Annotated in this window: 101 protein-coding genes, 1 tRNA gene and 2 pseudogenes (1 of these 104 running past the window's edge); 46 read left to right on the top strand and 58 right to left on the bottom strand. The window is 70.1% G+C overall.

Annotation, left to right across the window (positions count from 1 at the left end; translation table 11 throughout):
- The 3 genes from J7E87_RS34930 to J7E87_RS08075 all read right to left on the bottom strand — a co-directional run.
- Positions 1 to 473 (bottom strand): chaplin (locus J7E87_RS34930; protein WP_251017115.1); only part of this gene is annotated, 473 nt, incomplete at its 3' end.
- Positions 474 to 616: 143 nt separating this feature from the next.
- Positions 617 to 850 carry a chaplin gene (locus tag J7E87_RS08070; protein ID WP_215091464.1) on the bottom strand — a complete coding sequence of 78 codons (234 nt, stop codon included), beginning with the start codon at positions 848 to 850 and terminating at the stop codon, positions 617 to 619.
- A 166-nt stretch (positions 851 to 1,016) separates the two neighbouring features.
- The gene (locus J7E87_RS08075; RefSeq protein ID WP_215091466.1) at positions 1,017 to 2,351 is read right to left on the bottom strand and encodes a M20/M25/M40 family metallo-hydrolase; all 1,335 of its coding nucleotides are present in this window, start codon (positions 2,349 to 2,351) and stop codon (positions 1,017 to 1,019) included.
- A gap of 185 nt (positions 2,352 to 2,536) precedes the next feature.
- Between J7E87_RS08075 and J7E87_RS08080 the strand changes: the two genes are divergently transcribed.
- Positions 2,537 to 2,621, top strand: a tRNA-Leu gene (locus J7E87_RS08080).
- 78 nt (positions 2,622 to 2,699) lie between these two features.
- Entirely contained in the window at positions 2,700 to 3,650 is a 951-nt protein-coding gene (locus J7E87_RS08085) for an RluA family pseudouridine synthase (RefSeq protein WP_215091467.1), read from the top strand.
- Here the strand turns inward: J7E87_RS08085 and J7E87_RS08090 are convergent.
- From J7E87_RS08090 to J7E87_RS08105, 4 genes are all read right to left on the bottom strand, one after another.
- A complete protein-coding gene (locus J7E87_RS08090; RefSeq protein ID WP_215091468.1) occupies positions 3,642 to 4,277 on the bottom strand; it encodes an MBL fold metallo-hydrolase in 636 nt (211 codons plus the stop codon). The two genes, J7E87_RS08085 and J7E87_RS08090, sit on opposite strands and share 9 nt — an antisense overlap.
- Complete coding sequence (locus J7E87_RS08095) at positions 4,277 to 5,362, bottom strand: S-(hydroxymethyl)mycothiol dehydrogenase (protein ID WP_215091470.1); 1,086 nt, start codon at positions 5,360 to 5,362, stop codon at positions 4,277 to 4,279. The genes J7E87_RS08090 and J7E87_RS08095 overlap by 1 nt, the downstream gene beginning before the upstream one ends.
- Before the next feature lie 225 nt (positions 5,363 to 5,587).
- On the bottom strand, positions 5,588 to 7,051 hold the full coding sequence (locus J7E87_RS08100) for an amino acid permease (protein ID WP_215091472.1): 1,464 nt from the start codon (positions 7,049 to 7,051) through the stop codon (positions 5,588 to 5,590).
- A gap of 224 nt (positions 7,052 to 7,275) precedes the next feature.
- Positions 7,276 to 7,977 carry a FadR/GntR family transcriptional regulator gene (locus J7E87_RS08105; RefSeq protein WP_215091474.1) on the bottom strand — a complete coding sequence of 234 codons (702 nt, stop codon included), beginning with the start codon at positions 7,975 to 7,977 and terminating at the stop codon, positions 7,276 to 7,278.
- 141 nt (positions 7,978 to 8,118) lie between these two features.
- Here J7E87_RS08105 and J7E87_RS08110 point away from each other — a divergent pair, with 141 nt between their 5' ends.
- Entirely contained in the window at positions 8,119 to 8,634 is a 516-nt protein-coding gene (locus J7E87_RS08110; RefSeq protein WP_215091476.1) for a gluconokinase, read from the top strand.
- Between the two features lie 14 nt (positions 8,635 to 8,648).
- Entirely contained in the window at positions 8,649 to 10,046 is a 1,398-nt protein-coding gene (locus J7E87_RS08115) for a gluconate:H+ symporter (RefSeq protein ID WP_215091478.1), read from the top strand.
- 12 nt (positions 10,047 to 10,058) lie between these two features.
- On the opposite strand, the gene J7E87_RS08120 is transcribed toward J7E87_RS08115, so the two are convergent.
- Both J7E87_RS08120 and J7E87_RS08125 read right to left on the bottom strand, forming a co-directional pair.
- Complete coding sequence (locus J7E87_RS08120) at positions 10,059 to 10,721, bottom strand: cytochrome b/b6 domain-containing protein (protein WP_215091480.1); 663 nt, start codon at positions 10,719 to 10,721, stop codon at positions 10,059 to 10,061.
- The gene (locus J7E87_RS08125) at positions 10,663 to 11,328 is read right to left on the bottom strand and encodes a molybdopterin-dependent oxidoreductase (protein ID WP_215091731.1); all 666 of its coding nucleotides are present in this window, start codon (positions 11,326 to 11,328) and stop codon (positions 10,663 to 10,665) included. Before J7E87_RS08125 ends, J7E87_RS08120 begins: the two co-directional genes overlap by 59 nt.
- A gap of 145 nt (positions 11,329 to 11,473) precedes the next feature.
- Here J7E87_RS08125 and J7E87_RS08130 point away from each other — a divergent pair, with 145 nt between their 5' ends.
- Complete coding sequence (locus J7E87_RS08130; RefSeq protein ID WP_215091483.1) at positions 11,474 to 11,896, top strand: ASCH domain-containing protein; 423 nt, start codon at positions 11,474 to 11,476, stop codon at positions 11,894 to 11,896.
- A 309-nt stretch (positions 11,897 to 12,205) separates the two neighbouring features.
- On the opposite strand, the gene J7E87_RS08135 is transcribed toward J7E87_RS08130, so the two are convergent.
- Complete coding sequence (locus tag J7E87_RS08135; protein ID WP_215091485.1) at positions 12,206 to 13,861, bottom strand: FAD-binding dehydrogenase; 1,656 nt, start codon at positions 13,859 to 13,861, stop codon at positions 12,206 to 12,208.
- A 95-nt stretch (positions 13,862 to 13,956) separates the two neighbouring features.
- On the opposite strand from J7E87_RS08135, the gene J7E87_RS08140 reads away from it, so the two are divergent.
- The 7 genes from J7E87_RS08140 (at position 13,957) to J7E87_RS08170 (ending at position 19,115) form a co-directional block, all read left to right on the top strand.
- Positions 13,957 to 14,466 (top strand): NUDIX domain-containing protein, encoded by a 510-nt coding sequence (locus J7E87_RS08140; RefSeq protein WP_215091486.1) that lies wholly within the window; start codon positions 13,957 to 13,959, stop codon positions 14,464 to 14,466.
- Positions 14,467 to 14,514: 48 nt separating this feature from the next.
- Positions 14,515 to 14,913, top strand: a complete 399-nt coding sequence (locus J7E87_RS08145; protein ID WP_215091488.1) for a DUF202 domain-containing protein — start codon at positions 14,515 to 14,517, stop codon at positions 14,911 to 14,913.
- Positions 14,910 to 15,227 carry a DUF202 domain-containing protein gene (locus tag J7E87_RS08150; RefSeq protein ID WP_215091489.1) on the top strand — a complete coding sequence of 106 codons (318 nt, stop codon included), beginning with the start codon at positions 14,910 to 14,912 and terminating at the stop codon, positions 15,225 to 15,227. The genes J7E87_RS08145 and J7E87_RS08150 overlap by 4 nt, the downstream gene beginning before the upstream one ends.
- 69 nt (positions 15,228 to 15,296) lie before the next feature.
- Positions 15,297 to 15,620 carry a hypothetical protein gene (locus tag J7E87_RS08155; RefSeq protein ID WP_215091491.1) on the top strand — a complete coding sequence of 108 codons (324 nt, stop codon included), beginning with the start codon at positions 15,297 to 15,299 and terminating at the stop codon, positions 15,618 to 15,620.
- A gap of 96 nt (positions 15,621 to 15,716) precedes the next feature.
- Entirely contained in the window at positions 15,717 to 16,628 is a 912-nt protein-coding gene (locus tag J7E87_RS08160; RefSeq protein ID WP_215091493.1) for an MBL fold metallo-hydrolase, read from the top strand.
- Positions 16,629 to 16,869: 241 nt separating this feature from the next.
- Positions 16,870 to 17,892: a phosphotransferase family protein gene (locus tag J7E87_RS08165; RefSeq protein ID WP_215091495.1), complete on the top strand. Its 1,023-nt coding sequence runs from the start codon at positions 16,870 to 16,872 to the stop codon at positions 17,890 to 17,892.
- A gap of 8 nt (positions 17,893 to 17,900) precedes the next feature.
- Positions 17,901 to 19,115 carry an acyl-CoA dehydrogenase family protein gene (locus tag J7E87_RS08170; protein ID WP_215091497.1) on the top strand — a complete coding sequence of 405 codons (1,215 nt, stop codon included), beginning with the start codon at positions 17,901 to 17,903 and terminating at the stop codon, positions 19,113 to 19,115.
- A 179-nt stretch (positions 19,116 to 19,294) separates the two neighbouring features.
- Here J7E87_RS08170 and J7E87_RS08175 read toward each other — a convergent pair whose 3' ends face one another.
- The 3 genes from J7E87_RS08175 to J7E87_RS08185 are packed head-to-tail and all read right to left on the bottom strand — an operon-like array spanning position 19,295 to position 22,352.
- On the bottom strand, positions 19,295 to 19,888 hold the full coding sequence (locus tag J7E87_RS08175) for a TetR/AcrR family transcriptional regulator (RefSeq protein ID WP_215091499.1): 594 nt from the start codon (positions 19,886 to 19,888) through the stop codon (positions 19,295 to 19,297).
- Positions 19,889 to 19,938: 50 nt separating this feature from the next.
- Complete coding sequence (locus J7E87_RS08180; RefSeq protein ID WP_308312880.1) at positions 19,939 to 21,591, bottom strand: AMP-binding protein; 1,653 nt, start codon at positions 21,589 to 21,591, stop codon at positions 19,939 to 19,941.
- Positions 21,588 to 22,352 (bottom strand): SDR family oxidoreductase, encoded by a 765-nt coding sequence (locus tag J7E87_RS08185; protein ID WP_215091517.1) that lies wholly within the window; start codon positions 22,350 to 22,352, stop codon positions 21,588 to 21,590. Before J7E87_RS08185 ends, J7E87_RS08180 begins: the two co-directional genes overlap by 4 nt.
- A 204-nt stretch (positions 22,353 to 22,556) precedes the next feature.
- On the opposite strand from J7E87_RS08185, the gene J7E87_RS08190 reads away from it, so the two are divergent.
- Positions 22,557 to 23,825, top strand: a complete 1,269-nt coding sequence (locus J7E87_RS08190) for an exo-beta-N-acetylmuramidase NamZ domain-containing protein (protein WP_215091519.1) — start codon at positions 22,557 to 22,559, stop codon at positions 23,823 to 23,825.
- 169 nt (positions 23,826 to 23,994) lie between these two features.
- Entirely contained in the window at positions 23,995 to 25,302 is a 1,308-nt protein-coding gene (locus J7E87_RS08195; RefSeq protein WP_374195151.1) for a serine-threonine protein kinase, read from the top strand.
- Between the two features lie 36 nt (positions 25,303 to 25,338).
- Here J7E87_RS08195 and J7E87_RS08200 read toward each other — a convergent pair whose 3' ends face one another.
- A complete protein-coding gene (locus J7E87_RS08200) occupies positions 25,339 to 28,137 on the bottom strand; it encodes a penicillin acylase family protein (protein WP_215091521.1) in 2,799 nt (932 codons plus the stop codon).
- A gap of 377 nt (positions 28,138 to 28,514) precedes the next feature.
- Here J7E87_RS08200 and J7E87_RS08205 point away from each other — a divergent pair, with 377 nt between their 5' ends.
- Both J7E87_RS08205 and J7E87_RS08210 read left to right on the top strand, forming a co-directional pair.
- Positions 28,515 to 29,126, top strand: coding sequence for a hypothetical protein (locus tag J7E87_RS08205; protein ID WP_215091523.1), 612 nt, complete (start codon positions 28,515 to 28,517; stop codon positions 29,124 to 29,126).
- A gap of 165 nt (positions 29,127 to 29,291) precedes the next feature.
- Entirely contained in the window at positions 29,292 to 30,053 is a 762-nt protein-coding gene (locus J7E87_RS08210; RefSeq protein ID WP_215091736.1) for a 3-keto-5-aminohexanoate cleavage protein, read from the top strand.
- 272 nt (positions 30,054 to 30,325) lie between these two features.
- On the opposite strand, the gene soxR is transcribed toward J7E87_RS08210, so the two are convergent.
- A complete protein-coding gene (gene soxR, locus J7E87_RS08215) occupies positions 30,326 to 30,805 on the bottom strand; it encodes a redox-sensitive transcriptional activator SoxR (protein WP_215091525.1) in 480 nt (159 codons plus the stop codon).
- A 175-nt stretch (positions 30,806 to 30,980) separates the two neighbouring features.
- Here soxR and J7E87_RS08220 point away from each other — a divergent pair, with 175 nt between their 5' ends.
- Positions 30,981 to 31,442, top strand: a complete 462-nt coding sequence (locus J7E87_RS08220) for a MaoC family dehydratase (protein WP_215091527.1) — start codon at positions 30,981 to 30,983, stop codon at positions 31,440 to 31,442.
- Between the two features lie 18 nt (positions 31,443 to 31,460).
- Here J7E87_RS08220 and J7E87_RS08225 read toward each other — a convergent pair whose 3' ends face one another.
- The 3 genes from J7E87_RS08225 to J7E87_RS08235 form a co-directional block, all read right to left on the bottom strand.
- A complete protein-coding gene (locus tag J7E87_RS08225) occupies positions 31,461 to 32,084 on the bottom strand; it encodes a TetR/AcrR family transcriptional regulator (RefSeq protein ID WP_215091529.1) in 624 nt (207 codons plus the stop codon).
- A 69-nt stretch (positions 32,085 to 32,153) separates the two neighbouring features.
- Positions 32,154 to 32,441, bottom strand: a complete 288-nt coding sequence (locus tag J7E87_RS08230; protein WP_215091531.1) for a YiaA/YiaB family inner membrane protein — start codon at positions 32,439 to 32,441, stop codon at positions 32,154 to 32,156.
- 92 nt (positions 32,442 to 32,533) lie between these two features.
- Positions 32,534 to 33,685 (bottom strand): acyl-CoA dehydrogenase family protein, encoded by a 1,152-nt coding sequence (locus J7E87_RS08235; RefSeq protein WP_215091533.1) that lies wholly within the window; start codon positions 33,683 to 33,685, stop codon positions 32,534 to 32,536.
- Positions 33,686 to 33,746: 61 nt separating this feature from the next.
- Here J7E87_RS08235 and J7E87_RS08240 point away from each other — a divergent pair, with 61 nt between their 5' ends.
- The 3 genes from J7E87_RS08240 to J7E87_RS08250 all read left to right on the top strand — a co-directional run bounded on the left by J7E87_RS08240 (position 33,747) and on the right by J7E87_RS08250 (position 36,252).
- The gene (locus J7E87_RS08240; protein WP_215091535.1) at positions 33,747 to 34,391 is read left to right on the top strand and encodes a TetR/AcrR family transcriptional regulator; all 645 of its coding nucleotides are present in this window, start codon (positions 33,747 to 33,749) and stop codon (positions 34,389 to 34,391) included.
- Positions 34,392 to 34,525: 134 nt separating this feature from the next.
- Positions 34,526 to 35,221: a helix-turn-helix transcriptional regulator gene (locus J7E87_RS08245; RefSeq protein WP_215091537.1), complete on the top strand. Its 696-nt coding sequence runs from the start codon at positions 34,526 to 34,528 to the stop codon at positions 35,219 to 35,221.
- A gap of 32 nt (positions 35,222 to 35,253) precedes the next feature.
- On the top strand, positions 35,254 to 36,252 hold the full coding sequence (locus tag J7E87_RS08250) for a DMT family transporter (protein WP_215091539.1): 999 nt from the start codon (positions 35,254 to 35,256) through the stop codon (positions 36,250 to 36,252).
- A gap of 145 nt (positions 36,253 to 36,397) precedes the next feature.
- Here J7E87_RS08250 and J7E87_RS08255 read toward each other — a convergent pair whose 3' ends face one another.
- From J7E87_RS08255 to J7E87_RS08280, 6 genes are all read right to left on the bottom strand, one after another.
- Entirely contained in the window at positions 36,398 to 37,747 is a 1,350-nt protein-coding gene (locus J7E87_RS08255; RefSeq protein WP_215091541.1) for an MFS transporter, read from the bottom strand.
- A gap of 498 nt (positions 37,748 to 38,245) precedes the next feature.
- The gene (locus tag J7E87_RS08260; RefSeq protein ID WP_215091543.1) at positions 38,246 to 39,364 is read right to left on the bottom strand and encodes a Zn-dependent alcohol dehydrogenase; all 1,119 of its coding nucleotides are present in this window, start codon (positions 39,362 to 39,364) and stop codon (positions 38,246 to 38,248) included.
- Positions 39,365 to 39,381: 17 nt separating this feature from the next.
- Complete coding sequence (locus tag J7E87_RS08265) at positions 39,382 to 40,776, bottom strand: aldehyde dehydrogenase family protein (protein ID WP_215091545.1); 1,395 nt, start codon at positions 40,774 to 40,776, stop codon at positions 39,382 to 39,384.
- Between the two features lie 93 nt (positions 40,777 to 40,869).
- Positions 40,870 to 42,216 (bottom strand): ABC transporter ATP-binding protein, encoded by a 1,347-nt coding sequence (locus J7E87_RS08270; protein WP_215091547.1) that lies wholly within the window; start codon positions 42,214 to 42,216, stop codon positions 40,870 to 40,872.
- Positions 42,217 to 42,393: 177 nt separating this feature from the next.
- Positions 42,394 to 43,827, bottom strand: a complete 1,434-nt coding sequence (locus J7E87_RS08275) for a CitMHS family transporter (protein ID WP_215091548.1) — start codon at positions 43,825 to 43,827, stop codon at positions 42,394 to 42,396.
- Positions 43,828 to 43,947: 120 nt separating this feature from the next.
- Positions 43,948 to 46,161 carry a molybdopterin oxidoreductase family protein gene (locus tag J7E87_RS08280; protein WP_251017116.1) on the bottom strand — a complete coding sequence of 738 codons (2,214 nt, stop codon included), beginning with the start codon at positions 46,159 to 46,161 and terminating at the stop codon, positions 43,948 to 43,950.
- A 428-nt stretch (positions 46,162 to 46,589) separates the two neighbouring features.
- On the opposite strand from J7E87_RS08280, the gene hmgA reads away from it, so the two are divergent.
- From hmgA to J7E87_RS08300, 4 genes are all read left to right on the top strand, one after another.
- Positions 46,590 to 47,909 (top strand): homogentisate 1,2-dioxygenase, encoded by a 1,320-nt coding sequence (hmgA, locus tag J7E87_RS08285; protein ID WP_215091552.1) that lies wholly within the window; start codon positions 46,590 to 46,592, stop codon positions 47,907 to 47,909.
- Positions 47,910 to 47,922: 13 nt separating this feature from the next.
- On the top strand, positions 47,923 to 48,672 hold the full coding sequence (locus J7E87_RS08290) for a GntR family transcriptional regulator (protein WP_215091554.1): 750 nt from the start codon (positions 47,923 to 47,925) through the stop codon (positions 48,670 to 48,672).
- Positions 48,673 to 48,816: 144 nt separating this feature from the next.
- Complete coding sequence (locus J7E87_RS08295; protein WP_215091738.1) at positions 48,817 to 49,962, top strand: type ISP restriction/modification enzyme; 1,146 nt, start codon at positions 48,817 to 48,819, stop codon at positions 49,960 to 49,962.
- A gap of 105 nt (positions 49,963 to 50,067) precedes the next feature.
- Positions 50,068 to 51,261: a CaiB/BaiF CoA-transferase family protein gene (locus J7E87_RS08300; RefSeq protein ID WP_215091556.1), complete on the top strand. Its 1,194-nt coding sequence runs from the start codon at positions 50,068 to 50,070 to the stop codon at positions 51,259 to 51,261.
- 36 nt (positions 51,262 to 51,297) lie between these two features.
- Here J7E87_RS08300 and J7E87_RS08305 read toward each other — a convergent pair whose 3' ends face one another.
- Positions 51,298 to 51,561: a hypothetical protein gene (locus tag J7E87_RS08305; RefSeq protein WP_215091557.1), complete on the bottom strand. Its 264-nt coding sequence runs from the start codon at positions 51,559 to 51,561 to the stop codon at positions 51,298 to 51,300.
- Positions 51,562 to 51,819: 258 nt separating this feature from the next.
- On the opposite strand from J7E87_RS08305, the gene J7E87_RS08310 reads away from it, so the two are divergent.
- From J7E87_RS08310 to J7E87_RS08325, 4 genes are read left to right on the top strand one after another with little or no spacing between them, the layout of a single operon-like run.
- Positions 51,820 to 53,355 carry a DUF4331 domain-containing protein gene (locus tag J7E87_RS08310; RefSeq protein ID WP_215091559.1) on the top strand — a complete coding sequence of 512 codons (1,536 nt, stop codon included), beginning with the start codon at positions 51,820 to 51,822 and terminating at the stop codon, positions 53,353 to 53,355.
- A 35-nt stretch (positions 53,356 to 53,390) separates the two neighbouring features.
- Complete coding sequence (locus J7E87_RS08315) at positions 53,391 to 54,743, top strand: hypothetical protein (protein ID WP_251017118.1); 1,353 nt, start codon at positions 53,391 to 53,393, stop codon at positions 54,741 to 54,743.
- Positions 54,740 to 56,530 (top strand): nickel transporter, encoded by a 1,791-nt coding sequence (locus J7E87_RS08320; RefSeq protein ID WP_215091561.1) that lies wholly within the window; start codon positions 54,740 to 54,742, stop codon positions 56,528 to 56,530. Before J7E87_RS08315 ends, J7E87_RS08320 begins: the two co-directional genes overlap by 4 nt.
- A gap of 42 nt (positions 56,531 to 56,572) precedes the next feature.
- Positions 56,573 to 58,282 (top strand): serine/threonine-protein kinase, encoded by a 1,710-nt coding sequence (locus J7E87_RS08325; RefSeq protein WP_215091563.1) that lies wholly within the window; start codon positions 56,573 to 56,575, stop codon positions 58,280 to 58,282.
- On the opposite strand, the gene J7E87_RS08330 is transcribed toward J7E87_RS08325, so the two are convergent.
- Positions 58,266 to 59,075 carry an SGNH/GDSL hydrolase family protein gene (locus J7E87_RS08330; RefSeq protein ID WP_215091565.1) on the bottom strand — a complete coding sequence of 270 codons (810 nt, stop codon included), beginning with the start codon at positions 59,073 to 59,075 and terminating at the stop codon, positions 58,266 to 58,268. The two genes, J7E87_RS08325 and J7E87_RS08330, sit on opposite strands and share 17 nt — an antisense overlap.
- Positions 59,076 to 59,341: 266 nt before the next feature.
- Between J7E87_RS08330 and J7E87_RS08335 the strand changes: the two genes are divergently transcribed.
- The 5 genes from J7E87_RS08335 (at position 59,342) to J7E87_RS08355 (ending at position 64,225) form a co-directional block, all read left to right on the top strand.
- Positions 59,342 to 59,689, top strand: a complete 348-nt coding sequence (locus J7E87_RS08335) for a hypothetical protein (protein WP_215091567.1) — start codon at positions 59,342 to 59,344, stop codon at positions 59,687 to 59,689.
- Positions 59,690 to 60,046: 357 nt separating this feature from the next.
- Entirely contained in the window at positions 60,047 to 60,976 is a 930-nt protein-coding gene (locus tag J7E87_RS08340; protein ID WP_251017119.1) for a glycosyltransferase family 2 protein, read from the top strand.
- A complete protein-coding gene (locus J7E87_RS08345; RefSeq protein WP_215091570.1) occupies positions 60,973 to 62,133 on the top strand; it encodes a glycosyltransferase family 2 protein in 1,161 nt (386 codons plus the stop codon). The genes J7E87_RS08340 and J7E87_RS08345 overlap by 4 nt, the downstream gene beginning before the upstream one ends.
- Positions 62,134 to 62,153: 20 nt before the next feature.
- Positions 62,154 to 62,930 carry a polysaccharide deacetylase family protein gene (locus J7E87_RS08350; protein WP_215091744.1) on the top strand — a complete coding sequence of 259 codons (777 nt, stop codon included), beginning with the start codon at positions 62,154 to 62,156 and terminating at the stop codon, positions 62,928 to 62,930.
- A gap of 200 nt (positions 62,931 to 63,130) precedes the next feature.
- On the top strand, positions 63,131 to 64,225 hold the full coding sequence (locus tag J7E87_RS08355; protein WP_215091572.1) for a DUF5925 domain-containing protein: 1,095 nt from the start codon (positions 63,131 to 63,133) through the stop codon (positions 64,223 to 64,225).
- Positions 64,226 to 64,374: 149 nt separating this feature from the next.
- Here the strand turns inward: J7E87_RS08355 and J7E87_RS08360 are convergent, their stop codons facing one another.
- Positions 64,375 to 64,749, bottom strand: coding sequence for a GntR family transcriptional regulator (locus tag J7E87_RS08360; RefSeq protein WP_215091574.1), 375 nt, complete (start codon positions 64,747 to 64,749; stop codon positions 64,375 to 64,377).
- A gap of 173 nt (positions 64,750 to 64,922) precedes the next feature.
- On the opposite strand from J7E87_RS08360, the gene J7E87_RS08365 reads away from it, so the two are divergent.
- On the top strand, positions 64,923 to 65,429 hold the full coding sequence (locus J7E87_RS08365; protein ID WP_215091576.1) for a DUF402 domain-containing protein: 507 nt from the start codon (positions 64,923 to 64,925) through the stop codon (positions 65,427 to 65,429).
- On the opposite strand, the gene J7E87_RS08370 is transcribed toward J7E87_RS08365, so the two are convergent.
- From J7E87_RS08370 to J7E87_RS08385, 4 genes are read right to left on the bottom strand one after another with little or no spacing between them, the layout of a single operon-like run.
- A complete protein-coding gene (locus J7E87_RS08370) occupies positions 65,402 to 65,854 on the bottom strand; it encodes an N-acetyltransferase (protein ID WP_215091578.1) in 453 nt (150 codons plus the stop codon). The genes J7E87_RS08365 and J7E87_RS08370 overlap by 28 nt on opposite strands.
- Positions 65,851 to 67,347: a tripartite tricarboxylate transporter permease gene (locus tag J7E87_RS08375; protein WP_215091580.1), complete on the bottom strand. Its 1,497-nt coding sequence runs from the start codon at positions 67,345 to 67,347 to the stop codon at positions 65,851 to 65,853. Before J7E87_RS08375 ends, J7E87_RS08370 begins: the two co-directional genes overlap by 4 nt.
- 3 nt (positions 67,348 to 67,350) lie before the next feature.
- Positions 67,351 to 67,893, bottom strand: coding sequence for a tripartite tricarboxylate transporter TctB family protein (locus tag J7E87_RS08380; protein WP_215091582.1), 543 nt, complete (start codon positions 67,891 to 67,893; stop codon positions 67,351 to 67,353).
- A complete protein-coding gene (locus J7E87_RS08385) occupies positions 67,890 to 68,873 on the bottom strand; it encodes a tripartite tricarboxylate transporter substrate binding protein (protein ID WP_215091584.1) in 984 nt (327 codons plus the stop codon). Before J7E87_RS08385 ends, J7E87_RS08380 begins: the two co-directional genes overlap by 4 nt.
- A gap of 131 nt (positions 68,874 to 69,004) precedes the next feature.
- Here J7E87_RS08385 and J7E87_RS08390 point away from each other — a divergent pair, with 131 nt between their 5' ends.
- The gene (locus tag J7E87_RS08390) at positions 69,005 to 69,688 is read left to right on the top strand and encodes a response regulator (RefSeq protein ID WP_215091747.1); all 684 of its coding nucleotides are present in this window, start codon (positions 69,005 to 69,007) and stop codon (positions 69,686 to 69,688) included.
- A gap of 94 nt (positions 69,689 to 69,782) precedes the next feature.
- Complete coding sequence (locus tag J7E87_RS08395; RefSeq protein WP_215091586.1) at positions 69,783 to 70,256, top strand: hypothetical protein; 474 nt, start codon at positions 69,783 to 69,785, stop codon at positions 70,254 to 70,256.
- A gap of 20 nt (positions 70,257 to 70,276) precedes the next feature.
- Here the strand turns inward: J7E87_RS08395 and J7E87_RS08400 are convergent, their stop codons facing one another.
- A complete protein-coding gene (locus J7E87_RS08400) occupies positions 70,277 to 71,083 on the bottom strand; it encodes a class I SAM-dependent methyltransferase (RefSeq protein ID WP_215091588.1) in 807 nt (268 codons plus the stop codon).
- A gap of 683 nt (positions 71,084 to 71,766) precedes the next feature.
- Between J7E87_RS08400 and J7E87_RS08405 the strand changes: the two genes are divergently transcribed.
- Together J7E87_RS08405 and J7E87_RS34935 are read left to right on the top strand one after the other, a co-directional pair.
- Positions 71,767 to 72,447, top strand: a complete 681-nt coding sequence (locus J7E87_RS08405) for a DUF4230 domain-containing protein (RefSeq protein WP_215091590.1) — start codon at positions 71,767 to 71,769, stop codon at positions 72,445 to 72,447.
- A gap of 58 nt (positions 72,448 to 72,505) precedes the next feature.
- Positions 72,506 to 72,610: pseudogene (locus tag J7E87_RS34935) on the top strand (IS5/IS1182 family transposase); the annotation flags it as partial.
- A gap of 132 nt (positions 72,611 to 72,742) precedes the next feature.
- Here the strand turns inward: J7E87_RS34935 and J7E87_RS08410 are convergent.
- Positions 72,743 to 73,594 (bottom strand): phosphotransferase enzyme family protein, encoded by an 852-nt coding sequence (locus J7E87_RS08410; protein ID WP_215091592.1) that lies wholly within the window; start codon positions 73,592 to 73,594, stop codon positions 72,743 to 72,745.
- Between the two features lie 549 nt (positions 73,595 to 74,143).
- Here J7E87_RS08410 and J7E87_RS08415 point away from each other — a divergent pair.
- Positions 74,144 to 75,172: a lytic polysaccharide monooxygenase gene (locus tag J7E87_RS08415; RefSeq protein WP_215091594.1), complete on the top strand. Its 1,029-nt coding sequence runs from the start codon at positions 74,144 to 74,146 to the stop codon at positions 75,170 to 75,172.
- A gap of 66 nt (positions 75,173 to 75,238) precedes the next feature.
- Here the strand turns inward: J7E87_RS08415 and J7E87_RS08420 are convergent, their stop codons facing one another.
- Positions 75,239 to 76,096, bottom strand: coding sequence for an alpha/beta fold hydrolase (locus J7E87_RS08420; RefSeq protein WP_215091596.1), 858 nt, complete (start codon positions 76,094 to 76,096; stop codon positions 75,239 to 75,241).
- Between the two features lie 399 nt (positions 76,097 to 76,495).
- Here J7E87_RS08420 and J7E87_RS08425 point away from each other — a divergent pair, with 399 nt between their 5' ends.
- Positions 76,496 to 76,792 carry a hypothetical protein gene (locus J7E87_RS08425; RefSeq protein WP_215091598.1) on the top strand — a complete coding sequence of 99 codons (297 nt, stop codon included), beginning with the start codon at positions 76,496 to 76,498 and terminating at the stop codon, positions 76,790 to 76,792.
- A 144-nt stretch (positions 76,793 to 76,936) separates the two neighbouring features.
- Here the strand turns inward: J7E87_RS08425 and J7E87_RS08430 are convergent, their stop codons facing one another.
- From J7E87_RS08430 to J7E87_RS08445, 4 genes are all read right to left on the bottom strand, one after another.
- Entirely contained in the window at positions 76,937 to 77,947 is a 1,011-nt protein-coding gene (locus tag J7E87_RS08430; protein ID WP_215091600.1) for a hypothetical protein, read from the bottom strand.
- Entirely contained in the window at positions 77,944 to 81,435 is a 3,492-nt protein-coding gene (locus J7E87_RS08435; protein WP_215091601.1) for a DNA polymerase III subunit alpha, read from the bottom strand. The genes J7E87_RS08430 and J7E87_RS08435 overlap by 4 nt, the downstream gene beginning before the upstream one ends.
- Positions 81,436 to 81,668: 233 nt before the next feature.
- Positions 81,669 to 82,754, bottom strand: a complete 1,086-nt coding sequence (locus J7E87_RS08440) for a S1 family peptidase (protein WP_215091749.1) — start codon at positions 82,752 to 82,754, stop codon at positions 81,669 to 81,671.
- A gap of 222 nt (positions 82,755 to 82,976) precedes the next feature.
- Positions 82,977 to 83,789, bottom strand: a complete 813-nt coding sequence (locus tag J7E87_RS08445) for a slipin family protein (RefSeq protein WP_215091603.1) — start codon at positions 83,787 to 83,789, stop codon at positions 82,977 to 82,979.
- A gap of 187 nt (positions 83,790 to 83,976) precedes the next feature.
- On the opposite strand from J7E87_RS08445, the gene J7E87_RS08450 reads away from it, so the two are divergent.
- Complete coding sequence (locus J7E87_RS08450; RefSeq protein ID WP_215091751.1) at positions 83,977 to 84,831, top strand: alpha/beta fold hydrolase; 855 nt, start codon at positions 83,977 to 83,979, stop codon at positions 84,829 to 84,831.
- 145 nt (positions 84,832 to 84,976) lie between these two features.
- Here the strand turns inward: J7E87_RS08450 and fxsT are convergent, their stop codons facing one another.
- The 5 genes from fxsT to fxsA all read right to left on the bottom strand — a co-directional run bounded on the left by fxsT (position 84,977) and on the right by fxsA (position 93,499).
- On the bottom strand, positions 84,977 to 88,918 hold the full coding sequence (fxsT, locus tag J7E87_RS08455) for an FxSxx-COOH system tetratricopeptide repeat protein (RefSeq protein WP_215091605.1): 3,942 nt from the start codon (positions 88,916 to 88,918) through the stop codon (positions 84,977 to 84,979).
- On the bottom strand, positions 88,902 to 90,236 hold the full coding sequence (locus J7E87_RS08460; RefSeq protein ID WP_215091607.1) for a TIR-like protein FxsC: 1,335 nt from the start codon (positions 90,234 to 90,236) through the stop codon (positions 88,902 to 88,904). Before J7E87_RS08460 ends, fxsT begins: the two co-directional genes overlap by 17 nt.
- Positions 90,237 to 90,348: 112 nt before the next feature.
- A complete protein-coding gene (locus J7E87_RS08465) occupies positions 90,349 to 91,059 on the bottom strand; it encodes an AAC(3) family N-acetyltransferase (RefSeq protein ID WP_215091753.1) in 711 nt (236 codons plus the stop codon).
- Between the two features lie 58 nt (positions 91,060 to 91,117).
- On the bottom strand, positions 91,118 to 93,325 hold the full coding sequence (gene fxsB / locus J7E87_RS08470; protein ID WP_215091609.1) for a radical SAM/SPASM protein FxsB, inactivated metallohydrolase extension form: 2,208 nt from the start codon (positions 93,323 to 93,325) through the stop codon (positions 91,118 to 91,120).
- A gap of 9 nt (positions 93,326 to 93,334) precedes the next feature.
- A complete protein-coding gene (gene fxsA, locus J7E87_RS08475) occupies positions 93,335 to 93,499 on the bottom strand; it encodes an FxSxx-COOH cyclophane-containing RiPP peptide (RefSeq protein WP_215091611.1) in 165 nt (54 codons plus the stop codon).
- Between the two features lie 232 nt (positions 93,500 to 93,731).
- On the opposite strand from fxsA, the gene J7E87_RS08480 reads away from it, so the two are divergent.
- Entirely contained in the window at positions 93,732 to 94,634 is a 903-nt protein-coding gene (locus J7E87_RS08480; RefSeq protein ID WP_215091613.1) for a DUF4231 domain-containing protein, read from the top strand.
- Positions 94,635 to 94,732: 98 nt separating this feature from the next.
- Here J7E87_RS08480 and J7E87_RS08485 read toward each other — a convergent pair whose 3' ends face one another.
- The 4 genes and pseudogenes from J7E87_RS08485 to J7E87_RS08500 all read right to left on the bottom strand — a co-directional run bounded on the left by J7E87_RS08485 (position 94,733) and on the right by J7E87_RS08500 (position 98,517).
- Entirely contained in the window at positions 94,733 to 95,218 is a 486-nt protein-coding gene (locus J7E87_RS08485; protein WP_215091614.1) for a hypothetical protein, read from the bottom strand.
- Positions 95,219 to 95,356: 138 nt separating this feature from the next.
- Positions 95,357 to 96,250: a S1 family peptidase gene (locus tag J7E87_RS08490; protein WP_215091616.1), complete on the bottom strand. Its 894-nt coding sequence runs from the start codon at positions 96,248 to 96,250 to the stop codon at positions 95,357 to 95,359.
- Between the two features lie 263 nt (positions 96,251 to 96,513).
- Positions 96,514 to 97,231, bottom strand: a pseudogene (locus tag J7E87_RS08495) (DUF1684 domain-containing protein); the annotation flags it as partial.
- An 89-nt stretch (positions 97,232 to 97,320) separates the two neighbouring features.
- Positions 97,321 to 98,517, bottom strand: a complete 1,197-nt coding sequence (locus J7E87_RS08500; RefSeq protein ID WP_215091755.1) for a DUF5685 family protein — start codon at positions 98,515 to 98,517, stop codon at positions 97,321 to 97,323.
- A gap of 288 nt (positions 98,518 to 98,805) precedes the next feature.
- On the opposite strand from J7E87_RS08500, the gene J7E87_RS08505 reads away from it, so the two are divergent.
- A complete protein-coding gene (locus tag J7E87_RS08505; protein WP_215091618.1) occupies positions 98,806 to 99,243 on the top strand; it encodes a cell division protein SepF in 438 nt (145 codons plus the stop codon).
- 27 nt (positions 99,244 to 99,270) lie between these two features.
- Here J7E87_RS08505 and J7E87_RS08510 read toward each other — a convergent pair whose 3' ends face one another.
- Both J7E87_RS08510 and J7E87_RS08515 read right to left on the bottom strand, forming a co-directional pair.
- Positions 99,271 to 100,473 carry an acyl-CoA dehydrogenase family protein gene (locus J7E87_RS08510; RefSeq protein WP_215091620.1) on the bottom strand — a complete coding sequence of 401 codons (1,203 nt, stop codon included), beginning with the start codon at positions 100,471 to 100,473 and terminating at the stop codon, positions 99,271 to 99,273.
- Positions 100,474 to 100,554: 81 nt separating this feature from the next.
- The gene (locus J7E87_RS08515; protein WP_215091622.1) at positions 100,555 to 102,222 is read right to left on the bottom strand and encodes an MFS transporter; all 1,668 of its coding nucleotides are present in this window, start codon (positions 102,220 to 102,222) and stop codon (positions 100,555 to 100,557) included.
- Positions 102,223 to 102,654: 432 nt separating this feature from the next.
- Here J7E87_RS08515 and J7E87_RS08520 point away from each other — a divergent pair, with 432 nt between their 5' ends.
- Complete coding sequence (locus tag J7E87_RS08520; protein WP_215091623.1) at positions 102,655 to 103,638, top strand: phosphatase PAP2 family protein; 984 nt, start codon at positions 102,655 to 102,657, stop codon at positions 103,636 to 103,638.
- Between the two features lie 95 nt (positions 103,639 to 103,733).
- Here the strand turns inward: J7E87_RS08520 and J7E87_RS08525 are convergent, their stop codons facing one another.
- The 6 genes from J7E87_RS08525 to J7E87_RS08550 form a co-directional block, all read right to left on the bottom strand.
- On the bottom strand, positions 103,734 to 103,949 hold the full coding sequence (locus J7E87_RS08525) for an I78 family peptidase inhibitor (RefSeq protein WP_215091631.1): 216 nt from the start codon (positions 103,947 to 103,949) through the stop codon (positions 103,734 to 103,736).
- 417 nt (positions 103,950 to 104,366) lie between these two features.
- Positions 104,367 to 105,326, bottom strand: coding sequence for a YafY family protein (locus tag J7E87_RS08530; protein ID WP_215091633.1), 960 nt, complete (start codon positions 105,324 to 105,326; stop codon positions 104,367 to 104,369).
- Between the two features lie 99 nt (positions 105,327 to 105,425).
- A complete protein-coding gene (locus J7E87_RS08535; protein WP_215091634.1) occupies positions 105,426 to 106,220 on the bottom strand; it encodes a hypothetical protein in 795 nt (264 codons plus the stop codon).
- Entirely contained in the window at positions 106,217 to 107,500 is a 1,284-nt protein-coding gene (locus tag J7E87_RS08540) for a glycosyltransferase (RefSeq protein ID WP_215091636.1), read from the bottom strand. Before J7E87_RS08540 ends, J7E87_RS08535 begins: the two co-directional genes overlap by 4 nt.
- Before the next feature lie 184 nt (positions 107,501 to 107,684).
- Positions 107,685 to 108,257 (bottom strand): transglycosylase family protein, encoded by a 573-nt coding sequence (locus tag J7E87_RS08545; RefSeq protein ID WP_215091638.1) that lies wholly within the window; start codon positions 108,255 to 108,257, stop codon positions 107,685 to 107,687.
- 101 nt (positions 108,258 to 108,358) lie between these two features.
- On the bottom strand, positions 108,359 to 109,000 hold the full coding sequence (locus J7E87_RS08550; RefSeq protein WP_215091640.1) for a transglycosylase family protein: 642 nt from the start codon (positions 108,998 to 109,000) through the stop codon (positions 108,359 to 108,361).
- A 521-nt stretch (positions 109,001 to 109,521) separates the two neighbouring features.
- Here J7E87_RS08550 and J7E87_RS08555 point away from each other — a divergent pair.
- Positions 109,522 to 110,301, top strand: coding sequence for a hypothetical protein (locus tag J7E87_RS08555; RefSeq protein ID WP_215091642.1), 780 nt, complete (start codon positions 109,522 to 109,524; stop codon positions 110,299 to 110,301).
- A gap of 162 nt (positions 110,302 to 110,463) precedes the next feature.
- Complete coding sequence (locus J7E87_RS08560) at positions 110,464 to 110,751, top strand: hypothetical protein (RefSeq protein ID WP_251017122.1); 288 nt, start codon at positions 110,464 to 110,466, stop codon at positions 110,749 to 110,751.
- A gap of 69 nt (positions 110,752 to 110,820) precedes the next feature.
- Here J7E87_RS08560 and der read toward each other — a convergent pair whose 3' ends face one another.
- The 3 genes from der to cmk form a co-directional block, all read right to left on the bottom strand.
- Positions 110,821 to 112,287 (bottom strand): ribosome biogenesis GTPase Der, encoded by a 1,467-nt coding sequence (gene der, locus J7E87_RS08565; protein WP_215091645.1) that lies wholly within the window; start codon positions 112,285 to 112,287, stop codon positions 110,821 to 110,823.
- Positions 112,288 to 112,357: 70 nt separating this feature from the next.
- Positions 112,358 to 112,945: a 1-acyl-sn-glycerol-3-phosphate acyltransferase gene (locus J7E87_RS08570; RefSeq protein WP_251017158.1), complete on the bottom strand. Its 588-nt coding sequence runs from the start codon at positions 112,943 to 112,945 to the stop codon at positions 112,358 to 112,360.
- A gap of 53 nt (positions 112,946 to 112,998) precedes the next feature.
- Positions 112,999 to 113,322, bottom strand: partial view of a (d)CMP kinase gene (gene cmk, locus J7E87_RS08575; protein ID WP_215091649.1) — the final stretch only. 405 nt of this gene lie beyond the right edge of the window; only the last 324 of its 729 coding nucleotides appear in the window; its start codon lies off the right edge, out of view; it ends in the stop codon at positions 112,999 to 113,001.

A 113,322-nucleotide genomic window follows, 5' to 3' on the forward strand; every position in this document is an offset into this window, starting at 1 on the left:
GGCGGCGTAACCGGAGTGGTCGGGTTGTCCGGCGTCTCGGTTCCGGGCATCGTGCCATTACCGCACTCGTTACCCGCGACCGCGTTGCCGAGGCCGATGGCGGTGACGGTGTTCCCGCAGGCGTTCACCGGCAGGTGGATGGGCGCCTGGATGTTGTTGCCGGAGGCGACGCCGGGAGAGTTGCTGCTCTCCCCGTCGGCCTGGGCTCCGGTGCCCTGCGTGCCGCCGCCGGACGAATTGCTGCATTGGTTGCCGCCGGCGGGGTTGAGCAGGCCGACCACATTCACGGTGTTCCCGCACGCATTGACGGGAACATGCAGGGGGAGCTGGACCGTATTCCCGGACGCGACGCCCGGAGAATTCGACGCGTTTCCGGTCGCCCCGGCATCCGCGTACGCATAGCTGCCGCCGAGGGCGAGTACGCCGCCCGCGGCCGCCATGGTGATCAGGCCCTTGCGAGTGACCTGTCGCATAGGTTGATTCCTTGCCTTCACGCTTAAGGAAACCTCCGGACCTCGTGCCCGGAGGCGGAATACCCGGCGGTCCCGGAGTGCATGGCGCGCACTCCGGGACCGCCCGGGTTCAAACCCGAACCCTTGCGGGCCGAGTCACAACATCACGAGTTGTCGCAGGTGTTGCCGAAGGCGGGGTTCAGCAGCCCGATCACGGAGACCGTGTTGCCACACGCGTTCACCGGCAGGTGGATGGGCGCCTGGATGACGTTGCCGGAAAGCACGCCGGGGGAGCCCACGGCGGCACCCTGGGCACCCGCGTCGGCCATGGCAACGCCCGCACCCGCGAGCACCAGACCGCCAGTGGCAGCCGCAGCAGCGACGACCTTCTTGATCATTGTTCCTCCTTGTTGGCAATGCGATCCCAGCCGCGGACCGCATCACCTGTAACGAGGAGGAGTGAAGGTGGCTACGTGGCTACAGTTCCTTTCACCCTTTTCAGTCAAGTACGCACACACTGACGATTATTGGAGTTTCGTCTCAGCACATTTCACCCGGTGCGGCTCAGCACCGGTCCAGGAATCGGTCAAGCACCCGTACACCGAACTTCAGCCCGTCGACCGGAACCCGCTCGTCCACCCCGTGGAACATTCCCGCGAAGTCCAGCTCCGGCGGCAGCTTGAGCGGCGCGAATCCGAAGCAGCGGATGCCCAGGTCGTCGAAGGACTTGGCGTCGGTGCCGCCGGAGAGCATGTACGGGACGGCCCGGGCGATCGGGTCCTCCGCCTTGAGCGCGATCTGCATCGCGTCGACGAGGTCGCCGTCAAAGCTGGTCTCCAGGGCCTTGTCGCCGTGCACGTCCTCCCGCCTGACGCGTGGGCCGAGCAGCCGGTCGAGGTCGGCCAGGAACTCGCCCTCGTACCCCGGCAGGAAGCGCCCGTCGACGTGCGCGGTCGCCTGCCCGGGAATGACGTTCACCTTGTAGCCGGCACCGAGCATGGTGGGGGCGGCGGAGTTGCGCAGGGTCGCGCCGATCATCTTCGCGATGCCGCCGAGCTTGGCGAGCGTGGCGTCCATGTCCTCCGGGTCGAGCGGCGTGCCGAGCGCGTCGGAGAGCTCGTCCAGGAAGGACCGTACGGTCTTGGTCATCCTGACCGGCCACTTGTGGCGGCCGACACGGCCGACGGCCTCGCAGAGCTCGGTGATGGCGTTGTCGTTGTTGGTCATCGAGCCGTGCCCGGCGGTGCCGTCGACGGTGAGGCGCATCCAGTGCATGCCCTTCTGCGCCGTCTCGACGAGATAGAGCCGCAGGTTCTCGTTGACGGTGAAGGAGAAGCCGCCGACCTCGCCGATGGCCTCGGTGACGCCCTCGAAGAGATCCGGGTGCTTGTCGACCAGATGCCGCGCGCCGTATGTGCCGCCGGCCTCCTCGTCGGCGAGGAAGGCGAGCACGATGTCGCGAGGGGGCTTGCGGCCGCTGCGCAGCCTGTCCCGTACGACCGCGAGGGTCATCGCGTCCATGTCCTTCATGTCGACGGCGCCGCGGCCCCAGACGCAGCCGTCCGCGATCTCGCCCGAGAAGGGGTGGTGCGTCCAGTCGTCCGCGTTGGCCGGCACGACGTCGGTGTGCCCATGGATGAGCAGTGCCGGCCTGGACGGGTCCTCGCCCTCGATCCGGGCAACGGTGGAGGCACGTCCCTTGTGGGATTCGAAGATCTGCGGTTCGAGCCCGACCTCGGCGAGCTTCTCCGCGATGTACTCCGCCGCGCCCCGCTCCCCCGGGCCCGAGTGGTCGCCGTAGTTGCTCGTGTCGATCCGGATCAGCTCACGACAGAGGTCGACGACCTCGTCCTCGCCCGTCACGGGCTTGGACTTGTCTGTCCTGTTCGACTCGCTCACGCTGTTCCTCCCACTGTCGCTACTGGTGGTTCCCGCTCATACTCCCGCGAGCCGGCCCGGACCCCAAGGGCGACTGCCCGCCGTCATGCGGCCGTCACACCGGACTGGGCCGTGATCGGGCACAGCCGAATGTTTGCTATGGTTTTCCACGTCGGAACGGCCCAGGGCCGCGAGACAGGCACCTGGTCCGGGTGGCGGAATGGCAGACGCGCTAGCTTGAGGTGCTAGTGCCCTTTAACGGGCGTGGGGGTTCAAGTCCCCCCTCGGACACAAGCAAGATCCCCACGGCTTCCCGTGGGGATCTTTTCGTTGAGGCGGCTTCCGAGCGGTGCGCATACAGTCAACTCGGTGAGACGCAGACGCAAGGCCCCGCCCGCGCCGCTCCCCCAGCGCGACGGAATCGACCCGGTGCGGCTGCGGCTGCCCGCCGATCCGGACGGCGTGTGGAAAACGGTGTACGACCATCTCGCCGCGCGGTACGCAGCCGCCATCGGGCCCGAGCGGGTCGACGCCATGTTCCGGGAGGGGCGCATCGTCTCCGCGGACGGTCCGGTCGCCGCCGACGAGCCGTACACCGCAGGGCGGTATCTCTGGTTCCATCGGGCTTTCGCGCCCGAGGAGCGCGTCCCCTTCGAGGTCGGGATCGTCCACCGGGACGAGCGGCTGGTGATCGCGGACAAGCCCCACTTCCTCGCCACCACCCCGCGCGGGCGGCACATCACCGAGACTGCGCTGGCCCGGTTGCGCCGCGATCTTCAGCTGCCCGAGCTGCAGCCCGCGCACCGGCTGGACCGGCTCACCGCTGGGCTCGCGCTCTTCGTCGTACGGCCCGCGGACCGGGGCGCTTATCAGACGCTGTTCCGCGACCGACTGGTGCGCAAGGAGTACGAGGCGGTGGCCCCGTACGACCCGGCGCTCGCCCTGCCCGTGACCGTACGCAGCAGGATCGTGAAGGAGCGCGGGGTGATGGCCGCCCGCGAGGAGCCGGGTGAGCCGAACAGCGAGAGCCGGATCGAACTGCTCGAGCACCGGGCCGGGCTCGGCCGGTACCGGCTGCTGCCGGCCACCGGCCGAACCCATCAGCTGCGGGTCCATATGAACAGCCTCGGGCTGCCGCTCCTGAACGACCCGGTCTATCCGGTCGTCCAGGAGCCCGGGCCCGACGACTACTCGCGGCCTCTTCAACTCCTCGCGAAGGTACTGGAGTTCACCGATCCGGTGACGGGTGAGCCGTACCGCTTCGAGAGCCGGCTGCAGCTGGCTCAGTGGCCCCGCCGCCCGGCGGAGCCGCTAATTTGACGCAGCCCATTCATCAAGATGGGGTGACTCGTCGCCGATCGTGGTCGCATCGCCGTGGCCCGTACGCACCACAGTCTCCGGCGGCAGCGTCAGCAGCCGGTCCCGGATCGAAGCGATGATCGTCGGGAAGTGCGAGAAGGACCGGCCGGTGGCACCGGGGCCGCCCTGGAAGAGCGTGTCGCCGGTGAAGACCGTGGACAGCTCGGGGGCGTACAGGCAGACAGCGCCCGGGGCGTGGCCCGGGGTGTGCAGCACGGTGAGCGTGACGCCCCCGACCGTGAGGGTCTGGCCGTCGGCGAGTTCGCCGTCAGGGGCGCGCTCGGGGTGCGTCTGATTCCACAGCGGCAGGTCGTCGGGGTGCAGCAGGATGGGCGCGCCGGTGGCGGCGGCGAGCGCCGGCGCCGCGTCGATGTGGTCGTTGTGCGCGTGGGTGCAGACGATGGCGCGCAGGGTGCGGCCCTCCAGCGCGGCCTCGATCGCGGGAGCGTCGTGGGCGGCGTCGATGACGATCGCCTCCAGCTCGTCGCCAACGATCCAGACGTTGTTGTCGACGTCCCAGGTGCCTCCGTCGAGCGAGAAGGTGCCTGAGGTGACGAGGTGGTCGATCCTGTGGTTTCGGTCGTTCATCAGAACTGCACCACCGAGCGCAGTACGTCGCCCTCATGCATGCGGGCGAAAGCCTTCTCGACGTCGCCGAGTTCGATGGTCTCGGTGACGAACGCGGCGAGGTCGATCCGGCCCTGCTGGTGGAGGTCGATGAGCATGGGGAAGTCCCGGGACGGCAGACAGTCGCCGTACCAGGAGGACTTGAGCGCCCCGCCGCGGCCGAAGACGTCCAGGAGCGGCAGCTCCAGCTTCATCTCGGGGGTCGGTACGCCGACGAGGACGACGGTGCCGGCCAGGTCGCGCGCGTAGAAGGCCTGTTCGTACGTCTCGGGGCGGCCGACTGCGTCGATGACGACATCCGCGCCGAAGCCTCCGGTGAGCTCGCGGATCGCCTCGACGGGGTCGGTGGTGCGGGAGTTCACGGTGTGGGTCGCGCCCATCGTCTTCGCCGTCTCCAGCTTGCGGTCGTCGATGTCGACGGCGATGATCCGGGCCGCGCCCGCCAGACGTGCCCCGACGACCGCCGCGTCGCCCACGCCTCCGCAGCCGATGACGGCGACCGAGTCGCCGCGGCCGACGTTGCCGGTGTTGATGGCGGCGCCGATGCCGGCCATCACGCCGCAGCCGAGCAGGCCCGCGACGGCCGGGGAGACTGAGGGGTCGACCTTGGTGCACTGACCGGCGGCGACCAGGGTCTTCTCGGCGAAGGCCCCGATGCCGAGCGCCGGGGAGAGTTCCGTACCGTCGGCGAGCGTCATCTTCTGCTTCGCGTTGTGCGTGTCGAAGCAGTACTGCGGGCGGCCGCGTCGACAGGCGCGGCAGCGGCCGCACACGGCACGCCAGTTGAGTACGACGAAGTCTCCGGGGGCGACATCCGTGACACCGTCGCCGACCGACTCCACCACGCCCGCGGCCTCATGGCCGAGGAGGAAGGGGAAGTCGTCGTTGATCCCGCCCTGCTTGTAATGCAGGTCGGTGTGGCAGACCCCGCACGCCTGCACCTGCACCACGGCCTCGCCGGGGCCGGGATCGGGGACGGTGATCGTCTCGATCCGTACCGGCTCGTTCCTGCCGGGGGCGATCACGCCTTGCACCTGCTGCGACATCGAGAACCTGCCCTTCTTCGCGCATGAAGTCGACCACCACTATGAACCGTCACGACGGCGGACCGCGACCGCGCTGCCAGTCCTGTCGGTCCTGTCGGTCCTGTCGGTCCTGGCAGTCCTGGCAGTCCTGGCAGTCCTGGCAGTCCTGTCGGACAACGTGCCGCGCGACAAGAACGGCCCCGGCGGGATCTCACCCGCGGGGCCGTTCATTTTCGCTGAGCGACGTCAGGCGTCCTGGCGCTCCGCCGCGAGGGCGTTCACCCGGCCGCGCACGACGAACCAGCCGCCGACCAGCGCCGCCGCGATCAGCGGCAGGAACATCACGGTCGTACGGCCCACGCCGCCGCCCCACCACATCAGGACGACCACGGAGGCGAGGAAGAGCAGCGTGACGATCTGGGTGTACGGGGCCCAGGGCAGCCGGTACGAGGGGCGGGTGACGCGGCCGTCCTGCGAGCGGTGCCAGAAGAGCAGCGAACAGAGCATGATCATGCCCCAGGTGCCGAGGATGCCGATCGAGGCGAAGTTCAGGACGATCTCGAAGGCCTGGCCGGGCATGAGGTAGTTGAGCCCGACGCCCAGCACTCCGAAGCCGGCGGTCAGCAGGATGCCGCCGTAGGGCACCTGGCCCTTGTTCATCCGGCCGGTGAACTTGGGCGCGGAGCCCGACATCGCCATGGAGCGCAGGATGCGGCCGGTGGAGTACAGACCGGAGTTCAGGCTGGACAGGGCGGCGGTCAGCACCACGAGGTTCATCACGCCGGCCGCGCCCGGGACGCCGAGCTTGTCCATGACGGTGACGAAGGGGCTCTGGCCATCGGAGTACGCCGTGTACGGGAGGAGCAGCGCGAGCAGTACCACCGAGCCGACGTAGAACAGACCGACGCGCCACATGATCGAGTTGATCGCCTTGGGCATGATCTTCTCGGGGTTCCGGGTCTCGCCCGCCGCGACGCCGCACAGCTCGACGGAGGCGTACGCGAAGACGACGCCCTGGATCACCAGCAGCATCGGCAGCATGCCCACCGGGAAGAGGCCGCCGCTGTCGGTGATGGTGGAGAAGCCGGGCGTGTGGCCGTCGACCGGGTGCTGGGTGACCACCAGGAAGATGCCGATGAGCATGAAGGCGACCAGCGCGGCGACCTTGATGATCGCGAACCAGAACTCCATCTCGCCGAAGTACTTCACCGAGATGAGGTTGGCGGTCAGGACGACCGCGAGCGCGATCAGAGCGAGGACCCACTGCGGGACATCGCTGAACATCGCCCAGAAGTGGGCGTACGTGGCGGCCGCGGTGATGTCGGCGATCGCGGTGGTCGACCAGTTGAGGAAGTAGAGCCAGCCGGCCGCGAAGGCGCCCTTCTCGCCCATGAACTCACGCGCGTACGAGACGAAGGCGCCCGAGGACGGCCGGTAGAGAACCAGCTCGCCGAGCGCGCGTACGACGAAGAAAGCGAAGACGCCGCAGACCGCGTAGGCGATGGCGAGGGAGGGTCCGGCGCCGGCCATCCGGCCACCCGCGCCGAGGAACAGGCCGGTGCCTATCGCCCCGCCGATCGCGATCATGTTGACGTGGCGGGACTTGAGGTCCTTGCTGTAGCCGGCGTCGCCGGCGTCCACGTGGGGGGAGTTCGTCGCCGGTGCCCCGGCGTCAAGCGTGTCGGCCGCAGTGCTGGTGCGGTCAGTCATGGAGCTGTTCGCCTTCGTGAGGGGAGGGTGGGCGGACCCGGCCGTAGCCGGTGATGGGGTCGTCACCGTGGCTTGGCCCGACATCCCATAATTAGGGCAACACTGCGATCTTGGCAGTGGTCAACGTCACCTGGGGATATATCTGAGGTGATTCTGAGGTTACGGCGCAGTAAACCAAGGTCACCCAGGGACTCGCCAATCAGGGATCCGCGCCCGCAGGACCCTCAGGGCGCCAGTACGTCCAGCTCCGCCAGCGCCCCCACGGCGATCTGGCGGGTGATCTCCTCGGCCCGTACGGCGTCGCCCTCGCGGACCGCCTCGGCCACCTGGACATGCAGGGTCACGGCCGCCGGATCGGGGTCGTCGAACATCACCCGGTGGTGCGTACGGCCCGCGAGAACCTCGGCCACCACATCGCCCAGGCGCGCGAACATCTCATTGCCGGAGGCGTTGAGCACCACGCGGTGGAAGGCGATGTCGTGCTCCAGATATCCCTCCAGCTGGTGTCCGCGCGAGGTGGCGACCATGCCCAGGGCGCACTCGGTGAGCTCGGCGCACTGCTCGGGGGTGGCATGGTGGGCGGCCAGCCCTGCCGCGACCGGCTCGATCGCCGAGCGGAGCACGGTGAGGGAGCGCAGCTGACGCGGGCGGTCGGCGCCGGCCAGCCGCCAGCGGATGACGCGCGGGTCGTAGACGTTCCACTCCTCGGTGGGGCGCACGGTCACGCCGACCCGGCGCCGGGACTCCACGAGATGCATCGACTCGAGGACGCGGACCACTTCGCGGACGACGGTGCGCGAGACGTCGAAGCGCTGTGCCACCTCGTCGGTGCGCAGCACACTGCCCTGCGGGTACGCGCCCGCGGTGATCGCGAGGCCGAGGGTGTCAAGCACATGCGTATGAAGCCCTTGGCCCTCTGTGGTCATGGGGCAAGAGTACGGGCACGGTTCGGGCACTAAAAGTATGACGTTTATGTCTCAGCATCTTGAATACGTCGTACCTAATGGGTTTCAGTAGCGCGACGGCCGAGGTCGACAGCGATGTCGACGAAGACAGCGAGGTACGTAATGAGCACCCCCCACGTCGTCGTGGTGATGGGCGTGGCAGGCACCGGCAAGACCACGATCGGTCCCCCGCTCGCCGCCGCACTGGGCGTCCCGTACGCCGAGGGCGACGATTTCCATCCCCCGGCGAACATCGCCAAGATGTCCGCCGGCACCCCGCTCGACGACGCGGACCGGTGGCCCTGGCTCGACGCCATCGGGCAGTGGGCGCACGACCGGGCGGGCCTCGGCGGAGTGGTCTCCAGCTCCGCGCTCAAGCGGAGCTACCGCGACCGGCTGCGGGCCGCCGCACCGGATGCCGTCTTCCTCCACCTCACCGGCGACCGCGCGCTCATCGAGCGGCGGATGGCGGAGCGCAAGGGCCACTTCATGCCCCCCGCGCTGCTGGACTCGCAGTTCGCCACGTTGCAGCCACTGGGCGGCGACGAGGCGGGCGTCGCCGTCAATGTGTCCGGCACCCCGGAAGAAATCACCGAACGAGCCGTCGCCGCGCTGCGCCGGCTCGACAGCGCACGATAGCTAAGGAAGCCACCGTGACCAGTCTCAGCGTCGAGACGCTGGCAGCGGACGCCACCGAAACGATCACTTCGGTCGGCAACGCGCAGTTGGGCATAGCCGTTCTCGCGGGCATTGCCGTCATCGTCCTGCTCATCACCAAGTTCAAGGTCCATGCCTTCCTGGCGCTGACCATCGGTTCCCTGGCGCTCGGCGCGTTCGCGGGCGCGCCGCTGGACAAGACCATCGTCAGCTTCACCACGGGTCTGGGCACGACGGTCGCCGGTGTGGGCGTGCTGATCGCGCTCGGCGCGATCCTCGGCAAGCTGCTCGCCGACTCCGGCGGCGCGGACGAGATCGTCGACACGATCCTCGCCAAGGCCGGCGGGCGCGCGATGCCCTGGGCGATGGTGCTGATCGCCTCGGTGATCGGGCTGCCGCTCTTCTTCGAGGTCGGCATCGTGCTGCTGATCCCGGTAGTGCTGCTCGTCGCCAAGCGCGGCAACTACTCCCTGATGCGGATCGGCATCCCGGCCCTGGCCGGTCTGTCCGTGATGCACGGGCTGGTTCCGCCGCACCCCGGACCGCTGGTGGCGATCGACGCCATCGGCGCCAACCTCGGCGTCACGCTGGCGCTGGGTGTGCTCGTCGCCATCCCGACCGTGATCATCGCCGGTCCGGTCTTCTCCCGGTACGCCGCGCGCTGGGTGGACATCCCGGCCCCCGAGAAGATGATGCCCGCCCGGCCCTCCGAGGACCTGGACCGTCGTCCCGGCTTCGGCGCGACCGTGACCACCGTGCTGCTGCCCGTCGTCCTGATGCTGGGCAAGGCGCTCGTGGAACTCGTCGTCGACGACCCCGAGAGCGGTATCCAGCGCGTCACCGACTTCATCGGGTCCCCGCTCATCGCACTGCTCGCCGCGGTGATCGTCGGCATGTTCACGCTGGGCCGCGCGGCCGGCTTCACCAAGGACCGGATCTCCTCGACCGTCGAGAAGTCGCTCGCCCCGATCGCGGGCATCCTGCTGATCGTCGGCGCGGGCGGCGGCTTCAAGACGACCCTGATCGACGTCGGTGTCGGCCAGATGATCCTGGACCTCTCCAAGAACTGGGCGATTCCGACGCTGCTGCTGGCCTGGCTGATCGCGGTGGCCATCCGGCTCGCGACCGGCTCGGCGACCGTGGCGACGATCTCCGCCGCCGGTCTTGTCGCGCCGCTCGCGGCCGATATGTCGACCTCGCACGCGGCTCTGCTGGTGCTGGCGATCGGCGCGGGCTCGCTCTTCTTCAGCCATGTCAATGACGCCGGGTTCTGGCTGGTGAAGGAGTACTTCGGGATGTCGGTCGGCCAGACGATCAAGACCTGGTCGGTGATGGAGACCATCATCTCGGTCGTCGGCATCGGCTTCGTGATGCTGCTGTCACTCGTCCTTTAGGTACTGGACCGGCTACTCGTCCTTCAGCCACAGCGGATGCTCCCGCTCCGCCCACGGGCGCTCGACCGACCCGGTACGCATACCCCTGCGTGACTCCGGGTCGGCGAGCGCCATCCCAATGTGTCCGAAGAGCACGATGCCGACGGCGAGCGAGAGCCAGTCGTGCACAAAGGTCGCGCTCGTACGCCACACCAGCGGCGCGAGCGAGGTGAACCACATCAGCAGCCCGGTCGCAAGCATCACCAAAACCGCTCCCGCGATCCACGCCGAGTAGACCTTCTGCCCGGCGTTGAACTTGCCCGCGGGACGGGACTCGGGCCGGTGATCGCGCCGCCCTACCGCGCGCAGCCACGTCCGGTCGTGCCGCCCGAAGCGGTTCAGCCTGCGCAGATCGGCACGGAAGGCGCGCGAGCAGAGCCCGAGCAGGAACGGCACGGGGAGCAGCAGCCCCGACCACTCGTGGACGGTGACCACCAGATAGCGGCGGCCGACGAGTTCGGCGATCTGCGGTACGTACAGGGCCGCGGCGGTCGCCACGCACAGCAGCATCAGAGCGGCCGTCGTGCGGTGCACCCAGCGCTCGGCGCGGCTGAACCGCCGTACGCGCGGGGGCCGTTCAGACGGTGGGGGTGTCGCTGCGGCCGTTGGACCGGCCGACCCAGGCGTCGACGTCATATCCCCGCTCCTCCCAGTAGCCGGGCTGGACGTCGGAGGTGACGGTGATCCCGGAGAGCCATTTCGCCGACTTGTAGAAGTACATCGGCGCGACATACAGCCGGACCGGGCCGCCGTGCGAATGGCTGACCGGCTTGTCCTGCATCCGCAGACAGACCAGCACATCGTCGCGGCGCGCCTGCGGGAGCGTGAGGCTCTCGCTGTAGGTGCCGTCGAAGCAGGTGAAGCGGATCGCCTTGCCCTGCGGGCGTACACCGGCGGCGTCCAGCAGCAGCGACAGCTTGACGCCCGAGAAGGCGGTGTCGGGGACGCGCCAGCCGGTGACGCACTGGACGTCGCGTACGACACGGGTCTGCGGCAGATTGCGCAGCGCGTCAAGGGTGTACGTCGCGGGGCGGTCCACCAGCCCGTCGACAGTCAGCCGGTAGCTCTGCTCGGTCTTGCGCGGCACGGAGGAGGCGACCGAGTAGTAGCGGAAGCCGCCGCCGTTGGGCAGCAGCCCGGAGAGCCCGGTCGGATCCTTGTCCGAGGCCGCGCCGAGGAACGATTCGAGCCCGCGCTGCAGATACGGCGCCCCCACGACGCCGGCCGCGCCGAGCCCGAGCATGCCGAGCACCAAGCGGCGCCCGACAGGCGCGCCCTCGGAGTCGGGGTGGTGTGTGGTCACCCCTCGATTCGAACACTCGGGGCTGCCCGACGCCAGGGAATACGGGTACGCGTCAGACTTCCGTCACACTTCGTACGCTGGCCGCATGGAGAACCGTGAACCGCTGAAGCCGTACCTGCTCGCCTACCCCGGGCCGCTGCGCGACCAGTTGGTGGCCGCCGTACTGTCCGGCCAGAAGGTTTCGACGACGGGGCTCCTCGCGGAGTACGAGGCCGAAAAGGAGGAGCTGCCGCCGGTCGGCGAGCGGTCGGCGCTGATCGACTCGGACGGGCGGGAGGTCGCGGTGATCGAGCTGACGGAGGTACGGGTGCTGCGGCTCGGGGAGGTCGATCTGCGGCACGCGCTGGACGAGGGCGAGGGGTACGTGTCGGTGGCGGAGTGGCGCGCGGGGCATGAGGCGTTCTGGCACGGGGACGAGATGCGGGAGGCGCTGGGTGACCCCGGGTTCGAGGTCGACGACGAGACGCTGGTGGTGGCGGAGCGGTTCCGGGTGACGGAGCGGTTCTAGGCTGCGGGGCGGTTTTCCCGGGGCTCCGCCCAGCACCCCGCGCCTCGAACGCCGGCGAGGCTGAAGGTGCAGCCCGCCGGGGCGTGCCCCCGGGGCTCCGCCCCGGACCCTCACCCCTGCGGGAGTGGGGGGCACCCCCACTCCTCAATCGCCGGAGGGGCTCCATGGGAGCCCGTTGGGGGTCCCCCCGGACGAAGTCTGGGGGGAGATTGAGGACAACGGCCGAAGGGCTTACGGGGGTCTGGGGGGCTTGCCCCCCGTACGGGAAGGGGCGGGTGGGGGAACAGCGCCGCCGCAGGCGCCCCGCCCCTAGCCGACCGCCTTCGCCGCCGCCCGCCCCGCCGCCCGCCCCGAAAATATGCAGCCCCCCAGAAACGTGCCCTCCAGCGATCTGTAACCATGCACACCCCCACCGCCGAATCCCGCCGTCTCGCCCGCCGCGTACAGCCCCGGCAGCGGTTCGCCGCCCTCGGCCAGCACCCGGGAGGAGAGGTCCGTCTCCAGGCCGCCGAGCGACTTACGGGTCACGATGTTCAGCCGCACGGCGATCAACGGCCCGGCGCCGGGGTCGAGGATCCGGTGTGGCGTGGCCGTGCGGATGAGCTTGTCGCCCAGATACCTGCGGGCCCCGCGGATCGCCGTGACCTGGAGGTCCTTGGTGAACGGGTTCTTGATCTCCCGGTCGCGCGCGGTGATCTCGCGCCGCAGCTCCGTCTCGTCGATCAGCGGCTCCTTGGTGAGCGCGTTCATGCCCCGCACAAGAGCGGCGAGGTCCTTCTCGACGACGAAGTCCACGCCGTTGTCCATGAACGCCTTCACCGGTCCCGGCACATCCGCCCTGGCCCGCCCGATCACACCGCGGATCGACTTGCCCGTCAGATCGGGGTTCTGCTCGGAGCCCGACAGCGCGAACTCCTTGCCGATGATCTTCTGGTCGAGCACGAACCAGGTGTAGTCGTAGCCGGACTTCATGATGTGCTCGAGCGTGCCGAGGGTGTCGAAGCCGGGGAAGAGCGGGACGGGCAGCCGCTTGCCCCGCGCGTCCAGCCAGAGCGACGAGGGCCCGGGCAGGATCCGGATGCCGTGTCTGGCCCAGATCGGGTTCCAGTTCTCGATGCCTTCTGTGTAGTGCCACATCCGGTCGCGGTTGATGTGGCTCGCGCCGGCGCGCTCGGCGATGCCGAGCATCAGCCCGTCGACGTGCGCGGGGACGCCGGAGAGCATCTTCTCGGGCGGGGTGCCGAGCCGGTCGGGCCACTGGGCGCGTACGAGATCGTGGTTGCCGCCGATGCCGCCCGAGGTGACGATCACCGCCTGGGCCCGGAACTCGAAGGCTCCGGCGACCTCGCGGCTGCTCGCTGTGCCGCGCGCGGCGTCGGACGGTTCGAGGACCTCGCCGCTCACTGTGTCCAGCGCGCCGGCGTTGCTGCTCAGGCCCGTGACGCGGTGGCGGAACTTCAGCTGGACGAGGCCACGCGCCACCCCTTCCCGGACGCGCCGTTCGAAGGGGGCGACGACGCCGGGGCCCGTCCCCCAGGTGATGTGGAATCGCGGTACGGAGTTGCCGTGGCCGGTGGCGTCGTAGCCGCCGCGCTCGGCCCAGCCGACGACCGGGAAGAACCGCATCCCCTGCGCGTGCAGCCAGGACCGCTTCTCGCCGGACGCGAAGTCGACGTACGCCTCGGCCCATTGGCGCGGCCACCGGTCTTCGTCGCGGTCGAAGCCCGCTGTGCCGAGCCAGTCCTGGTACGCGAGGGCCGGGCTGTCCTTGATCCGCATCCGGCGCTGCTCGGGCGAGTCGACGAAGAACAATCCGCCGAAGGACCAGTGCGCCTGACCGCCGATCGACTGCTCCGGCTCCTGGTCGAGCAGGATGACCTTTCGCCCGGCGTCGACGAGCTCCGCGGTGGCCACCAGGCCCGCCAGACCTGCCCCGATCACGATCACATCAGCGTCGTACGCCATGGGTTCCATCCTTTTCGGGGGCCGGAATGCGATGGGACCGATCTTCTGTACGGGGCAGTAACTCGTCAACCGTTCGCCGGTGATTGGATTGGAGCATGACTCCCGCTGACGAAATCCTGGACATCGTCGACGAGCAGGACGAGGTGATCGGCCAGGCTCCCCGCGGCGAGGCGTATGCGCGCGGAATGCGCCACCGTTGTGTGTTCGTCCTGGCCACGGACGCGCAGGGCCGGGTCTTCGTCCACCGTCGTACCCCGACGAAGCTGGTCTTCCCTTCGCTGTACGACATGTTCGTGGGCGGCGTCGTCGGCGCGGGCGAGAGCTACGACGCGGCGGCGCTGCGCGAGGCCGAGGAGGAGCTCGGGGTCTTCGGACTCCCCCAGCCCGCAGCGCTGTTCAAGTTCCTCTACGAGAGCGGCGATCAGACCTGGTGGTCGGCTGTGTACGAGGTGCGCTGCGAGCTGCCGGTGAACCCGCAGGCCGAGGAGGTCGCCTGGTACGACTTCCTGCGGCCCCAGGAGCTGGAGCGGCGGCTCACCGAGTGGGAGTGGGTGCCGGACGGGCTCGCCGCGTACGAACGGCTGCGGGCGCACGGCGCGGGTTGAGTCGGGCACACCCGGGCGACCGACAAATCCGCAGGTAGGGTGCGACGCGTGAGCGACTTCGGACAGAGCCTGCGGCTGTGGTTCGCGCCCCGGCGGGTGCGGGAGGAGGGCCAGACCCCCGACTACCGGTTCTCGCTCGCCAATGAGCGGACGTTCCTCGCCTGGCTCCGTACGGCGCTCGCGCTGATCGGCGGCGGGTTCGCGGTGGATCAGTTCCTGCCCGACCTGCCCTGGGGAGTGCGTGCCGGGATGGCGCTCGGGCTGCTCGGCGCCGGTGTGCTGTGCGCGCTGCGGGCGGTCAATCACTGGGTGCGCTGCGAGCAGGCCATGCGGCGGGGTGAGGATCTGCCCGTGTCCCGGTTTCCGGTTCTGCTGAGTGTCGTGATCGCCGTGGTGGCGGTGGCGATGGTGGTGGTCGTGCTGTTCGGCTGGGAGGGCGGCCGTTGACGGCCGTGCCCGAGCGGGATCCGGGGCTGCAGCCCGAGCGGACCCGGCTGGCGTGGCGCAGGACCACGCTGGCGTACACCGTGGCGGCCGTGCTCGCGGCCCGGCAGGTGGCGGGCGGCGATCTGAGCGCGGCGGGGTTGGTCGCGGTGGCGCTGAGCGCGCTGGTCTGGCTGGGTTTCCTGTGGGTGGCCCACCGGCGGGTGCGCGAGCTGGGCGTCCGGCCCAGGCCGCGGGCGCTGTCGGCGGGGGCCGCGCTGGCGGCCGTGGCCTGTACGGTCGCGCTGGCCGGATTCGCCGTGGCGATGGTGGTGTGACCACAGGCAGGCGTCGAATACTAGCCTGGACAGCGAAAGATGCCGTGAATCGCATCAAAGGTGAGCATCATGGCGGTTCTCCATCAAGAACACCTCAAGCACGAGCACACCCACGGTCCGGACTGCGGGCACCCCGAGGTCCCGCACGGCGACCACGTCGACTACGCGCACGACGGCCATCTCCACAAGGCGCACTCCGGCCACTGGGACGAGTGCCAGCCCGGCGAGCATGTATCGCACAGCGGGCACGCCCATGAGCACGGGCCCCACTGTGGCCACCCCGCCATGGAGCACGGCGCCGCCCACGCCACTCCGCCAACTACGCCGCCTACGTCCACGACGGACACCGGACACCGGCACGCCGAGCACGAGGGGCACTGGGACGACCACTGAGCCGACCCTTGTGGGCACACGTGTCCGGCTTCCCCCGCGCCGACCGGACTGGCAGTCTCGTCCTGACCGGTTCGGCCTTGACTCGGGGGAGCCCAGTTGTCCGCGACAGATCCGTACACCGTCCAGCTCACGCCGGAAGTGCACGCCTACGTCCAGCCGGACGGCGGCTGGTGTCTGAACAACGCGGGATTCGTCAGCGACGGGGAATCGACCCTCCTCGTGGACACCGCCGCCACCGAGCGGCGCGCGCGGGCGCTGCGTGAAGCGGTCCTCGCGGCCGGCGTCCCGCTGCCGAGCACCGTCGTCAATACGCACCACCACGGCGACCACACCTACGGCAACGGCGTATTCGCCGAAGCGGTCGTGATGGGGCACGACTCCTGCCGCACCGAAGTGCTCGCGGCCGGGCACCAGCTCCATCTCCTGTGGCCGCGCACCGACTTCGGCGACATCAGGATCACCGCCCCCACCGTGACGTACAGCGACCGGCTCACCGTCCATGCCGGAGACATCGAGGTGCGCCTCATCCACCCCGGCGGCGTGGCGCACACCCTCGGTGACACCGTTGTGCATCTGCCGGGGCAGCGGGTGGTCTTCACCGGGGACCTGATCTTTCAGGGCGGCACTCCGTTCATCCCGATGGGCTCGCTGAGCGGGTCGCTGCGGGCGCTGGACGTGCTGCGCTCGCTGGACGCCACGACGGTGGTGCCCGGCCACGGCTCTATCACCGACCCGTCCGCGTACGACGATACGGAGCGCTATCTGCGGTACGTCGCCGAGCTGGCCCAGCAGGGGCACGCCAAGGGGCTCACTCCGCTGGAGACGGCGCGCGAGGCGGACCTCGGGGTCTTCGCAGAACTGCGGGAGAGCGAACGGCTGGTGGCGAATCTGCACCGGGCGTACGCGGAGCTGGACGGGGAGCCGGAGGGCTCGCCGCTGGACCCCGTCGCGGTGTTCGGCGACATGGCGCAGATGAACGGCGGGGTTCCGGTGGCCTGCCACGCCTGAGCCCTGCCCCCTGAGTCCTGCCCTGGCTGAGTCCTGCCCTGGCTGAGTCCTGCCCTGGCTGAGTCGCGCCCTGGCTGAGTCGCGCCCTGGCTGAGTCGCGCCCTGGCTGAGTCCTGCCCGCCGCACTCGAGTCCTGCCCCCTGTGATCCTGGCCCGGGTTCCGGCCGCGCACTGGACTACATACCGACTGGTCGGTCATCATGAACGCGACCGCTTTCACCCGCCCCCGGAGGTGCCCCTCATGAGCTCAGTCCCGCCGCCAGGCCTCGATCCCGAGCAGCTGCGCGGTTATCTCGACCGCGAGCGCCCGGGCCTGGTGAGCGGACCGCTCAGCGCCCGGCTGATTCAGGGCGGCCGCTCCAATCTCACGTACTCCGTCACCGACGGCACCGGCCGCTGGGTCGTCCGCCGGCCCCCGCTCGGACATGTGCTGGCCACCGCGCACGACATGAAGCGCGAGCACCGGGTGATCAGCGCGCTGTACCCGACCGCCGTGCCGGTGCCGGAGCCGGTGCTGCTGTGCGAGGACGAGTCGGTGATCGGTTCGCCGTTCTACGTCATGGAGTTCGTGGACGGCACTCCGTACCGCACGGCCGAGGAGCTGGCGCCGCTCGGACCCGAGCGCACCAGGGAGGTCGTGCTCGGCCTCGTCGACACCCTCGTAGAACTTCACGCCGTGGACCCGGAGTCGGTCGGCCTGGGCGACTTCGGCCGGCCCGAGGGCTTCCTCGACCGGCAGCTGCGCCGCTGGGGCAAGCAGCTGGACGCCTCCCGCAATCGCGAGCTGGCCGGCATCGACGAACTGCACGCGGCGCTCGGCCGCGAACTGCCGGCGTCCCCCGCCCCCACCGTCATCCACGGCGACTACCGCCTGGACAACGTCCTGGTCGGCACGGACGACCGGATCAAGGCCGTGCTGGACTGGGAGATGTCGACGCTCGGCGATCCGCTGACCGATCTCGGGCTGCTGGTGATGTACAGCCGGAAGCTGGAGCTGCCCGACTCCCCGATCAGCACCACCGCGGGCGCGGCCGGCCACCCGGAGGCGGCCGAGCTGATCGAGCGGTACGCCGCCCGGTCCGGCCGCGACACCTCCGCCATCGCCTGGTACACGGCCTTCGCCTGGTTCAAGCTCGCCGTGATCCTCGAGGGCATCCACTACCGCTACACCCTCGGCCAGACCGTCGGCCCCGGCTTCGACCGGATCGGCGATCTCGTACCCCTCTTCATCGAGCACGGCCTCACCACCCTCCAGGAAGGCTGAGTACACCCATGGACTTCGCATTCGACGCGCGCACCGAGGAGCTGCGGGCCAAGCTGCTCGCCTTCATGGACGAGCACATCTACCCGGCCGAGGCGGTAGCGGACGAGCAGCGCGCGAAGCTGGCCTCGCCCTGGGACACTCCGGCGATCGTCGAAGAGCTCAAGACCGAGGCACGCAAGCAGGGCCTGTGGAACCTCTTCCTGCCGGACGCGGAGCACGGGGCGGGCCTGACCAATCTCCAGTACGCGCCGCTGGCCGAAATCACCGGCCGCAGCCCGCAGTTGGCGCCCACCGCGCTGAACTGCGCGGCTCCCGACACCGGGAACATGGAGGTGCTCGCGCAGTTCGCCACCGACGAGCAGAAGAAGCAGTGGCTGGGGCCGCTGCTCGCCGGCGAGATCCGGTCCGCCTTCGCGATGACCGAGCCGGAGGTCGCCTCGTCGGACGCCACGAACATCCGGACGCGGATCGACCGGGACGGCGACGACTACGTCATCAACGGCCGCAAGTGGTACATCTCCGGGGCCATGAACCCCGACTGCAAGCTCTTCATCGTGATGGGCAAGACCGACCCGGACGGCGCGGACATCCGGCGCCAGCAGTCGATGATCCTGGTACCCCGCGACGCCGCGGGCCTTGAGGTCCGGCGCGCCATGCAGGTGTACGGCTACGAGGACCACTCGCACGGCGGCCACGCGGAAGTCGTCTTCGACAATGTCCGGGTGCCCGCGTCGAACCTCGTCGGCGAGGAGGGCGGCGGCTTCGCCATCGCCCAGGCGCGCCTCGGGCCGGGCCGTATCCACCACTGCATGCGGCTGATCGGTATGGCGGAGCGGGCCATTGAGCTGATGTGCAGGCGGGCCGTGTCCCGTGAGGCGTTCGGCAAGGCGATCGCGCAGCAGGGTGTCGTTCAGAACTGGATCGCGGATGCCCGGGTCACGGTGGAGCAGTTGCGGCTGCTGGTGCTGAAGACGGCCTGGCTGATGGACACGGCCGGCAATCGCGGTGCGCACACGGAGATCCAGGCGATCAAGATCGCAACTCCGCGCGCGGTCGTGGACATCCTCGACAAGGCGGTGCAGGTGCACGGCGCGGGCGGCGTCAGCCAGGACTTCCCGCTGGCGGAACTGTGGGCGTCGGCGCGGACGCTGAAGCTGGCGGACGGTCCTGACGAGGTGCACCAGCGCTCGCTGGCGCGGCGCGAGTTGAAGAAGTACCTCTAGCTCGGCCGGGGGACTCTTCCCACCCCGCCCCCTACGCCCCGTGGGCGTGGGGGGCCACCCCGAACCGGGGCTCCGTCCCGGACCGCGTATGCGACCTTGGGCCGCGTCCGCGCGGGGGTCCTGGGGCGCAGCTCTCGGTTCGGGAAAGGGCGGGCAGGGGAACGGGCTCGCCGCAGGCGTTACGGGCGCAGCGCCCTGAGCAGCATGTCCGCAAGGTGGTCCGCCACCTGCTGCGGCGTGAGCGGGCCGTCCGGCCGGTACCAGGTCGACAGATGGTGGACCGATCCGAAGTGATAGTCCACCACCAGGTCCGCGGGGGTGGCCGAGGAGAAGACCCCGCTGCGCTGGCCCTCTTCGACCAGCGCGCGGAAACGCTCGTGGTAGCGGCGGCGCTCGGCGCGCACCTGCTTGTGCTTCTCCGGGCTCAGATGGTGCATGGAGCGGAAGAAGATCGAGGCGTCGTCGAGGTTGTCGATGGTCGTGACGACCACATCGGCGGCCGCGCCTCGCAGCCGCCGCTCGACCGGCTCGTCGGCGTCCGCGAACGCGTCGAGCCGCTCCTGCTGGAGCCGCAGTACCCGCGCGTAGACCTCTTGGAGCAGGTCTTCCTTGGAGCCGAAGTAGTGGTAGAGCGCGCCCTTGGTGACGCCGGCCGCCTCGACGATCTCCTGGACCGAGGTGCGGTCGTATCCTCGCTCGGCGAAGAGCCGGGTGGCGGCGGCCAGCAGCCTCTGCGGGACGGGGGTGCCGTCCCCGTCCGTCGTCCTGGCCATTGCCACCCGCCTCTCGTCGATTACTTGGGTACTTGGGTCATCTACTTGGGTCATCCCGGGAAACGCAGTTCCCGCCTGAGGATCTTCCCACTTGTGGTTTTCGGCAGCTCCGCCAGGATCTCGACTTCGCGCGGATACTTGTACGCGGCCAGCCGCTGCGCACAGTACGCCGAGATCTCGGCCGGTTCGGCGGCGGCCCCCGGGCGCAGACTCACATACGCCTTGACCGTCTCGCCGCGGTAGTCGTCGGCTATGCCGACCACGGCCGCCTCGCGGACCGCCGGGTGGGTGTACAGGACGTCCTCGACCTCACGCGGCCACACCTTGAAGCCGGAGGCGTTGATCATGTCCTTCTTGCGGTCCACGACATAGAGCCAGCCGTCCGCGTCCATGAATCCGATGTCGCCTGTGCGCAGCTCGCCGTCCGGGAACGCCTCGGCGGTGGCATCGGGCAGCCGCCAGTAGCCGGGCACCACCTGGGGACCGCTGACGGCGATCTCGCCCGGCTCGCCGAAGGGCACGTCCTGGCCCTTCTCGTCGACGATCCGCACGAGCGTGTCCGGTCCCGGCAGGCCGACGGAGAGAGTGCCGGACGCCGGGTCGACGGGGGCCTCGTGCTCCGGCGGCACGGAGGCGCAGGGCGCGGTGCACTCGGTGAGGCCGTAGCCGTTGCGGAGGTAGGGGCCGAAGCCCGCGCGGAACTTCTCGACCAGCGCCGGCGGCACCGGGGCCCCTCCGGAGGAGATCACCAGGAACGAGTCGAAGTGCTCTCGGGTGGCCGAGGGGTGCGCGGCAAGCGCCATGAAGGCGGTGGAGGGGCCGACGGTGTACGCGGGCCGGTGCTCGGCGAAGGCGTCAAGGACGACGCCGGCGTCGAAGCGGTAGGCGAGGGCGAGGGTGCCCGCGTTGGCGACGCAGGCGGCGAGCTCGCAGACCATGCCGGTGATGTGGAAGAGGGGCGCGAGCGCGAAGTAGCAGGCGCCCTCGGGGACGGGGTGTCCGGTGCGCTGGCGCTCGGCGTTGTAGACGATGCCCCGGTGCAGGTTCATGGCGCCCTTGGGGGTGCCACTGGTGCCGGAGGTGTAGCTGATCAACGCCACGTCGCCGGAGGTGAGTTCACGATCCTGAGGCGCGGCGAGACCCTGTCGGGCCACCGTCACCAGGTCGTCGGCGTCGTCCGCCGGGGCGAGCCGATCGAAGCCGAGGACTCGGGCGTCGTCGCGGGACTGCAGGTCCAGTTCGCAGGCCGTGAGGGCGATGCGTACGGACGAATCGGCGGCGCTGTCGCGCAGATACCCCTCCCAGGCGCGGTCCGAGCAGATCAGCGCGGTGACGTCGGCGTCGCTCAGCACATGCGCGACCTCGGCCGACTTGTACATCGGGTTGAGCGGTACGACGGTTGCTCCGGCCTTCCAGGCGCCGAGCAGCGCGATCACGAAGTGCGGGGTGTTCTGCAGCATGATCGCCACGCGGTCGCCGCGCTGGAGGCCGCGGGCGGCGAGATGGCCCGCGACGGAGTCGGAGAGCGCGTCGGTCTCGCGGTAGGTCAGCCGCCCGTCGAAGTAGGCGAGGGCGGTGTGCCCGGGGGCCCGGTCGACAGCGGCACGGAAGGAGTGAACGACGGTCGCCGGCGGGGTGATCGGGGCGCGTTGGGCGTCGCTGAGCCGGCCGAGCCAGGGCTTGGCGGTGTAGATCGAGGTCACGGGCCCGTCCCCTCCCACTTCTGCTGAAGGTGGTTCATTCCGGCCAGCCAGCGGTCGGGAGTGGCCGCGCGGGCCTCGTAGTACCCGGCGACCTCGGGGTGCGGCAGGATCAGGAAGCGGTCCGCCGCGATGCCCTCGAACAGCGCGTCGGCGACGTCCTCGGGCTCGATCGCGGTGGGCGCGAGGACCAGTTCGCCCGCCGATCCGGCGGCGGTGAGCATGTCCGTACGCACGCCCTGCGGGCAGATGGCGTGCACCTTGAGGCCGCGGTGGCGGTAGGTGAGGGAGAGCCACTCGGCGAAGGCGTACGCGCCGTGCTTGGAGACGCTGTACGGGGCGGCGCCGACCATGGTGAGAAGCCCGGCGGCGGAGACGGTGGAGACGAAGCGGCCGCTGCCGCGCTCCAGCCAGTCGGGCAGCAGGGTGCGGGCGGCGCGGACATGCGCCATGACATTGACGTCCCAGGCGGCGGCCCAGACTTCCTCGTCGGCGAAGGCGTCGCCGGGCGAGGCGAGGCCGGCGTTCGCGCAGTAGACGTCGACGGTGCCGTCCAGTGCGTCACGGGCCGCCGCCACGATCTCGGAGGCGTCGCCGGGGACCGCGGTCGCTCCGATCTCGTCGGCGATCGTCTTGGTCCTGATGGGGTCGATGTCGTTGACGACGACGCGGGCGCCCTCCGCCGCGAACCGGCGGGCCAGTGCGGCGCCTATGCCGCCCCCCGCGCCCGTGACCACCACTCCAGCGCCCTGCACCGTACTCATCAAGTTCCGCCTCTCCGGGTGCCGACCAACTTGTGCAGACTAACCAGTCGGTATGTAACGGGGGAAGAGGGCGCGTGGGGGCGGGTACGGTCGGTACCGGGCCCGATGCCGGATGCGGACCGCCGGCGCCGGGATCGTTCCCCGCGCCCGCCGTGCGCGCTAGCGTGCGTGGCCATGACAGACAGCGATCACGGAGGTAACCCGATGAGCCTGTCCAGACGGGGTTTGCTGGCCGCCGCCGGCGGGGTCACTGCCGCCGGTGCGGTGGGAGCCGCCGGCGCGGTGGGAGCCGCGACCCCATCACCCGCCTCCGCCCACTCGGGCCGCGGCCGGGTCCGCACCGGCTTCGACCGGCTTGCCGCCGACGGCTACCGGCAGCTGTCCGGCGAGCGGGTCGGGGTGGTCACCAACCCGACCGGGATCACCTCGGACGTGCGGCACATCGTGGACGTGATGCACCCGGACGACCGGGTGAACCTGGTCGCCGTCTTCGGGCCGGAGCACGGCTTTCGCGGCACGGCCCAGGCGGGCGGCTCCGAGGGCCGCTACGACGACCCGGCGACCGGGCTGCCCGTGTACGACACGTATCTCAAGAGCGGGCAGCCGCTCGCCGACATCTTCACCGCCTCGGGCGTGCAGACGATCGTCTTCGACATCCAGGACGCCGCCGCGCGTTTCTACACCTACATCTGGACGCTGTACGACTGCATGCAGGCGGCCACGCTGGCGGGCAAGCGCCTGGTGGTGCTGGACCGGCCGAATCCGGTGACCGGGCGGGCCGCGCTCGGTCCCGTACTGAACAAGGCGTTCGCGAGCTTCGTGGGCCGCGAGCCGATCGCGCAGGCGCACGGCATGACCGTCACCGAACTGGCACTGCTGTTCAACGGCGAATTCCTGACGCGGCCCGTGGAGCTGGAGACGGTACGGATGTCGGGCTGGCGGCGTTCGGAGTTCTTCGACGAGACTGGCCTGCCGTGGGTGCCGCCGAGCCCCAACATGCCGACGCCGGACACCGCCCTGGTGTACTCGGGCACCTGCCTCTTCGAGGGCACGAACCTCTCGGAGGGCCGGGGCACCACCCGCCCCTTCGAGCTGCTGGGCGCGGAGGGCATCGACCGCCGCTGGGCGCAGGCCGCGAACGCCCTGGACCTGCCGGGCGTCCACTTCCGCGAGGCGTACTTCGCGCCGACGTTCTCCAAGTTCCAGGGCAAGACCGTCGGCGGGGTTCAACTGCACGTTCACGACCGGGAGTCGTACGACCCGGTGCGCACGGGCATCGCCTTGCTGGTGACCGCGAAGCGCACCTGGAGCGGCTTCGCCTGGCGGCCGGACAACTGGATCGACAAGCTGACGGGCTCGACAAAAGTCCGCACGATGATCGACGCAGGGGCGGGGACGGACGAGGTGGTGGGGTCGTGGCGGGACGAGCTGGCCGCGTTCCGGGCCGTACGGAAGAGGTATTTGCGGTACTGACGGGGACGCCGGGTCCCGGCCCGGTCCGCGCCGCCGACCGGGTCTGACCGTCCGGGATCGTCCGGGACCGGCCGGGACCGACTGCCGACGCAGGTATGGCCCTCTCTCCCCTTGCGCAGGATGCTGTCGCACAAGGGGTTGAAAGAGGAACAATGTGGAGGGGCGGGCCATGCCGCAGATGAGTGTGCATCCGTACCGGGACATCACCTTCGACAAGGACGGCGACGTCGACAGCGCGCAGCGCGACCGACTGGCCGAAATGGACGTCACCGATCTGGTCATGTTCGCGCACGGATGGAACAACTCGCCCTCCATCGCGAACCGGCTCTACTCGGCTTTCTTCGCGCCGTTCCCGGAACTGCTCGCGGCCACCCCCGAGGTGCGGCTCGGGTATGCGGGCGTCGTATGGCCCTCGATGAAGTTCACGGACGAGCCGGCCCCCGACTTCCAGCCGTCGGCCGTCGGCCCGCTGCCGGGCTCCGGCCTTGACACCGCGACGCGGGTCGCTCTGGTCGAGCTGTTCCCCGGGCACGACCGGACAGTGGCGCGGCTGGCCCAACTGCTCGACGAACAGCCGGAGTCCGAGGACGCGTTCGCGGAGTTCGGTGCGCTGGCAAGGCAGCTGGCCGAGGCGCCGCCCGGCGGTCTGGAGGCCTCCTTCAGCGAGGATCTGCCCTATGACGAGCAGGGGCCGCCCGCCGTGCTGTACGAGGACGCCCTCACGCTGTGCCGGAGGTTCGCGCTGGCGCTGGAGGAGACCGGTGAGGTGACCGAGAAGGAGCCCGCCCTCTCGTCCTTCTCCTTCGGTGGCGGGCTCAAGAAGGCGTGGAAGGGCGCCAAGGAGCTGCTGCGGCAGACGACGTACTACGCGATGAAGCGGCGCGCCGGGACGGTCGGCGAGCTGGGCCTGGGCCCGCTGCTCGGACAGCTGGCCCGGTCGGCCCCCGATGTGCGGGTGCATCTGGTCGGCCACAGCCAGGGGGCGCGTCTGGTGTCGTTCGCGCTGCGTGGTCTGCCCGACGGGGCACGCAACGTAAAGTCGCTGACGCTCCTTCAGGGGGCCTTCTCTCACTACGTGTTCGCGCAGAGCCTGCCGCATGCGTCGCACAGCGGCGGAGCTCTGCGCGCCATGGAGCACCGGGTCGACGGTCCGGTGGTGGCCTGCTACTCACGGCACGACAGCGCGCTCGGGGTGATCTATCCGCTGGCCTCGAGCCTGGCCGGGGACGACGCGAGCGCGGTCGGACTCGACAAGCGCTGGTGGGCGATGGGGCACAACGGCATCCAGGCCGTCCGGCCGCTGGCCAGGCTCACCCTGGAGGAGGCGCTGGGGCAGGGCATTCCGGGGTCCGGCTGCGTCAGTGTGGACACGGCGTCGGTGGTGCGGCGCGGCGGGCCGCCGTCGGGTGCGCACAGCGACATCTGCCATGAGGAGCTGGCACGGGTGGTGCTGGCCGCGGGCCGCATCGGACGCTGAGTCGCCGCTCAACGCCCGTACGGCCCACGGCTGTTGTCATCGGTGGGAGGGGAATTCCGCGACCTGCTGATACGTCGGCCGGTTCTGCCAGCTGATCGCCGGGTGGGTGATGCCGCCCAGCGCGCGATGGATGATCGCGTCCGAACACCACTGCTCCCCGGCCTTGCAGCTGCCGTCGGCGGGGTAGACCTCGGTCGCCGGCCTGGCCGCCGCCTGCTTCAGCGTGGCGAGGAGCACGTCACGGCAGGCGGCGAGGTCGCCGCCTCCGCAGTACGTCTTCGCCAGCGGGCCCTGGACCGGCAGGCCGAGCACCTGTCGCAGATCCTTGTCGGCGAAGCCCCACCAGCCGTACTGGAAGGCGGAGCCGCTGTGTGCGCCGGTGGCGCCGTGGCTCGCCGCCGGGGATTCGTCGACCGCGAGGTTCCCGGTCAGCGCGCGGTAGAGGTCGTCGCCGAGCCCCGGTCCGAACTCGGCCTCGATCAGCAGCGGCCACCAGGCGTCCATGATGCGCACCGCGTCGGCATGGGTGTAGCTGTGCGAGCCGGGCGCGCTCTCCCTGCGCTGCGACCCCGCTGCCCGCCATGACTCCAACTGCGCTATAACCGCGTTCTGTTGGGGATCAGTGACCGGCTGGGAGCGAAGCACCTTCAGCAGTTCGGGCAGCAGCTGCTCGCCACGCAGATCGGTGACGGCTGCCTCCGCCATCGCCCGGGTGAGCGAGGCACGGGTAACGCCGCCGTCGGCGACGAGTTTCGCCACTCGGTCCTCGAGCAGATCGCCGCGGTGTACGGCGCCGAAGCCGAAGGCCGCGGTGGCGTACCCCTTGGCCTGCCGGTTGTTCCAGGAGATGTAGTAGTCCTGCCCGATGGACCGGGGGTGCTGGGCGAAGGGCGTGTACGCGGCTGTGTTGGCGGCCGGGTCGTGGTTCTGCCACTCGTACTGCCGCTCGGCCAGGACGGGCAGCGCCGGGTCGACGCCGTCGGCCCGCACCGGGTTCATTCCGCTGTTGTAGTAGGCGGCGGTACGGGAGTCGGCGTAGAACCAGTTGAAGGCGTAGTCGATGTTGTGCACGGCCTGCTGGAAGGACGCGGCGTCGGTCACGAACGACGGGTCGTTGAGCATCTGGAAGCCGATGATCGAGTCGGCCTCGTGGCGATAGGTGGTGCGCAGCGAGGTGTACGCGACGGGCTTGCCGCCGACCGTGGCGCGGTGGGTGACGATGCCGTACTTCGTGCGCCAGACCTGCATGCGGTAGGAGCCCGGGGCGGTGGAGTCGGCGACCGTGGGCTTCCAGGCGTTGCGCTTCTCCAGCTTCTCCATGGGGGTGCACACGCCCCGGTAGAGATAGTGGACCTCGTCCTGGCAGAGCTGAACCGTGTATGTGTCGGTGATGTCCTGGGCGGCGGAGGTGGCGGACCACGCGTAGTCCTGACCGCGGCCCATCTGGACGTACATGCCGACGCCGGCGAACGAGACGCCGCGGGCCGAGATGCCGGGGCCCTGGAGCTCCTGAAGCATCATCAACTGTGGTGCGAAATACCCGGTTTGCGGGCCGAACACTGCGATGGGCCTGCCGCTCGCGGTGCTCTTGCCGGAGACGAGGAGCGCGTTGGACATGCCGCGCTTGCCGCCGAGCGAGCCGGGCGCAATCACCCCGTCGTCGTACATGCCCTGCGCCGGCTTGAGGCGCTCCGGGGCGCGTACGGGGGACTTGGCCCCGGTGCCCGCCGATCCGGTTCTGTCGTGGACGAGTTGCTCGGGGACGACCGAACCGGCGTCGGGCAGTGCGGTGCCGCGCGGGTTCGCGGGCTTGTTCGCGTACGGGAAGCTGGTGCCGTCGTGGACCGTGAGGACGGCCTCGGGATCCTCGCGCTGCCGGAAGGACTCCCAGACCTTGGTGCCTTCCACCAGGCCGTACTTCTGCTGGGCGGCGAGGAGGGAGAGCGCGGCCTGCACCTCGCCGCCGCCTCCGCCGCCGAACTGGCCGCCGACGACCGAGGCGATGGAGATCAGATCGGTCAGCTTGAAGGGCTGGATCTCCCCGACGTTGGTGATGGAGTCGATATGGCCGGTGAGGACGTACTCACCGGGGAAGTACCGGCCGTTCTTGGACTTCTCGCGGTACGAGTTGATGCCGTCGACGTACGCCTGGGCGTCGGCCATGGCCTGCTCGCCGCGCGCGCCCTCGGTGGCCCGGATCCGCTCGATCTGCGCCTCGTAGTCGGCCTCGGTGTACGGGGCCTGCGGCCAGAACTGCTGCTCCAGGCCCTGGTTGGCGAGCGCGCCGCCGGCGAATGAGGTGAGCTCGCCGCGGCCTATGTGCCGGAAGAGGTCCATCATCCACAGGCGGTCCTGGCCCGCGGCGAATCCGGCGCCGAACTCGGTTCCGTAGCGGGTGGTGCCCTTGATGTGCGGGACACCGGTCTTCTTGTCGCGGGTGATCGTGACGTCCGGGCGGGGTCTGGTGACGGATTCGACCTGGGCGGCGGGAACGCCGAAGGAGGCGTCGTTGAAGAAGTCGTTGAGTCTGGCGTCGGTGAGTCCGCCGTGGCCGCCGACCAGGGAGTCGTAGCGGCCGAGTTGGTCGGAACTGTGGGCGGGACGGGTGCCGAGGACGCGGTGGGCGAGGATCTCGGTGAGGGTGGCGTTGCCGTTCTGGCCGGGCGGCAGGATGTCGGCGCACTGGCCCTGGCAGAGGTCGCCGTCGGCTGCGGTTGCGGTGGGGGCTGCGGGGTTGGCGGCCGCGGCCTGCGGCAGGGGGGCCGGCAGACCGCCGGCGAGCGCGAACACCGCGGCGGCTGTGGCAGTTTTGAGTCTTCCGATGCGTCGTCGCATGGATGCTCCTCGGGGAGGCCGGTGCGCCGGACGTTACTGGCGGTATGACTCGCGAGTAAGGTGAACATGCGTCACCTTTTCCGAATCACCACCGCGCTTGCTCTGCAACGCGCCATCACCACGACGGGGAGGGGCGGATTCGCGGGGCGGCGGTGTAGCCGCTGGCCACGAGCCCGTCGAGAAGGCAGCCCGGTGGTGCGGGGGGTGGCGACAAGGCCGCGCGGCTGCTCACTGAAGATCGAACCCTCCCCCGTCAGGCCCGGCACCGTAGGCGAAATTCGGCTGATGACCGCCATCGGATTTTCGATGGAGCCGGATCGGGCACACGTACGTCCATTCCATGACGCCGAAGTACGAGCGACGGAGGTGGCAGTGCGATGGCCGGTTTCCGGAGTCTTGCGAGACAGGTGCGCGACGCGCGGTGTGATCTGGCGCTCAGGCGCTATTCGCTGCGCAAGTGCCTAGAACGATTTGCCCCTTATGGGCACCGGGCAACCTGGGATCATCTGTGCGCGAGGCACAGTATCGAGCCCGAGGACCGAGCGCCCGATCCTGCGCGGCTGGTGGCCGCGCTCGAGGAACTGGAGCAGGCGCGGGCGGTCTGGCTCGCGTACGAAGAGGGTTTCGCGGACCGCCGCAAGCGCGAGAAGCACGACGGGCTGCGGCGGCCGGCGTCCATCGACGACTGGCACCGGCGGACGTGGGGCGGGAATGGCGTCGCGCGCTGCGACAGGCCCGCCGCGCATCCCTCGGCGCCGCTCGACGAGGTGCTGCGGCGGCTGATTGGGGCGCTGGAGACGGAACCGGGCGCGGCATGTCCGGTGTGCCGGGGGACGCACATCGTGTGGCGGCAGGATCTTGCGAACGAGCCGTGGTTCGGGCCGGTCTGCGCGGGCTGCGGCATTGTCGTGCCGCAGCCCGTTCTGACGTCCGAGGCCGTGGCGGCGGCCAAGCGGGCGGGGCGCAACAAACTGGCGTCGGTCGCCTGAGACGCGCGGGGGCGGTCGACGAGGTCGGTGAGCCCCCGCGTTGTCAGTGGCGTCGTCAATGGCGTCGTCGGTGGCCCCCTGTCGGCGGCGCTCGTAACGCGTCGCCAGCTGCGTCGTCAGTGACGTTCAGTGGCGTTGTCAGTGGTGGCCGGCACCATCGACGGCATGATCCAGGTCTGCTTGAACGGGCTTCGTTCGGCCACTGACGGCGCTGCCGTGCCGCTGTCGCCCGGGGCGATGGCCGAATCGGCGGCACAAGCCGTCGCCGCCGGCGCGGCCGAGGTGCATGTGCACCCCAAGACACCGTGCGGCGACGACACCCTGTCGCCGCGCGCCCTGGCCGAGGTGCTCACGGCGATACGGGCCGTGGTGGACGTTCCCGTCGGGGTGACGACGGGTGCCTGGGCGGAACCCGATCCCGGGCGGCGGGTGGAGCGCGTGCGCTCCTGGACGGTGCTGCCCGACCACGCCTCGGTGAACTGGCACGAGCCGGGGGCGGAGTTGGTCGCCGCCGCCCTGCTGGAGCGCGGGGTCGGCGTGGAGGCAGGCCTGTGGTCGGGGACGGACGGGCCGCGGCGTTTTCTGGCGTCCCCGCTTGCCCCGCGCGTGCTGCGGGTGCTCGCCGAGGTGAGGGACACCGAGCCCGGCACGGCCGGGGAGTCTGCGCGCTCGCTCCTCGTCCAGCTGGGCACGGCCCATGGGATACCGCTGCTGCTGCACGGCGAGGACGGCGGGGCGTGGCCGGTGCTGCGGCTCGCGCGACGGTCGGGTCTGGACACCCGGATCGGCCTGGAGGATGTGCTCTTCCTGCCGGACGGGAGGCGTGCCGCGTCCAACGCTGAACTGGTGAGCGCGGCCCGGGACTTCGCGGAAATTCGGTGGCCGGACGCCGGCCCTGGCCCGCACAGTGGTTGCGGAAATCCGTAACCGAGGACGCCGATGTCCACGCCGCGTGTCCCCGCAGTGGGGGTGCGGGGACCTGGGCTGTGGGGCCAACGCCCGTTCACAGGCGCTGGGTTACGGCCCGCCGGACTGAGCGGGCCCGTCACGGGAGTGCGGGCCCGCGCACGATCCGCGGAAAAGGTGGGCCTGTCACGGGGGTGCGGGCCCACCTTTCACGTCGTCCCGCGCGCTTTCGGATCAGTTGCCGCCCGGTGTGCGGGCCGCTGCCCGCGGGCAGGGCCGCGCCCGCCGTCGCCTCAGGCCTCGCTCCTGCGCGGCTTCCGGCCCTCCGGAAGCAGGCGGGAGCCCGTCATCCGGTCCCCGAAGATGTCGTCCGGGTTGGACAGTACGCAGGTCTCCAGCGAGAGGCAGCCGCAGCCGATGCAGTCGGTGAGGTGGTCGCGGAGGCGGCCGAGTTGCTGGATGCGTTCGTCGAGTTCCGTGCGCCATGCCTCGGACAGCCGGGCCCAGTCCTCCCGGTCCGGCGTGCGCTCCTCGGGAAGTTCGGCGAGGGCCTTCCTGATCGTCGCGAGGGGGATGCCGACGCGTTGCGCGGCACGGACGAAAGCGACGCGGCGCAGCGCGTCCCTGCTGTAACGGCGCTGGTTTCCGCTGGTCCGGCGGCTGCTGATCAGGCCTTTGGACTCATAGAAGTGCAGGGCGGACACCGCGGCGCCGCTGCGCGCGGACAGCTGGCCGACCGTGAGTTCATGAATCGTCTCGGGAATCTGTGGCACTCCTCGAAGCCTACTGGTGGTTCGTCGCTGACCGCCCGCCGCCGGCCATCCGTCACGGGTCGTCCGACGCGGGCCATCCACCGCCGGTCGTCCGTTGACAGAGCGCGCACTGCCAACCATGCTGAGCAAGCGCTTAGACAAGAGCTTGAACGCTTGAGAGGCAGGTACCAAGGACATGGCTGAGCCGAAGATCTTCACCTCCGCCGACGAACTGCGCGCCGGGGTCGGCGAGCAGCTGGGTTACAGCGCCTGGCTGGAGATCGAGCAGAAGCGGATCGATCTCTTCGCCGAGGCCACGGGCGACCACCAGTGGATCCACGTGGACCCCGAGCGCGCGGCGAGCGGCCCCTTCGGCACGACGATCGCGCACGGCTACCTCACGCTGTCGCTGCTGCCGACCCTCGTACCGCAGGTCTTGCGCGTCGAGGGCATGAAGATGGGCATCAACTACGGGAGCAACAAGGTCCGCTTCCCCGCCCCGGTGCCGGTGGGCTCGCGGCTGCGCGCCACCGCGGTCCTGCAGAGCGTCGAGGATGCGGGCGGCGGCGTGCAGGTGACCGCCCTCGTCACGGTCGAGCGCGAGGGCGGCGACAAGCCGGTGTGCGTGGCCGAGTCGGTGTCCCGCTACTTCTTCTGACTCTTCTGAGCAGCTGGACTACTTCTGGGCGGTGACCATCCGCAGGACGAGGTCGGCGTAGAGCGCGCCGACCTCGTCGGGCGTCCTGCGCCCCTGGGTGTTGAACCAGCGCGCCACGTCGATGCAGAGCGACAGCACGGCGAGGGTCGTGCCGGGCACGTCCGGGACGTCGAACTCCCCCGACTCCACACCCTCGCGCAGAATCTCGCGTACGACAGCGTCGCTGCGGCGGCGCAGCTCCACGATCTCGGTGCGGTGTTCGTCGGAGAGCGCGTCGAGTTCGTACTGCACCACCCGCGCGGTGTTGTGCCGTCCGGCGTGCCAGCGGACGAAGGAACTCACGGCCTCGGCGAGCCGCTCGGAGGGCGTGCCCTCGATGCCGGCCGCCCCGGACAGGACCTCCAGAGCCTTCTCGTGCCCGATCCGGCTGATCCGGTGGAGAAGCTCTTCCTTGGTCTTGTAGTGAATGTAGAGCGCGGCCGGGCTCATCCCGGCGCGGCCGGCGATGTCCCGGGTCGTCGTCGCGTGATAACCCTGCTCGGCGAAGGCCTCGACGGCAGCGACGAGCAGCTTCCTCGCCGCCTCGGGCGTGACCTCGTCCCACGGCATGTCCTCGCCCGCCATGTCCTTGGCCGTACTCATCGCTCGCCCCTTCCGTTCAGCAGAAGGCACACCCTACCTCGCCGGTGAGCAAGCGCTTAGTGCTTGACGTCAGACCTTCGAGAAGGGGTCGTGGTCGGCGAGCAGCTTCTCCAGCCTGGCCTGGTCGACGCGGCTGACGATCTGTCCGGCCTCCTGGCGGTCCCTGATCACCTTGGCCAGGGTGAACGCGGAGGTCGTCAGATAGAGGACGGCGATGGCGAGGAAGCCGCGCACCCAGGCGTCCGCGTCGAGATAGAGGATGCCGACGCTGACGGCCGCAAGGGCAACCGCGAAGGAGGCGACCGACTGGCCGTAGAAGGCCGTCGTGCTCTGCTGCTTGACCGGTGTCTCACTCATGTCCGCCAGCATCGACGGGCCCGGCCCGCGCCACATCCGCTCCCGTACTCACTCACCTACTCAGAGGCTCCGGGACTCAAGGGCTCCTGGACTCAGAAGGCGGAGACCCCGGTCAGCGCACGGCCGATGATGAGTTTCTGGATCTGGCTGGTGCCTTCGTAGAGGGTCATCACACGCGCGTCGCGCAGCAGCTTGCCGACCGGATACTCGTCGATGTAGCCATAGCCGCCGAAGACCTGCAGGGCATTGCCGGCCGAGCGGACAGCCGCCTCGGATGCGAAGAGCTTGGCCTGGGACGCGGCGGTGGCGAAGTCCTCGCCCCGGTCGACCAGGTCGGCGACCCGCCAGGTCAGCATGCGGGCCGCGGCCACGTCGACGGAGATGTCGCTGATCAGCTCCTGGACCAGCTGGTACGAGGCGATGGATTTGCCGAACTGCTCGCGCTCCCCCGCGTAGCCCACGGCCGCGTCGAGCGCGGCCTGCGCGATGCCGACACAACCCGCAGCGACCGACATCCGCCCCTTGGCGAGCGCGGACATGGCGATGGAGAAGCCCTTGCCCTCGGGCCCGAGCATGGTGGCGGCGGGCACCCGCACGGCGTCGAGCACCAGCTCTGCGGTGGCCTGGCCGCGCAGGCCGAGCTTTCCGTGGATGGTGCGGCGGGCCAGTCCGGGGGTGTCCGTGGGCACCAGGAAGGCCGAGATGCCCCTGTGCCCGGGCGCATCGTTGGTACGGGCGAACAGGAGCACCACATCGGCCCAGGTGCCGTTGGTGATGAACATCTTCGAGCCGTCGATGACGTAGTCGTCGCCGTCACGCACTGCCTTGGTGGTCAGATTTCCGGCGTCGGACCCGGTCCCCGGCTCGGTGAGCCCGAAACAGCCGAGCGCCTCGCCGGTCGTGAGCCGTGGCAGCCAGTGGCGCTTCTGCGCCTCGTCGCCCCAGGCCGCGACGGTCTTGGCGACCAGACCCAGCGATACGGACACGATGCCGCGCACCGATGAGTCACCGCGTCCGAGCTCCTCGGTGACCAGGCAGTACGCCAGATGGTCGCCGCCCGAGCCGCCGTACTCCTCGTCGACAGTGAGCCCGAGGAAGCCGAGCGCGCCCAGTTTCTTCACGATCGACTTGTCGACGCTCTCGGCGCGGTCCCACTCGACGACGTTCGGGGTGATCTCGCGGTCGACGAAGTCCTTGGCCAGCTGCCGTACGGCTGCCTGCTCCGTGCTGAGCTCCAGGTTCATGCGACACCCACTTTTAACTATCACTGCTAGTTTCTCCTCGGCAGGCCCTACTATGTGCCGCATGGCCCGCCCGCGCAAGCCCCTCCTCAGCAGAGAACGCATCGTCGAGACGGCGAGCGCGCTCGTGGACGCCGAGGGTCTCGACGCCGTCTCCACCCGGCGGCTGGCGGCCGAGCTCGGCGTCAGCGGACCCTCCCTCTACAACCACTTCCGCAACAAGGACGAGATCCTCGACGCCGTTGCGGACGCGGTCAGCGCGCAGGTCGATCTGTCGATGTTCGAGGAGGACGACGAGCGGGACTGGCGCACCGCGCTGCACGACTGGGCCGTCTCCTATCGCGCCGCCCTGACCGCCCACCCCAACACCGTCCCGGTCCTGGCCCGCGGCCCACGACGCCGCCCGGCCGGCCTCAAAGTGGCCGACGCGGTGTTCGGCGCGATGGTCCGCGCGGGCTGGCCGCCGGCCCAGGCGACGTACATCGGCGCGCTGATGCGGTACTTCATCACCGGCTCGGCGCTCGGCTCCTTCGCCCGCGGCTTCGTGGACGACGAGACGGCGTACGACCCGGCCGACTATCCGCACCTCGGCCAGGCGCATCTGCTCGCCGAGCGGCAGCAGAAGGTGGACGAGGGCGCGTTCGAGACCGGGCTGCGCGCGCTCATCGACGGCCTGGCCGTGCAGTACGCGGCGCTGACGCGCGCTTGACCCGCGCGGCGTACGAAATCCGGGCGCCGCACGAGACCCGCGCGGGTCAGGCGGGTCAGGCGGGTCAGGCGGGTCAGGCGGAACGACGGGACGCTTCGGCCGCCACCGAACGATGAATGGCGGATCCTGGAGACATGCGATCCAGAGACCTCGCCGCCCTGGCCGCGCTCCTCGCCGACGAGACGCGTGCCGCCTTCTGTCTCGCGCTGCTCGACGGGCGTGCCTGGACCGCCGGCGAGCTCGCGCGGCAGTCGCACGTGGCGCCGTCGACCGCGAGCGAGCATCTGGGCAAGCTCGTCGCGGGCGGGCTGCTCACCGAGGAACGGCAGGGACGGCACCGCTATGTGCGCCTCGCCGACGAACGCGTCGCGCATCTCGTCGAGGAACTCGCCTCGCACTGCGCGCCGGCGCCGGACGAGCCTGCCGGAACGCTGCGGGCGGCGAGCGCGCGCAGCGCCATGGCCCGGGGGCGTACCTGTTACGACCATCTCGCCGGGCGGCTCGGCATCGCCATCACCCAGGCGATGACCGCGCGCGGGCTGCTGCACCAGGACACGGGATTCGCGCTGACCTCCCAAGGGGTGGGCTGGTTCGGCGAGTTGGGGCTCCCCCTGGAGCGGAGGGGGCGGCGGCCGCTCGTACGGTCGTGCCTGGACTGGACCGAGCGCAAACCGCACCTCGCCGGGACCGCGGGCGCCGAGCTGTGCCGCCATGCGCTTCAGGCCGGCTGGTGCGTACGGATCGGGTCCGAGCGGGCCGTGAAGGTGACCGCGGACGGCGAGCGGGCGCTGCACGACCTGCTCGGCATCGAGCCGGGCATATTGCGGTGAGCGCCGAACGGTCGAGGCCGTACCGTCGGCCCATGACGAACCTCTCGCCCTCCGTCGGCCGTTCGCAGTGGCCCGCCCTGGCCGCCGCGGGCGTCACTGTCGTGCTGTGGGCCTCCGCATTCGTATCGATCCGCAGCGCCGGCGACGCCTACTCTCCCGGCGCGCTCGCCCTCGGACGGCTCCTCGCCGGGTCCCTGGCGCTCGGCTGCGTCCTGCTGATCCGGCGCGAGGGGCTGCCGCCGCGTGCCGCCTGGACCGGGATCGCCATATCCGGGCTGCTCTGGTTCGGCGTCTACATGGTGGTCCTCAACTGGGGCGAGCAGGAGGTCGACGCGGGCACGGCGGCCATGGTCGTGAACATCGGCCCGGTCCTGATCGCGCTGCTCGGCGCGCGGCTGCTGGGCGAGGCGCTGCCGCCGCGGCTGCTGGCCGGGATGGCGGTGTCCTTCGCGGGGGCGGTGACCGTAGGGCTTTCGATGTCGGGCAAGGGCAGCGCCTCCACGCTGGGGGTGCTGCTGTGCCTGCTGGCGGCGGTGGGATACGCGGGCGGGGTGGTGGGCCAGAAGCCCGCGCTGGCGCATGCGAGCGCGCTCCAGGTGACGACCTTCGGCTGTCTGGTCGGTGCGGTGGCCTGTCTGCCGTTCATCGGGCAGCTGGTCTCCGACGCGGAGCGGGCGCCGCTGTCGGCCACGCTCAACATGGTCTATTTGGGCGTGTTCCCGACCGCGCTGGCGTTCACGACCTGGGCGTACGCCCTGGCTCGTACGACCGCGGGACGGATGGGCGCGACGACCTACGCCGTACCGGCGCTGGTCGTGCTGATGTCGTGGCTGGCGCTGGACGAGGTGCCGGGCTGGCTGACCATGGCGGGCGGCGCGCTGTGCCTGGCCGGAGTGGCCGTCTCCCGCAGCCGGCCCCGGCGAGTGGCTGCCCCGGCGACGGCTTCACAGGCTTCGGCGGGGGAGCCCACAGCCGCGGACACCGGGACCTCGGACACCGGGGCGCCCGAGGTCCGGGACCGTCGGAGCTGACCAGTGCTTTCTCTGCTTTCTGCGCTTTCTGGTGCTTTCCGGCGGCCGGGCAGCCCAGCCGCGTGACGTGAGTGAATGCGGCCGCCCCGCGGGGGAAGTCGGACGGCCGCACACACGAGTCTCACGTCAGTGAATCGCGAACGGTTCACTCCTGGGCGGCGGCCGCCTCGGCAGTCCGGGCGGCCGCCCGATTGGACAGAATCCTGATCGAGACGAGGGCGATGACAGCCAGGCCGATGATGTAGGCGGACACGGCCATCGACGTGCCGGTGGCCTCCAGCAGCAGGACCATCATGAACGGGGCCAGTCCGCCGCCGAAAACCGCCGCGATCTGGTAGCCGAGCGAGGCTCCCGTGTAGCGCATCTCGGCGGTGAACAGCTCGGCGAAGAGCGCCGCCTGCGGCCCGTACATGATGCTCAGGAAACAGCTGGTGACGAAGGTGCCGACGCCCAGCCAGAGCAGCGACTTGGTGTCGATCAGCAGGAACAGCGGGATCGCCCAGACCAGCAGACCGACCGCGCCGAAGGCATAGATACGAAGCCGCCCGATGCGGTCGGAGAGCGCGGCCGCCGCGGGTATCAGCGCCAGCTGGGTGAGGCTGACGCAGAGCGAGACGGTGAGCACGGCGCTTCGCTTCATGTCGAGTTCGCGGGTCGCGTAGTCGAGCACGCCGGTGATGATGATGTAGAAGGTCGCGGTGTTGACCGCGAAGGAGCCGCCGGCCAGGAAGACAGTGCCGAGGTGCTCCCGCAGAATCGTGCGCAGCGGCGAGCGGGGTTCGCTCTTCTCCTGTGCGGCCAGGGCGCGTTCGGCCGCGCGGAATTCGGGGGTCTCCTCGACCCGGGTGTGGATGAACCAGGCGAGTGCGAGGACCAGGAAGCCGACGAAGAAGGGGACGCGCCAACCCCAAGCGGCGAAGGTGGAGTCGCTGGTGACGGCTCCGGCGATCAGGAAGACGGTGTTGGCCGTCACCACGCCGATGGGGACGCCGAGTTGGACGAGGCTGCCGTACAGCCCGCGCTTGCCCTCGGGGGCGTACTCGGTGGCCATCAGCATCGCGCCGCCCCACTGGGCGCCTACCGCGATGCCCTGGATGACGCGGAACAGCACCAGCAGCACGGGCGCAGCGATGCCGATCGTCTCGTAGGTCGGGAGCAGTCCGATTCCGACGGTGGCGAGGCCCATCAGAACCAGCGCGAGGACCAGCATCGGCTTGCGGCCGTGCTTGTCGCCGAGCTGGCCCGCGATGATGCCGCCGACGGGGCGGGCGAGGAAGCCGACGGCGAAGGTGGCGAAGGCGGCGAGCACGCCGGCCGACGAACTGCCGGAGGGGAAGTACAGGTCGCCGAGAACGAGGGCGGCGGCGATACCGAAGACGAAGTAGTCGTACCACTCGACGGCGGAGGCGAGGGCGGCTGCGGTGGCCACGCGGCGCCGACGGGGATCGGCGGGGGGTGGGGAGGCTGAGTCTGTGAGGTGGGCGGCGGGATCCATGCTGTGCACACTCCGGTGGATGCGGGGACGAGGAGTGCGGGGAACATACCGACTGGTGGGTATGGGGTCAACGGTTTGCGCAGGCGACGGGGCCTTTTCCGTAACTGACGGGCCTGTCCCGTAACTGGGGACGAGCCTCCAGACCCCCGTACGGCCTGAGGTGGGGACCTCCCACGCCCGCAGGGTGTAGGGGGTGTCCTCAATCTTCCCCGGACTTCGTCCCGGGGGACCCCCAACGGGCTGACTTTGTCAGCCCCGCCAACGATTGAGGGGTGGGGCCCCCACGCCCCCAGGGGATAGGGGGACGGTCCGGGGCGAGCCCCGACATCAAGCCTCGCCGGCGATTGAGGGGTGGGGGTCGCCCCGCCCCCAGGGCGCAGGGGGACGGTCCGGGGCAGGGCCCCACAAATCAGCCCCGCCGGCGATTGAGGCGTGGGGCCCCCACGCCCCCAGGACGCAGTGGGAGGGTCCGGGGCGGGCCCAGTGGCGGAGCCTCGGTCAGAAGACGACCAGCGCCCTGCCGCCCTTGCCCGCCAGCATGTCCTCGAAGGCCGCCGGGATCCCGGCGAGACCGATCCGCGCGGTCACCAGCCCCGCCAGGTCCAGGCGTCCCGCGCGGATGTGCTCCGCCAGCACCGGCAAGTCACGCGCCGGGTCGCTGTTGCCGTACACGCAGCCCGAGAGCGTACGGCCCCAGTGGAAGAGCTCCAGTGCGTTGAATGTGACCTGCTGGTCCTTCCCGCCGATTCCGACGACCGTGGTGCGGCCGCCTCGGCGGGTGGAGTCCCAGGCGGTGCGGATCGTGGCGGCCCGCCCGACGCACTCGATCGCGACGTCCGCGCCCTGGCCGCCGGTGAGCGCCCTGATCTGCTTCGCGGTGGTGTCGGAGGCGACGACGTACTCCGTCGCCCCTGCCTGCCGCGCCAACTCCTCCTTCTCCGGGGACACATCGACCGCGATGATCGTCGAGGCGCCCGCGATCCGGGCGGACTGGAGGGTGGCGAGGCCGACGCCGCCGACGCCGAAGACCACCACCGACTCGCCCTCGCGAACGCGCGCGGAGTGGTGGATCGCGCCGTACCCGGTGAGGACCGCGCAGCCGAGCAGCGCGGCGTCGGTGAGCGGGACGCCCTCCGGGACCGGCAGGACGCAGTTCGCGGCGACGACAGTCTCCTCGGCGAAGGCCGCGACGTTCAGACCGGGATGCAGCTCGGCGCCTCCCCCAGCCTCCGGCCGGGGGGACCCCCATCTCACTCCGCTCGCGGCGCGGGCGTAGACGCTTGCCGCGCCGGCCAGCGCGTTGGCGCACAGCCAGACCTCGCCGATCCCGCAGTGGTGGCAACTCCCGCAGGACGGAGCCCAGTTGAGGACTACACCATCGCCGGCGGCGACATGGCTGACGCCCTCGCCGACAGAGACGACCGTGCCCGCGCCTTCGTGGCCAAGGACGCAGGGCGTCGGCACGCGCATCGTGCCGTTGGACAGGGACAGATCGGAGTGGCAGACCCCGGCGGCGGCGAGGCGCACCCGCACCTGGCCGGGGCCGGGCTCGGGCAGTTCGATGTCGGTGATCTCCAGCGAAGAGCCGACAGCGGGCAGTACGGCGGCGCGGACCATGGTTCGCAACTCCCGGCTCAGAACTGGAGGGACTTGGTCTGGAGATACTCGGAGAGACCGTGCGGGCCGAGCTCGCGGCCCACACCCGACTGCTTGTAACCGCCGAACGGGGCAAGGGGGTTGAAGCGGCCGCCATTGATGTCGACCTGCCCGGTGTCCATCCGGCGGGCGAACGCGACGGCCTCCGCCTCGTCGCCCGCCCAGACCGCGCCCGCGAGGCCGTAGACCGTGCCGTTGGCGATACGGAGCGCGTCGTCCTCGTCCGCGTACTCGATCATGGAGACGACCGGGCCGAAGATCTCTTCCTGGGCGATGGTCATCTCCGGGGTGACATCGGCGAAGACGGTGGGGCTGACGTAGTAGCCCCTCTCGAGGGGGGCGGCGGGACCGCCCGCGACCAGCCGGGCGCCCTCGGCGACGCCCTTCTCGATGTAGCCGCGTACGCGCTGCTGCTGCTTGGCGCTGACCAGTGGGCCGACCCGCTCGCCGGGTACGTATTTGGCGACGGCGGCGGCCGCGAGTGCCACCGCCTCCTCGTACTGGTCCTTGTGGACCAGCATCCGGGTCCACGCGCTGCAGGTCTGGCCGGAGTTGGACATCACGTTGGCGATGCCGACCTTGACGGCCTTGGCCAGGTCGGCACTCGGCAGGATCACGTTGGCGGACTTGCCGCCGAGCTCCAGGGCTACCCGCTTGACGGCCGCCCCCGCCGTCGCGCCGATCTGCCTGCCGACGGCGGTGGAGCCGGTGAAGGAGACGAGATCCACGTCCTCGTGGGCGGCGAGTGCCTGTCCGGCGACCGGGCCGAGGCCCGTCACCAGGTTGAACACCCCGGCGGGCAGTCCGGCCTCGTCGACGGCCTCGGCGAAGAGCTGCGCGGTCAGCGGGGTGTCCTCGGCGGGCTTGAGGACTACGGTGCAGCCCGCCGCGAGTGCGGGGGCCACCTTCGCGACGACCTGGTGCAGCGGGTAGTTCCAGGGCGTGATGGCGCCGACCACGCCGACCGGCTCCAGCAGCACGGTGGAGGTGCCGATCTTCTCCTCGAAGGAGTACGAGGCGGCCAGCTCCGCGTACGAGCCGGCGACCAGGACGGGCACTCCGGCGTGGACCGTCTGCGACATTGCGAGCGGTGCGCCGAGTTCGGCGGTGACGGTCTCGGCGATCTCGTCAGCACGGGCCACCAGCACATCGCGCAGCCTGGCGATCCCGGCCGCGCGCTCGGCGGGCGCGGTGGCGGCCCAGCCGGGAAACGCGGCGCGGGCGGCGCGTACGGCGGCGTCGACGTCCTCGGCCGTGCCGGCCGGGACATGGGCGATGACCTGCTCGTCCGCCGGGTTCACCACGGCGATGGTGTCCGGGCCTGCGGCGGGCCGCCACCGGCCGCCGATGTACATCCCGTCGTGGGCCTTCATCGCACTCCTCCAGAACCTGCGGTAGTCGTCCGCACCCAAACTAGCGGTGTTAGTTTTCGGACGCCAGGGACACCTGGAGCATAGGGGGGACGCTCAGGCGTCCAGGCCCGGGAGGTCCGCCGGAGCAGGGCAGATCCTGCGGCCGTGCTGATCGAAGACGTACAGATGCGCGAGGTCGACGAGGAGCGGCACCTGAGCGCCGCTGCGCAGCCGCACATCGGGTCCGGTCCGCACGACCAGATCGCTCAGGGCGACGGCCGGGCGCTCGGCGGCGACGGGACGAGGACCCGGCTCCGGGTCGTCGAGCGCCACCACGGGCCCCGAGACATGGGCCATCGCGCGCCCCTTGATCCGGGTCAGCACGCTCGGGCCGCCGCTTCTGCTTCTGCGTCTTCGCACGGGGGGCTGTGGTCTGGGCGACTCCAGGTCGGCGACGACCGCGGGCCGCGAGCCGGTGTTGAAGTGCACCAGCGCCTCATGCCCCTGGTACTCCATGTGCTCGACGATCCCGGTCAGGGCGACCTCGCCGGGGCGGGCCTGGCTCGGCGGGGCGATCCGGGTGGCTTCGGAGCGCAGGCCGACGATGATCTGCCGGCCCTGCTGGATGCGGAGCAACTGGTGGTCGGCGCTGAGGGGTTCGGGCAGCGGCAGCCGCTGTTTGCCGAGATCGATCGACATCCGGCCGTCCAGCGGCGCGTAGACGACGGCCTGCAGCAGATTGATGCGCGGCGTGCCGATGAACGCGGCGACGAAGACGTTCTCGGGCAGGGCGTACATATCGCGCGGGGTGCTCACCTGCTGGAGCACCCCGCCGCGGATCACGGCGACCCGGTCGCCCAGTGACATCGCCTCGGCCTGGTCGTGCGTGACATAGACAGTGGTCACACCCAACTCGGCGGTGAGCTGGGAGATTTCGGCCCGCAGACGGTTGCGCAGCTTCGCGTCGAGGTTGGACAGCGGCTCGTCCATCAGGAATACGGAGGGCCGCCGGGAGATGGCCCGGCCCATCGCGACCCGCTGGCGTTCACCGCCGGAGAGCTGGCTCGGGTAGCGGTCCAGGACGTCCTCGATGCCCAGCATCCGGGCGGTGGCCTCGACCTGCGGGCGGCAGTCGAGCCGCGGGTTCTCCAGCCGCAGCGGGAAGCCGATGTTGTCGCGGTTGGTCATGGTCGGGTAGAGCGCGAAGTTCTGGAACACCATGGCCATGGCGCGGTCGCGGGGCGGGATGTGGTTGGCGTACTCGCCGTCGAGCAGCAACTCCCCCTCGGTGATGTCCTCGAGACCGGCGATCATGCGCAGCACGGTCGACTTGCCGCAGCCCGAAGGGCCGAGCAGCACCACGAACTCCCCCGGCTCGATGTCGAGGGTGAAGCGGTCGACGGCTCGATTGGTGCGTTCGTACCTCTTGCTGACGCTGCGAAGCGAGATGGCGCGACTCATAGGGTTCCGCCCGTGGGAAGAGGGGGAGCGACTGAGACGCCTGAAACTAGCCGACTACTCCCGGTCAGGGAATGACTCGCGCGCAGGTTGGGACTGGGCTTTTTGTACGGAGCCGTCCGCCGTCGGGACAGCAACCGCCAACGCCCCCTGGCCCACGCTCACCACATACCCAGTGCCTCAGATGATGCCGAAGAGGATTCCGGCTCCGAGCACCACCAGCGAGGTGAGCGCCGCCCATTTGACGGTGAACCGGGTGTGGTCGCCGAACTCGACCTTGGCCATGCCGACCAGGACGTACACCGCGGGGACGAGCGGGCTCGACATGTGCAGCGCCTGACCGACGAGGGATGCGCGGGCGATCTCCAGCGGGGAGACACCGTGGGCCGCGCCCGCCTCGGCGAGGACCGGCAGGACGCCGAAGTAGAAGCCGTCGTTCGACATGAAGTAGGTGAGCGGGAGGCTCAGTACGCCGGTGACGATGGCCATGTGCGGGCCCATGCCCTCGGGGATGGCGCCTACGAGCCAGTCGGCCATGTGCTTGACCATGCCGGTGCCGGTGAGCACGCCGGTGAAGACGGCGGCGGCGAAGACCATGCCGGTGACGTTGAGTACGTTGTCGGCGTGGGCGGCGATCCGGGCCTTCTGGTCGGCGACCGTCGGGAAGTTGACGGTGAGGGCAAGGGCCGCGCCGAGCAGGAAGAGCACGGGGATGGGCAGCCACTCCATGATCATCGCGGTGAGCAGAGCGACGGTGAGCCCGGCGTTGAACCAGTAGAGCTTGGGGCGCAGCGTGGCACGGTTCGGGTCGAGGCCCTGGAAGCGCGCGTCCTCCTCTTTCGCGTCCTCCTCCTTCTCGTACTTCTCCTGCGCGCCGGGGGCGTCGCCCATACCGCCGGTGACTGCGGTGCGCTCCTCGGAGCTGCCGCCGCCCGACTTGACCAGCACGGTCTCGGAGACGGTCTCGGACTCGGTCTCCAGGACCTCGTCGAGCGTCAGCACGCCGAGGCGCTTGCGCTCGCGGCGACCCAGTACGTAGGCGAGGACGAAGACGAAGAGCAGTCCGCTGGCGAGCGCGGGGATCATGGGGACGAAGATGTCGGCCGCGTCGAGCTTGAGGGCGGTCGCGGCGCGGGCGGTGGGGCCGCCCCAGGGCAGGGTGTTCATCACGCCGTTCGCCGTGGCGGCGACTCCGGTCATCACGACCAGGCTCATCTTGAGGCGCTTGTAGAGCGGATACATCGCGGCGACGGTGATCATGAAGGTGGTGGAGCCGTCGCCGTCCAGCGAGACGATCGCGGCGAGCAGCGCCGTACCGACCACGACGCGCATCGGATCCGCCTTGCAGAAGCGCAGAATGCCGCGGACGATCGGATCGAACAGCCCGACGTCGATCATCACGCCGAAGTAGACGATCGCGAACATCAGCATCGCCGCGGTGGGGGCGAGCGTGCCGACCCCTTCGATGACGTAGTCGCCGAGTTGCGCGCCCTGTCCGACGAATACGCAGAAGAGGGCGGGTATGAGGACCAGCGCCGCGATCGGCGACATCTTCTTCATCATGATCAGGACCAGGAAGGTCGCAATCATGACGAAGCCGAGGATTGTCAGCATTTGGGACACCTAACGTTCACCCTTGAACTCCCACCAGAGCGGCGGTTCGGATGACGTTAGGTCGCCCCAAGAGTCGTTAACAAGATGTTGACGCGTGAGCAATACGAGCAAAACCCCAGGTCATCGCGTAGGTGACACTTCGACCGGGAAGCCGTTGAGCACGGCGGTGCCGGACAGCGGGTCGAGCCGCGAGCCGTCGAGCAGTTGATTGACATTGACTCCGGGACGCGCGGCAGCGACCGACATCCGGGTGCCGGGCCGGCTGTGTCCCCAGCCGTGCGGCAGGCTCACCACTCCGGTCCGGACGGCGTCGGTGATCTCGACCGGCGCTTCGAGCTCTCCTCCGTCCGCCTTGATGCGGGCCTGGACGCCGTCCTCCAGACCGAGTCGGGCCGCGTCGGCCGGGTGGATCTGGAGAGTGCAGCGGTTGGAGCCGCCGTTGAGCGTGGCGACGTTGTGCATCCAGCTGTTGTTGGAGCGCAGATGACGCCGGCCGACGAGGACGAGTGCGGCGGGCCGCGTGTCCAGGGCGCGCCGCAGCCTCGGCAGATCGGCGGCGATGGGTCCCGGCAGCAGCTCGACGCGTCCACTGCGGGTCTTGAGGACCTGCGGCATCCGGGGCCGCAGCGGGCCGAGGTCGATGCCGTGCGGGTGCTCCAGGAGCTTGTCGAGGGTGAGGTCGTAAGGGCCGAGGCGCAGCATCATGTCCAGTCGCCGCTCCGGCCCGCCGCGGCCGGTGAGTTGTGCGGTCAGCTCCTTCACGTCCTGACCGTGGACCGGGGAGTGCGGATCGGTGACTGCCTTGGTGAGGGTGCGCTCGATGACCATGTCGTCGACGGCGCCCGGGTCCGCGCCGTGCATGCCGCCGACGGCGAGCACCAGACGGGCCTGGATCTCGCACTCGCCGAGGCTGCCCTCCTCCAGGGGGATCACCGCCGGGGTGTAGCGGGCCTGGTTGTGTACGGCGAACGCGTTGAAGGCGAAGTCGAAGTGCGCGCTCCGGGAGGGCGGCGGCGGGGGCAGCACCACGTCCGCGTGGCGCGAGGTCTCGTTGAGGTACGGGTCGACGCTGACCATGAAGTCGAGTCCGGCAAGCGCCTGGTCGAGCCGGTCGCCGTCGGGCGCGGAGAGCACCGGGTTGGAGGCGAGCGAGATCACCGCGCGGATCCGTCCGTCCCCGGGGGTGTCGATCTCCTCGGCGAGCGCGGCCATGGGCAGTTCACCCTTGGCCTCGGGGTGGCCGCTGACCCTGCTCGCCCAGCGACCGAGGGCGAAGCCCTTGCCGGGGACGGCGGGGCGGGGTGCGCGGTCGGTGGCGGAGAGCGGGAAGAGCGCGCCGCCGGGGCGGTCGAGGTTGCCGGTGAGCACATTCAGAACGTCGACCAGCCAGTTGGTGAGGGTGCCGTACTCGACGGTGCTGCTGCCGACGCGGCCGTATACGGCGGCGGTGGGCGCGGCGGCGAGTTCGCGGGCGATCGTACGGATCTCCTCGGCGTCCATGTCGCAGGCGGCGGCGACCGCCTCCGGCGTGAACTCCCGTACCGCTTCGGCGACTTCGGCCACCCCCTCGACATGCGCTTCGAGCGCTCCGAGATCTGTGAGCTTCTCCTCGAACAGGACCTGTGCGAGCGCGGCGAGCAGCAGGGCGTCGGCGCCGGGCCGGATGGGGACGTGCCGGTCGGCCAGCTGCGCGGTGCGGGTGCGGCGCGGGTCGACGACGGTCAGTGTGCCGCCGCGCCGGCGCAGTGCCTTGAGCTTGCCCGGGAAGTCGGCCGCGGTGCACAGGCTGCCGTTGGAGTCGAAGGGGTTGGCACCGAGGAGCAGCAGATGGTCGGTGCGGTCCAGGTCGGGGACGGGGATGGCGACGGGGTCACCGAAGAGCAGCCCGCTGGAGACATGCTTGGGCATCTGGTCCAGGGTGCTGGCGGTGAAGAGATTGCGGCTACGCAGCAGCGAGAGCAGTACGGGCGGGTAGAGCGCGCCGGCCATGGTGTGGACGTTCGGATTGCCGAGGATGACGCCCACCACATTCGGCCCGTGCTCCTCGATCAGCGGCCTGATCCGGGCCGCGACCACGTCGAAGGCCTCCTCCCAACTGGCCTCCTGCAGCTCGCCGTTCCTGCGCACGAGGGGTGTGCGCAGCCGGTCGGGGTCGGCGTCGAGCTCACCGAAGGAAGCGCCCTTCGGGCATATGAAGCCCTTGCTGAAGACGTCATCGCGGTCACCGCGGACGCCGGTGACGCGGGAGCCCTCGATGGTGAGGGTCAGTCCGCAGGTAGCCTCGCAGAGGGGACAGATGCGCAGTGCGGTACGGGTGCCAGCTGTGCGGGACATGGGCCCTCCACGGGGCGACGGCGGTGGCGCGCGGTTCAGGCCGAGCATACCGACCGGTATGCATGCACGGGAGGGGGCGCCGCGCCCTTCCTGAACCGGAGCTCCGCCCCGGACCCCGTACACCCTTCGGGCATTCTCCTCAATATCCCCCAAACTTCGTCCGGGGGACCCCCACGGGCTTGAGTTTCAGCCGGTCCGGCGAGCAAGCCTCGCCGGCGCTTGAGGCGCGGGAGTCCCCCACGCCCGCCGGGGCGTAGCGGGAGGGTCCGGGGCGGAGCCCCGGTTACGGGAAGGGGTGGGGCGGGGGCAAGCCCGCCGCAGGCGTCCCGCCCGGACACGCCGCCATCACGCCGCCCCGTTGCCGTTGACGGCACGGTCCCGCAATCCTACGGTTATGCATAGGAATCCTTCAGCACCAGGAGCGGACGATGAGCGGCATCGAGCAGGCGCGGAAGACCGCCGAAAGCCTTGGGCACTCGCCCGGGTTCGGCAATGAGCACAGCTCGGAAGCCGTGCCCGGCGCACTTCCGCACGGGCGCAACTCACCGCAGCGGGCACCGCTCGGGCTGTACGCGGAGCAGCTGAGCGGCAGCGCGTTCACCGAGCCGCGCGCCCACAACCGCCGCTCCTGGCTCTACCGGATCCGCCCGTCCGCGGCACATCCGCCGTTCGTCCGCATCGGCAACGGCGGCGTACGCAGCGCGCCGTTCACCGAGTCCGTCCCCGACCCCAACAGGCTTCGCTGGAACCCGCTGCCCGAGCCCGCGCCCGGCACAGACTGGCTGGCCGGTCTGTGGACGCTCGGCGGGAACGGCGACGCGACCCAGCGCACCGGCATGGCCGTTCACCTCTACCACGCCAACTCCGCCATGACGGACCGGGTGTTCAGCGATTCCGACGGCGAACTGCTGATCGTGCCGGAGCGCGGCGGGCTGCTGCTCCGTACGGAACTGGGGCTGCTCGCCGCCCGGCCGGGCGAGGTCGCGCTGATCCCCCGCGGGATCCGTTTCCGGGTGGAGCTGCTGGACGACAGCGCCCGCGGCTATGTCTGCGAGAACTACGGTCAGCCCTTCCAGCTGCCCGACCTCGGCCCGATCGGCGCGAACGGCCTCGCCGCCGCCCGGGACTTCCTCGCGCCCCTGGCGGCGTACGAGGACATGGAGGGCCCGGTCGACGTCGTCAACAAGTTCTGCGGGAACCTCTGGGCCGCGACGTACGACCACTCGCCGCTCGATGTCGTCGCCTGGCACGGCAATCATGTTCCGTACGTCTACGACCTGCGCCGCTTCAATGTGATCGGGACGATCTCCTACGACCACCCCGATCCGTCGATCTTCACCGTGCTGACGGCTCCGACCGACACGCCGGGCCTGGCCGGGGTCGACTTCGTGGTCTTCGCGCCGCGCTGGCTGGTCGGCGAGGACACCTTCCGGCCGCCGTACTTCCACCGCAATGTGATGAGCGAGTACATGGGCCTGATCGAGGGCGCGTACGACGCCAAGGCCGAGGGCTTCGTGCCGGGGGGCGGTTCGCTGCACAACATGATGTCCGCGCACGGCCCCGACCGGGAAACCTTCGACCGCGCGAGCGCCGCCGAGCTGAAGCCGCAGAAGATCGACGACGGGCTTGCGTTCATGTTCGAGACGCGCTGGCCGGTGACGGCGACCGCGCAGGCGGCGAACGCGGACCATCTGCAGAAGGGGTACGACGACGTGTGGCAGGGTCTTGAGCGCCACTTCCGGTCGTAGTACGGAGTACCCCGTGACCGCCTTCGCCCCCGACTCGCTGGTCCTGAACCGCAAGCTGCCGCTGTGGTACCAGGTCTCGCAGTCGCTACGCGCCTCCATACTGGGCCGAGCGCCCGGGGCGTCGCTGCGGCTGCCGACCGAGGAGCAGCTCGCCGCGCACTACGGCGTCAGCGTGCTGACCATGCGCCAGGCCCTCAAGGAACTGGAGCAGGAGGGCCTGATCAGCAGGCACCGGAGGCGTGGCACCTTCATCGAGCCGGGGGCGCGGCGGGGCGCCCCCAGGCGGCTGCTGGGCTCGATCGACGCGATCGTGGCCCAGCAGTCGGGCGAGCGGACCGAGCTGCTGGACCACGGCCGGGCCGCCGTACCCCCCGAGCTCGCCGAGCACTTCCCGGACCTGGCCGAGGTGGCGACGTACCACCGGCTGCGCAGCGACGAGAAGACGGGCGAACCGACCAATCACGCCCGCAACTTCATCCGCCCCGACCTGGCCGAACGTATCGACCCGGACGACCTCGTGCGCTGGCCCATGACGAAGGTGCTGCGCGATGTGGTGGGCGCACACATCAGCCGGATCACCGACACCGTCGAGGCACGGCTCGCGGACCCTGAGACGGCCCGGCTGCTCCAGGTGCCGTTGCTCAGCCCGATCCTGCACTACACGGGCATCATCCACGACGAGAACGGGCGCGCCCTGGATGTGGCGATCATCCACTACCGGGGGGACCGCTTCTCCTTCACGGTGACGCTGGACGCGGACTGAATCCCCGGACGCGGACGGAATCCCGGAGGCGGACCGAGTCGCGGATGCGGACTGAGTCGCGAATGCGGACTGAGTGAGGGATGCGCCGCTGAGTACGATGCCGATGTGACGCTGGACGACGACGCTCCGCTGCTGGCGGACCTCATGCCGTGGTCCGTCGCACCGCTGCGGCTGGGCCGGGGGTGGCCGATGGCCCCGGACGCCGCCTCCCTCAAAGCCCGCTGGAACGCCTTCATACGCGCGCAGGGGGCGGCCCGGGAGGCGCTGCTGCCCCCCACCCGGTCGCGCACGCTGCACACCGCGGTGGCCCAGCTGCCGGGCCAGACCACCGGAACGGGCCGTCTGGTGCGCGAGTCCGGCCCCTGCCCCGAGCCCGTACGCATCCTGCACGGCCCGTTCGACGAGCAGTGGCTGCTGCCGGACCATCGCCTCATCGACGCCGCGCGCCCGGAGCTGTGGCGGGTAGCCGACGAGCGCCAGCTCTTCCTCGTCGAGCAGGGTCACGTCCCTGAGGCGACGGGCCCCGCGCTGCTGGCCTCGGCCGTGCTCCCCGAAGGGCGCTCCCCGGCCGGCCGCCCGGGCCGCATCCGCCCGCTCTACCGGCGCCCGGGGGGCCGCGAGCCCAATGTGGCGCCGGGTCTGCTCGGGCATCTCAGCGACCGCTACGGCCACGAGGTCACCGCGCAGTCCCTGCTCGCCTGGACGCTGGCGGCCGGGACCGCGGACCGCACGGTCCCGCTCCCCTGCGACCCCGGGGTCTGGGCGCACGGCACGGAACTCGGCCGCCGGATCCTCTGGCTTCATCTGCGGGGCAACGGCGAGCGCCCCAAGCTCCCGGGCGGCCGTCGCCCCTACGTACGCGCCCCGCTTCCCGCCAGGCCCGACGAACTCCTCTATGACCGCGACGAGGATGCCCTGCACCTGGGCGAGGGCCGCATCTCGCCGGTACCGGGCGCGGCGTGGGACTTCCAGGTGAGCGGCGTGCGAGTGCTGGAGCAGTGGTTCGCCCGCAGGACGGCCCCGGCCGAGCCCGGCACACTGGAGGCGATCCGCCCGTCGGTCTGGCCCCAGCCGTGGACGTCCGAGCTGCTGGAGCTCATCACGGTGCTGACGCTGCTGGCCGAGCTCCGGCCCCGGCAGGATGAGCTGACCTCCGGGATCGGCTCGCGGATCACCGCGGCCGAGCTACGCAGCGCGAATATCCTGCCCGTCCCCGATACTGCCCGCCGCCCGGCGTCGGTGCTGGACCACCACGAGGAGGGCCCGGAGGGGCAGTTCGCGCTGCTGTGAATCCTCCCGCGGCAGGTCCCCAGAACCGGCTGTCACTCACCGGGTGACGCCGGTATGCGGTCCGGGGGTGACAAAGGTGCTGCCTACACGGTAGGCACGGCTGTCATGAGCCACCCTCTCCCCCTCGACGGGATCACGGTCGTCGCCGTCGAACAGGCAGTCTCGGCGCCCTTCGCCACGCGCCAGCTCGCCGATCTCGGCGCCCGTGTCATCAAGATCGAACGCCCTGACGGCGGCGACTTCGCGCGCGGCTACGACACCGCCGCCCGCGGCCTCGCCTCGCATTTCGTCTGGTGCAACCGCGGCAAGGAGTCCATCGCCGTCGACCTGAAGGACCCGCGCGGCCTGGAGATCGTGCGTCAACTCATCGCGGAAGCCGATGTGTTCGTGCAGAACCTCGCCCAGGGCGCAGCCGCTCGACTCGGCCTGGACGCGGCCACTTTGTGCGCCGCGCACCCGCGGCTGATCGCCGTGGACATCTCCGGATACGGCGCGGAGGGGCCGTACGCCCACAAGCGCGCGTACGACATGCTCGTGCAGTGCGAGGCGGGCCTCGTGTCGGTGACCGGGACCGAGGAGCAGCCCGTCAAGGCGGGCATTCCCGCGGCCGACATCGCGGCGGCGATGTACGCCTTCTCGGGGGTGCTCGCGGCGCTGCTGCGGCGCGGGACCACGGGCGCCGGCGGCCCTGTGGAGGTCTCGATGCTGGAGTCGCTGGCGGAGTGGATGGGGCATCCACTGCACTACGGGATGCATGGGGGCGAAGCACCGGCGCGCACGGGGGTCGCGCACGCCGTCATCTCGCCGTACGACGCCTACCCGACGGCTGACGGCGGGCAGGTGCTGCTGTCGGTGCAGAACGACCGGGAGTGGCGTCGGCTTGCCGACCAGGTGCTCGGCCGCCCCGAGTTGGGGGACGATCCGGTCTTCGCGACCAACACCGCCCGTACGGCGAACCGGGAGAAGACCGATGCGGTGGTGGCCGAGGCGCTGGCCCGCCTCGGCACGGACGAGGCGATCGCCCGGCTGGAGGCGGCGGGCATCGCGTGCGCCCGGCTCAACAGCGTGACGGATGTGGCCGGGCATCCTCAGCTCGCCGCGCGGGACCGGTGGCGTGAGGTGGACTCACCGGTCGGGCCGCTGCGGGCGCTGCTGCCGCCGATCACCCTGCCTGGCGGAACAGAGGCACGGATGGGCGCGGTTCCCGCACTCGGCGAGCACACCGATGCGCTGCTGAGTGCCCTGGGGATGACGGATGAAGGGACAGCGGCGCTGCGCCGGGACGGTGTGGTCGCCTGAGCGCGTTCCCGTACGAGGGGACGTTCTGGGGATCGGTCAGCCGCGGCTGCCGAAGAGTGAGCGACGCAGCCGCCGAAGCGGCGCGAAGAGCGAGACACGCGCGCTCTTGCTCTTGCGGGTGTGCGCCACATCGCGTGAGGTGAGCTCGAGCATCAGCGACGTCGCCTCGGCCGACTCACCCAGCGGGACGGCAGGACCGCCGAGCACCGAGAGATGGCGGTCGAGACGCGTGCTGGTCGCACTGCTCCCACACGTGATCGCAGGCACTCGCGGCCTGCTGCGCACCGTTATCTGTTCCATGTCACTCCCCACCCGTACGAGGGCACCCGGCCCGGGCAGGTTAACCCTATCGTCCCGCAGTGACACTCGTGTATTCCGGTCACAGGATTCACCACACCCGTACGCGAGTTGACGACTACTCACTAAACCTGCCTGATTCCAGGGCGAGTTGGACAGTACGTCAGGAAAAACTTCCCGGACTCCCGACCAATCCGAACAGCCCTCCGCACCGAATGACTGGCATCGAAGCAAGACCAGCACTCGCGAAGGACGGATTCGATGACCGCATTGAGCAGCAGCGGGCGGGGGCCCAGGAGGCTCGCCGCTCTTACCTGCGTCGCGCTGGCCGGCGGGACGCTCGTGGCTTCCGGTGTGACCGGGCTGGAGCCGGGAACGGCCAAGGCTTCCAGCCACCGCGAGGCCCCACTGATCTCCGGGCAGCCCCAGTACGACAACACGGACGTGTACGCGTTCGTCAGCCCGGACAAGCCGGACACCACGACGCTCGTCGCCAACTGGCTGCCGTTCGAGGAACCGGCCGGCGGCCCGAACTTCTACAAGTTCGCCGATGACGCCCAGTACGACATCCACATCGACAGTGACGGCGACGCCCAGGGCGACCTGATCTACCGGTGGACCTTCAAGGACCACATCAAGAACGGCAATACGTTCCTCTTCAACACCGGTCCCGTCACCACGATCGACGACCCGGACCTCAACATCACGCAGACGTACGACATCGATCTGCTAAGGCTGAAGAACCAGCGTGTGATGCACTCCACAAAGGTCGCCGACGATCTGCCGGTGGCGCCGTCGAACGTGGGCAAGGCATCCATGCCCGACTACCAGGCCCTGCGCGACCAGGCCGTCCACAAAATCCCCGGCGGATCAACGGCGTTCGCGGGTCAGGCGGACGATCCGTTCTTCCTCGACCTGCGCGTCTTCGACCTGCTCTACGGCGGCAACCTCTCCGAGGTCGGCAACGACACTCTCAAGGGCTACAGCGTCAACTCCATCGCCCTGCAGGTCCCGACCGCGTACATCCGGCAGTCGGAGAAGCAGCCGATCGTCGGCATCTGGTCAACCACCCAGCGCAAGAGCGCGAACGGTCACTGGACCCAGGTGTCCCGGCTCGGCATGCCACTGGTCAACGAGGTCGTCATTCCCGTGAAGGACAAGGACAAGTTCAACGCGTCCCACCCGTGGAACGACGGCGACTTCCTGAACTTCGTCACCAAGCCGGAACTGCCGAAGCTGATCGAGGGCATCTACAAGATCAAGGCCCCCGCCGAACCGCGCGACGACCTGGTCTCGGTGTTCCTGACCGGCGTCGACAAGCTCAACAAGCCACCGCATGTCCGTCCCGCGGAAGCGCTGCGGCTCAACACCTCCATCCAGCCGAGTGCCGAGCCCAAGAGGCTGGGCGTGCTGGACGGCGACAACGCCGGATTCCCCAACGGGCGGCGGCTGACGGACGACGTGCTGGACATCGCGCTCCAGGTCGTCGAGGGCGAACTCCTCGGCCAGAAGAACGACTTGGGCGACGCGGTCAACGAGAACGACCAGAAGTTCGGCAAGTCCTTCCCGTATGTGGCGCTGCCGACGTCCGGCTCGCGGGGGCCGCTCGCCAAGGAGGCCGGGGCCAAGGACGCCCAGGGCAACCTGCTCAGCGGTGGCGCGTCTTCGGCCGCCTCCGACAGTGACGCCACCAGCACCACGCTGATCGCATCCGCGGTCGCCGCGGGCGCGGGAGTGCTGCTCGTCGGACTGGGCCTCAACTGGTGGCGGATGCGGCGTCGGAATCCGTACAGCTGAGCCGGACGCATCGACGAGCGGAAAGGGCAAGACACATGTCCCTGCGAAGGGAATCAGGGGCGGGCGCCCGGCGCTGGGGAATCCTCCTTCCGGCCGGCGCGCTGGCCGTCGCGATCACCGCGGGCGCTGTCGTGGCCGGCCGGGCGGACCAGGAGCCCCCGGCGGCCCGTACCGCGGCGCCCGTGGCGGACGCGGCGTTCGACCGGATCGGCACCGGTGACCTCGCCCGCGGGGTCACCGGCCTCCAGGCGCATCTGCGGGCGCAGCCCAAGGACGCCCGGGGGTGGGCGACGCTGGGCGCCGCCTATGTCGAGCAGGCCAGGACGGGCGGCGACCCGACCCGGTATCCGCAGGCGGACAAGGCGCTCGCCCGCTCACTGGCTCTCCAGCCGCAGGGCAACGACGCGGCACTCGCGGGTCGTGCCGCGCTCGCGGCGGCGCGGCACGACTTCCGCGGCGCGCTGCGGGAGGCGGAGGCGGCACTGAAAGTGAACCCGTTCGGCGAGCGGGCGCTCGCCTCCCGGATTGACGCCCTCGTCGAACTGGGCAGCTACCCGAAGGCGTTGGCCGCAGCCGAGGAGGCCGACCGCCGCCGCCCCGGCATTCCCGTCTTCACGCGCTACGCGTACGTACTGGAGCTGCGCGGCGACATCGCGGGCGCCCGCCGGGTGCTCGGACTGGCGCTGGACTCGGCCTCCTCCCCCGGTGACACGGCGTATGTGGCCACCGCTCTGGGCCAGCTGGAGTGGAGTCAGGGTGCGTACGCCCCCGCCCAGCGGCAATTCGCGACCGCGCTGGAGGCGGACCCGGCGTATCTGCCCGCGCTGGAGGGCCGGGCCCGCACGCAGGCCGCTCGCGGCGACACCGAAGCCGCCGTGTCCGGGCTCGAAGCGGTGGTGAACCGGCTGCCGCTGCCGGGACAGCTGGTGGCCCTCGGTGAGCTGTACGAGGCGGGTGGGCGCAAGGCCGAGGCCCGCGCCCAGTACGAACTCATCGGCACCTGGACCGAGTTGGCTCGCGCCAACGGCGTGGACACCGACCTTGATACGGCTCTCGCCCTGGCCGACCACGGTGACCGTGCCAAGGCACTGGCCGCCGCGCGCGCCGAGTGGCGCAAGCGCCGGACGGTGCACACGGCGGACGCGCTCGCCTGGGCCCTGCACGTCAACGGCCGTTCCAAGGAGGCCCTTTCGTACGTCGGAACCTCCGCACCGGCCGGCTGCCGCAACGCCGTGTTCCTCTACCACCGCGGCGTGATCGAACGCGCCGCGGGCAGGACGGCGGCGGCCCGTGGCTCGCTCGCCGCCGCGCTGAGGATCAACCCCGGCTTCTCCCCCACCGGTTCACGCGCGGCGCAGAGCGCGCTGCGGGCTCTGGAGGCGTCATGAAGAGGCGTACGACCGCCGTCGGCGCGGCGGTCCTGCTCGCCGGGGCGGCGCTCGCCGTGCTGCCCGCCGGGACGGCCGCCGCGCATCCCCTGGGGAACTTCACGGTCAATCGCTACGACGGGCTCCTCGTCTCGCCCGGCCTGCTGAGCGTCGACCATGTCGAGGACCTGGCGGAGATACCGGCCGCCCAGGCGCGTTCGAAGATCGACCGGAACGGCGACCGGAAGATGTCCACCGGTGAGCTGTCCGAGTGGGCCGATACCCGCTGCGGTGACGCGGCGCGCGGCACCGAGGTCGAGGTGGGACGCCGCGTCGTTCCGCTCAGGCCGGGTGCGGGCCACGCGGAAGTGCGCCCCGGGCAGGCCGGGCTGCCGACGCTGCGCGTCGAGTGCAGGCTGACGGCCGAACTGCCCGACGGCCGCCAGACGATCGCCTTCCGGGCTGCGGACAGCGGCCAGGGGCCGGGCTGGCGGGAGATCACGGCCGGCGGCGACCGGATGACGCTCACCTCGTCCGACGTACCAGAGGCGTCGGCGTCCCAGCGGCTGGCGCGGTACCCGGAAGGGCAGCTCTCCTCACCGCTGGACCGCACAACGGCCGGGTTCTCGGTCGCTCCCGGCGGGGCGCCGGCGGCGGACCGGCCGGAGGCGGCGTCGCCCGGGGCCTCCGTGCTGCCGCGCGGGGCCGACCGCTTCACACAGACGCTGACCGGTCTGGTGTCCCGGCGCGAACTGACGGCGGGATTCGCCGCGCTGGCACTGGCGACGGCTGTGCTGCTCGGCGCGCTGCACGCACTCGCGCCGGGTCACGGCAAGACCGTGATGGCCGCCGCCGCGGCGGCGGGCGGTCGCAACTCCCTGCGCGACGTCCTCTCGCTGGGGGCGTCGGTGACGATCACGCACACGCTCGGAGTGTTCGCGCTCGGCGGCCTGATCGCGCTGGGCTCGGCGGCCGCACCGTCAGTCGTGGCGTGGCTGGGCGTCGCGAGCGGGGCGCTGGTGGCGGGGGCGGGGGCGGTGCTGGTACGCAGGGCATGGCGGAACCGGGGTGATGTGCACGGGCACAGCCACGGGCACGGGCACAGCCACGGGCACGAGCACAGCCACGGGCACGGGCACGGGCACAGCCACGGACACAGCCACGAGCACGAGCACGAGCACAGCCACGGCGTCAGCCGGGAGCCCGGTCTCGCGCACAGCCGCAGCCGCAGCCGCAGCCAGGACAGCCTCGCGCCCGAGCACAGTCATCCTCCCGGCCACACCCATGCGCACCACATCGAGCACGGGCCTGGGGACAAGCCCGGCCCCGAGCAGGGCCGCGCCCACGAGGACGGCCACGCGCAGGAGTCCGGGCGCGGCCACAGCGAGAAGCCCGACCTCGCGCACGGACACGGACACGGACACGGTCACGGCCACCCGCACTCGCACACCCACGACCATCGCTCCCTGGGCGTCCGTTCCACCCTCCTGCTCGGCTTTGCCGGCGGACTCGTCCCCAGTCCGTCCGCCGTCGTCGTGCTCGTCGGCGCCGCCGCGCTCGGAAGGGCCTGGTTCGGTCTGCTGCTCGTACTCGCGTACGGCGTCGGGCTCGCCCTCACCCTCGCCGCCGCGGGCTTCGCCGCGGTCCGCCTCGGCGCCCGCGCCGCCCGCCTGCTGGCCGACCGGAGCCGTCGCAAGGGGCGGGTCTTCTCCGCCGCGCAGCGCGTGATGCCGCTGGGCACGGCCTGCGTAGTCCTCGCCCTCGGGTGCGGATTGGCGCTGAAGGGGGCGGCAACAGCTCTTGCGTGAGCTAACTTGGGGTAGTTGCTCTGCTACCGATGGGGGCTCGCTGTGAGCGAAGTGCCGGGCGTTGAGCGGCTGGTGGCGGGACGCTACCGACTACTGAGCCCATTGGGCGAGGGCGGGATGGGCGTGGTGTGGCGCGCCCGCGACGAGATGCTGGCCCGCGAGGTCGCGGTCAAGGAGGTGCGTGCCCCCGCCGCTCTCGGCACAACCGACGAGCGACGGCTGTACGCGCGTCTGGAACGGGAGGCCTGGGCCGCCGGCCGGATCTCGCACCGCAATGTCGTGACCGTCTACGACGTGGCGACCGAGGACGGCCGGCCCTGGATCGTGATGGAGCTGGTGCGCGGCCTCGCGCTCTCCGATGTGCTGGACGCGGAAGGGCCCTTGCCCCCGCAGCGTGCCGCGAACATCGGCGCGGAGATCCTCGCCGCTCTGCGCGCCGCGCACGAGGCGGGCGTGCTGCACCGGGATGTGAAGCCGGGGAACGTACTCATCGCCAATGACGGCCGCGTCGTGCTCTCCGACTTCGGCATCGCCACGGTCGAGGGGACCTCCAACCTCACGATGACGGGCGAGCTGATCGGGTCCCCCGAATTCCTCGCTCCCGAGCGGGCGCTGGGGCGTACACCAGGGCCGGAGTCGGATCTGTGGTCACTCGGGGTGCTGCTGTACGCCGCGGTCGAGGGCAACTCCCCGTTCCGCCAGAACACCCCGCTGAGCACGCTGCGGGCCGTTGTCGACGAGGAGCTGCCGCCGCCGCGCAGGGCCGGCGCGCTGGCGCCGGTCATCGAGGGGCTGCTGCGCAAGGATCCGGCGCAGCGGCTCTCGGCGGAGGAGGCCGAGAATCAGCTGCGGGTCGTCGGTGCGGGCGGCGGAGCGCGTACCGCTCCGCCGCCGGGCCCGTACAGCCCCACCGTTTCGTCCGCGTCCCGCACCCCGGTCACTCCACCGACTCCGTACGTGCCGCTTCCCGTGCCCGGTCCGGCCGCCACGGCCACTACCGGTGCGCCGCCCGACCGCTCGCGGCGAGCGATGCTGGCGCTCGTCGCCGGGGTGGCCGTACTGCTGCTCGCGGTCGGCGGACTGGCCTGGGCGCTGGTCAACAAGAACAAGGACCAAGGAGGCCTGGACGACAACGGCGGCGGCACGGTCCCTGCGACGGGCAGTTCGAGCGCGGGCCCGGACAGCACGGCGCCCGCCCCGGGCGGAGGCGCGGACGGCGGCACGACCGATGGGGGCGACGACGGGGGCAATGGCGGGGCACCGGCGGGTACGGTCACACCGCCGCAGACCGTGAAGGTGTACGCCGAGACCGTGCACGGCAGTTACTCGGGGACCTGCCCGCCACCGGAAGCGGAGGCTCCGGCCTTCCGGGCGACGATCACGGTCGGCCGCACCCCTGCGGCTGTCGACTACCGCTGGGCGACCAAGAGCGGCGAGACGTCCGGCTCCGGCTGGAAGACGCTGCACTTCGCGGCCGGGGGCTCGAAGCAGAAGCGGGTCAGCCACACCGAGCTCACGTACAAGGCGAACGAGACGCACCACGACCGGATCCGGGTGGAGGTCCGGAGCCCGGTCGAGGCGCACTCGAATTGGATCGACTTCTCTGTCACCTGCGAGCAGGAGCCCCCGACGGACGAGAGCTCCTACACACCGAACACATCTAACGCACCCAACGCACCGAACACCGCAAACACCCAGAATGCGGCGAACGCGGCGAACGCGGCGAACGCGGCGTTCAGGCGCGCGAGGTGAAGACGGGCAGGTAGCCGCCGGACTGTCCGGAGGCGGTGGGGTGGTAGGACTCACCGATGTTGAGCCAGTTGACGCTGTGCAGCCAGGCCGACCCGGAGCAGATCTCGTGTCCGGTGAAGGCGGGGGCGACATCCGCGAAGTCGTAGCCGTGGTTGGCCGCGCGCTTCGCGATGGCGGCGTTGAGGTAGTCGGCCGCGCCGTTGATCGCGGCCCGTTCGTTCTCGCTCAGCCCGGCGACGCAGTTGCCGCCGAGCTTGTAGAAGCGGGGGTAGCCGAGGACGACGACCTGGGCAGCGGGTGCCTTGGATCTGATGGCCGAGTACACGGAGTCGAGCTTGCCGGGCAGGGTCGAGTCGACGTAGCCCTTCGCCTGGTTGATGCGGTTGATGCAGGTGGACTCGGACTGCAGGACGCAGGTGGTCATGACGTCGGCGAAGCCCGCGTCATTGCCTCCGATGGTGATGGATACGAGGTCGGTCGCGGAGCTGAGGGGGGTGAGCTGACCGGCCGTAACATCACCCGTACGAGCGCCCGAGCAAGCGGTGAACGCGAACGACGAGGGTGAATGTGAGGCGGCCCAGAGCTTGGGGAAGGCACGGCTGCTGCGCTTGCAGGCGCCGCTGCCGCTGTCGTAGCTGCCGGCCCCGACGCCCGACGAGTACGAGTCGCCGAGGGCCACATAGTCCAGCGCTAGGGCGGTGTCCGAGGCCTGAGCCTGGCCGGCTCCGGTGAGAGCGAGGACGACGCCGAGGAGGAGTGAGGATGAGAATGCCGCGATTCGGGACAGTTTCATGGAACCTCCCTTTAGCAGGATCTCTGCCACAACTGTCGTAGCAGGACCCATACTTCACCGGAAGTGTCCATGCCAAGAAGATTCCGTGAGGGGATCCGGCTTCTTGACGGAGCGTCGCCCGCTGCCCAGCATTGAGGCTCGGAAACCGGCGCTGAGGGGCAAAGTCGGTCATGCAGACGATCAAAGACAAGCCGTCAGCAGTCCGGACGGATCTACTGCCGGCTCTCGCGGGCGTCGCGTCCGCGGTCGCGGGGGTCGGAGTCGCAATGGCGCTCACCGGCGCACAGTCTCCGCTGCGCGCGCCGTTCGTCCTCTTCTTCATGTTCGCGGGGCCGGCCGGGGGCCTGGCCGCCGTCCTTCACCGGCTGGATCCGGCCGCCCGTGCCGCCGTGGCCGCGACCGGCGCGGTGGCCATCGATCTGCTCGTTGCCCAATCCCTTTCCACGCCGCGGATCCTGACGGCCGGTGGCGGGATCGCGACAGTCGCCGCGATCACCCTTCTCCTGTTCCTCTGGGCACTGGGACGGCATATCCGGAATGCGGAACACACTGATCCGGTAGACCGGTTGATGAAAGGGATCAAGAAGATCCGATCGGGACGGTTCCGTACCTGACCGCCGAATCGGTATCAAAAAAGCAAAAAAGTGAGTCCCCGTTCCTGGTCTTGCCATACAGTCCTAATCATCAATACCGTCGTACATCCACCCGCAACGGTCCATCATGCAAAGCGGCTCCAGGGGAGGGCTCAGTCGTCGCGATGGATCTGGAGCGGGGCGCGGTAGGGGGGTGCCGTGCTCGGTTTCGCGCTCAATCCGAGCCGTACACCGCGCGGCCAGTTTTGCCAGCTCACCCACCAAGTACGGAGTGCTATGCCGTCATGACCGGGGTGAGAAGAACCCCCCTTTCGAACCGGACACTCATCCGGACTGCCCAGGGGCGGGCAGTCCACCGGTGGAGAGGGAATCACAATCATGAGCTCAGTCCTGCACCCGGCCGCTCCGGGGCAAGATCCGTTCATTGCACCGTCGCACCATGGCAACACCGCAGAATCAACCGCCCATTCAGCCACACAATCCGCGGCCGCCCAGTCAGCGGGGGCCGGACCGGAAGCGCAGGGAGCCGGCCGAATAGCACATGCGTACCGTCCGATCTCCTCGCATCTCGCGATCACTCCGCCGGTGAGCGTCGTGATCCCCGCCATGAATGAGGCGGAGAATCTTCCGTACGTCTTCAAAACCCTGCCCGACTGGATTCATGAAGTCGTCCTGGTCGACGGCAATTCCAGTGACAACACCGTTCAGGTCGCCCGCGAACTGTGGCCGGACGTCAAGGTCGTCAAACAGGTCGGCAAGGGCAAAGGGGATGCCCTCATCAGCGGATTCGCCGCCTGCACCGGCGACATCATCGTGATGGTCGACGCGGACGGCTCGGCGGACGGCCAGGAGATCGTCTCGTACGTCTCGGCACTCGTTTCGGGCGCCGACTTCGCCAAGGGCTCCCGATTCGCCAACGGCGGCGGCACGGACGACATGACCCCGATCCGCAAGCTCGGCAACTGGGTCCTGTGCACCGTCGTCAACGCCAAGTTCGGGGCCCGGTACACCGATCTCTGCTACGGCTACAACGCCTTCTGGCGGCACTGCCTGGACAGGATCAGCCTGGACTGCACCGGCTTCGAGATCGAGACGCTGATGAACATCAGGGTGGTCAAGGCCGGACTGCGGGTGCAGGAGGTCCCCAGCCACGAGTACCTCCGCATCCACGGCGTCAGCAACCTCAGAGCCGTGCGGGACGGGCTGCGGGTCCTCAGAGTGATCCTCAAGGAGAAGGGCGTGCGCAGAGCCGAGCGTCGCCGTCCGGCGGCGCTGAGCATCGGGATCCCGCGAGGAGGGGCGTCTTGAGCGACCGGCGCTTCTCCGTGGTGATCTGCGCCTATACGGAGGACCGGTGGGAGGACATCCTCGCGGCCGTCGACTCAGTACGGCGGCAGTCGCTGCCGGCCCTGGAGACGCTGCTTGTGGTCGACCACAATCCGGCGCTGCTCGACCGGCTCGCCGAGCAGTACGAGGACTACGGCGAGCACAGTGAGAGCGCGGCGGACGGGGAGAAGGTGCGGGTGCTCGCGAATGCGGGCCCCCGCGGCCTCTCCGCGGGCCGCAACACCGGAATCGCGGCGGCCCGCGGCGAGTTCGTGGCCTTCCTCGACGACGACGCCGTGGCCGAGCGCGACTGGCTGCGGTATTTCGCCGAGGGGTACGACGACAGGCGGGTGATGGCCGTCGGGGGACGGACCATGGCGGCCTGGGCGTCCGGGCGCAGGCCGGTCTGGTTCCCCGAGGAGTTCGACTGGGTCGTGGGCTGTACGTACCGCGGCCTGCCGCCCGGCAAGGTACGGGTGCGCAATGTGCTGGGCGGCAACGCGTCGTTCCGGCGCAGCGCGTTCGACGCGTCGGGCGGCTTCGCCACCGGGATCGGGCGCGACGGCGACAAGCGGCCGCTGGGCTGCGAGGAGACCGAGCTGTGCATCCGGCTCTCCAAGGCGCTGCCCGACGGGGTGCTGCTGATCGACGACCGCGCGGTGATCCACCACAAGGTCCCGGCCGCGCGGGAACGGTTCGGGTATTTCCGCACCCGCGCGTATGCCGAAGGCCTGTCCAAGGCGCTCGTGGCCCGGAGCGTGGGCGCGGACAAGGGCCTCGAGTCGGAGCGCCGCTACACCACCCGGGTGCTCCCGGCCGGAGTCGTACGCGGGCTGCGCGACGCGGTGCTTGCCCGCCCGGGCGGCGCGGGCAGGGCCGGCGCGATCGTCGCCGGGGTGGCCGCGGCGGCGGGCGGCTATGTGGTGGGCAGCATGCGGGCGCGTGGTGGCGGCGCGACGTTCTCGTCAGGACCGATCGCGGCCGCAGCGAGCACTGGGGCGAACGCAGCCGCGGCAACCACGGGGGCGACCGCAGCCACGCCTCGCACAGGACCGATCGCAGCCTCGTCGAGCACAGGGCGGATCCCCGACACAGGGCGGACCGCCGCCTCGCCGAGCACAGGAGGTACATCCGGGTGAGCCGGCCCGTCCCCATCCTGATGTATCACGCCGTCGGACACCGGCCGGCCAAGGCCGCGTACGGACTGTCCGTCTCGCCCGACGCCTTCGCCGAGCAGATGGAGCTGCTCGGCGAACGCGGGTTCACTCCCCTCACCACGGCACAGCTCGGGGACGCCTGGCGGGCGGGCGGACGGCCGTTGCCACGGCAGCCGGTGCTGATCACGTTCGACGACGGTTACGAGGGCGTGCACCGGCACGCTCTCCCCGTCCTCGCCAAGCACGGCTTCGCCTCCACGCTCTTCGTCTCCACGGGCTGGCTGCGTGGGGCGCACGACGAGGGCGGCGCGCTGGACACCATGCTCGACTGGGACCAGGTGCGTGAACTGTCCGCCGCGGGCACGGAGATCGGCGGGCACACGCACACCCATCCGCAGCTCGACCAGCTCGACGACGACCGGCTCCGCTTCGAGACGGTCCGCTGCCGGGACATCATCGCGGACGAACTGGGCGCCGTGCCGCTCTCCTTCGCCTATCCGTACGGCTACTCCAGCCGCCGGGTGCGTCGTACGGTCCGGGCGGCGGGTTTCGCGCAGTCGCTCGCCGTGGGGAACGGCCTGGCCCTGCCCCGGCAGGGGCCGTACGCCCTGCAGCGGGTGACCGTGCGGCGCGCCACCGGCATCGAGGAGTTCGAGCGGCTGATCGAAGGCCGCTCGATCGCGCGGAACTTCGCCAAGGACCGCGCGCTCACCAAGGGCTACGCCATGGTGCGCCGGGTGCGCCGGGCGGCCGGCCTGATCCGCCGGAGCGGGGGTTGACTCGAGGAGCCGGTCGCGGGCAGCCCCGGGCGCGGGACCCGGCACGTCGGCAGGCGGCGGAATCGCCTGCGGGACGGCTGCCCGTGGGAGAACCCGTCGGCGGCGGGGAGCAGGCGCCGGCACCCGCCGCCGAACCGGGCCGGGCGCGGCACGGACCAAAACACCGTGCGCGCGGCCGTCCCGTGGCGGATCATGGGCGCATGTCTGCCAAGCCTCAGGACGCTCTGCCGATCCGGCTCAACGTCGACGACAGCGATTCACCTTCGGACGTCGTCGACGCTCTGTTCCTCGGCCGTTTCGCGACGGGCGAGCAGCCGTACTCCCACAGCTCCACCATCGACCGCGTCAAGCCGGGGGCCTCGCTGCTGCCGCCTGCGGCGTCCGTGCTGCGCTGCGCGCGCGACGACGACCGCAGCGCCACACTCGCCGAGGGCGAGGGCTGGACGCTGCTCGTCTCGCGCTGGAACCGCGGCGCGGACGTCACGGTCACCGCCGTCACCTCCGAGCTCGCGGAGAAGGTCCTCGGGCAGGCGACGGACGGCGCGCACGACGAGCCGGAGCCGCAGCCCGAGAACGTCACCATGGGCTTTTGGTACGTATCGCCGCGGCGCGGTCCGCATCGCACCACCCGGCAGATCGCCGCGGGGACCTGGGAGGAGATCCGGCCCAACTACACGGCTCCGGTGGCCGACGCAATGGACCGGCTGATGAAGGTGACGCCGGACGACATCGCGGGACGGCTGCTCCTGCTGCACGGGCCGCCCGGCACCGGGAAGACCTCGGCGCTGCGCACGCTGGCCCGCTCCTGGCGGGACTGGTGCCAGGTCGACTGCGTACTGGACCCGGAGCGGCTGTTCAACGACGTCGGCTATCTGATGGACATCGCGATCGGCGAGGACGAGGGCACGTCCAAGGGCCGCTGGCGGCTGCTTCTGCTGGAGGACTGCGACGAGCTGATCCGCGGCGAGGCCAAGCACACCGCGGGCCAGGCGCTGTCCCGGCTGCTCAACCTCACGGACGGCCTGCTGGGCCAGGGCCGCAACGTCCTGGTCGGGGTGACTACCAACGAGGACCTGGAACGCCTGCACCCGGCGGTGGTCCGCCCGGGCCGCTGCCTGGCCCGCATCGAGGTGGGCGCGCTGACCCGCAAGGAGTCGGTGAACTGGCTCGGCACGGAAGAGGGCGTGGGCCGCGAGGGCGCGTCACTGGCGGAGCTGTACGCCCTGCGCCGCGGCACCAGCCCTGCGTCGGTGCCGACGCAGAACGACGGGGCGGATGCGGGGCTGTATCTGTAGGCGTGATGCATCTGCAGACGCGCTGTATCTGCAGGCCTGAAACGTCTGTGGGCCCGATGCATCTGTAGGCCCGATGCATCTCGGGGCGGGCGTACCTGTGGGCCGGCCGGGCGTACCTGTAAGCCAGGCGTACCTGCATGCCCGCCCCCTCACTTCCCGTACGCGGCTCGCAGCGCGTCATCCACAGCCGACTGCGCGTCCGCGCGGGTCAGGCCCAGGCGGTGGACCTGTTCCGCGAAGGCCGCCGCCGCCGCGGCCGCCTCGCGGGCCGCGGCGTCGCCCGCCGCCGCGACGAAGGTGCCATTGCGGCCGCGCGTCTCGATCACCCCGTCAGACTCCAGCGCGCGGTACGCCTTCGCCACCGTGTTGGCCGCGAGCTCCAGCTCCTCGGCGAGCCCCCGCACAGTCGGCAGCTTGTAGCCGACGGGCAGCCGGCCCGAGCGCGCCTGGGCCGAGATCTGGGCGCGCAGTTGTTCGTACGGCGCGGTCGCCGAATCCGTGTCAATGACGATCTTCAGGGTCACGGCTCGATTCTCCCCCACCGTCCGGCGGGTCGCCGCAAAATGGGAGGCGGCCGCGCCGGGCCGGCGCGTAGCGTGCGGGCCCATGAGCGTGATCGTCCGTGATTTCGACAACGGCCCCATGCTTGCCATCAACTACTGGTTCAGTCACGAAATCTGCGCGACGGAGGTACGTCATGTCCGCACTCTCGGTTGAGGTGGTCCTGGTCAAGGCGGGCCGGACCAAGATCAGCTACGCCGCCGAGCTGCTCGCGGACGACGGCACGCATCTGGTGGTCCGGGCGCCGTGGGCGGGCGACGACGCACGCGATTTCGGCTTCGTACGCTTCGAGCGCGGCGATGTGTTCACCGAGCACTACTGGCGGGACCGCTGGTACGCGGTGAAGGAGGTCCGCACCGGCGACGGCGCGCTCAAGGGCTGGTACTGCGACATCACCCGCCCCGCCACCCTTGACGGCGACAAGCTGACCGTGGAGGACCTGGACCTCGATCTATGGGTGTCGGCGGACCGTTCGTCGGTGCTGCGCCTGGACGAGGACGAGTTCGAGGCGAGTGGCCTCGCCGCACGCGACCCGGCGGCCGCCGAGCAGGCCGTCCAGGCCCTGGACGAGCTCGAACTCCTCGCCCACAAGGACGAGTTGATGGCGCTGCTCACTCACAGCGGTTCGAGCGACTTGCGGTAGTGGAAGCGGTCGAATGGGCCTTGCACGCGGCGCTCCACGAACTCGTATCCGAACCGTTGATAGATCTTCTGGTTCTCCCACATCAGCGCGTTCGTGTAGAGCCGCACCTCGAACAGTCCCAGCTTCCGCGCGTGTTCGTCGACAAACTTCAGCAGGCGGCGCCCCACCCCGCGCCCGTGGGCGTCGGGGTGGACCGCGATCGAATCCAGGAAGAGGTGGTCCTCGTGCGGGACGAGGACCAGAACTCCCACCACCGGCTTTCCGGTGACGTACACCCTCCCCGCCGCCACATCCGCGGCGTGGTCCGCGTCCATCGGCACCGGCCGGCGCCCGATGCGCTCGATGTAGTGGTGGTACGCCGCGTCGGTCACCGCTTTCACGGCAGGCACGTCGGCGGCGACGGCGGGGAGAATGCCATGTGTCATACCGACACGTTACGGCGGCGCATGATCAGCTTCTTCAGCCAGGGCCAGGCCAGCAGGAGCACGATCACGGCGTACACCGTCACCGAGAACGGAGTGTTGACCAGGCCGGTCGCACTTCCGTCACTGATCTGGAGCGCACGACGCAGCTGCTGTTCCGCGGCCGGGCCGAGGATGACGCCGATCACCGCCGGCAGCACGGGAAGTCCGTACCGCCGCATACCGAAGCCGATCAGACCGATGATCAGCAGGATCACCAGGTCGAGCGCCTCGCCGCCGACCGCGTACGCGCCGACCGCGGCGAAGAACATGATTCCGGCGTAGAGATACGGGCGCGGAATGCGCAGCAGCTTCGCCCAGAGGGGCGCCAGCGGCAGGTTCAGCGCGAGCAGCAGCACCATGCCGACGAAGAGCGAGGCGATCAGGCCCCACACCAGGTCCGGCTCGCGCTCGAACAGCAGCGGCCCGGGCTGGATTCCGTACTGCTGGAAGGCGGCCAGCATCACGGCCGCGACGGCGGTCGTGGGCAGGCCGAGCGTGAGCATCGAGACCAGAGTGCCCGCGGCCGATGCCGAGGCCGCGGACTCCGGCCCCGCCACGCCTTCGATGGCTCCCTTGCCGAACTCCTCCTTGTGCTTGGACAGCCGCTTCTCGGTGACGTACGAGAGGAACGTCGGGATCTCCGCGCCGCCGGCCGGGATCGCGCCGAACGGGAAGCCGATGACCGGCCCGCGCAGCCAGGACTTCCAGGTGCGCCTGACGTCGGACTTGCCGAGCCAGGGCCTGCCGACCGGGATGGGTTCGCCGCTGCTTCGCCGCAGATGGGCAGCGACCCACAACGCCTCGCCGATCGCGAACAGGCCGACCGCGACGATGACGACATCGATACCGTCGGCGAGTTGGAGCGAGCCGAAGGTGAGCCGCTGCTGGCCGGTCATCTGGTCCAGGCCGACCAGCCCGAGGGTGAGGCCGATGAGCAGGGACGCCAGCCCGCGAATACGCGACGAGCCAAGTACGGACGTCACCGCGATGAAGGCCAGGACCATGATCGCGAAGTAGTCGGGCGCGCCGATGTCGACGGCCAGTTCGGCGACGGTCGGGGCGAGCACGACCAGCAGGATGGTGCCGATCATGCCTCCGGCGAAGTGCCCGACGGCGGCCGCCGCGAGGGCCTGTGCGCCGCGTCCGGCTTTCGCCATCGGATTGCCTTCGAGGGCGGCGACCACGGCCGCGCTCTCGCCGGGGGTGTTGAGCAGGATCGAGGTGGTGGATCCGCCGAACATGGCCCCGTAGTAGATGCCGGCGAACATGATGAACGCGCCGGTGGGTTCAAGGCCATAGGTCACGGGCAGCAGCAGCGCCACCGCCATCGCGGGGCCGATTCCGGGCAGTACGCCGATCGCGGTGCCGAGCAGTACGCCTATCGCCGCCCACAGCAGATTGACCGGGGTCAGCGCGGTGCCGAAGCCGTCGAGGAGTGAGTTGAGAGAGTCCATCGGCTAAAGCACTCCCATCAGCGGGCCACCCGGCAGCGGAACACCGAGCAGGTTGTTGAAGACGAAGTAGGTGACCAGGGAGAGGACCGCGGCGATCAGCGGGTCGCGGTGGAGGTGGCGGCTGCCGAGCGCGAAGGCCGCGCCCCAGAAGAGCAGGGCTCCGGCGATCGGGAAGCCGACCGGGCCTATGAGCACGGCGAAGGCGAGGAAGACGCCCGCGAGGAGCAGCACCGTACGCCAGTCGCCCGGCTCGCTGAGGTCGATGTCCTCGCCGCCCTCGGCCTCCCCGCGGCCGCCGCGCAGAACATCGACCGCGAGCAGTACGGCGACGAGCAGCAGGCCGGCGCCGACGACGACGGGGACGGTCTTGGGCCCGATGGGCCCGCGTTGCGCGATGTCGACGTCCATCGTCAGCGCGTCGGCCAGGACGAGCACGCCGATGACGAACAGCAGTGCGCTGACGCCGAGTTCGGAGTACTCACGCAGCCATTCCTGCCAGGAGCGGCGCGGGGCGGGGGTTTCGGTCTCTGCCGTCTCTGTCGTCACAGCCCGAGCTCCTTCAGCACCGAGTCCACGCTCTTGTCCTGCTCGTCGAGGAAGTCACCGAACTTGTCGCCGGTGAGGAAGGCGTCGTCCCAGCCGTTCTTCTTCAGCGACTCCTTCCACTGGGGGGAGTCGTGCAGCTTCTCGACGAGACCGATGAGCTTGTCGCGCTCGGCCGCGGACAGACCGGGCGGGGCGACGACGCCGCGCCAGTTGGTGAAGTCGGTGTCGAGCCCGGCCTCGCGCAGCGTGGGGGCGTCGAGGCCCGGGACCCGCTCGGGGCCGGTGACCGCGAGCAGCCGGAGCTCGCCCGATTTGATCTGGTCGAGGTACTCGCCGACGCCGGAGACGCCGAAGGCGACCTTGTTGCCGAGGATGGAGGCAAGGAGCTCGCCGCCGCCGTCGAAGGGGATGTAGTTGACGGTCCTGGGCGCGATCCCGGCGGCCTGCGCCATCAGCATGGGCGCGAGATGGTCGGGCCCGCCGGGCGAGGACCCGCCGCCGACCGGCAGCTTGCCTGGGTTCTTCTTCCAGGCCGCGAGCAGATCCTGGATGGTCTTGTACGGGGAGTCCTTGCTGACCACCACGATGTCCTGCTCCTCGGTGAGCCGGGCGATCGGGGTGGTGTCGGCGAGGGTCTTGGGCGACTTGTTGGTGTGTACGGCGCCGACGACGCCGAGGCCCATGGACATGGCGAGCCTGCCGTTGCCGTGCTCGCCGACGAGACGGGTCAGACCGACTGTGCCGCCGGCGCCCGGAAGGTTGAACACCTCGATGTTGTGGGTGAGTTCGGCGTCCTCGGCGTTCTTGGCGGCCGTACGGGCGGTGATGTCATAGCCGCCGCCGGGCGTATTGGGGACCATGAAGCGCAGGCCGGGGATCTGCGTGCCGGTGTCGGAACCGCTGCCTGCGCTGAGCAGTGGCGGCCCCACGAGCACCAGCAACGCCGCCCCGAGCAGGGCGAGGGGAGTGCGCAATCGCACGCGAGCCGCCTTTCCAGGAGTAGGAAATGTGTGAAGTGGCCCACATGTTGCCTGCGCGTTAAGAAGCTGTCTCTCTTCCGGAATCAACGGACGTTGTGGTCGTTGTGGTCGGGGCCTAGCGTGTCGGCGTGATGAATGTGCTGGTGGTGGACGACGACTTCATGGTCGCCAAGCTGCACAGCCGCTATGTGTCCGCGACGGAGGGCTTCACGGTCGTCGGGGTGGCCCACAGCGGCGCCGAAGCGCTGCGCGTGGCCGAGAGGGTTCGGCCTGATCTGGTATTGCTCGACATCTATCTGCCCGATATGGACGGGATCGGTGTGCTGCGCGAGCTGCGCGCGGCGGAGGAGCGCGACGGCCGTGCTCCCGTGGACGCGCTGTTCATCACGGCCGCGAGGGATGCGGCGATCGTCCGTTCCGCCCTGCGGGCCGGGGCGCTGCACTACCTGATCAAGCCCTTCAACCAGGCGGCACTACAGGAACAGTTGCGGCATGTGGCCGCGCTGCGGTCCCGCTTCGACCGGCTGGGCGAGGCCCGCCAGGAGGACGTCGACCAGATCTTCGGCACCCGCCCGCCGGGATCACGCGAACTCCCCAAGGGCCTGGCGGCCCACACCGCGGAACTGGTGGAACGGATCCTGCGGGAACACCCGGGCGAGGACCTGTCGGCCTCGGAATGCGCGGCGGCGGGCTCCCTGTCCCGGGTCAGCGCACGGCGGTACCTGGAGTACTTCGCGGAGACGGGGCGCGCGGTGGTGACGCTTCGGTACGGGGGGACGGGGCGGCCGGAGCGGCGGTACCGGCGGATTGGCTGAGGTGGCTCGGGGGGCGTGGACCGTCGAGTGGTCCGTGGCATCACAAGGGCATGTCCACGCTCATCGGCGGGATCGTGTTGGAGGGGGCAGCGCAGTGGCTGGAGAAGTCTGGGCATCGGTCTTGTCGCTCAGTGGTGTTGTGCTCGGCAGCGGGCTGACGGCGTTCGCACAGCGCGCCACGCAGCGGTCCGCCGAGCGCACGGAGGAACGGAAGCAGGCTGCCGCCACCGCGGAGACTCGCCGGGCGGAGCAGTTGCATGCGATCAAGGAGTTCAGCGCTTGCGCCCAGGAGGCCGAACGAGCCGCCTACCGCCGTCCCGACCCGTGGGGTGACGACGAGGACGGCTGGATGACACAGACCCAGCCCATCATGACGGCGCTGTGGACCGCGGAGCGCACCCTCATGCTGCTCTGCGACGAGGCCGTGCAGGACCCCGTCCACGTCTACGGCCGTGCGCTCAACCGGGCGGTGTGGCGGGACATCGGCGACACCGAGGTGAACGAGTACCTCGAGACGCCCAAGGCCACGTTCATGGCGGCGGCGCGCACCAGCCTCGCCTTCCGCTGAACCGCCTGGCCGCGGTCGAGTCAGGTGGCCGGGCCGGGTCCGGGGTGGCTGACCCGGAGCTTCGACTGGCCGTGCGGCAGTCGCTCCCAGTCGTCCATGAAGCCGGCGACGAGACCGTGCTTCTCGGCCAGCCGGATCAGCGTCTCCGTGCGGTAGTAGAAGTCCTCGCCGAGCACCTGGTGCTCGCTGCCTTCAGTGCGGTCGTAGGTGAAGTCGAAGAAGCCGCCGGGCGCCAGTACCCGTCCGACGTGCGAGAGGCATTCGTCGATGACCTCCAGCGGTGAGTGCGAGAACACGCTGTGCGCGTGCACCACCGTGAACCAGGCATCGGGAAGGAAGTCCAGCTTCAGGTTGTCGACGGGTGTCAGGTACGGCATTTTGTCCTGGAGCCCGTAGTGGACCAGGGTCTTCTTGGCCTCGATGAGGATGTCGGGCGAGATGTCGATCCCGACGTAGTGGCCGGGCTCCAGATGCTCGATGAACCGCCAGCCGGCTCGCAGGTTGCCGCACCCGATCTCCAGCATCCGGTCCTGCGGCTTCAGACCGTGCCGCACCAGGTAGTCGTACTGCAGCTGTCCGATGGCCAGCCAGCGGTCGTGCGAGGGCGCGCCGCCGACCGCCGCCGCCGGGCTCCTGGCGGTGTCCGACGCCATCACCGCCCGGTAGTACGCGATGTGACTCCCTCGGTGCCGGAACCGGAACCAGCCGTCCCGGCCCGCCCGTCGCAGGTACGGCAGTACGCGCTGTGGATGCCGCAGCGCGTAGCGCACCTTGTGTGCCAGCCGCGAGCGGTTCCTCGACAGGCGCGGAGCGGGTGTCTTGTGCATGACGGCCTCCCGTGCCATCCGTGGGCTGCCCCTGCGCGGATGTTAACCACGCGGGGGACATGACACGCTCCTCCGGCCGCCTGCCCCGCCATAGGGCAACCTATGCTCCTCCCCCTACGCCGCCTGTGCACGCAGGACGCCGCCCGGCTTGCCGGGCCCGCCTCAGGATTGGGCCGTCTCACTCGTTCGGGAAGGCCTTTCGGCCGAGTGCCACACCCGACTGGTGGGCCGCCGAGACCACCCCGCAGTGTGGAGGGGAGGCCGGGGAAAGCCGTCACCCCGCCCTACCAACGAGCGAGGGCAGACCATGCTGGCGTCACGCTTGATCTCCGGCTCGCAGGATGGCGTTCCGCACGATGCGCGAGTCAGCCGAGGTACCCGCCGGTGTTCGGCGCGCCCCGGCAGGCGGTCCAACGGCGCTTCGCCCACTGGGGCCAAGGCCGCGCCTGGGCCCGGCTCCACCGCGTTGTCCTCGATGAACTCGGCGCCGGAAGGCGAGCCGGAGTGGTCGCGGTGCGCGATCGGCTCCTTCCGCGTCCGGGCGGCAAAACAGGGCCACTGAACGGGCCGAACCCGACCGACGGATGGATGGATGACATGGGGCTGCATGCAGGGATACGACGCGTATCGCACCCAACGGCCCGCGGTGCGTGCCCGCGTGCGGCCGGGGGCACACGAAGAGTGTGACGACACCTACCTCGGATACCAAGCGCCCGCGCCCCTCCCGCCGCCTGCAGCTGCCGTGGTGGCTGTCGGTGCCAGTCGCCCTGCTGGTGGTTCTCGTTCTGGTGGTCCTCGCCGGACGCTTCAGTCTGCTGCCCGGATTCGACGACATCTTCGGCGAGGAGACAAAGGACCGGTCAGGGCCCGCCCTGCTCAAGTCCATCAAGGATATGAACCGTTACGAGGGAGCGGCGGGCAACTTCCAGATCGTCGTGGACCTGGAGAAGGACGCCAAGTTCCTCCCGGACGCGATCCGCGGCACCCGCACCCTGTACGTGGGTGCGGGCAGCGTCAGCGCGTACGTGGATCTCGGCGCCATCGGCCAGAACAGCGTCACCGTCGACAAGGACCGTACGACGGCCACGCTCCGCCTTCCGCACGCCCGTCTCGGTGCGCCTGCACTCGACCCCAAACGGTCGTACGCGGTGTCCAAGCAGCGCGGGCTCCTCGACCGTCTCGGTGATCTGTTCTCCGACAACCCCGCCGACGAACGCGCGGTGAACCAGCTCGCGGCACAACGCATCGGCGAGGCGGCGAAGGACAGCGGGCTCACTGCCCGCGCGGAAAAGAACACCACGTCCATGCTGGAGGGCCTGCTGCGCTCCCTCGGATTCCGGCAGGTGACCGTCGTGTACGGATGACGGCGGGCGGCGTGGTTCCTTCGGCTCGGCGCGACAGACGCACCGGGCCGAACTCCGTCTCATGGCCCCGCACCGCAAACGACCCGGCCGACCACTCCCGGCGGCCGAAGAGGGGGACAACGCGGAGCATCGCCGGGTCCGGGTCCGGGTCGTAGCGGCGGTGCAGTCGTCGGCAGTCGGCAGGTAATCGAGCCGTCGACATGTGCGACTGGATCTCGCCCACGACCGGCCAAGGCCAGGATCACGGTAGATCCCGACGTCAACAGCCAGCCGCTACGACTTCGAAGGCCCGCGATCAACCATGGGTATCCAGCCCTTTGCGATCGAGCGCTACTCGGATCTGGCTGAGCCACTCTGTACCCAGCCGGCGCCCGTTTGGGTATTGGTCGCCTCGATCCCAGCGCCACGTTGTGATCATCGCCAGCACGAGGATCCGGCACTCGCGTAGCAAGCCTTGATTGACACCCGGATAGTGCTCGCTGACTTCTTCGGGCGCATGGGCGAGGTCGAATTCAACAGGCCCACGGCAGCACGTCTCGAGGTCTATGAACAGCAGCCCGTTCTTCGTGGTGAGCAGGTTGCCTGGGTGCGGCTCGCCGTGCAGTAGCTGCTCGGCGCCGCCGCGCTCGCCGATCACTCGTCTCAGGCTTCGCAACGTGTTGCCGAGGAGTTCCCGGTCCGCGTCGGCGAGCGCCGGAGTGCGGTCGCGACTTGCCACGAGTTGTTGGGCCTGCTCGACTCGATCCGTGAAGTGCGGTGTCGGGACATCGAGCTTGCGCATGTCGGCATGCAGCCGCTCGAGCGCATTGGCGTAGTCGGCTGGTGAGACCTCTCGAGGCGTCGCAGGTTCGTAGTAGGTCCATAGCGTGACCACGAAGCCATCACGCTCGTAGACGCGTGGCTCGACTCGAGGCTCTAGAGCAGCCACCGGGCTCTCGGATTCGGCGAGCCGCTGAGCAAGCTCGACTTCGAACTTTGCGACCTGATGCGCTACAGGTGCCACCCGGGCCAGGACGTCACAAGGCAGCAGACGCAGAGTGAGCTTGTTCGAGTCATGAAGAACGATCGCGTCGTCGACTGCCAGGTCAAGTGATGAGGCGGTCGACATGGCCGCGGCCACCGCACGCGGGACCTCTGCCGCCTGCATCGTTGCCTGGCCCCTCTGCCTTGCGCGCTGCCGTACTCTCCAAGCGGTGCGACCTGGGCCGCCGTACCAAGTTGTCGATTAGAGCCGCGGTGGTGCGACGGGCGGGGCGCGACTGAATCGGCGATCTGCCCCCCTTCGGCTGCTCAGCCGACAACCTCGAACAACGCAAACGATTCCGGTTGCGGCAGTAGTGACTCGCTTCGCTGCGACTTGCTCGGGGAGCCACAGAGGGAGCCATACGGGGAGCCGCCACAGCCAACACGAGGCGGTCCGCCCTGGACGACTACGGACGATGAACCTACCTCCATCAAGGTGCCGGCACCCTCAGCACCGCCGATTCCTCAGCCCCTCCTTACCCCCTCCTTAAAGTGACCATAAGGATCGCCATCACCCCCTCCCAGCAGGCGATTTCGCGGTTGCGAGCGGCTAGCTTGCTGATCGCCTGGACCCGTTCGAACGGCCGGCGCCGTGGTCCTACGGGGGGCCGCGCCGCCCGTTCGAGCCTGCCCCGGGTCCCCCCATATGCCGCTTCTCAAGGAGTACGTCACCATGACCGCTCGCCGTAAGGTCACCTCGGTCGCCGCCCTCGGGTTCGCGCCGGTCGCTCTCGCCGGGCTGGCTGCCGCGCCGGCCGTCGCGCACGGGTCGATGACGGACCCGGTCAGCCGGGTGTCCGCCTGCTTCGCCGAGGGGCCTGAGAGTCCGGATTCGGCGGCGTGCAAGGCGGCGGTCGCCTCCAGCGGTACGCAGGCCTTCTACGACTGGAACGAAGTCAACATCGCCAACGCCGCCGGAAACCACCAGCAGTTGATCCCGGACGGCAAGCTGTGCAGCGCGGGCCGCGACAAGTACAAGGGGCTTGACCTGGCCCGCGCCGACTGGCCGTCCTCCAAGCTCGCGTCCGGCAACCGCACCTTCCGCTACAAGGCGACCGCCCCGCACAAGGGTTCCTTCGAGCTGTACCTCACCAAGGACGGCTACGACCCGACCAAGCCTCTCAAGTGGTCGGACCTGGAGGCGAAGCCGTTCGCGAAGGTCACCAACCCCAAGCTGGAGAACGGTGAGTACGTCTTCAACGGCGTCGTCCCGAACAAGTCCGGTCGGCACCTGATCTACTCCATCTGGCAGCGCTCGGACTCCCCCGAGGCCTTCTACACCTGCTCCGACGTGGTCTTCGGGCAGGACAACGGCAACGTCGGCGGTGCGCCCGCCCCGGCCGCCTCCGCGCCCTCCGAGGAGGACATCGCGGACGGCGCGGACAAGTCCACCGTCGATCACGGTGGTCACGGTGGCGATCACGCGGAGGCGACCGGCGCGGCTTCGGCCGAGGAGGCCGCCGAGCAGCCTGCCGAGGCTCCCGCCGAGCAGCCCGCCGACAACAACGCCCCCGAAGCGAACGGCGTCGGAAAGCCTGTCGCCGCCCCCAACTCAGGCGGCGACAACCTCGCCGAGACCGGCGGCGACAGCAACACCCCGTACATCGCGATCGGCGGCGCCGCCGCTCTCGCCGTCGGCGCAGCGGCGATGTTCGGCACCGCTCGCCGCAAGGCGACCGCCGGCGGCCGTCACAGCCGCTGACGTTTGCATAGGCGCAGGACTGCGGCCCGCTCCCCGAAAGGGGAAGGGGCCGCAGTTGCGCTTTTCTCAGTGGAATACCGACGCGCACGTCGTCCGCGTCGCATGCGCCGGATCCAGTGCGTTCGCGACCTCGTGGTACGCGATCCGGTCGAACACCCCTATCGCCACGTGCTCCGACAGGTCGACCGCGCACAGGTCCTGGAGCAGCACATTCCGTACGTCCGGCCCTGTCAGGTACTGCGAGCGGTACGGCGTGACCACCTGGTCGTAGCGAGTGGCGATGACCGTGTAGCGCACGCCGGGCACGGTGTCGCCGCCCGCGTTGAGCTTTGTGAGGAAGGCGGAGCCGGCTATCTGGTCGGCCAGCCCTGGGGTGGTGGCTCTGATCAGATCCTCGGCGCCCGGGAAGAACGGCAGCAGCTTGGTGAGACCGTTCAGCGTGGTGCCGTGGTTGTCGGGTGCGAGACCGATCAGCGCGTTCACCTTGTCCGCCCCGCCCAGGAACTTGAGGTAGTGGCGCGGCATCAGGCCGCCCTGGGAGTGGCCGACGAGGTCCGCTTTGGACGCGCCGGTCGAGGAGAGCACCTTGTCGACGTATGTGTCGAGCTGCTCGGCGGACTTGTCGATCGGGCCGAGGCCGTAGAAGAAGGGCACGCCGGGGAGCTGTCCGTAGTCGAGGGAGAAGACGCAGTAACCGCGGTTGACCAGGTACGGGGCGAGGGCGAGCCAGTTGTCGACGGAGTTCCCGAGGGTTCCGTGGACGAGGATGACTGGGCGGGGGTGGGTGGTGGATGGTTTGCAGGAGTAGTCGTTCCAGCCGCTGCGAGGCGCTGGGTCGGCGTTCGCGACGGCGGGTGTGAGGGCCACAGACACGGCCAGAAGCAGGGCAGCGACCGGTCTGAGGGCACGTTTCCAGGGCAGCATCGGGCAATCTCCTTGCGGCTCAAGGGAGTAGCGATGGCTGGATTTGTGGTGCTCACGCCAACTTACGCACGAGTAACCAAAGATTGGAAGTTACGCGTCAGTAAAAACTCCGCCGTAAGTAGCAGAGGTGACAACGCTCGTGATAATGGGCTTCATTGGCGGTGAAGCCGCGCCCCTCCGGGGACTGCGGCCGCGGCGCGCCGTGCGCCGCCGATCAAGCGCGTGAGGTGCCGCTATGGACGCGCTCGGCACGCGATTGGCGCGACGGCGACGGCGCGGGCAATGCCTGCCGGCGGCCAGGTCGACGCCACAACCGATTCCCTGGTCAGCTATGGGGTTATTCCGGCAAAAGGGGGATAGAGGCATAAGGTGGACAGCCGACAAGAACGAGGAGTCGCGATGCCGAAGAAGCACTCGAACCCCAGCGCCCACCGGTCCTTCCACCCCGACGAATACGCCCCCGAGCCGGACAGGCCCCGCAAGTCGCCCAGCAAGGAAGAGAAAGACGCATCGCTGGCCGACACGCCGATAGAGAGCACGAGCACCAGGGGCGAGGAACAGACAGAAAAGTCCGAAGGCATGCATGACGCCGGCCGCCGGGGAAAGTCCCAACGCCCCAGTGGCAGGAAGGACGCCTCCGCCTCCACCGGCGTGGACCCCAAGGATCCACCCGCCGGCAAGGACGCACCCCGCTGATTGACCCAGCCGTACGGTCGGGCCCGGGGCCCGGTGATCGACCAGCCGTACGATCGGACCCGGGGCTCCGGCCGGGGCAGCGAGGGCCGCCGGACCCGATAAACAGTCAGGCCCTTCAACAGTCAAGTCCTACGCGGCCAAGTCCTACGCGGCGAGTGAGCCCGGAACCACCGCCCGCGGCCCGAACTTCGCCCGCGCCCGGTCCGCCACCGCCTCGATCCGGCGTGCCCGCTCGTCCGCCGGGTCGAACGTCAGCTGCCGGGCGGCCCGTTCGACCGGCATCAGGTCCTCGGCGCGCAGCGACAGGCTCCGCACCCGGGCCCGCTGCAGGCCGAGCGACTCATGGATCCGGTACGCGAGACCGGTGAGCGCCGCCGAGTGGGCGGTCGGCTCGCGCAGGGTGCGCGCCCGCGTGGTCGTGGACCGGTCGGCGTACCGCACGGTGAGGGTCAGGGAGCGGCACACCTGGCCCTCTGTGCGCATCCTCAGCCCCAGTTCCTCGGCGATCGAGAGCAGCGCCCTGCGGTGGCTTACGGGGTCCAACTCGTCCCGGTCGAAGGCCCGTTCGGCGGCGATCTGGGGGGACCTCCCCCGCCGAAGGCTGTGGGGGAGGGCGGCGGCGTTCGGGACGACAGCCGTACGGTCGATGCCGCGCGCCCGCTCCCACAACTCGCGCCCGGCCTTCGCGCCGACGATCCGCTGGAGCACGGCGAGCGGCGCTTCGGCCACGCGTCCGACGCAGTCGAGGCCGTACGCGCACAGTGTGCGGGCCGTCGCCGTCCCGACGCCGTCCAGCGCGGCGACCGGCTTGCCGGCCAGGAACCCGGTCGTCTCGTCGTCCGTCACCACCAGGGTCTTCCCGGGCACGGCCTCCCGCGCCGCCATCCTGGCCAGCATCGGGCTCGGGCCCGCCCCGATCGCGCAGTCCACCCCGCAGTGCGCCAGCGCCCGCACCCGCAGCAGCGCGGCGAGCTGGGCCGCGTCCCGCCCGAAGTACCGTTCGGCGCCCCGGACATCGATGAGCGCGGCGTCGGGCGGGAGCGCCTGCACAACAGGGCTGATGTCCTCGGCCAGGCCGAGCAGCGCGGGCAACGCCGCCTCGATCCCGCCCGCCTCATGCGTCGGGGCGCTCCGGAAGCGTACATAGAGGATCATCCCGCGCTCCCCGGACTCTGGTGCCACAACTTCCTTCCCGTGGCGCCCTGTTGTTCGCCCGGCGGCTGGAGGTCCGCCCAGGGGTTCAGCTCATAGCCCGTCGACAACTGGATCCGGCGGCCACTGTCGGCCGGCGCCTCCCCCTCCGCCGAGGGCACGGGCGCGGCCAGCCGTGCCGCGACCGCGTCGAGCCCTCCCGTACGCCGCAACTCCACCAGCTCCGCCAGATTCCAGGCCGCCGCGCCGACCACGCTGAGGCTGCGCGGCCCGCGCCGCTGCACCACCCCGCGTACCAGCAGCAGCCAGGAGTGGAAGACGGTGTGCGCGCACGCGGCGTGGCTGTCGTCGAAGAAGGCGAGGTCGACCAGGCCCGTGCCGTCGTCGAGCGTGGTGAAGATGACCCGCTTGCCCGACCTGATCGGCGGTGTCTGGGTGGCCGCCTTCGCGCCCGCGACCAGCACCGTCTGCCCGTGTCGCGCCGCGCGCAGCCGCTGCGCGGAGACCACGCCGAGCTCCTTGAGGAAGGCATGGTGATCCTCCATCAGATGGCGGGACGCGTCCATGCCGAGAACGCCGAGTTCGGCGCTGAGGCGTTCCGCGTCGCCGAGGTCGGGGAGTCCGACCGGGGCGGTCTTCTGCCCGTCGCCCAGGGGGAGCTGACTGCCGTACGGCCCGGAGCCCGCCCGCGAACCGGACCCTGAACCGCGCTGCCCGCGGTGGAGTTCGGCGAGGTGCAGCAGCAGGTCGCGGCGGTTGGCGCCGAAGGCGTCCAATCCGCCCACCTGGGCGAGCCGTTCGGCGACCGGACGCCCGGGACGGGCCCGCTGCCAGAAGTCCCGCAGCGAGGAGTAGGGCTGCCCGGCCTCGATCCGCGCGGCCTCGGCCTCGCTGATGCCGTGGACGTCCGAGAGGGCCAGCCGCAGCCCCCACACGCCCTGGCCGGAAGCCCCACTATCAGACACCAGTTCGATTCTATGGGCGACCGCCGACCGGTTCACATCCAGCGGCAGCACCGGCACTCCGCGCCGCCGCGCGTCCGCCAGCAGCAGCCGCTTCGGGTACATCCCCGGGTCGTGCGTGAGCAGCCCGGCGTAGAAGGCCGCCGGGTGGTGCGCCTTGAGCCACGCCGACTGGTACGTCGGCACCGCGAAGGCCACCGCGTGCGCCTTGCAGAAGCCGTACGACCCGAAGGCCTCGATGATCTCCCAGGTACGGGCGATCACATCGGGCCCGTACCCCCTGGCCTCGGCGTGCTGCGCGAACCAGACCTTGATCTTCCCCTGCGACTCGGGGTGGGAGAGCCCGCGCCGCACCCGGTCGGCCTCGTCCCGGCCGCAGCCGGTCATGATGTTCACCATCTCGATGATCTGCTCATGGAAGACGACCACCCCGTACGTCTCCTTCAGCGGCCCCTCCAGATCCGGATGCGGATACCGGACGGGCGCCCGGCCGTGCCTGGCCTCGATGAACGGCCGCACCATGTCGGCGGCGACCGGCCCCGGCCTGAAGAGCGAGATGTCGACGACCAGGTCACCAAAGGTGGCGGGCTGCAGCCGGCCGACCAGGTCACGCTGGCCCGGCGACTCGATCTGGAAGCAGCCCAGCGTCTCGGCGGACTTGATGAGCCGGTACGTCGCCGGGTCGTCCGGCGGCACCTGCTCCGGGTCGTCGATGTCGAGCTCCTCCCCCGTCGCCCGCCGCAGCTCGGCGACCGCGTGTGCCATCGCCGACTGCATCCGCACCCCCAGGACGTCGAGCTTGAGCAGCCCGAGGTCCTCCACGTCGTCCTTGTCGAACTGCGACATGGGGAAGCCCTCGCCGCTGGTGGGCATCACCGGCGTACGCGCGAGGAGCGAGGCGTCCGAGAGCAGCACCCCGCACGGATGCATGGCGACCCCGCGCGGCAGCGCGTCCAGCGCCTCGACCAGCTCCCACAGCCGTCCGTACTTCGCCCTTTCCCGCTGAAACTCCCCTGCCAGTTGACGCAGTTCGGGCAGCTCCTCCATGGCGGCGCGGGCATCGCGGGCGCGGATGTGCGGGAAGGACTTGGCGATCCTGTCGATCTCGGCGGGGTCCATGGAGAGCGCGGCGCCCACGTCCCGTACCGCGTGGCGTACCCGGTAGGTCTCGGGCATGGCGACGGTCGCGACCCGCTCCTCGCCGAAGCGGCCGATGATCGCGCGGTAGACCTCGAGCCGGCGGGCGGACTCCACGTCGATGTCGATGTCGGGCAGCACGACGCGCCGCTTGGACAGGAAGCGCTCCATCAGCAGCCCGTGCTCGACGGGGTCGGCGTGCGCGATGCCGAGGAGGTGGTTGACGAGCGAGCCGGCCCCGGAGCCGCGCGCGGCGACCCTGATGCCCATTCCCCTCACGTCATCGACGACTTGAGCAACCGTCAGGAAGTACGAGGCATAGCCGTGGTACGCGATGATGTCCAGCTCGCGGTGCATCCGCTCCCAGTACTCACGACGGCCGTCATAGCCGCGCAGCATCATCGCGGCGGCGGCGCGGGAGGCCAGCACCCGCTGCGGGGTACGGAGCCCGGCGCCGACCAGATGCGGCTCCGGGAAGTGGACGGCGCCGATCCCCAGATCGTCCTCAGGGTCGATCAGACACTCGGCCGCCGTCTCCTCCGTCATGGCGAGCAGCCGGTACGCGGTGTCGCGCCGGAAGCCGGCGGCCTCGGCGACCCGCTCGGCGGTACGGGCCATCTCGGCCGGTTCCTTGAGCCAGCGCTCCCCGCTGTCGAGGCCCTTGCGCGGGTCCACGGGCACGAGGCGGCGGGCGGCGTCGAGGACGTCGGCGACCGGGCCCTGCCCCGGGTCTGCGTACCGGACGGCATTGGTGAGCACGGCCCGTACGCCCTGTTCGGCGGCGAAGCCGAGGGTGCGGGCGGCGTGCCGCAGCGAGCCGGGTCCGGTGCCCTTGAGGCCGTGATGCACGACTTCCAGGCGCAGCCGGTCGCCGTAGCGCTCCAGCCAGGGCACGAGCAGCTTCGCAGCGCGGTCGGGACGGCCGGCGGACAGCGCCCGGCCGATCTCGGAGGTGGGGCCGAGCAGCGCGGTCAGCCCCTCGCCGTGGTTGTCGCCCCAGGGCAGCAGCGGACTGCCGTCGTCCGCCGCGTGGGCGGCGGTCACCAGCCGGCAGAGCTCGGCCCAGCCCTCGCGGGACCGGGCGAGGAAGACCGTACGGGGAGCGGACTCGTCCACGAAGGCGCCGCCGCGCACCGGGGTGCGCCGCCTCTCGGTGGGCCCCTCCTTGCGCGCCCGCTCACCGACCGCGAGGTCCACCCCGAACAGCGGACGCACTCCGGCCTCGGCGCAGGCCTTCGCGAAGCGGACCGTGCCCGCGACGGTGTCGCGGTCGGTCAGCGCGAGGGCGTCCATGCCCCGCTCGGCGGCGCGCTCGGCAAGCCGTTCCGGGTGCGAGGCCCCATATCGCAGGGAGAACCCGGAAACGGTGTGCAGATGCGTGAACCCGGGCACCCGCACCTCCTGGATCAGTCCGTCTCACCTCCCCCTGCCTCCACCATAGACCAAGTTTCGAACATGCGTGCGACACGTGGCGCATCGGCCATTCGACCTCGTCCCACCTGCGTGAACACCGGACGCAGGGCTTCTTCGAGGACAGCGCGCCCGAACCACGGAAGGGCCGAAGCGGCAAAAACAGGTCCGGCCCGCCAGAGGCGGGCCGGACCAGAAGGAGGTGCGGGAGAACGTCAGCCGATCTCGGCTCCGAACGCGCTCAGCGCTTCCGGCACCGGCTGGAAGAAGGTCTCGCCGCCCGAGGAGCAGTCGCCGCTGCCGCCCGAGGTCAGACCGATCGCGGTGTCACCCGCGAAGAGCGAGCCGCCGCTGTCGCCCGGCTCGGCGCAGACCGTGGTCTGGATGAGACCGTTGACGATGTCCCCGTTGCCGTAGTTCACGGTGGCGTCGAGCCCGGTGACCTCACCGTCGTGCACCTGGGTGGTGGAGCCGCTGCGCTGCACCTTCATACCGACGGTCGCCTCACCCGCCTTGGTGATCGCCTGCGAGCTGCCGTTGTAGAGGTTGACCTCGCTCGGGTGCTCGGTGCTGCCGCTGTACTTGACGAGCGCGAAGTCGTTCTCGGGGAACTGCGAGTCGACCATCGAGCCGATCGCAGCGCCGCCCGCCGAGTCGGACCACTCGCTGCCGGCCTGCCCGCAGTGTCCCGCGGTGATGAAGTGCGGCTCGCCGTCCTTGACCACGTTGAAGCCGAGCGAACAGCGTCCGCCGCCGGAGTGGATGGCGTCGCCGCCCGCGATCAGGGGCTTGAACTCCCCGGCGGACTTCTTCAGTTCGGCCTTGCCGCCCAGACCCTTGACGACCTGGCTGAGCTTGTCCCACGACGCGCCCTTGACCGTACGGTCGGCGGTGACGACGACCTTGTTGGTGACCGGGTCGACGGCCCAGGAAGTACCGGGGATGGTCGCCTTGACCGTGAGGGTCTGCCGGGCGGTCTTCAGCTCGGCGAGGGTGTTCTCCACGATTCTGGCCTTGCCGCCCGCCTTGCGCACGGTCTCGGCAGCCGTATCGTCGACGACGTTCACCACGAGTGCCTTGGTGTCGGCGTCGTAGTACGCGCCGGCCGCGTCGGCGCCCAGGTCCTTGCTGAGGGTGGAGCCAAGGTTTCCGGCCGCGACCGAGGACAGCGTCTTGGCGACGAACTGGTCAGTGTCGTCACTGGCGTTCGCACTCTGGAAGGTGAGGCCCGCGGCTACCAGCGCGACGACCGCGCCGCCTGCGATTGCCGCTTTCCTCTTGGGTATGCGTCGGTGCTTCAACATCGACCTCCTGTGGGGGCCGCGTCCGGACAAGTGGGGTGTCAGAACACGGAGGATGAGGCGCCCACTATTCCGATACCGATCGGTAGCACACAAGGTCGACTTCAGGACGCGCACACGACAACGCGAGGGCGTTCACAGTGCCTTCACAGAAAGCGTCCCCACTGGTCGGTTTCGTTTGCGAACACCGCCTGCAACCAGGCCATGGGCAGCGCGTAAGGACTAGTCCTGTCCTGTTCTCGTCGGCGCGGGTCCGGTTTCCTTGGGCGGCAGCGGCTGTTGGGCCCGTTCCAGGAAGCGCAGCAGTTCGACGGGGAAGGGCAGTACGAGGGTCGAGTTCTTCTCCGCGGCAACCGCTACCACGGTCTGGAGCAGCCGCAGCTGAAGCGCGGCGGGCTGTTCCGCCATCACCCCGGCGGCCTCCGCCAGCTTCTTGGATGCCTGGAGTTCGGCGTCCGCGTTGATGACCCGGGCCCGCCGCTCACGGTCAGCCTCCGCCTGCCGCGCCATCGACCGCTTCATGGCCTCCGGCAGCGAGACATCCTTGATCTCCACCCGGTCGATCTGCACACCCCACCCGATCGCCGGACTGTCGATCATCAACTCCAGCCCCTGATTCAGCTTCTCGCGATTCGACAGCAGATCATCCAGATCACTCTTCCCGATGATCGACCGCAACGACGTCTGCGCCATCTGCGAGACCGCGAACCGGTAATCCTCCACCTGCACCACAGCATCAGCGGCGTCGACGACCTTGAAATAGATCACCGCGTCGACCCGCACCGTCACGTTGTCCCGGGTGATCCCGTCCTGCGCGGGCACCGGCATCGTCACGATCTGCAGATTGACCTTACGCAGCCGGTCCACAAACGGCACGATCATGGTGAAACCCGGGCCACGCACCGAGGACTTGAGCCTTCCCAGCCGGAAGACCACGCCTCGCTCGTACTGATTGACCACCCGGGCCGCCGCCATCACATAGACGACGCCCGCGGACGCGACGGCCACGCCGGCCGTCACCAATGCCTCTACCATCACGGCCCCCTGGGGTGCGATGTGGACGCGTCTGCGCGTACCTCTTCGACGGTAACCCCCAAATGACGTCAAAGGCAGTCCCAGTCAGGGCCCTGATGGGTAATCATCGAACCGGTGGGGAATGCCAAGGCTCACCATGCCTGCACGGGGCACTTACGACGAAGGGGGCTCGGGAGTGCGACGTCGGATGCGCGCGGCGGACGGGCGGCATCTGATGGTGGAACGACTGGGCGATCCGCGCGGCAGACCGGTGTTCCTGCTGCACGGCACCCCCGGCAGCCGGCTGGGCCCGGCGCCGCGCGGCATGGTGCTGTACCAGCGCGGCACGCAGTTGATCGCGTACGACCGCCCCGGCTACGGCGGTTCGGACCGGCTGGCGGGACGCAGCGTCGCCGATGTCGCCCAGGACGTACGGGCGATCGCCGACGAGCTCGGCCTGGAGCGGTTCGCCGTGGTGGGCCGCTCGGGCGGCGCACCGCACGCACTGGCCTGCGCGGCCCTGATGCCGGAGCGGATCACCCGCACCGCCGCTCTGGTGACGCTCGCGCCCAGGGACGCCGATGGACTCGACTGGTTCGAGGGCATGGCCGCGTCCAATGTCCTGGAGTACACCAGGGCGTCGGACGACCCGGCAGGGCTGACCGAGCGGTTCATCCTGCGCTCCGCCGAGATCAGGAAGGACCCGGTCCGGCTCCTCGACGATCTGCGCAGGGAGCTGACCGAATCCGACCGGATGGTGGTGTCGGACGCGGGCGTCAGGTCCATGCTGCTACGCAACTACCAGGAGGCGCTGCGCACTTCCGCGTACGGCTGGATCGACGACGCACTCGCCTTCTGCAGCCCATGGGGCTTCGACCCGGCCGACATCAAGGGCCCGGTGATGCTCTGGCACGGCGAGAAGGACGTCTTCTCACCCGTGGGCCACTCCCGCTGGCTGGCGCAGCGCATCCCCGGCGCGACGGCCGTACTCGAACCGACCGCCGCGCACTTCGACGCTCTGCATGCGCTGCCGCGGATCTTGACGTGGCTGCTGGAGAGGTGACGGGGTGACCGGGGCCGCCCGGCAGCCGGTTTTGTCCTCAATCGCCGGACAGGCTCGGAAATCAAGCCCCTCCGGCGATTGAGGCGTTGGGGGTCCCCCCACGCCCGCAGGGCGTAGGGGGAGGGTCCGGGGCGGAGCCCCTGGGTCAGACGGAAAGCGGCTCCAGATCGCGGTGCACCCTGCGTTCGTCCCGCGCGATCCTGGTCAGCGCGTGCTCCTCGCCGAGCAGCCGCTGCAGCTCCGCCACCGTCTCCGCCCGTACACGCGCGGCCTCGTCCTTGCGGCCGAGCAGGCCGAGCGTGACGGACATGTTGGAGACGATGCCGAGCACCTCGGGATGGTGCGGGCCCAGCACCTCGCGCAGCCGGCTCACGGTCCGCTGCTCGATCTCCAGCGCCTCCTCCAGACCGCCCAGATCAGCAAGCGCGTTGGCGAGGTTGATGGTGCTGTACAGGGCGTGCGGATGGTTCTCGCCCAGGACCTCCCGCATCGTCCTGGACGCCTTCGCCAGTAGCTGTTCCGCGGCTTCCGGAGCGCCGCAGCCCCACTGGAAGATGCCCAGGTTGTTGAGGGCGGCGAGGGTGTACGGGTGCCGCTCCCCCGGCACCTTCATGTACTGGTCCACGACCTCCTGCGACAGATCCCGCGCCGCGACCGGCTCCCCTGCCGCGAACAGGTCGGCCGCCAGATTCAGATCGCAGGCGAGCGAGTCCGGGTTGGCCGATGTGTACTTGGCGCGATAGCGGTTGCGGGTGGCCGTCGTCAGCCGCCGCGCGTCCTCGATCCGCCCGGCCCTGCGCAGCGAGACGGCGAGGCTCTTGGCCGCCGCCAGCGTGCCCGGGAAGGCCCGGCCGAGCTGCTCCTTGTAGAGCTCGTAGGTCCGGCTGAGCAGCGCGACCGAGTCCTCGTACCGTCCGACTTCCCGCAGGTCACGGGCGAGGTTCATGGCCGAGGAGAGGGTGTACGGATGCTCCGGGCCGAGCACTTCGGTGCGCCGGTCGAAGACCTCCTGGTCGATCTCGCGGGCCCGCGCGTACTGGCCGACCATGCGCAGATTCAGCGCCAGGTTGTTGGCGGCCGCGAGCGTACGCGGATGGGACTCGTGGAAGATCTGGCTGAATCCCTCGTGCGCCTCGGTCGCCAGCTCCATCGCCCTGCCGTACTGGCCGAGGGTGCCGAGGTCCATCGCGAGACCGCTCGTGGTCATGTACGTATGCGGATGGGAGGGACCCAGCACCGCCTGCTGACGCTCCAGGGTCACCTCGTCCAGCTCCTTGGCCTCCACATAACGGCCTTGCGAGCGAAGGATGTTGGAGAGGTGGAAGCGCAGATAGAGATACTGCAGATCGTCATTGCCCAGCATCTCGCGCCAGATCTCGCGCAGTTCGTCGGCGAGCGTGTACGCCGCGTTCAGGTCGCCGCGCTTCCACAGATAGCGCACCCGGTCGATCATCAGCCGGCGCGTCTCGGGCTCCTTGCAGAACCTGGCCTCGGAGGTGCCGAGGTGCGGCCAGATGCTGGCGAACCGCGGCCAGGTCTCGGGGTTGTCGATCGGCTCGTCGTCGTCGGGCCGCGCGCCCGCGAGGACCCGGTGGACGGCGTGCCGAGCGTCCCGCTGCTCCTGTTCGGTCAGCTGGGCACGGATGACCGCCTGCACCAGTCGGTGCACCTGGATGCTGTTGGAGACCTGGTCGACCTTGGCCAGCGCGAACCGGCCGATCTCCCGGATGACCCGGCCGAGCACCAGCTTCTCCTGCAGCGAGGCGTCGTACGGCTTGAGCGCGTCGATCATCTCCTTGCTGTAGAGAAGGTTCGCGGAAATCGGTTCGGGGGCGAAGAAGGCGCAGAGCTGCAGGAGGCGCACCGCGGCGGGCGAGCGCTCCTTGAGCCGTTCGATGGAGACGTTCCAGGTCGCGGCGACCGGCTCGGGATATCCGACGGGCTGATTGAGCGCGAGGACGCTCGCGGCCTGTTCCCTGAGCTGTTCCAGATACGCGGCGACGGGTGTGGCGGTCTCCGCGATCCAGGCCGCGGCCTGTTCGACGGCGAGCGGCAGGTCGCCGACGGCGGTGGCGACCTGGTCGGCGTCCACGATGCTCAGTCCGCGGGCCCGCCGCTGAAGGTGCTCGATGGACTCCTCGCGCAGGAATACGTCGACGGGCAGCGCGTCCCCGTACTGCGACCAGGTCTGGTTCCTGGAGGTGACCAGGATGTGCCCGGGCCCCTGCGGCGGGAAGAAGCGCTTGAGCTGCTCGGGGTCGTCGGCGTTGTCGAAGACCAGCAGCCAGCGGGAGGACGGCACTCCGCGCCGCAGCAGGTCGATGGCCTCCTGCGAGGCGGCCGCCATGTCCTCGCCGCCCTGGGCGCCGAGCCGGACAGCGAGTTCGGCGAGTCCGGCGACCACGTCGTCGGGCTGCTCGGAGGAGATCCACCACACCAGGTCGTAGTCGGCCATGAACCGGTGGACGTACTCCAGGGCGACCTGGGTCTTGCCGACGCCGCCGAGTCCGTACAGGGTCTGCGGCTGGGGCAGCACCGCGGCCACCGCCATTCCGCCGCCGAGCTGGTCGCGCATCCGCTCCAGCACCACCGAGCGTCCGGTGAAGCCGGGGTTGCGGGGCGGCGCGTTCCAGATCTTCGGCACGGTGCCGGGGAAGCGCGGTCCCGGCGAGGCGCTGTCGTGGAGCTGGACCGGGCGGTCCAGCGCGCGCAGCAGCGCGGTGGTGGCGTGCACCTCGTCGAGCCGGAAGAGATCCACCGGGTTGCGGTCGATGTACGGGGTGGTGAGCCGGACGTCGCCGACCCGGATCGGCAGCAGATGGTGCCTGCCGCCGCCGGGGTCCTCGGCAGCCGCCCGTGACCAGAGTTCCACCGCGGGGGCGGACTTGAGATATGCGCCGGACAGCAGCACCACGGTGCGGGCGGCGTTCTCCGCGGCGAGTTCGGCCGGGTCGGCCGGATCGCGTTCAATGGAGACGTCGCGCGGCACGACCCGGAATCCGGCCCTGGTGAGCAGATACTCCACCCAGTCGGCCCACATGCGGTTCTCGGCGACATAGCTGAGGAAGAGGTCGGCGGGCAGAGCGGGCCGGCGGCGGGTGAAGGCGTCCCTGATCCGGATCCTGACCTCTTCGCCGATGGCGGGCATCGAGGTGATCCGCTGGTCGGTGATGACGGCGGTGAGTCGCTCGAAGGCGGAGAGCAGGGAGTTGGTCAGGCCCGCTTCGTCGCCGAAGGTCGCTAAGGTCTCCTCGTAGGCGTAGTAGGGCCGGTACGGAATCTCCACCGCGCCCCAGTAGGCGGTGAGGTCCTCCCCGGCGAGGCCGGTGGGGAAGCGGTCGAACTTCAGCCGGGCCAGCGCGCGTCCGGCGTCCGCCTTCTCCTTCTCGCCCTCGTCGATCCGCATCGGGACCGGGAAGATCCGGATGCCCCGCCCCCCGTACCGTTCGTCGATCTGCCGGGCCACCGCGGCGGCGCCGTCGATGGACTGGTCGCTGAGGGTGAAGCAGTCGACGAGGATGTCGGGCAGATGGACGGTGCAGATGTCGGCGATATCGCTCAGGCCGGTACGGCTGTCGATGAGCACGTAGTCGTAATTGGCCTTCATGTCCTCGCGCAGCGCGTCGAAGAAGTGGCCGCCGCCGAGCCGGTCGTAGAAGTTGTCCCAGTCGAAGGTCGAGACGGTCGCCGAGTACTCGCGGTTCTGCTTGCCCGCGGAGACGAAGTCGAGTGTGCCTCCGTCGGGGAACTCCCAGCCGAGGCTCTCGGGGGTGAGGGAGACGGCATGCGGCTGGATGCGCGCGTAGTCGAGATGCCAGTCGTCGCGGCGCGGCTCGGGGCTGGTCGCGGCCCAGGCGTACTCGGTGATCAGATCGATGACCCCGGTGGTGGCGCCGAGCGTGGAGGGGTCGAGAAAGGGGTGGAAGAAGCGGTGCAGGCCGGGCGCTTCCAGGTCCCAGTCGACCGCCAGGACCCGCTTGCCGTTCGCGGCAAGTATCCAGGCCGTGTTGGCCAGGGCCATCGTGCGGCCCGTACCTCCCTTGTACGAGTAGAAGGTGACGATGCGTCCGTCACGACCTGCTGTCATCCGTGTCCTCCGCATCGGGGGCGATGTCACGCGTGTTCGGGACGAAGTGGGTGGTGCCGTATTCGGCCATCGGGCCGCGCAGCCTGGGCCGTTCGATGGGAGCGGCTCCGGCGGGCGCCGCGGGCGGGAAGACCTCGGCGTGCCGCAGATACTCCTGGGCCGCCGACTCCACCACCTGGGGCAGGATCTGGCCGAACGCCTCCATGCTGAGCACGCCTCTGGCGGCGGCCCGGCAGGCGGCCCGGCCCTGGCGCATCTGGTGGGGCATTGTGCGCTCCAGCTTCTCGACCAGCTCGGCCTCGGACACCCGGCTCTGCGGGTCGTCGCGGTTCCAGGGGACGACGACGCTCACCCAGGGTCGCGGCTCCGCGTCGAAGGCGGCGAGCCGCTCGCGCCGTTCCTCGTCCTCCAGCGCCCAGCGGTCGACGAGGAGTATCTCGGGCCGGGTGGGCGGCTGACTCAGGTCGGGTGGCGACTCATGGTCGAACGAGGAGACCGTCGCCTGGTAGTTGAGCGAGCGCACCAGGTCCTGGGCGACGTACGCCAGAGGCCGTGCCGAGTCGGGGTGGTAGGGATTCCAGTCCTGGGACTGCTTGCCGTAGTAGTCGGGTGTGCGGCCTTCGGGAAGCTCGTGACTCGTGGGCGCGGCGACGGTCACATGCATCGGGCGGGGGCCGCCGGTGGGCTTCCCGAAGGCGCTGGGCGCCTGCCGGTAGTCGACGGGGCTGCCCGAGCCGACGCGCGTAGTGTCGGCGACGCTGACAATGCGTTTGGCGAGTTCATAGACGGCGGCCTCGTACTCCTCGGCGAATATGCGGAGTTTGATCAGCCCATAGAGGCCGTCGGTGACGTAGCGGTCGCCGAAGGCCCGGTGGTTGAACTGCAACCGTTCGGCGGGGCCGGGCAGTTGCTCCGGCGGCATCGGCACCCACAGCGCGGGGACGATCGCCTCCGCCGGTCTGTTGCTCTTGGCCTGGTGGTAGATCGCCCGCTGGGCGAAGGCGTACCACTCCTTGCCGCACATCTCGCTGGCGAAGTACCGCGGCGAGAACAGCGGCACGAACACCCGGCAGGTGGCCAGTACTTCACCCAGACGCTCCGACCAGCCCTCGCCCGAGCGGATCTCCCGGTCCATGAACCCGGCAGGAGCACCGGCCGGAAGATCGGTCATGGCCATCACATGGCCGCACAGATCGCGGAAGAGCCGCTCCACCCACATATCCGGATCGGGGCCCCCCGCCCCGTACCGCGGCGTATGCGCATAACTCAAAAAGAAGTACGGCCGATGGTCCGCCGTTCGCTGCGCTGAACCTGCCACACGACCCCCGTCCTGTGCGAACGCCCGCCCCCACACCCAGCATCGATGAGAGACGCGAGCGAATTAATCATTCCGGAGTCCGACACACTCCATCCCCCCGACGTTCAGTCAATCAACACCGCTTTTCAGTCATCCAGCTCTCCGCATGGTCGACCGCGTCCTTGATCGAAAACAACCTTGCGAGCCTTCCGCCCAGTTGTCCCTTCTGTTCCACGCCCCGTGAGATGGAGGCGCCGATCGCGTCGAAATCGCTGTCGTCCAGTTCGACGTCCTCGTACTCCGTCCATTCCTTACCCCCGCCGGGTCGCTGCACCACACAACGGTAGGTGCGCAGAGGCGCTCCGGTACGGTATTCGGCGAGATGGAATGCGGTGCAGACAGCGAAATCCACATTGATCATCAACACCTGTGCCCGCGCCCGGTAGAGAGCTCCGAGCGGCGAGTCGTCGCCGAGATGAGAAGTCAGCGGATGCCGGGCCAGGAGTTCCGCGGCCCGCCGCCCCAGCGCGGCGAAAGAGGTCTGTGGATGGGCGCTGCGCACGGCCCCGGCGGCGGTCCGCACCGACTCGGCCAACCGGCCCATCCCCTGACTCCGGCTGGCCGCGGCGTCGAAGGCCGGCATTTCCGCCCGGAAGGCCGCCGCCTGCTCGGGTGTCATCCCGCGCACCCGGGCCAGGTAGGAGTGGGAGGTGTCGGAGTTCTCAGTGGTGAACGTGGGCACCACCAGCGTGCCGTCCGGGCCCAGCACGTCCAGCAGCGCGTCGCGGACGGTGTCGGCATCCAGCCCCGTGGCGTGCAAAGAGGCGTGGACGAGCAGCGTCATGCCGTCCCGCACTCCCAGCCCGCGCAGCGCGTGGGCCGGCCCGGCTCCGGATCCGGCCTCAGCCACGGCCGGCCTCTTTCCAGAGCTCGTCCACCAGTCGCTGCCCACTTGACGTCAGCTCCGCCGCGCGCCCCAGGGTTTCCAGCGCGCGCTCGGCCTGGTCGGCTCCGGCCGGTTCGAAGGCCGCGAGGCCCACGCGTTCGTACGCCCCCGCCAACAGCTCGGACACCGCGACGGGCTCGTCCTGCCAGGGCGCCGGGTGGCGCCAACACCCGTCCTGTGCGTAGAGATCCGTGACCTCGACCAGGGCCTGCAGCTTCGCCCGCCGGAATCCGCGCAGCAGCGCGGGCGCCAGCGCTCGGGGGCTGCCGGGCAGCGCGATTCCCAGCGCGCCGTAGCCGTGCCGGCCCAACGCCGGCTCTCCCGAGACCAGCGGCGTCACGGTGGTCAGACAGTCCGCGGCCTCCTCAGCCTGCTCGGGTGCGGCCTGCCGCAGCAGCTCCCAAGCTCCGGCCAGCCGCTCGCCGAAGTCGGCCACCTCGCTCACGGCGAGCCGCTCCCGCACGGGGGCGCCGAAGCAGTCGCGGTACGGGTCGAGGTCGTCGAGCCGCAGAGCGGGCGCCCCCGCGCCGCCGAGCATGCGCACGGGCAGCCAGCCGTCGCTCTCCTCGCCGGTGCGTACGTGCACCGGCGCACGGCCGTCCACCCGGACCTGGAAGCCCTCATCGGCCGGGCGCACCTGCGCCTCGCCCGTCACCCCGGGGCCGGCCAGCCGCAGTTCGCCGAGCGTGGGGAGCCGGAGCCTGCCGTCCCGGTAGGGCATCCGTACGGGGAGGTCGAGCCCGCCCCGTACGACGGCTGCGGCGAGGTACGAGGCGAGCTGGAGCGCGTACGGGGCCGCCTCCGGCCGCCCCGTACGCAGCGCGGTCAGCGTGACCTGCAGCCAGGTGTGGGTGTAGGGATGGCCGTACACCGTGTCGAGCACATCGGCGTGCCCCTCCAGAGCGCCCGCCAGCTGCCAGACCTCGTCCCACCTCTCGCCGCCCCGCCCGTCGAGCTCCTGATGGACCTCGGCGAGCAGTATGCGGGTCAGGTCCTGACGCTCGGCCATCAGCACGCCCGGGTCCGTGACCGCGGGGGACACCGTCGAGGCCGCCGTGCGCCGCTCGATGCCGCGGATCAGCGCCTCGAGGTCGGTGCAGTACACGGAGGTGTTGTCGAAGTCATTGCCGGAGCTGTAGCGGTGCGTGTAGAGCCCGCCGCCGCACGACCGTACGAGCGGACACTGCCGGCACGTCTCGCTGACTCCCGCGAGGCCCAGCTGGCGCGCCCTGACGCCGGGGTGGGCCGCGACATCGTCGAAGGGGTTCGTGAAGACGTCGAATCCGGTGGCTGCCGCGCCTTCGTAGGCGCTTTTCAGCGAGTCGACCTGCTCCAGGGTGCCGTCGGTCTCGACGACGACGAGGTCGGTGGGGGCGAGGCCGAGGGATTCGGTGAGGCTGGGGCCGCCGCCGAGCGTGGAGAGCACGGATTCGAAGAGCCGTACCGGCACGGTTCTGCCCTGCGCCTGCCAGCGGTCGAAGACCGCGAGGATCCAGTCCGCGTACGCGGTGGGTGAGCCGTCGGGGCGGGCCGGCGGGGCGTCCCAGGTGGCGTGCGGGAGCAGGAAGTCGATGAGGGGAGGGTCCAGCTCGGTGAGCGCGTCGTACACGGCGATCGGGTCGTTGGCCACGTCGATCGTGCAGAGAAGGCCGAGATAGAGGTGGCGGTAGCGCTCCTGCCGGAGCAGTTCGACGGCTCTGAGGACCAGCGGATGGCTGGTGCGTCCGTCTGCGAAGCGGCGATGGCGGTCGTTCGCGCGCCGGTCGCCGTCGAGGGAGATTCCGACCCGGACGTTGTACTCGCTGAAGAGGTCCAGGTAGCGCGTGGAGAGTTGTAAGCCGTTCGTGTGGATCCGGAGGTCGAGCTCGGCCACTCCGTCGAGGGCTCCGGTCAGCTCCTCGCAGATGCGCCGCAGTCGTGCGGGTCCTGCCAGAAGAGGCTCCCCTCCGTGCAGGATCACTGACACGGAGGGCAGGGCATGACTCTTGGCATGCTCGGCCAGTCGCAGAGCTGTCCAGGAAATCGCTTCGTCAGAGATTGCCTTTGGGCGGGTAAGCCAGCTCTGATCAGCGTGTTCATAGATATAGCAATGGTCACATGCAAGATCGCACCTGCTGTGAACCTTCAATACGATCTCGCGGAATGGGACCAGGGGTCCAGTCATTCCGCCAGTCTAGAGCGCCGAGTTGAACGTGGAAGCACGCAGAGTACGGTCGGCGGCGGACGGGAGGACGCGGGCCAGCTTCCTGGCAGTATCGGTGCTGCGTACATTGATCTGCGCCAGCGGAACGCGGTTCTTCTTCGCAGCCGCGAAGGACGCGGAAGTCTGAAACGTCATGAAGGGCCGTCCTTGATGTTGTGTCCAGCACAGATACCACGCACCGTTGCGATGCCGGCGGCACGACTTTACTCTCATGGCCACTCGCAGCAACTCAGCACGTGGAGACGGAACAAAAGAGTTGCGCCGCATTCTCGCAGGACCGTACGGAACAAGCCATTCCGCCTAAAGGGTGAAGACAAAACTGCAGACAGGGGTGCGCATGACCGTGTTTCCCGGCCCACTGCAAAGCATGGTCTTCCGAAACACTGATCTGCCGGGTCTCTTCCACCACACGGACGCCATCGCGATCTCGCGCCAGCGTGAGGCGGTGGGAGCCACCCGCTACCAGCTGCTGCTGTTGGTCGCGGGCGCGGCCCTCGCGGCGCTGCCGTCGTCACTGAGGCTCGGCGACACCTTCCAACTCCCCGGCGCACTCAGCGCGTTGGCCTACGCCGGGGTGCTGATCCTCAGCTACCGCTCATCGAGGCGCAGAGCAAAGTCGCATTGGCAACTCAACCGCTCCGCAGCGGAGTTCATCAAGTCGATGTGCTGGCGGTACGCGGTCCATGGAGCGCCCTTCGACTCCAACTCCACCGACGCGGACGAGCTGTTCACCGTACGGCTGGAGGAAGGGCTGCGAGAACTGACCAAGGTCGGCTGGCAGGACCCGCGCCCCAGCGCGCCGGAGGTGGCGGCCGGGGAGCTGATCACCACACCGATGCGGCGACTGCGCGCCAAAGCCTTCAGCGTCCGCAAGGAGACGTATGTCAGGGACCGGCTGATCGAGCAGCGCAACTGGTACCACCGCCGCAAGGAGATATCCCGCCGCGCGACCGTGTTGTGGTCCGCCTCGATCGGGTTGCTCACCCTGCTCGCGCTGTTCTTCGCGCTGCTGCGCACCTTCTCGCTCGCCGGATCCGTCGAGATGGCGGGCCTGTTGTCCTCGGCGGCGGCCGCGTGTCTGGCGTGGAGCGAGATACGACGCCATCAACCCCTCATCGCGGCCCATGCGTTGGTGGAGGAGGACCTGGCGGCCATGCATACGGCGATGGAGACCACGGTGAGCGACGCGGAGTGGCCGTCAGCGGTGTACGAGACCGAGCGCATCGTGTCGCCCCAGCACACCGACTGGCTTGTCAGACACCGGAGTTGAAGGCAAAGCAGGACCAGTCAGTGCTCAGAACCAGCCGCGGTCGGAACCAGTCGCGGTCGGAGTGGGCGGGGTAGAACCGGCGGGTCAGAACCGGCGGGTCAGAGCCAGTGGCGCTCAAGGCCCTCGCGCCAGATGACCGTCACGGGCTTTCCGAGGTCGCGTGCGTAATGGACGATGTCGGCCGTGCCGCCGTAGCCGCGGGCGGGACGGCCGTCCCAGACCGCGAGAAGGCGGTCGCAGTTGTCCGCGATATAGGCACCCGCCGCGTAGTAGGCCTCGTCGGTGGAGTACGGGAAGGCGAGCCGGATCTCCCGGGTGGCGCGGCTCTTGAGGCGCTGGTAGCGGGCCAGCTCGTCGGGGGCCGTGAAGCCGTCCTCGTAGTCCCCGCTGGGAATGACCACCGTCAGTTCCGCGCCGCAGGCCAGGGCGATGTCCGCGAAGAGCTGATCCGCTCCCGCCGCGAGGCTGGACAGCGCCTCCGTCGAGCCGTCGTGGCCGCAGAGCACGGCGTGCATTGCGGCACGGATATGGGCGTAGGCCTCTGCAGGGATACCTCTGTGGCCGGTCACTCCGATGCGCTTCACTGACCGCAACTCCCCGTCCCTCCATGCCGGACCGCTCTGACATCCTCTCAAAAGGGGACGCGACGTCGAGCCCCCGTCCTGTCATACGGGACGGGGGCTCGACTGCTGGCGACTGCTGCCGGCTGCGAAGGTGGTGCGTCAGTAGACGCTGACTCCATAGGCGCTGAGCGCTTCGGTGACCGGCTGGAAGAACGTCGTGCCGCCGGAGGAGCAGTTGCCGCTGCCGCCGGAGGTCAGGCCGATGGCCCTGCTGCCGGAGTAGAGCGGGCCGCCGCTGTCGCCCGGTTCGGCGCAGACGTTGGTGCGGATCATGCCGTAGACGATGTCACCGCCGCCGTAGTTCACCGTGGCGTTGAGGCCGGTGACGGAACCGCTGTGGGTGCCCGTGGTGGAGCCGCGGCGGGTGACGGACATGCCGACCGTCGCGTTGGCCGCGCTGGTGATGTCGACGCTGCCGACGGTGCCCGGGTGGGAGAGCGAGGTGTTGGAGTACCTCACGATTCCGTAGTCGTTGCCCGGGAAGCTGGATCCGGCCGTGGGGCCGATGCTCGTGGTGCGCGAGGAGTTGGTGTACCAGGGCGGGTTGCCGTCGGTGCAGTGGCCGGCGGTCAGGAAGTAGTAGGTGGTGCCGCTGCGGACGTTGAAGCCGAGGGAGCAGCGCCAGCTGGTGGCGTAGATGGCGTCGCCGCCGGAGATGAGCTTGGAGAACGTGCCGGGGGTGCGCTCGATCCGCAGCGCACCGGCATTGGATCCGGCCTCTTGCTTGATCTTGGCTATTTCGGCCCGGGAGACGGTGCTGTCGGCCGTGACAACCAGGGTGCCCTTGTCGATGTGCCAGGCGGTGCCTGCCACATCCGCTTCGAGTACGGCGTCGCTCGCGGCGGTGAGCTGGTTGGCACTGAAGGTCTGGGCCTGGTTTGCGTTGGCGGCGGGGACGGCCAGCGCGGCGGCGGCGATCAGGCCAGTGGTGACGGCGAGCAGACGCGTGCGTCTCGCCGTGCCACTGCGGGGGGTGGTGCGCTTGATCCTCACTTTTCGTTCCTCCATGGGGGAATCGGGGGCCCGTTGTGGGGTTCGGGGCCCGTGAGGCGCAGCCATGAAGCACGTTCGATTTCCGGACAAGCCGTGCTCCTGACAAGTCGCTGTTCGGGAGTATTCGGTGGGTCAACTTCCCGCGCAAGGGCGCCTTTCGGCCGCTCGCGTACCCACGACGCATTGCCCCGGCGGCTCGGTTGCCATCGGGGTTGTGCCGTACTTGTCCGGCCGGTAGGACGGCTCAGCCGCCCAGGAGGTTCCCGTTCGCCCGCCGGGACGCCGGCCTCCAGGGTGTTGCCGGGAGGGCGGGAAGGGGCAGATGACGATCCGCGAAGGCGCACGGCGGCAGCGGCGAACGGTTGAAGTCGACGGCCACCGCGCCGTCCGCTGCCGGTGTGGAGGGCCGCAGAAACCGGAAGCGGTAACTACTGTTTCCGCTGGTGGCATCGGCCAAGGCCGCCCACGGCGAACCGTCCGGCTCGACGACGACCGGCAGGGTGCGCTCCTCGCTGTCGATCTTGAAGGCGATCTCACCGCCGAGGCCGAGTCCGCGCTCGCGTCGCCGGCTTTCTCGACCCGTACGCTGCGGTCTTCTTCGTACGGAACGCCCCCGGCAGCGTCCAGCCGGCGTCGTACGGGGGCGCCTCGATGTTCTGCGATGCCGTGCGCGCCGACGAGTCTCGGTCGAAGTCCCGTACCGCCCAAAGGCCGTCGGCGGCGCAGCACGCCAAGGCGCCGCCGGCCGTGCCCGACCCGGGCGTCGGGGATCGGGCCGTGGTCCGCCGTCAGCCGGACGTCGCCGGTCAGGGGCTGTCCGTCGCGGTCAGACCGTCCTCGACGGCGGCACTCAGCACCACTTCGTCGCCGTCCTCGCGCCACTGGCCCGGGGCGGCCGGAATTCGCCCCTCCGGGTAGTCCGAGATCCAGCGCGTGCCGGTGAGGGACAGGTCCGCGCGGCGCCGAGACCGTCGCGGTGCGGTGCTGCGGTGCTGCGGTGCTGCGGTGCTCGTGCCGGCCGGCGCGGTCTGCACTCCGCCGGCAGGGCCCCGCAGTGACCTGACGCCAGGTCAGCAGTCACAGCTGCAGCATTCACAGCAGTCGCAGTCGCATTTGTGACAGCAGCCCTCGCGCTTCTTGCGGGACCAGGGGCCCTCGTACTCTTCGGCGCAGCGCAGCTTGCAGGTGCAGCACAGCCCGATGAAAGCGGCGCAGCCGGCCCAGAAGCCGCGCCTGCCCGGCTTCTGCGGTTCCTGGTGGAAGCCGGGCGGCATACCGCCGGGGCCGCCGGGGCCGCCGGGGTTGTTGGAGCCGTACGGACCCTGACCGCCCGGACCCTGGCCGTACTGCCCGCCCTGCCCCTGGTACGGGCCACCCTGCGGCGGGCCCCCGTACCCCTGGTGCGCGCAGGTCGTCGTCCCGAACGCCCGGTTCACCGAGTTCCGCAGCTCATGGGCGAGCAGCACATGCACCAGCCTGTCGTCGGCGAAGCGGGCGTCGCGCAGCGCGAGCCGCACCCCGTGCACCGCGTCGTCGGCGAGCCGTCGCGCCCCGGCCTGTGAGGTGCCGGTGGCGGCGAGAGGGTTCCAGGCACCCGACGCCGCGTCAGCTTTGCTGTCCTCGACGGCATCCAGCAGATGCGCGAGCCGTCCGAAGAGCCTCCCCGCCTCGGCCAGCGGCGCGACGTTCTCCGGCCGCCCTGCCAGTACGGCGGTGTGCGCGAAGGCGGCCGCCGTCGCCGTCTCGGTCGGCTCGGTGACGGTAAGCAGCGAAGTGCCGGGCCCGGCCAGCGCCTCGATCCCGCTCTGCCTCTCGATGGCGTCGAGCAGCACCGCCGTGTCGAAGCCGAGCTCGGCGCCGGTGCGCGCCCCGGCCCGGTCCCAGCCCGCGGCGACCCGGAGGGCGGGAGCCGCCACCGGCCTGCGGGCCAACACCCCGTCCCGGTCGGCGACGTGGTCCCGTATCTTCGCCGACGCCAGCACCAGGGAGACGGCGGCCGCCAGGCGCGCCCCTTCGCCCCGGGCGACGGGCGCCGTGCGCATGGCGCGCAGCGGACAGGGGCCCGCGGTGCGCCGGGAAGCGAGGGTGCGCTCGGCCTGAGCCTCCGTCAGAACCGAGACGATCAGGCCGTCGTAGTTGGTCACGACCCGGGCGAACTGACCGTGGCCGGAGCGAAGTGCCAGACAGAGCCCGCACAGATGGGCCATCCACTCGGCCTTGAGTCCGTCGGTGAGGCGATGAGTGCAGGGCCTGACGATTCCGAACACGACGATCCCCCGAGAGTCGTTCAACAGTGCGGCACGCATCGTATCGATTGCCCCGTTCACCCGGACGCGCCCATCGTCACCCGCCGGGCCCGACTTTCATATTTTGGGCCCGCAACCCCCCGCACACAGGAAGAATCTTGACGAATCGCCACATCCTCTGCACCAGTACCGTCACGAATCCCCTGCGCGGCGACTATCTACTTGGCGCGCGATCCGCATCATGGACGACCATAGGGATAGGAAAGAGAAAAGACCGCAATGAGCGGACTGGAGCGGAAGGAGGCGTCCATGGGATCTGTGCGCAAGGCGAGCGCCTGGCTGGGACTCGTCGAGGACAGTGACGAGCGCTACTACGACGACGAGTATGCCGAGGGTGCCGAGACCGGTGACGCATGGGTCACCGACCCGCGGGTGCGCGTGGCCTCCGAGTCCGCCGTGGAGCAGGGCCGCCGGATCGCCACGGTCTCCCCGGACAGCTTCCGGGACGCCCGCGGCATCGGTGAGCTGTTCCGGGACGGCGTCCCGGTCATCGTGAACCTCACGTCCATGGAGCCCTCCGACGCCAAGCGCGTGGTGGACTTCGCCGCGGGACTGACCTTCGGGCTGCGCGGTTCGATCGAGCGCGTCGCCACCCGGGTCTTCCTGCTGAGCCCCTCCGACACACAGGTCGTCAGCGGCGAAGCAGCGAGCCGTTCCACGCAGGACGGCTTCTTCAACCAGAGCTGAGCAGGGCGTTCGCCGACCGCCACCGGGTCACCGGAAGGCGTCCAGGCCGGTGAGCGCCTTGCCCAGCACCAGCTGGTGCATCTCGACGGTGCCCTCGTAGGTGAGCACCGACTCGAGGTTTGTCGCATGGCGCATCACGGGGTACTCCAGCGAAATCCCGTTCGCGCCGAGGATGGTGCGCGAGGTGCGGCAGATCTCGATGGCCTCCCGCACATTGTTGAGCTTCCCGAAGCTGACCTGCTCGGGTCGGAGCGTCCCCGCGTCCATGCGGCGGCCCAGATGGTGGGCGAGCAGGATCCCCTTGTGCAGTTCCACTGCCATGTCGGCGAGCTTGGCCTGGGTGAGCTGGAAGCCGCCGATCGGCCTGCCGAACTGCTCGCGCGTCTTCGAGTACTCCACGGCGGACTCGAAGCTGGACCGCGCCGCCCCCATCGAGCCCCACACGATTCCGTAGCGGGCGTGCGTGAGGCAGTTCAGCGGGCCCTTCAGACCGATGACGCCCGGCAGTACGGCGTCTGCGGGCAGCCGTACCTCGTCCAGCACCAACTCGCTGGTGACGCTGGCGCGCAGCGACCACTTGTGCTTGATCTCGGGTGCGGAGAAGCCGGGGACATCGGTCGGCACGACGAAGCCGCGGATGCCCCCACCATCTTCATCGGCTGTACGCGCCCACACCACGGCGACCCCGGCCACCGAGCCATTGGTGATCCACATCTTGCGGCCGGTGAGCACCCAGTCCGAGCCGTCCCGCTTGGCGAATGTCCGCATGCCCGCCGGGTCGGAGCCGTGGTCCGGCTCGGTGAGGCCGAAGCAGCCGATGATCTCGCCGGCCGCCATGCCCGGCAGCCACCGCTGCTTCTGCTCCTCGGAGCCGAAGCGGTGGATCGCGTACATGGCGAGTGAGCCCTGGACGGAGACGAGCGAGCGGATGCCGGAGTCGGCGGCTTCGAGCTCCAGGCAGGCGAGGCCGTACTGGACTGCCGTGGCGCCCGCGCAGCCGTACCCCTTCAAGGACATGCCGAGCGCGCCGATCGAGCCGAGTTCGCGGGCCAGTTCACGGATGCCGGGGAGCTCACCGCGCTCGTACCAGTCGGCGATGTGCGGCAGGACGCGGTCGGCGGCCCAGCTGCGCACGGTGTCGCGGATGGCGAGGTCCTCGGGGTCGAGCAGATCGTCGACGCCGAGGGGGTCGCTGGGGTCGAAGGGCGGCAGCTTCGAGGGTGCGGACATGGGCGTGGCCTCCAGCGGCGCTCACACGGCGGGAAACAGTAAACTAGCAGTGTTAGTTATTGCTCCGGCTGACGTTACGGCTCAGTGTCCCGCGCGTCCAGACCCGGCCGCCGTGGGGGTGCCTCCGGGCAACCGTTCCGGGGAACGGTTCGCGCTCGCCGGGAGCGGGACTTCCGGGCTCCTGGGTCCGGGGCACTTGTCGGCGGCGGCAGTCTCGCACTCCATGACCTTGGGAAGCCGCAGCGCGGCGAGCGCGCCGAGCAGCAACAGGCCCGCGCTGACCAGGAGCGTTACATGGAGGCCGTGGACGAAGGAGTGGCGCGCCGTGCTGCGCACCATCGCGCCCGCCGGGCCGCCGAGCCCGTCCGCCACCTGATAGGCCTCGCCCAGGGAATGGGAGGCGGCCGAGCCGGCCGAACCCGGGACGCCGGAGAGCGAGGCGAGCGCGGGCGCGTACGCCGCGTTCATGACGCTGCCGAGCATCGCGATGCCCATCCCCGCGCCCAGCTGGTAGGAGGTCTCGCCGATGGCGGCCGCCCCGCCCGCCTGGTCCGGCGGGGCCTCGCTGAGCATCGACTCATACGCGGCGAACAGTGTGGTCTGCAGCCCGAAGCCGAGCAGCACGAAGCCCGTGGTGAGCAACCAGGGCCGGTCGTGCTGTCCCATCAGGGTCAGCAGCAGCACGGCGGCGGCGGTGAGCACGAAGCCCCAGCCGACCATCCGGCGCGGGCCTATCCGGTGCAGGGTGAACGAGCCGGTGGCGCCCGCGGCCATCGCGGCGAAGGTCAGCGGCAGCAGCCGCAGGCCGGTCTCCAGCGGGCTCAGTCCGAGGACGAGCTGGAGGTACTGGACGGCTATCAGTTCCAGGCCGACCAGCGCGAGCATGGCGAGAATGATGCAGCCGACGGAGGTGGAGAAAGCGGGCCTGGCGAACATGCGCATATCGATCAGCGGATGCTCGCGGCGCCTTTGCCGCCGTACGAACAGGGCGAGCAGCGCACCGCCCAGCACCAGCGGAACTGCCGTCTCGATGCCGAGGATGCTGTCGCCGGCGCCCAGCCGCTTGATGCCGAGGACCGCTCCGAGCACACCGGCCGCGGCCATCAGCGCGCCGAGCACGTCCCAGGGCCCGTCGGCGCCGCCCTTGGATTCGGGCAGCAGCCACCGGGCGGCGGGCAGGATCAGCGCCATCAGCGGGATGTTGATCAGAAAGACCGAACCCCACCAGAAGTGCTCGACGAGAAAGCCGCCGAGGACCGGTCCGGTGGCGGCGCCCACCGCAGCGACGGCGGTCCATATGCCGATCGCCGTTGCCCGCTCCCGCCGGTCGGGGAAGACCGCGCGGAGGATCGAGAGTGTCGCGGGCATGATCATCGCGCCGCCGACACCGAGCAGGGCGCGCGCGCCGATCAGCACATGTGGGGTGGTGGCGAAGGCGGCGACAAGGGAGGCGACGCCGAAGATGCCGTAACCGATCAGCAGCACACGGCGCCGGCCCACCCGGTCGCCCAGCGTGCCGAAAAGGATCAGCAGAGCGGCGCAGACGAGGGGGTAGGCGTCGACGATCCACAGCAGCTCGACCCCGCTGGGGCGGAGGTCTTCCGTAACGGCGGGGACGGCGACGTGCAGCACCGTCGCGTCGAGCGCGACGAGCAGCAGGCTGACGCAGAGGACGACAAGGACGACCCAGCGGTTCGCACCGCCGTTGCCGGTGCGCAGCCGCGCTCCGGCCGTGGTCGTCCCAGTCATGTACGTACCTCCCAATGAGTCCCTCGCGCTCGGCGGGCCAGCCGGGGACGATGCTGCTGTCCCACAGGGCGGTCCGGCATCGACGCGCGAGTGAGTCGCCAGGGTACGCGAGTTCCGGCGTGGGCCGCGTGGTCCATCTCTCACCCGATCGGGCAGGCGCGTGTGGCGTGCGCCACGCCACACCCCGGGCCGGAGCCGACTTGGACGTCCGCCAACGAGGGGGAAATTCGCCACGGGCAGGTGGTGAACTATTAATTGCGCCCCAGAAAGGACCCATGATGACGGGCTCGCCGGCAATAGACAGCACGGTCACCGGGATTTCCGAATTAGCCCGTAGTAAAGCTCGATCTGAGACATAGTCCACATCACATCGTCATCACAAACCCGGTGGTTCGACCTGGGTGGACACTCACTCGCTGTAACGTCGATTGGGTGCGTACCGACATCTTTGCCCGCCTGGACCGGGAGCCGGAACCGCCGAAGATAGAGATCCCGCGGATGAGCCGCACCCGTCTCGCCCTCTTCGGCGGGACGTCGGCCTTCTATCTCGCCATCGTCGTGGCCGTGTTGGCCTCGACCTGGCTGGTGATCATCGACTGGAAGGTCATGCTCTTCCGGCCCTACCAGCAGTGGCCGGACCTGCACGCCTTCCTCGACTACTTCGTGGTTCTCGGCCAGCGCGGACCCACAGCCGTGATGGTCGCGGCCTGGCTGGGCTGGCGCTCCTGGCGTCAGCACACCCTGCGCCCCCTGCTGGTGCTCGGCGCCTCGCTGTTGCTGCTCAATGCGACGGTGGGCGCCGTCAAGATCGGTCTGGGCCGGCTGGGCCCCCACTACGCGACGCAGATCGGCTCCGCCGAACTCTTCGCCGACGGCGATATATTTCCCTCCGGGCACACCGCGAACGCGGTCGTGACCTGGGGAATCCTGGCGTATCTGGCCACCACTCCGCTGGCCAGACGCTATCTGTCGGCACTGTCGGCAGTGGTCTCCCTGGGCGTCGGCCTGACCACCGTGTACCTCGGTACGCACTGGCTGAGCGATGTACTGCTCGGCTGGGCGGCCGGGCTGCTGATCCTGCTCGCACTGCCCTGGTGCGAGCCGGTGATCGGCCGCGCGGAGGCCTGGATCCTCTCGCTGCGCGAGCAGTGGCGTGCGCGCCGCCGGCTCGCTCCCTCGCTGCCGGTCGCGGCGGGTGGCCCAAGGCCCGGGATGGTCCCGCCGCGTGGCACTTCACAGGGGCAGGGTCCGACCCGCGAACCGGTGTCCGCCGTCGGCGGCCGACAGGCTTCGAACGGCAGGACCACGGCGCAGCTCGCCCAGCCGAGGCCACACACCGTGCGCTCCGAGCGGACGCCCATAACCCCGTCCGGCAGCCGCCGTCCGCCGACCTCGCGGCCGGTGACGGGCGGCTGAGAGCCAGTTGGGTTCCGCCGGGAAGCCCGGCGGAACCCGCGGCGAAGGCCCCGACCGTGACGGTCGGGGCCTTCGCCGTATGCGTACGGGGCCTGTCAGCCGGGCCAGCAGCGGATGACGGTGCCGCCCTCCACCTCGAAGTTGAGCCGGCCTGCCATGTACTCCATCGTGATGATCGCGCCCGGCGGCAGCGATCTGACGGTGCTCCAGCCACGCTCACGAGCCAGCTGCTCGGCGCCGTCCGCGGCCAGGCCGACATACGCGTCGGGGGCGTCGTCGGGCTGTGCGGGTGGGGTCGGTACGGGTGCCATGACACCCACCGTAGGCGGGCGCGGACGGTGACGGAAGCCGGGGGGCGAGGGGATGCTTCAGCAGTCCCGCGTACCTCACCGGTCACGCTTCTGTCACAGGATCACGACACGCGTTTAGCCCAGGCTGTGTCACTCGAACGTGCAGTTCAACACCGCCCGCACGGTAATTCCACGACCCTTGTTGATCATGCCTAATTCCGCCCCGCCGAATTGCCCCGGCCAGGTGCCTGAGGGCGAATTGACGGACGGTGAGGAATTCACTGGTTCCTTACGGAATCCCCCCGTGCGTCCGAGCAGTCCCGGCGCACATCGGGCTGCCGCGGATGACATGTTCGCCGGCAGGCTGAGACGGCGGACGAGGCAGCGCATGAGGCCGCGGACGACGCGGCGGACGACGCGGCGGGGATGTGGCGGCGATCAGTCCAGGGCCCGGGAAAGCCGGTCCCGGACCGTCCTCATGTGCTCAGTCAGCTCCTGCGGCTCGACCACCTCGAAGTCCACGCCCATGAGCATCACGTGGATCACCAGCACATCCAGGCTCGCCGCCCCCGTGCGCAGCAGACACGTCTTCTCGTCGACCGCTTCGAGGACACCGTCGGACGGACCGACGAACTCGGCGGCCAGTTCGGCCGAGGTGTGCAACCGGATGACCGCCTGGGCGGCGTAGGCGTGTGTGGAGACGCCCTTCGAGACATACGCCGCCAGGTCCTTCGCCGGAGGGGTGCGGGGAGCGAAGCGCGGGCCGTGCGGCGGCTGCGGGGTGATCCGGTCGGCACGGAACGTCCGCCAGTCGCCGCGGTCCAGATCCCAGGCGACGAGATACCAGCGCCGCTCGGTGCACACCAGACGATGCGGCTCGACCGTGCGGCGGGTGGCGGAGCCGCCGTGGTCGCGGTACTCGAAGCGCAGCCGTTCGCTGTCCCGGCAGGCGTTGGCCAGTTCGGTCAGCACGCTCGTGTCGACGGTGGAGCTCTGCGGGCCGCGCAGCATCGGCACGGTGAAGGCGTTGAGCGCGCCGACCCGGCGGCGCAGCCGGCTGGGCAGAACCTGCTCCAGCTTGGCCAGGGCGCGTACGGAGGTCTCGCCGATGCCCTCGATGCCGTGGCCCGCGGCGGTGCGCAGGCCCACCGCGACGGCCACCGCCTCCTCGTCGTCGAGCAGCAGTGGCGGCAACTCGGCCCCGGCGCCGAGCTGATAGCCGCCGCCCGTGCCGGGGCTGGCGTTGACGGGATAGCCCAGCTCGCGCAGCCGGTCCACATCGCGCCGGACCGTACGCGGCGTGACGCCGAGGCGGTCGGCCAGATCGGAGCCGGACCATTCGCGGTGGGCCTGGAGCAGCGAGAGCAGACGCAGCAGCCTTGCCGAGGTCTCCAACATGGCGTCGAGTCTGCCAGCGATTGAGGACAGTTGCTGTCCTCGAACACCGGCCTCGAAGACTGGCCTCGGCTGCTGGCCTCGAAGACCGGCCCCCGTGCGTCAGGGCGCCGCGGTGAGGCGTACGCAGAGTTCGTTGTCGCTCGTGTAGCAGGGGGCGGCCAGCCAGTCGCCGGACGGTAGCTTCGGGTACACGAAGATGTTCTTCCGGTCATGGATGTCGTCGAGGATGCGTGCGATGCGAATCCAGGCGGCATCCGCCGTCGGGCGCAGCCACATGTCCCACAACTCCTGCTTGCCGAGGTGCTGCTCCGCCAGCGGGCCGTACGGCAGGGTGAAGCCGAAGGCTCCGCCGTCGCCGCCCGTCACCGGCGCCCGGTGCGACTTGTCGGAGCCGCGCAGCCGCGCCTCGGCGACGGCCCCCTCGCCCAGTTCGGCTCCGTACAGCCGCCCCTCCACCGTCATCGCGCCACGCTCCGGCGCGAGGCCGATCTCCCCGGCCTCGGCGTGCGGCGCCCGCACCCAGCAGCGCACCGCCAGCCGGCCGTCCGCGGTCGGGTAGGGCACGCGCACGGTGATCCGGTCGGCGTCGGGCGTGCGGTCGAGCAGCGTGCGCAGGTCGCGGATGCCGGGCTCGACGGCCTCGTCACCGACGTACGCCTCCCAGCGGCCCTCGGCCAGCTCGACCGTGCTGGGCAGCACGGCCCGCGAGCTGCCCTCCCCCGTGGGGGTCAGCGGAAGCCGCGTCTCGTCCTGTACGCCGCCCGGGCCGCCGCTCCGCTTGAGGACCAGCGCGGCGTCGGGCGCACTCGTCCCCGCGATGTCGAAGGTGATGCCCCCTGCGGAGTCGGCGATGCAGTCGGCCCGCGGCACACGCCGCTCGGTGGACGTGGTCATGAGGATTTCTTCCCTTTCCGGATCACGTCGGCGGCCAGATAGCGCAGGGCGTAGGCCCCGTCGTACAGCGTGCCCCGGGCGTGCTGGGCGGCGTCCCGCAGTGCGCTGCGCGAGCGGCCCTCGCCGCGCGCCACCAGCTCGGTGAACAGGGCCTCATGGCGCTCGGCGATCGGCACCGGGTCGAAGCGGGCGGAGGCGGCGAGCGCCGCCTGCCCGGTGCGCCGGCGCAGTTCGTCGTCCTCGATCAGCAAGAGCAGGGCGTCGGCGATCGCGTCCACGTCGCCGACCGGCACCAGACGGCCGTCGACACCGTCATCGATGATCTCGCCGGGCCCGTGCGGGCAGTCGGTGGAGACGACGGGGAGGCCGCAGCGCATCGCCTCGACGATGGTCATGCCGAACGACTCCAGGCTGGAGGTGACGGCGGCGATCGAGCCCTTGACCCACTCCGGTTCGAGCGGATTGGCGGGGCCCATCAGGAAGACATGGTTGTGCAGCCCGCGCTCTTCGACGAGGGCGCGCAGCGCGTTCATCTCGTTGCCGGTCGCGTCTCCGCTGCCGTAGATCCGCAGCCGCCAGTCCGGACGTGCGGCTACCACCTTGGAGAAGGCCTTGACCAGCAGGTCGTACCGCTTGACGCTGGTCAGCCGGCCGGCCGCGATGATCCATCTGCTGGCGGCGTCGGCGGGCCGGACGGTCGGCGCGGGCACGCTGTTGGGCACCGATTCGATCCGTACGCCGGGCAGTTTCAGTTTGGAGCGGTAGGAGCGGGCGTCCGCCTCGGTGACGGTGGTGATCGCGTCGAGGAGGGGGTAGCGATGCCCGATCTCGCGGCGCAGCCGGTAGCCGTGGCTGTCCAGCGTGAGGTGTTCCTGGCCGACGCGGACCGGGCCGCGCCGGGTCTGGCGGGCGATGTGCACATTGAGTCCGGGGCGGGTGCCCACGACGACATCGGCCGCCAGGGACCCCAGGTGGGCGGCGATCCGGGCGTCGGTGAGGCGGCTGTACTGCTTGTGGCGGCCGTCGCCGCGCGGGAAGACCGTGGCGGGGCGCGTGTAGTCCGGGTGGTCGCCGTCGAAGCCGGGGCTGCTCCTGCGCAGATCGACGAGGTGCTTCATGGCGACACCGGCGGGCGCGCCCATGGTGGGTTGGTCACGGTGGCGGAAGACGGAGACGATCTCGACGTCGTGCCTCTCGGCCAGGGTCTGGGCCAGGTTGAACGTCGTCCGGATCGTGCCGCCGATGCCGTAAGCGTTGTGGAGCAGGAAAGAGATGTGCATGCGCCGCCGCGTCCCCCAGTATTCGTGTCTGCAGGAGTGGACTGTACTGGTCTGTTACGGCTGATACCGGAGCTGGGGCACAGCGAAGCAGTTCTCTGACATCTCGCCGCGCCGCGTCACCCGGCCCTCGTCGCCCTGCGGCGTCCGACGGACAGGCAGGTGCGGGAGGTTGAGCCCGGCGAGCTCACACCGGAATGACCAGCATCATGCGCACCCGCAGCAAGTGCGGAGAACTGCCGATCGTGGCCTTGTTCGCCGCGTACAGCGCCTGCCAGCCGCCCTTGACGCGGAAGCGCTCGGCGATCGCAAAGAGCGTGTCGCCGGGCTGGACCGTGTGGACACGGCCGCTGAGGCCGTACGTCTTGGCGCAGACGGGCCAGGCTTCCCATCCCTGCGTACGCAGCACTTCCTCGGCGACCTTGATCTGCTGCTCGCGGGTGGCGAGGTCGGCGCGCGGCGCGTAGGCGAGGCCGCCGTGCTCCTCCCAGGTGGGCTGCCAGAACTGCAGTCCGCCGTAGTAGCCGTTGCCGGTGTTGGCGTTCCACCGACCACCGCTCTCGCACGCGGCGAGACAGCTCCACGGCCATCCACTGGCGGCACAGGCGTCCGATCCGGAGCCCATGCCGACGCCGGGGCTCACGGATGCGGGCGGTGGCGGAGGCGGGGGCGGAGGCGCGGCGTACGCGCCGCTCAGAGGCACCAGTGCCAGCAGCAGCGCGACTGCCGTCGCCGTCGGCCGGAAGCGGATCTTCGACATCGGGTCACGCTAGGCAGTTCGGCCCTGTGAAAGCCGGTGCCGCGCACGGGCGGCAGGCAGCCCCACCCGGTCGGACCCGGGCGGGGCTGCCGAAGGACACCTCAGAGCGCGAGCCGCTGCCCGGGCACGATGAGGTTCGGATCGGCGCCGATGGCGGCCTTGTTGGCGCCGTACAGGGCGCGCCAGTCCGTGCCGTGCGCGGCCGCGATCCCGCTCAGCGTGTCGCCGAGCCGTACGGTGTAGTCGCCGCCCCGGGCGTTTCCGCGTTCGGTGTGGGCAGCCGCGCGCTTCGGCGCCTTCGCCGAAGACGGGGACGTGCCCTTCGCTTTGGCCTTGTGGGCCGTGGACTTGGGGGCGTCGGCCTTCTGCGCCGCCGGCGCCTCGCCCTGCGCCCCGGCCCGCGCCGAGCAGGTGGGCCATGCGCCCCACCCCTGGCCCCGCTGGACCTTCGCGGCGACAGCGATCTGCTGCCCCTTGCTCGCCCGGTCCGCGGTGGACGCGTACGCCCCGCCGCCGTAGGCACGCCACGTCCCGGCGGAGAACTGCAGCCCGCCGTAGTAGCCGTTGCCCGTGTTGATGTGCCAGTTTCCGCCGCTCTCGCATGCTGCGATGCGGTCCCATACCCCTTCGTCCGCCGCCCGGGCCTCGCCCGTCGCGGCGAGCAGAGCCAATGGCGCCACCAGTGCTGCGCTCACCAGCGCCGCCGTGTCACGCCTGCGTATGGAACGGGAACTTTTGAACATCAAATCCCTCTCGAAGGACCCGGGTCCCCCAGGGCGGTGCCGACTTCGGCGCATCCGGCGCCGTGCGTCAGCTCCGCCTCGCCCACCTGAGGCTGTGGTTCTGCGTTGCTGCAGCGCCGTACTGGCTGTACGGCCGGCGGGCTGTCCCGGGCGGTGCTCTGTGCACACGGCGGAGGAATCTAGGCAGCTCAACCCCTCGGTATCAACCAATCCCGTGTCATTCCAGGCCAGTTGCCTGTTACTCGCAGTATCGACGAAATCCGGCCACCCACTTGATTCGCTGATTTCATGATTTGTCGACCTGTGGGTGAACAGATCTGTGACTGGCCTCACCGGACCAACTTCCCCGCAACCAGCTGCCGTTGACGTGGAGTAACCGATTCCGCCCCTCGTTTAACTGCTTGCGTCGGATGGTGCGATTCCGTTCCCTTTCACGCGTGACTCCCGCCACAGATCACCCGTTGAGCTCTTTAAGAGCCGGGAACCGCCCGGCGCACGCATCAAGTTCCGAGGAGCCACCCGTGCCGCGCATGCTCGACGTCAGCGAGGACGTACGCGCCGAGATCGGCGACGAAGAAGCCGACCGGCTACTCGCCGGCGAGAACGCCCCGGGCAGCTACGACTGCACTTCCTGCCGCACCCCGGGCGACTCCGAGCAGGAACGCACCAGCACCGTGCTGTTCGTCGGCGAGGAGACCGCCGTTCTCGCCTTCGCCCACGCCACCTGCATCCCCTCGCAGGTCGTCCAGGTCGCGGAGGACCAGCTGCAGGGCGCAGTTCGGTCCATCACGGGCGACGAGTCACAGGTCCCCGGCGCCGGTCCGCAGCAGGCCGTTCTCGGCATCACCAGCGGTCTCGTACTGATCGACGGCGATCTGCACCCCGCCCTGGTCGTCGAACCGACCGCGCCCATCGCCCGCCCCGGCACCACCGGCTACGGCGGCGACGACTTCCTCCCGCTCCTCATCGAGCAGGGCTTCCAGCCGGTCTCCGACATGAACAGGCGCCCCGGCCGGCTGCCCGGCTGGTCCGTCCTGGTCGCCATGGGGCAGCTGCACGCCGTGCTCCAGCCCGGCACCGGCGGCGGCAGCCCGGTCGCCTGGTGGCAGGCGCATCAGCCGCTCCAGGTCACCGACGGCTGGCGCGCGGCCGCCAACAAGTCGCAGACGGTCCTCGTGTTCGCCGCCCCGGTCGGCTCGATCGGCCAGCAGCCGCGCGAGGACCTGCTGCGCGAGGCGCTGGAGAAGGCCGCGGCGGGCGGCCGCCTGGTGGCCGCGGCGATGCCGCTCGCGGGCACGTGACGACGCCGGGGGTGCTGAACCGTGCCCCCGGCGTACGTTTCGTACATCCCTCGGAAGAATGCAGCTCCGCGCAGCCCGCATCCGTCCGACGGCGGGGGTCGTTGCAGGTACGTGCACTCATACGACCCCTCCCGCCAGCCGTACCAGAGTCAGATCCCCGCCATGCGCCCCGCGCGTGAGGCGACGGTCGGCCACTCCCCCACGCCCATCTACGACACGCTGTACTCCGAGTACCGCAGGGCGTTCAGGGCGCTGCCGGGCGACCGGAGCGGCGAGGAGGATCTCGACTTCAGGGCCTTCGGCACCGGGCTGCACAGCAGCCGTGGGGGATCATCGGGCCATACGAGCAGCCACCCCGGGGCGGGCTGGCAGCCGTACCCGCTGAGCCGGCCGCACAACGGGAACCATGTCCCGGCGGCGCTGCCGCCGGCTCCGCGCCGGGGTCTGTGACCCGGGACGACATGGCGCTGCCCCGGACCGTTCGGCGGTCCGGGGCAGCGCCATTGCCACGCGTTCACATCACTTGTTGCGGCCGCGCTTCTCGCGCACTCGCACCGAGATGTGGATCGGGGTGCCCTCGAAGCCGAACTCCTCGCGCAGCCGGCGCTCGACGAAACGGCGGTAGCCGTGCTCCAGGAAGCCGGAGGCGAAGAGCACGAACCGCGGCGGCGTGGTGCCGGCCTGGGTACCGAAGAGGATGCGGGGCTGCTTGCCGCCGCGGATCGGGTGCGGGTGGGAGGCGACGATCTCACCGAGGAAGGCGTTCAGCCGACCCGTGGGGATACGCGTCTCCCAGCCCGTCAGAGCCGTCTCGATCGCCGGGACCAGCTTCTCCATGTGGCGGCCGGTACGGGCGGACACATTGACCCGCGGCGCCCAGGCGATCTGCGCGAGCTCGGTATCGATCTCGCGCTCCAGGTAGTAGCGGCGCTCCTCGTCGAGGTTGTCCCACTTGTTGAACGCGACGACCAGCGCACGCCCGGCCTCGACGGCCATGGTGATGATCCGCTGGTCCTGGACGCTGATGGACTCCGTGGCGTCGATCAGAACGACCGCGACCTCGGCCTTCTCGACGGCGGCGGCGGTGCGCAGGGAGGCGTAGTAGTCCGCGCCCTCCTGGAGGTGGACCCGGCGCCGGATACCGGCCGTGTCGATGAACTTCCAGGTGATACCGCCGAGTTCGATCAACTCGTCGACCGGGTCGCGGGTGGTGCCGGCGACCTCGTTGACGACGACCCGGTCCTCGTTCGCCACCTTGTTGAGCAGCGAGGACTTGCCGACGTTCGGGCGGCCGATCAGGGCGATACGGCGCGGGCCGCCGACGGCGTTGCCGAAGGTCTGGGCCGGGGCCTCGGGCAGCGCCTCCAGGACGGCGTCGAGCATGTCGCCCGTACCGCGGCCGTGCAGCGAGGAGACGGGGTGCGGCAGGCCGAGGCCGAGCGACCACAGGGCCGTGGCGTCCGCCTCGCCGCTCGGTCCGTCGACCTTGTTGGCGCACAGCACGACGGGCTTTCCGGCCCGGCGCAGCAGCTTGACGACGGCCTCGTCGGTGTCGGTGGCGCCGACCGTGGAGTCCACGACGAAGACGACCGCGTCGGCGGCCTCGATCGCGTACTCGGCCTGGGCGGCGACGGAGGCGTCGATGCCGAGGACGTCCTGCTCCCAGCCGCCGGTGTCGACGACCTTGAAGCGGCGGCCGGCCCACTCGGCCTCGTAGGTGACACGGTCGCGGGTGACGCCGGGCTTGTCCTCGACGACGGCCTCACGACGGCCGATGATGCGGTTCACAAGGGTCGACTTGCCGACATTGGGGCGGCCGACGACGGCGAGGACGGGCAGCGGGCCGTGACCGGCCTCGCCGATCGCGTTCTCGACGACCTCGGCGTCGAAGCCCTCTTCCGCGGCGAGCTCCATGAACTCCGCGTACTCGGCGTCGCCAAGCGCTCCGTGCTCGTGCTCGTCGCCGGACTGGATCTGGTCGTTCATGAAGTACTTACCTCGTTACGTTGCATCATCGATGGACCGCTTGTCGCGCGATCCACTACTCAAGTCTTACCTAGCGCCCGGTGAGACGCTTGGCGTTTTCCAGGTGGGCGGTCAGCCGCTCCTGGATGCGTACGGTCGCGTCGTCCAGCGCCTTGCGCGTGCGGCGCCCGCTGCCGTCGCCCGCCTCGAAGGCGTCACCGAAGACGACGTCGACCCGGCTGCGCAGCGGAGGCAGTGCCCGTATCAACCGCCCGCGGCGCTCCGTGCTTCCCAATACCGCCACCGGGACGATCGGGGCGCCGGAACGCAGGGCGAAGTACGCGAGCCCGGCGCGCAGCGAGGCGAAGTCTCCCTCGCCCCGGGTGCCCTCGGGGAAGATCCCGAGGACGCCGCCGCTGTCCAGCACGCCGAGCGCGCTGGTGATGGCGGTCCGGTCGGTGCTCGTACGGTCCACCTTCACCTGACCCATTCCCAGCAGGAACGGGTCGAGAGGGCCGACGAACGCCTCCTTCTTGATCAGGAAGTGCACGGGACGGGGCGCGGTGCCCATCAGCATCGGCCCGTCGATCATGTGCGAGTGGTTCACGGCGAGGATCACCGGGCCGGCCGCCGGAACCCGCCAGGCGCCGAGCACCCGCGGCTTCCACAGCCCGTACATGAGCCCGATGCCGATGCCCCGCCCGACCGCCGCGCCCTTCTCGGAGGGTACGGTCACCGGGCCGCCGGCTTCTCTGTGTTCTCGGTGTTCTCGGTGTTCTCGGTCGCGCAGCGCCGCTCCTCGACGAGGGTGACGACGCACTCAATGACCTGCTCCAGGGTCAGGTCGGTGGTGTCCACCTCGACCGCGTCGTCAGCCTTGGCGAGCGGGGACGTCTTACGGCTGGAGTCGGCCGCGTCCCGCTTGACCAGGGCTTCCTTGGTGGCCGCGACGTCGGTGCCCTTCAGCTCCCCGCTGCGGCGGGCGGCGCGGGCCTCGGGCGAGGCGGTCAGGAAGATCTTCAGGTCCGCGTCCGGCAGGACGGTGGTGCCGATGTC

The sequence above is a fragment of the Streptomyces sp. ISL-1 genome (assembly GCF_018614585.1).
GTDB classification, from domain to species: Bacteria; Actinomycetota; Actinomycetes; order Streptomycetales; family Streptomycetaceae; genus Streptomyces; species Streptomyces maoxianensis.

Coding starts and splice junctions, on each gene's coding strand:
- J7E87_RS08220 (WP_215091527.1), top strand. CDS start 30,981: ATGGCTGAGCCGAAGATCTTCACCTCCGCCGACGAACTGCGCGCCGGG.
- J7E87_RS08275 (WP_215091548.1), bottom strand. CDS start 43,827: ATGCTGACAATCCTCGGCTTCGTCATGATTGCGACCTTCCTGGTCCTG.
- J7E87_RS08530 (WP_215091633.1), bottom strand. CDS start 105,326: ATGTTGGAGACCTCGGCAAGGCTGCTGCGTCTGCTCTCGCTGCTCCAG.
- J7E87_RS08265 (WP_215091545.1), bottom strand. CDS start 40,776: ATGAAGGCCCACGACGGGATGTACATCGGCGGCCGGTGGCGGCCCGCC.
- J7E87_RS08205 (WP_215091523.1), top strand. CDS start 28,515: ATGGCCGGTTTCCGGAGTCTTGCGAGACAGGTGCGCGACGCGCGGTGT.
- J7E87_RS08200 (WP_215091521.1), bottom strand. CDS start 28,137: ATGCGACGACGCATCGGAAGACTCAAAACTGCCACAGCCGCCGCGGTG.
- J7E87_RS08130 (WP_215091483.1), top strand. CDS start 11,474: ATGGAGAACCGTGAACCGCTGAAGCCGTACCTGCTCGCCTACCCCGGG.
- J7E87_RS08100 (WP_215091472.1), bottom strand. CDS start 7,051: ATGACTGACCGCACCAGCACTGCGGCCGACACGCTTGACGCCGGGGCA.
- J7E87_RS08170 (WP_215091497.1), top strand. CDS start 17,901: ATGGACTTCGCATTCGACGCGCGCACCGAGGAGCTGCGGGCCAAGCTG.
- J7E87_RS08310 (WP_215091559.1), top strand. CDS start 51,820: ATGACCGCATTGAGCAGCAGCGGGCGGGGGCCCAGGAGGCTCGCCGCT.
- J7E87_RS08445 (WP_215091603.1), bottom strand. CDS start 83,789: ATGGTAGAGGCATTGGTGACGGCCGGCGTGGCCGTCGCGTCCGCGGGC.
- J7E87_RS08195 (WP_374195151.1), top strand. CDS start 23,995: ATGCCGCAGATGAGTGTGCATCCGTACCGGGACATCACCTTCGACAAG.
- J7E87_RS08430 (WP_215091600.1), bottom strand. CDS start 77,947: ATGATCCTCTATGTACGCTTCCGGAGCGCCCCGACGCATGAGGCGGGC.
- fxsB (WP_215091609.1), bottom strand. CDS start 93,325: ATGACTGGACCCCTGGTCCCATTCCGCGAGATCGTATTGAAGGTTCAC.
- J7E87_RS08560 (WP_251017122.1), top strand. CDS start 110,464: ATGCGCCCCGCGCGTGAGGCGACGGTCGGCCACTCCCCCACGCCCATC.
- J7E87_RS08185 (WP_215091517.1), bottom strand. CDS start 22,352: ATGAGTACGGTGCAGGGCGCTGGAGTGGTGGTCACGGGCGCGGGGGGC.
- J7E87_RS08210 (WP_215091736.1), top strand. CDS start 29,292: ATGATCCAGGTCTGCTTGAACGGGCTTCGTTCGGCCACTGACGGCGCT.
- J7E87_RS08295 (WP_215091738.1), top strand. CDS start 48,817: ATGCCGTGGTCCGTCGCACCGCTGCGGCTGGGCCGGGGGTGGCCGATG.
- J7E87_RS08425 (WP_215091598.1), top strand. CDS start 76,496: ATGCCGAAGAAGCACTCGAACCCCAGCGCCCACCGGTCCTTCCACCCC.
- J7E87_RS08255 (WP_215091541.1), bottom strand. CDS start 37,747: ATGGATCCCGCCGCCCACCTCACAGACTCAGCCTCCCCACCCCCCGCC.
- J7E87_RS08140 (WP_215091486.1), top strand. CDS start 13,957: ATGACTCCCGCTGACGAAATCCTGGACATCGTCGACGAGCAGGACGAG.
- J7E87_RS08375 (WP_215091580.1), bottom strand. CDS start 67,347: ATGGACTCTCTCAACTCACTCCTCGACGGCTTCGGCACCGCGCTGACC.
- J7E87_RS08235 (WP_215091533.1), bottom strand. CDS start 33,685: ATGAACCTGGAGCTCAGCACGGAGCAGGCAGCCGTACGGCAGCTGGCC.
- J7E87_RS08400 (WP_215091588.1), bottom strand. CDS start 71,083: ATGCACAAGACACCCGCTCCGCGCCTGTCGAGGAACCGCTCGCGGCTG.
- J7E87_RS08450 (WP_215091751.1), top strand. CDS start 83,977: ATGCGCGCGGCGGACGGGCGGCATCTGATGGTGGAACGACTGGGCGAT.
- J7E87_RS08335 (WP_215091567.1), top strand. CDS start 59,342: ATGGCGCTCACCGGCGCACAGTCTCCGCTGCGCGCGCCGTTCGTCCTC.
- J7E87_RS08545 (WP_215091638.1), bottom strand. CDS start 108,257: ATGTCGAAGATCCGCTTCCGGCCGACGGCGACGGCAGTCGCGCTGCTG.
- J7E87_RS08175 (WP_215091499.1), bottom strand. CDS start 19,888: ATGGCCAGGACGACGGACGGGGACGGCACCCCCGTCCCGCAGAGGCTG.
- J7E87_RS08230 (WP_215091531.1), bottom strand. CDS start 32,441: ATGAGTGAGACACCGGTCAAGCAGCAGAGCACGACGGCCTTCTACGGC.
- J7E87_RS08370 (WP_215091578.1), bottom strand. CDS start 65,854: ATGACACATGGCATTCTCCCCGCCGTCGCCGCCGACGTGCCTGCCGTG.
- J7E87_RS08355 (WP_215091572.1), top strand. CDS start 63,131: ATGTCTGCCAAGCCTCAGGACGCTCTGCCGATCCGGCTCAACGTCGAC.
- J7E87_RS08245 (WP_215091537.1), top strand. CDS start 34,526: ATGCGATCCAGAGACCTCGCCGCCCTGGCCGCGCTCCTCGCCGACGAG.
- J7E87_RS08260 (WP_215091543.1), bottom strand. CDS start 39,364: ATGGTCCGCGCCGCCGTACTGCCCGCTGTCGGCTCTTCGCTGGAGATC.
- J7E87_RS08120 (WP_215091480.1), bottom strand. CDS start 10,721: ATGACGTCGACGCCTGGGTCGGCCGGTCCAACGGCCGCAGCGACACCC.
- hmgA (WP_215091552.1), top strand. CDS start 46,590: ATGAGCGGCATCGAGCAGGCGCGGAAGACCGCCGAAAGCCTTGGGCAC.
- J7E87_RS08505 (WP_215091618.1), top strand. CDS start 98,806: ATGGGATCTGTGCGCAAGGCGAGCGCCTGGCTGGGACTCGTCGAGGAC.
- J7E87_RS08110 (WP_215091476.1), top strand. CDS start 8,119: ATGAGCACCCCCCACGTCGTCGTGGTGATGGGCGTGGCAGGCACCGGC.
- J7E87_RS08135 (WP_215091485.1), bottom strand. CDS start 13,861: ATGGCGTACGACGCTGATGTGATCGTGATCGGGGCAGGTCTGGCGGGC.
- J7E87_RS08250 (WP_215091539.1), top strand. CDS start 35,254: ATGACGAACCTCTCGCCCTCCGTCGGCCGTTCGCAGTGGCCCGCCCTG.
- J7E87_RS08240 (WP_215091535.1), top strand. CDS start 33,747: ATGGCCCGCCCGCGCAAGCCCCTCCTCAGCAGAGAACGCATCGTCGAG.
- J7E87_RS08365 (WP_215091576.1), top strand. CDS start 64,923: ATGTCCGCACTCTCGGTTGAGGTGGTCCTGGTCAAGGCGGGCCGGACC.
- J7E87_RS08415 (WP_215091594.1), top strand. CDS start 74,144: ATGACCGCTCGCCGTAAGGTCACCTCGGTCGCCGCCCTCGGGTTCGCG.
- der (WP_215091645.1), bottom strand. CDS start 112,287: ATGAACGACCAGATCCAGTCCGGCGACGAGCACGAGCACGGAGCGCTT.
- J7E87_RS08330 (WP_215091565.1), bottom strand. CDS start 59,075: ATGAAACTGTCCCGAATCGCGGCATTCTCATCCTCACTCCTCCTCGGC.
- J7E87_RS08190 (WP_215091519.1), top strand. CDS start 22,557: ATGAGCCTGTCCAGACGGGGTTTGCTGGCCGCCGCCGGCGGGGTCACT.
- J7E87_RS08465 (WP_215091753.1), bottom strand. CDS start 91,059: ATGACGCTGCTCGTCCACGCCTCTTTGCACGCCACGGGGCTGGATGCC.
- J7E87_RS08270 (WP_215091547.1), bottom strand. CDS start 42,216: ATGAGTCGCGCCATCTCGCTTCGCAGCGTCAGCAAGAGGTACGAACGC.
- J7E87_RS08070 (WP_215091464.1), bottom strand. CDS start 850: ATGATCAAGAAGGTCGTCGCTGCTGCGGCTGCCACTGGCGGTCTGGTG.
- J7E87_RS08410 (WP_215091592.1), bottom strand. CDS start 73,594: ATGCAGGCGGCAGAGGTCCCGCGTGCGGTGGCCGCGGCCATGTCGACC.
- J7E87_RS08305 (WP_215091557.1), bottom strand. CDS start 51,561: ATGGAACAGATAACGGTGCGCAGCAGGCCGCGAGTGCCTGCGATCACG.
- J7E87_RS08515 (WP_215091622.1), bottom strand. CDS start 102,222: ATGACTGGGACGACCACGGCCGGAGCGCGGCTGCGCACCGGCAACGGC.
- J7E87_RS08095 (WP_215091470.1), bottom strand. CDS start 5,362: ATGTCGCAGCAGGTGCAAGGCGTGATCGCCCCCGGCAGGAACGAGCCG.
- J7E87_RS08480 (WP_215091613.1), top strand. CDS start 93,732: ATGGTCTTCCGAAACACTGATCTGCCGGGTCTCTTCCACCACACGGAC.
- fxsA (WP_215091611.1), bottom strand. CDS start 93,499: ATGACGTTTCAGACTTCCGCGTCCTTCGCGGCTGCGAAGAAGAACCGC.
- J7E87_RS08535 (WP_215091634.1), bottom strand. CDS start 106,220: ATGACCACGTCCACCGAGCGGCGTGTGCCGCGGGCCGACTGCATCGCC.
- J7E87_RS08550 (WP_215091640.1), bottom strand. CDS start 109,000: ATGTTCAAAAGTTCCCGTTCCATACGCAGGCGTGACACGGCGGCGCTG.
- J7E87_RS08570 (WP_251017158.1), bottom strand. CDS start 112,945: ATGTACGGGCTGTGGAAGCCGCGGGTGCTCGGCGCCTGGCGGGTTCCG.
- J7E87_RS08315 (WP_251017118.1), top strand. CDS start 53,391: ATGTCCCTGCGAAGGGAATCAGGGGCGGGCGCCCGGCGCTGGGGAATC.
- J7E87_RS08090 (WP_215091468.1), bottom strand. CDS start 4,277: ATGAACGACCGAAACCACAGGATCGACCACCTCGTCACCTCAGGCACC.
- J7E87_RS08165 (WP_215091495.1), top strand. CDS start 16,870: ATGAGCTCAGTCCCGCCGCCAGGCCTCGATCCCGAGCAGCTGCGCGGT.
- J7E87_RS08105 (WP_215091474.1), bottom strand. CDS start 7,977: ATGACCACAGAGGGCCAAGGGCTTCATACGCATGTGCTTGACACCCTC.
- J7E87_RS08340 (WP_251017119.1), top strand. CDS start 60,047: ATGAGCTCAGTCCTGCACCCGGCCGCTCCGGGGCAAGATCCGTTCATT.
- J7E87_RS08390 (WP_215091747.1), top strand. CDS start 69,005: ATGAATGTGCTGGTGGTGGACGACGACTTCATGGTCGCCAAGCTGCAC.
- J7E87_RS08320 (WP_215091561.1), top strand. CDS start 54,740: ATGAAGAGGCGTACGACCGCCGTCGGCGCGGCGGTCCTGCTCGCCGGG.
- J7E87_RS08540 (WP_215091636.1), bottom strand. CDS start 107,500: ATGCACATCTCTTTCCTGCTCCACAACGCTTACGGCATCGGCGGCACG.
- J7E87_RS08155 (WP_215091491.1), top strand. CDS start 15,297: ATGGCGGTTCTCCATCAAGAACACCTCAAGCACGAGCACACCCACGGT.
- J7E87_RS08125 (WP_215091731.1), bottom strand. CDS start 11,328: ATGCTCGGGCTCGGCGCGGCCGGCGTCGTGGGGGCGCCGTATCTGCAG.
- J7E87_RS08225 (WP_215091529.1), bottom strand. CDS start 32,084: ATGAGTACGGCCAAGGACATGGCGGGCGAGGACATGCCGTGGGACGAG.
- J7E87_RS08510 (WP_215091620.1), bottom strand. CDS start 100,473: ATGTCCGCACCCTCGAAGCTGCCGCCCTTCGACCCCAGCGACCCCCTC.
- J7E87_RS08300 (WP_215091556.1), top strand. CDS start 50,068: ATGAGCCACCCTCTCCCCCTCGACGGGATCACGGTCGTCGCCGTCGAA.
- J7E87_RS08420 (WP_215091596.1), bottom strand. CDS start 76,096: ATGCTGCCCTGGAAACGTGCCCTCAGACCGGTCGCTGCCCTGCTTCTG.
- J7E87_RS08280 (WP_251017116.1), bottom strand. CDS start 46,161: ATGTCCCGCACAGCTGGCACCCGTACCGCACTGCGCATCTGTCCCCTC.
- J7E87_RS08525 (WP_215091631.1), bottom strand. CDS start 103,949: ATGGCACCCGTACCGACCCCACCCGCACAGCCCGACGACGCCCCCGAC.
- fxsT (WP_215091605.1), bottom strand. CDS start 88,918: ATGACAGCAGGTCGTGACGGACGCATCGTCACCTTCTACTCGTACAAG.
- J7E87_RS08350 (WP_215091744.1), top strand. CDS start 62,154: ATGTATCACGCCGTCGGACACCGGCCGGCCAAGGCCGCGTACGGACTG.